A 115,343-nucleotide genomic window follows, 5' to 3' on the forward strand; every position below is an offset into this window, starting at 1 on the left:
TCCATTACTAAAATCCGTGAGCTTTTCAGCCTACCAAATGTCCATTACGCCTAAAGTTTGAGTTTAGCTTACCGTTTTTCGGTATATCTCCTACTCTACTTAAAGATTAAGTTTACATTACTGCCGACCATAATATATCGGTTGTTTGAGTTCCAAATCTGTTTTTAATTATAGTCTTACACTTCCTAATTATAAAACTATGATTTTTTAATTAAATATTTATTTTCTATAATGATAAATACTTTTCTTTAATGGATGGGCTTACTTTATACAGAAAAAGTTATTTAGCCGTTTCCTTACTACTACGTTTTGTACGCTTGAAAGAGCGGTAATCATCGAGTTCTATTTCAATGTCTGGCTCCACAAGTTCGCCGATCGAGGGAAGTTGGAACTTCATATATTTAATGTTTAATCCCCGTTCGATCCATTGATTTTCGTAATAGGTGTGAATGCCAAGAATTTCTTTTGTGCGGGAATCTAACTCAGTAGATTGCACGCCATTAGTCTCGTTAGCATACAAATCTTCGGTGCGGAAGAGCAGAGGTAAACTGTTTTTCTCTACAAGATAAGTCGTATAGGTAAAGAGGAAGTTCGAATCAGTTTTCAAATGTACCACTCCCCTATCCTCCAAAAAGTTTCGATAACGATTCAAAAAGAAGGTTGATGACAGTCGTTTGCGTGGATTCTTCATCTGCGGATCGGAGAAAGTAAGCCATATTTCCTGTACTTCATCGTTGGCAAAAAAGCGGTCTATAATCTCGATACTGGTACGCAGAAAAGCCACATTGGGCAGATTTTCGTCTAAAGCCTGCTTTGCACCCGTGTATATTCGCGCTCCTTTTATGTCTACCCCGATGAAGTTGATATTCGGATATAAGCGTGCTAACCCAACAGTATATTCACCTTTACCGCATCCCAATTCTAAGATGATAGGGTTATCGTTATGGAAATACTGTTCACGCCAATGCCCTTTCATATCAAAAGGCACCTCGCTAACGACGCCATACGGATATTGGAAGACATTACTGAATGTCTCCATCTCTGCAAATTTCTGTAATTTACCTTTACTCATAATGGTTGCAAAGTTACAGAAAAACGTTAATAAAATAGCATTCTTGCTAAAATTTACGTTTATCAGACGTAAGAAAAGGTTAATATAGAAATTGTTTTATCGTTCTATTATCTTTATATGGCTGCGCTTATCCGCTCTTTAATGAATGAACTCCCGTTAATATATAGAAGAAACAGTATACATCAAAGAGAACGTAAAGTGCGATACCAATACCCATTATAACTTTTCCTAATAGGTTATGCGTTGCCATTTCTTTTATAAAAGCAGGAACAGCGGTGATAAAAAGAAAGAATCCCGCGAAGCCCGACAATACGCATATAATTGGAAGAGCCTTCATAAAGGATGAAGAAGCTGGTACTCCGACTGGTTGTTTGTCCAAAATAAGGGAAGTAATTACATACGTAATCAAACAGAAAATATCAGCAATGTACAAGTACTTTAGTAGATTAGACCTGTGAAAATAGGTCATAATCGACAAAAGCACCACCATGACTAATGATGCATATAAGGCATATACATTTTCAGTACCCGATATCATAGGTTTCATTTTTATTACAACTTGATTTCTTTACACATTATTTATTAGACCTAACAGCGAGAAACCACTATCGAAAAGCTATTCTGACAACAAACGAAACACTTTGCTAAAATGTAACTTTCAATACATTTTTACGGCAATTATTGTTTACCTCGTTAGCTAATATTACTTGCTTGGTCATATATCTAATAACGAAGCAGCAAGTATTTTATTACATTTTTATCCATCTCAATCATTGTTTTTTACATCTCTCCTATTCCTTTCAGTCCCTCATCTTGCTACTTTCTGATTCTTCCTGCGCAATACTCATCGACTTTTATAATAGATACCAATATCCCCGAAACAGCCATTTGCTTCGTGAATATTGGTATTTTATTGCGATAAACGGTTAAGGCATCACCTTAATTGCGGCACAACTGCCCACACGAACAAAGAAAGGCTGATGCGGAAGGTTTAATATAATATTGTTACCAGCCTTGATTTTTGATGTCTTCAAGCATTTTCCATCGAACGAATAGATGGCGAGCGACTCACCGATGTAATCGTCTGCCTGCACGTTTAATATACCGTTATTCAATTGACAACTAACTTTGGGCTGCTCGGCACGTACTTCATAAATACCTGAAGGAGATGGATCATCTGCCAAATAAGAAAGACTAACGTAGCAATAGCCACAACCTTGCACTATCATAAGACCGCAAGTAGCAAGCGTTTTCGACTCTGGGTTATACATTTGCCAGCACCGTGTGTCGGGATTAGTACCTCTATCGATGAAGCCATTGGCTGTAAATAGCTTGTAAACCTCGCTAACTTGTGGTGTCGTTACGCGTTCCCACGATGCAGCAAGTAGGTAGAGAGCGCACAATTCGTTTTCTTCTGGGGTGAAAGCGAGCATCATAAAGGGGAACTCAGCATTATTTGTAGACAGAATTTCCAGTCCTTCGCGTTCCTCTTCGCTCACCTTTGGATTCATGGTCCAATACTCTTCGGTGTACTTTGTATATGCTTCGCTTTTCAAAAAGTCGTCCATTGTCTTTGCTTTCTTTTCTCCCCAAGAGGCTGAAAATTGTGGGAATGTCATGTCTACATGGTCGTCTACCTCTACCATAAACTTCATTTCGTCCAGTATATGGTCTGGATCGAAGGCATCTAAAGTACCAGGATATGCACTCGAAATACGCAATGTCAGTTCTGTTTTTCCTTTTCCCACCGACTTAAAGGCATTCCCTTTCGGTTCGATAACACTTTCGTTAGCCGACGAATAACGCAAAACGATGCGCTCACCCTTTGCTATATGCTCCTGAGTTGCCTTGTTATACTTCTTCACATACATACGATAGTTGCGATATATCGGTATTTTGAGTTCCTTGGCTGCAATTATGCCATGCTCGTCGTTGGTTGCTTGCGTTGTCAGCGTGCCTATTGCGAGGAATAAAAGGGAAAATATAATACGATATTTTAATTGGTTCATACTTTTCATAATTATTGTATTTAATTGCTATATAGGTAGTTTTAGTTATTTAATGCAACCATTACTTTCACTGTTTGAGGTGTTTTAGATTCTGAAGGAATAAAGGTTACAAGATAGATACCTGCTGGTAGCTTTGCCGAAACAGCATAGTTGCGACCTGCAACATCGTGTATGGCAACAATGCGAGCACCCTCTGATGAAACGAGCTGGCCATCTACAACTTTCAAAAGCGATAAAGCCGCAGCGGAATTTTGTGTAATATGAGTAACCACTTGACCTTCTCCGCAAGGCACTGGCATATCGTTATTGACACCAACAAGGCGTCGCCACACATATTCAGCGCGGTCGCCATTCAGCAATTTGGTAAATTCTTCCGAGCGCATGTCCTCTCGTGCGTAAGCCATACCCATTGAATTGCCCTGAAAAAGATTGCTATCGTAGTAGCAATTCTGCACTTTTATCACCACGCCATCGGCCTTTGCAGCAGTTGGATAGATAGGATCGAACACACCATTGGGGTCGGTTGCTTCCACTTTACCGATGTTATACGAACTGCTAATACTTACTGTGGCGTCTTGTAGACTCATTCCGAAGATGCCTCCGGCTATGTTTGCTGCCTTCACATCGCCTCTGTTCAAACAATCGCTAATGCTTAGACTGCCCGATTCGGCATATCCTACAATACCGCCAGCGTAGTTATTGTTTGTATTTACGCTGCCATAGTTGACGCAACGGCTCACAATGGTTCCATGAACGCCATTCATTGCCAAGATACCACCCACTGCCATGTCGGTTGAAACAACGTTTGCGCTTGATGTACAATTCGTTATAGTTGATGGTGAAAGGAACACTGAGGTTGCAATACCACCTGCATAAGGTTTCAATCGCGCCTTAACTGTAACGTTTTCGCCCGCATGACAGTTGTCTAATACCGAACTTACCAATACAGAAGCAACGCTCGCAACGATGGCATCGGCTTCGAAATGGCAGTTCTTCAGTGTTAGATTCATCACCTTAGCGTCCTTCAATATACCGAACAAAGCTACACCAATCTTGCTCTTTCCTGTAAAGGTCATGTTCAGATTAGATATCTTATGCTTGTTGCCATCGAATGTTCCGCTGAATGCTTTCAGCGTTGTTCCGCTCGTTCCGAAGTTGTTTCCGATAGGCTTCATGTTACTTACGCCTGTCATATCAATATCTTTTGTCAGCTTAAAGTACTTCCCTGCGTAGTCAGTCTCGGTATCTACAGCCACCGAAAGGTCTTCTATATCGCCAGCCGTACTTATTAAATAAGGTCTTTCCTTTGTTCCTTCGCCACCGCTATACGTAAATTCGTCTGCCTTACGAATACCAGTACCCGTTAAATGAACTTCGGTTGTGGTTTCTCCCGACTGCAATTTCAGCACAGCTTGCTGTGTTCCTAATGCTTGCGGAACAAATATTACGTCTATATCTGCCGTTCCGTTCGTCTCCAAAACCTTTATATTCTTAGTCGATAAGGTGAATAACGGTGCGCCATCACCCAACAACGACAGTGCAATATCGGCACTTAGGTTCTTGTAAACAATGTTCAGCGTTAGCTTCTTCGCCTCTCCTTTGTTCACTTCGCCAAACGATAAGAGGTCGTTATTGGCTAAAATAGAAGGTCGATTGGGCACTTCTGCTTCGCAATCGGTTATACTTATGTCGTCTAAATTAAAGGCTGCGTCGTACTTTCCAGCCGAAGCGTAATCGAATACGGTGTAATCGGCACGCACAATGCGCATGCGTCCCTCTTTCACATTGACCTTTGCGCGAAATCGTTGCACCTCTGTTGTAGGCTTAAATGCCTGCCCAATGGTTTGCCAATGCTCTCCTTTGTCTTCTGAAACCTGCACACACCACTCCACTTGCGATGTTGTGTGCTCGCCATAGGCACGATAAACAAACTCAATCGTACCTATTCCGCCTTGCTTATCTTCGGTCATGGCCATATAAGGCATTTCCTTCATTGACATTTTATAGCCGTAGATGCGTGCAGCACAATTACCGTTGGCAAAGTCGTTGGCCCCTGCTGTACGTCTGACAGCATACGTCGACCATGCCAAACCATTCAGTTTAAGGTCGTAATGATTCGGTCTGTCGCCGAGTTTATCGGCCTTTGCCGATTCAAAATCGTAACTCCAGTGGTGTTTTGCCTGCTCTCCCAGTGACGTAGGAGAAGCCTTTAACTCAGAAATACAGGTAAAGACGAGTGCAAGCACCCAATAAATTTGATTCTTTTTCATAAATATATGCGTTTAAAAAAATGAGTGAGTAAGTTATAAAAATGATGTTTCTCTTGCTCAAAAGAGATGATTTTCCAGATAGTCAAGTCGGTTATGTGTGCATGGTTCTGTTAGAAGCGTCGGTTCTAAACACTTCATTGCAAATGTAATAAGAATATTTTAAATTTACAACAATTCGGCTGTTATTTCTTAAAAATTGTATTTTTAATGAACTAAAATAGCTGTTTGGAGTGGGCTAACCTTCGAAATAATGGACTATGCTGTCCATAAATGGAGTGAGTTCTCGTGTGTACGACACGTTGTGCCAGTCGCGAGCGGTAAGCGAATAGGCTACTATGAGGCGGCGTTTGGCCCTCGACATGGCAACATAGAACTTGCGTGCGTCTTCTTGATTCTGCTTTTCGGTGGTGTTTCGCTTATTAGGATAGCGCTCAGAAGCGGCATCAAAGACGATGACATTGTCGAATTCAAGTCCCTTTGCCTTGTGTACTGTAGTAACGTAGACACGTTCTTTAAGGCTCTTACTATTACAAAAGTCGCTCTCTTTCATCGTACTGATTTCCAGCATATAGCGGTTTATCTGTTCAATAAGTGCATTAGGCAAGTGTTCATCGGCCAGTAAGTCGAACTCTAAGTAGCGCAAGAAGTATGGTAAACGCTCTATCTCGCCCATCAGTCCTTGTGCTTTCAATTCGTTGTAGGCGTTCTTCACCTCTTCCACCAAAGCCTTTTCGCTGCCCGTTTTCAGTTCGTAGCGTTGCGAAAGTGTAGCATTGTAAAGTGGAGCATAGGCATCGCGAAGTCGTTTTACATAGGGAACCACCTGTTTGTGGGTCATGAAGGCGACTTGTTGTGGTTGCTGTTGTGCTGCCTTTTCGGCACAAAGGCGAACCAGCGAGATGGTTGCTGAAACGTCGTCGATGGCTTGATGCGAGTTGATACCTGCAAGTTGGAAGTGTTCTAAAAGTTTTTCCAACTTGTAAGATGGCAGACCTGGCGCCAATAGACGTATGAGTTTAAGCGAGTCGAAGCAGGGGTTCGTATGGTTTTTCATGCGGTCGGCAGGCGTATATCGGCGCATATTGTAATCTAATATGTTGCTATCGTAGGCAACGTTATGCCCTAACAGTGCTGCATCGCCCACATATTGCCAAAACTGTTGCAGGGCTTCAGCAGGCGAAAGTAGTTGTCGGCTGTGCATCTTTTGGTGGTAAATGGCATACATTGGGTTCTCTTTCTCACCGAGTTTGGGCTGAATTGGTTTGTCGGTACGTATATAAAGGTCGAGCGGTTCGCCCACTATCTCGCCCTTATGCAGGCGTATTGCTGCTATTTCTATGATGTCATCGGCGAAGGTATTAAGCCCGGTGGTCTCTGTATCAAACACTACGAGGTCGCCATTGCTATACTTTTGCAGGAAGTCGGTGGTGTAATTGCTGTCCGAATAGAGCAGAAAATCGGTCGGAGAGAGCGATAATTGGCGCAATTTGTGTAGGAATCGGCGTGCAAGACCCTTACTTTCGAACACCTTTAGGCCTTTCATGAGCAGCGACCACGCCAGTATGTTCTGCTCGTTGTGCTGCAATGAGATGTGGGAGATAAGTGTTTTCATTGCAGGAGTATCGAAAAGGTCGCGCCCCGACACCTTTAAATGGTTCACATTGTAGCGGTCTAAGGCTCTACTTACCTTATCGGCATCGGCGTTTGCGTTTACAATTACTGCCGTTGTCGCCTCTGTGTCTTGCTGAAACAGTCGTTCCGATGTTGCAGCAACAGCGTCGGTTTCGTCTTCTACCGTATTGCTTACCAGCACAACGAGGTCGCCCTGCCCTGCTCTATCGTTATTATCGGTGAGCGGAAGCAGTTCTTTGTCGATGTGCAACTGGTGCTCTGCATAGTCGTTAAACACGTCTAAGAGGTATTTGGGCGAACGATGGTTCTGCAATAGGTGGTGTATATTGCCTTTACAACGGGTTTTCAGCAAACTCAATATTTCTATTTTTGCGCCCATAAACGAGAAGATGGCTTGCTGCTCGTCGCCCAGATACATCACCATTGGGTCGTCGTCAGCCACCAGCAGGTCGATAATGGCAAGCTGCATAGCGTTCAAATCCTGCACTTCGTCTACCTGAATCCACTTGTATTTGGGGCATGTTGCGTCTGCTTTGTATATATTGTAGGTATGGAGCAGCAGGTCTTCGAAGTCTAACATAGCGTGTTCCTCTTTGTAAGTGGCAAAGAGTTGGGCGTAATACATCTTTGTTACGAGTGCTCTAAGGGCTTCTGCCAGCTGTCGGTTTACGTAGGGCGAGTTAGCTTCGTCGGCATATAGCATGGCATTTTCGTATATTTCCAATACCGTTTGCTCGTTGAATGGCTTGCCTTGCGAGTGGCAAATGTGCTTAATCGCCTCTCTATCGTTGTCGGTAAAGCACTCTGGGTGGAGGTAATACTTCCATTCGTGGCCATGCTTCATTTGGAACATGAGGTGCGAAAACAGTATTATCTGCTTGTATTCTTGCTGCTTTTTGTAGTTGTTCATTACGGCGTCTTCGCCTTCTTGCCTGTATTCGGCGATAATACTGATGGCTTCTTCGTCGTCGATGATGGAGGTATCGGCAGGCACTTTCCCCTCTTCGAACAAGAATTTGGAACAGAAATGGTGTACGTTGCCCACTTGCAGACTACTTGTATCGTCTTCTTTCATCACGAAGCGAATACGGTTCTGCATTTCGCGAGCAGCACGATTGGTGAACGTTAGGCACAGCATATCGGCATAGTCTAAGCCCTGTTGGCGCGCGTGGCGTATGCGTTGGGCAAGTATATGCGTCTTTCCGCAGCCTGGCGATGCCAAAACAAGGTGGTGTCCGTGCTGTGCTTCTACTACTTTTTGCTGACTTTCGTCGAGCAAGTGGTATGTTTCCATTTCCTTCATAGCTTGTGGGTGTGTTATGAAGACAAAAGTACGAAAAAGAAAAGAGATAGCCGAACGATGGCCGAAAAAAGTGTTCTGCACGCCACAAGCATCAACAATGCGGAGCTACTATGGTGTAGAGACGTTACCATTGCTACGTTTTGGTGGACTGTTTTGGGTGCCGTAACCAAGCGGTATTCTACCTATGAAATGGTGAGAAAAGGAAAATTATTTTGTAAAGAAAATAGTAGTAAAAAACGATAGAAGCGCTTTTGGTTTGTAAAAGCGGCTGTTTTGCAACGCAAAAGGGCCTGTTTTGTCGTGCAAAAGAGCCTATATTGCAATGCAAAACAGGCTCTATTGCAACGCATTGATAATCATAACGTTACGCAATAGTTATGCTTTGGAAAAATATTTACAGTTGTAAGGTCGCTTTTTCGTGTAAAAAACGTAGGGTCGGCAAAAGGATTTTGCCAACTAATGGGGGTGAATTGAAATGGTTGGAATAGGCCGAAACAAAGGCGAAAGTGCGTCTGATTGCTTGTCTTAACTTGCCGATGATGCTGCTTTGGCTTGCTTTCTGGCTTGTTGGCGAGCGATCATCGTACCGTAAACGTATAGTTCGGCATAAGCGGTCCAAGTTCCGATGAAGCGCACTGCAACGGAGGTGTCGAAGGCTGTAAGTCCTGTCAGCACCCAGTAGGTGGTGGTAAGAGATGATGGATCGCCTGCTTTCATCGTTTCATAGTTTAACCAATACATGTAAAGGAGCAACAAAAGTGGCGCACTTATCACACATATAACGCACAATCTAAGTACTGACGAAAGACAAACAAAGCTGAGGTAATAGCCGAGATTCCTCATAATCTGTTTCTTTCCCAACTTTCCTGTTTCCTTTTCGCCTGATAATCGTCTTACCTTTCTTGATATATCGAACAGCGATACAACTAAAAGTATGATAGGAAGCCATTTAGGAGCACCCATTAAAGCAGAGATAAGGGCTGATGTAAACATAACAGCACTAAAGAGAAGGTACATGAATGTGCCCCGAAAAGTAACGCTTAGGTGTTGCTGCCAGTGCTGATAGCCCAAGGCAATGCAGCTCTTTACGCTGCGTTCTTTTACTAATTCGTCCATATTGTCAGTTGCTTTTAGATTGTTATTGTCGGCCTGCTACACTGCTTTTCTGTGTATTGGGCGGTTTCTATTAGGTTCTTCGCTTAAACTCTGAGCATACTATGGCGGTTGCAATGGCTACATTTAACGATTCGGCACGTGTGGTTCCGACCGAGAAATTGGGTATCAACAACTTTCTGTTCACCCGCTTTCGTATGTCTTCCGATATGCCTTTGCCTTCGTTTCCCATCACAATAAGACCATTAGTAGTGAGGTTTTCAGCGTAAATATCCTCGCCATCGAGCAGCGTTCCATAGATAGGATAATCCTTTGGAAGTGTGTTTATTAGGTCGTTTAGGTTCAAGTATTGCATCTTAACCCTTGCAATACTTCCCATCGTAGCCTGTACCACCTTCGGACTCCAGCAGTCTGCCGTATCCATAGAACAGAAAATGCGTGTTATTCCGAACCAGTCGGCCACACGAATGATGGTTCCGAGATTGCCAGGATCCTGCACTCCATCGAGCGCAAGGGCCAGTTCGTGTTCGCCAAGTGCTACTTGCTGCTCTCCTTCGGCAGCTGTTTCACCTTCGCCGTTGCCCTCTTTGGTGGTCTGAGGGAGCTTGAATATGCCCAGCTTTCCTTGTGGATGTTGTAGGAACGACACCTTTTTGATGTCCTCTTCTTCCTCAAACAATTCCACCAATTCGAACCCAGCAGTAAGCAAATCGCCCACTACTTTAGGTCCTTCAGCTACAAATAGCCCCTGCTTTTCCCTTCCTTTCTTCGTTTCGAGTGCCCGAACGAGTTTTATTTTGTTCTTAGATATCACCCTACAAAAATACAAAAAACTATCTGTTTGCACGCTTTTACTGCTAACTTTTTAGTATCTTTGCGCAAAAATTTAGCGGTATTGATGCTTAGAATAAAAGGTTTCCATATATATTTTTTACTGTTTTTTGTCACCTTAGCAACACTATTTGCGTCGTGTTCGACCGATAAGTTTGTGGCAGACGGTAGCTATTTGCTCGACAAAGTGGAGCTTCGCTCTGATGCGGCCGACTTTAACGCGTCGCAGTTGGCACAGTATGTGCGCCAAAAAGAGAACTCTCGGTGGTTCTCTGTGTTTAAAATACCACTCGGAACTTACTCTTTGGCAGGGCGAGATACTACAAAATGGATCAACAAAACGCTACAACGAATTGGAGAAAAGCCTGTTTACTACGACACTTTGCAGGCTCGTCTGTCGTGTGAAGACCTCCGCGTGGCGATGAACAATATGGGATACATGAACGCTCGTGTAGCTCTTAACACGAAAGTGAGGGGCAAAAAGCTCAAAGCAATATATACTTTGATTCCCGGAGAGCCCTTTCAGATAACTCGTTTTAACTATGATATACAGGATTCGGCTATTGCTGACCTTCTAAAAACGGAACTTTCGCAAGGTGTTAACGCCAATCAGCCACGCCAATTCACTGTTGCAGCACTCGATAACGAACGCAAACGCATTACAAAAGTGCTGAATAACCATGGCTATTACCGCTTTAACAAAGACTATATCTACTATACGGCGGACACAATCAGGGGCTCTCGTGGCGTAGATGTAACGCTCCATCTTACGAAATACAAAGAGTCTGCGGCAGATAGGCAGCCTACTTTACACCCTCGTTACATCATTGGTAAAGTGAACGTTATGCCCGGAGACTCGACCGGACTGCACCTTCGACGCGGCGTTATAGCCGATAATACGCTCATAGAACCGGGCAAATACTTCTCAGCAACCGACCTTCAAAACACTTATAACAACTTTGCGAGGTTGGGAACGATACGCTTTACCGACATAGAATTTAGGGAAATGCCACAGTTTGACTCTGTTACCATCGGCAAGATATTCGATTATACACCGGTGTCGCTGCGCTTTTTGGAAACGAATATAAAACTTTCGCACACCAAACCTAACACGTTTTCGTTCCAACCTGAAGGTACGAACACTGCAGGAGACCTTGGTGCAGCAGCTGTTCTTACTTATCAGAACCGCAATCTATTCCACGGAAGCGAATTGTTTAGCTTGGAATTGCGTGCTGCTTTCGAGGCTATTAAGGGCTTAGAGGGCTACAGCAACCACAATTACGAGGAGTATGGCGTGCAAGCAAGACTGCAATTCCCGCGCTTTATTGCACCTTTCTCTACGCGAGAGTTCCGCCGCCACAGCAACGCTGTATCTGAATTGTCGGTTAGTTGGGACTTCCAAGACCGACCAGAGTTCCACCGTCGTGTCTTTTCAGCGGCCTGGAAGTACAACTGGAGTAACGCTAAGCGCAACCTAAACTACGAACTTGAGGCGCCAGACCTAAGCTATGTCTACATGCCATGGATTAGTGAGCGCTTCAAAACAGACTATCTTGACAACGTTTCGAACCGCAACGCCATACTGCGATACAACTATGAGGACCTCTTTATCATACGTTCGGGGTTCAGCATAAGCTATAATAGGAACGACGATGTGGCCATTAAGGCCAAGATAGAGTCTGCGGGAAACTTCCTTTCGCTCGTTGATAAGGTGTCGAAGTTTAAGAAAAACGAGCAAGGACAGTCTAAAATATTCAACATTGCCTATGCGCAATACCTTAAATTCGACTTCTCTTTCACTCGCATATTGCGATTTGACCCTCTCAACTCGCTTGCTTTGCACGCTGATTTCGGCATTGCGTATCCCTATGGCAATAGTAAAGTGCTGCCATTCGAGAAGCGTTACATTGCAGGAGGGCCTAATTCGGTGCGCGGTTGGAGTGTTAGAGAATTGGGACCGGGTAGTTTTCGTGGCACCGATGGGCGCATTGACTTCATCAATCAGACGGGTGATTTGAAGTTAAACCTTAATGCTGAGTACCGCACACGCCTATTTTGGAAATTCGACGGGGCAGCTTTTATCGATGCAGGCAACATCTGGACCCTCCGAGAATATGCCGAACAACCTGGCGGTCAGTTCCGTTTCAATAGGTTCTTTCAACAGATTGCGGCTGCCTACGGACTGGGATTGCGTCTTAACTTCAACTATTTTATCTTGCGTTTCGACACTGGTATGAAGGCCATAGACCCTGCTTACTCGACCGGAAGGGCTCATTACCCCATCGTTCACCCTAATTTTGGTCGCGATTTCACCTTCCATTTCGCTGTCGGACTGCCGTTCTAAAGAGGTCGGAACCTGCTTTAGGACTTAACGAAAGTGAAAAACGGCAATACAAAAGAAACTCGATGACACAACATCGTGTATTGCTAAATAATTTTATTACTTTTGCAGCAAATTAAAAAACAATGCTAAAATTCATATCTTTGGGAAGCGGAAGCAGTGGCAACGCCTACTTTTTATACACCGAAACCGACGGAATCATCATCGATTGCGGCATCGGCTTTCGGTCGATGAAGAAGTATTTGCAAAGCTACGGGCTGAACTTCTCCATGATTCATAATATTTTTATAACGCACGACCATGCCGATCACGTTAAGTCGGTGGGCAATTTAAGCGAGAACTACGCTATTCCTGTGTATGCAACCAAGGAGGTTCATCAAGGAATAAACAATAACTGGTGCGTTAAAAAGAAGGTTGCACCAGGCCAAGTGCGGTACGTTGAGAAGAGAAAGACCATACAAATAGGCGAATTTACCATTACTCCGTTTGCTGTTCCACACGATAGTACCGACTGTGTGGGCTACTGTGTGGAGCACGAAGGGGTTGTTTTCACTCTCGTTACCGACTGCGGACACGTTACAGACGAGATTCGTAGCTTCGTATCGAAGGCCAATTACTTGGTCATCGAGGCCAACCACGAACCCGAAAAGCTTACGGCTGGGCCCTATCCGCAGTACCTCAAGGCGCGCATCATGAGCCAAACAGGACATCTTAGTAATGCTGATTGCGCACAAACCATAGTGGAAAACGCTACAATAGGACTTAAACACGTGTGGCTTTGCCATCTTAGCGACGAGAACAACCACCCCGAATTGGCGAGAAAAGCGGTTACAAGCGAAATGGCAAGTCATGGTTTAGTGGCGGGTGTAGACTTCGTTGTGGAGGTATTACGCCGTAAAGTGCCAAGCGAAATATACGAACTGAAATAGAATTAATTGATATATCCAACAACAAAATGCCCCTTACAACTGTTTGGTTGAAGGGGTTTTTCGTTTTTAGGTAGGTTGATTTCTACAGCCTTTTATACCGAAACACCTGACTACATTCTAACTATTAACTTGTTGAGGAGGCCTCTCACCTACCTTCGCCAAGTTGCAAAACCATGATACAAAACTGCTCTTACGTTGTAAAGAAAATACATGAAGAAAACGAAAGAATTGGTTTTGCATTCTAAAAGCACCTATATTGCAGCGCAAAAGGGCCTGTTTTGTCGTGCAAAAGAGGCTGTTTTACAACGCAAAACAATGGGTATTGCAACACATTGATAACTAATTGGTTATACGATACTATTCGTTTGGAGAAATCTTTACAATTATATAGACTTAATATCTACATATTACAATACTTCTGAAGGGGCTGGAAGGTTGAAGAAAATAGCGAACAATAACATTTCAGATAGGAAGGCAGATAGTGTTACTTCTATCGTCTTTCCACCATCTGCAACCTATACGCCAACCCCTCTGCTGCATTTTTATCTCTCGTTCTTGCCCGAAAATGGAATGTACTCCTACCCTTTTGCGCCCTTAATAGAAAGAGGTGGAAGTGTTAAATAATCACTCTTAGGTAAAAATTACACCAGTTTTATTTGGCAATATCATTTTTATCACTACCTTTGCGGTGTAATATTTACACAAGAAAGATATGGAAGAGAAAGGTTATACATACAAATATCCACGCCCAGCGGTAACCACCGACTGCGTGATATTTGGTTTTGATGGTACGAAATTGCAGGTTCTTTTGGTGCAAAGGGGCATCGAACCCTTTAAAGGACGATGGGCTTTCCCTGGTGGTTTCATGAATATGGACGAGTCGGCAGAGCAGTGTGCGCAACGCGAACTGATGGAAGAAACGGGCATGAAGGCCGATTTCATGGAGCAGTTTCACACGTTTTCCGACCCCGAACGCGACCCACGAGGACGTGTTATTACCATTGCCTACTATGCATTGTGCAAAATTCAGGAGGTGAAAGGGGGCGACGATGCTGCTAAGGCTCAGTGGTTTGCACTGGAAGATATTCCCCAATTGGCTTTCGACCACGACCTTTTGCTGCGCAATGCCATCAAGGTGCTGCGCGAACGTATTCACTTTCAGCCCATCGGCTTCGACCTTCTGCCTGCCAAATTCACCATGAAGGAGTTGCAATCGCTTTATGAATCTATCTTAGATGTGAAGTTCGACCGTGCTAACTTTGCGAAAAAGATGCTTCATGCCGACCTTCTTATAAAGTTAGACGAAACAGTTTGGCCCACCGCAAAGCGCCAAGCAAACCTCTATAGCTTTAATATTGAGAGTTACAACGAACTAAAACAAAGGGGATTCAGGCTGGAGTTTTAGTCTAATTTGTTGAATAATAAACTATTTGGCTTATGAAAATACTTAATTTTTTCAAGGGTTTTACCAACTCAAAACAGCAAAAGACTAACACGTTTGACGCTGACGATGCTCCAAGAATCTATCGAAACGTAGAGCGTCCTTACTTCACTCCCGATGCAATTTCGGAACTTCGCGACGACGAGATATTTGTTTTCGGAAGTAATATCGAGGGGCTTCATGGTGGCGGAGCAGCGCTTATTGCTGCAAATAAGTTTGGTGCTGTGGCTGGAAAGGGCGTGGGTTTGCAAGGACAAAGTTATGCTATACCTACGATGGAAGGCTCTTTGGAGCAAATAAAGTCGTATGTTGACGAATTCATAGCGTTTGCACGGCAGCACACCAAGTACTTTTTCTATGTTACACGCATCGGTTGTGGCATAGCAGGATATAAGGATAAGGACATCGCACCGCTGTTTTCGGACGCGCTAAACGTTGAAAACATCAGCCTTCCAAGGTCGTTTGTGTTGCACATAAACCCTAAAATACCGCGCGAAATCGTTCAGATAATGTACGGACAGGTGCGTACGATGGTGGACATACTAAAGGTTTTGAACTCGAAAATGGCGATTAAGGATGCCGACGACGCTGCCAACAGACTGCGAAACATAGTGGAAAAGAATGTAAGATATGGCGATGCGTACGCAATGGCAGCCCTTCGGGCGCTCAATATCCTTATAGATAGATACACAGAAGCTGGCAAAGGCGTCGATATTGAGCGGTTAGAACGTGATATGATAGACATTTTCAAGGAAGAAAAAACATGGGAAACGTTGCCTATCGTTGAGGTTTTTTATCACTATTCGGCGGAAAAGTTGGTAAGATACATTAAGTTTTTGAACGATTTTCGCCGTTATACCGACTTTAAACAGATAAAAGATGACCTTTCATCTATACCGTTTAGCCATTGTAGTTCGAACGATGAGGGTTATTATTTCAGTTTCGATAGAAACACGATATACGTACTTTTACAAAGCATAAAAAACTCGTGGAAGTATGTATCGAAGGATGGTGTGCTGAACAACGAGGCGTTAGAACAGTTTATTTTTGGTAATTACGAGGAATTGTTGGCACGATTTGGCTTGCGCAAGACTATTAAAAAAGCCTACATTCAAAGTCCTTGCGTTAGGTCGATGCGGGAGCCTAATCAATATAAAGGTATACCATTAATGGCTCCTAACTTCACTATTAGAGAGAACAACATAGAGAAAGAATGTTCAGGCTTCCAAAGATGGCCAGGCTGGAACATGGATTTTGAAATGAAATTTGCGAAGGAAATATTAAAGAAAGACCCTAACTATAAGTTGGTTGGTGATTATTTCGTACCGCGCGAAGATAAGTCTTTGCCTACATATTCACTTACATTGGGAAAGGTTAAGCTCAAAAGCGAGTTGGAAAAATCTGTATCAAAGAAAGATAAAGAGTAAGCATGCTGATAGATTTCAAAGGAAAAAAGATTGCTGTTAAGGAGTTCGACTGTTGCTTTGGTTCGCTGGCTGCACACCGAATTAACCCACATGTAAACCTGTTTGTAAAGGTTACGAAGGGTTGCAATGCGCATTGTTTGTTCTGTTCGAATGCCAATGCGATGCCGCCTGCATCGGCTTTCAACGTCGATAAGCTGATGGACATTATATCGGATTTGCAGGAAAGGGGTGTTAGAGTGGGACGGGTGAACATTACTGGAGGCGAACCTGCAGTGGCGACGCCATTGGTGGGCAGAATAATAGAGCGCATGGAGGAAAGCAAATACAGCCATTTGCACTTGCACCTGAACACAAACGGCATTCTGCCTGGCTCGCAACAGCTGATGAAAAACGACCGTTGGGATAGCATTTCGATGTCGCTTCATCATTACAATCGGCACAAACTATCGGAGATTTATGGTTGTGAAATTCCTGAAAATGCGTTCAGTTTCGAGGGCATCAACCTGCAAAAGGTGAACGTTAGTTGCAACCTTATAAAGGGATACATCGACAATGCCACGGAAGCAGCGAAGATGTTGGACTTTGCCATCGACCTCGACATTCCACGAATTGGCTTCGTAGCGTTGATGAAAGTAAACGAATACTGTCGTAAAAACTTCGTAGACATCGAGTCGATTGAATGGAACGAGATTCCACACGTGTACTTTACGAAGTCGATGAACCGCGGTGTCGACTGCAAATGCAGCAACTATTTGTATAACAAAGACTTGAAAGTGCTTGAAGTTTATATGCGAAACTACGCCAATCCGCAGTACTGTGAGTCGTCGTTGGTGTACGATGGGGAGTATCTGCGGCAGGGTTTTCACGAGGATAACATTATATTTTAGAGCCTTATGAGCATAGAAGAGGTATTTGAAACAAGGAAAAACGAGCCTCGTTGGAACACGTCCTATCCGCTATCGCCAACCGATTGGACAGCTTATCGTGTACCTTCGGCATTGCAGTTTGCCACCGACAGAGAACTATCGTTCTACATTCACATTCCATTTTGCAGACAACTGTGTTCTTTTTGTGAATATACGAGAATGCTATGTCCCGACGATGGCATGCAAAAACACTATATAGAGGTGATTGCCAGCGACATAAAGCGATTTAAAAGTAAACATTCGACGTTGTTGTTAAAGGGTTTCGACATAGGTGGAGGTACACCTACGGCACTAACGGAGGGCAATTTCGACCTGCTAATGGCGGTGTACGATGAGGCGGTGCAGGGCGTTTCGCTGGCTGCAAACTACGAACCGAGCATTGAAGGTACGTTCAGTACCTTGTCGGAACATAAACTGGAACGAATGGTTGAAAGCGGTTTTCTCCGTCTGTCGTTGGGCATTCAGTCTACCGATTCGAGCGTTTTGTGTGCGCAACACCGTGAACGCATAGCCGAAGACAACTGCCTTCGGTGGATAGAAAAGGCGAATGCTGCTGGCATTAACAAGGTGAATCTCGACTTAATGTATGGGTTGAAGGGACAGAACGAGGCTACCATAGACCACGATTTGCTCACTATCAAGCGGTTATCTCCGCAGCAAGTAACGCTTTACGAACTACGGACGAACATGATTTCAACGAAAGATATTCCGTCAAAAGGCGAATTATTTGCACTATATCAACGTTATTTCGATGGTTTAACAGCCTTGGGCTACCACGCAAAGTTCGGTCAGAACACCTTTTCGCTATGCGCTTCCGACCTCGGAGTGTCGTCTTATCTGCGCACAAGAATGTTGAATGGTACGCCCTATAAGGGATTCGGCATTTCGGCACAAAGCATGAGCAGCGAAGGAATTGCTTATAACTGCGGTAAAAACAGTGCTGAAATAAAACGTTTGTTGGCCCGAACTACTTATGAAGAAGACTGCACCTATTTGCTTCCTAGCCATGAACTCGCCTCAAAATATATTGCCATCTCTGGCTATTATGGCGGTTTCTCGCTAAAAAAACTGCGTTCGCTGGCTGGAGAGACACATGCTGCACGCATCGAAGAGGCATTAAATTTCTGTCTGGATAAGCAGTTTCTAAGTATGGAAGGTCCGCATCGGGTCCGCATCACCCAGTCTGGCTTTCTCTACTATGGTGCCATTCTCTCGTTGTTTCATTCTCTGTAAAGCCTCAACAACCAGACTTTCGTTTTGTAAAGAAAGTTCATGCAAAATCGCATCTAAGTATTATTGCATCTCAAAAGCGGCTGTTTTGCCTCGCAAAAGCGCCTATATTGCTCGATAAAACAGGCACTATTGCAACGCAAAACAGCCGCTTTTGCAATGTGTTGATTATAAGATTGTTACACAGATAAATGCGCTTTAAAAAATATTTACACTTTTATTGCGTTTTCGCATCATATCTCATAAGGTGTAGCAATCTGCTATCTTCCTTGCGAAAACAATTAGAACAATTCTAAAACACACCGCTTTCAACCTGCTTCTATCCCGATACGACCTTATAAAAGCAATGGTCGATTCGACTATTAACAGCACCAACGCACATTCTCAGCCCAACTTTTAGAACCCCATAAAAACAGAACTCCCTCAACGGTGAGGCCGTTGAGGGAGTCTATTAAGCTATGAGAAATTTGTTTTTGTTCTTGATTAGTAAGCGAACAATGGGTATTCTTTCATTGTAGCGTTTACCTTTTCACGAACTTCTGCGATGACTTTTTCATCTTCTGGAGCAGAAAGAACCTTGTCAATCAGTTCTGCAACGAGAACCATAAGGTCTTCCTTAGCACCACGAGTAGTCATAGCAGCAGTACCAAGACGGATACCTGAGGTCTGGAAAGCAGAGCGAGTATCAAATGGTACCATGTTCTTATTCACTGTAATATCAGCTGCAACGAGAGCGTTTTCAGCCACTTTACCAGTGAGATCAGGGAATTTTGTGCGGAGATCAAGCAACATAGAGTGGTTGTCTGTACCGCCTGAAACGATGCCATAGCCACGCTTTACGAGTTCGTCAGCGAGCACAGAGGCATTCTTCTTAACCTGTGTTGCATACTCTTTCCAGCTTGGTTCGAGTATTTCACCGAAGGCAACAGCCTTCGCTGCAATAACGTGCTCTAATGGACCGCCTTGGTTTCCTGGGAAAACAGCAGAGTCTAAGAGCTGTGACATCTTCTTGATAACACCCTTTGGAGTTGTCTTTCCCCATGGATTATCGAAGTCTTCACCCATCATAATCACACCACCACGAGGACCACGGAGAGTCTTGTGTGTTGTAGTTGTTACGATGTGAGCGTACTTAACAGGGTTGTCGAGCAAACCAGCAGCAATCAAACCTGCTGGGTGAGCCATGTCTACCATGAAGATTGCGCCTATTTCGTCAGCTACTTTGCGGAAGCGTGCGTAGTCCCATTCGCGGCTATAAGCTGATGCACCAGCGATAATGAGCTTTGGCTTGTGCTCGCGTGCGAGCTTCTCCATGTTCTCGTAGTCTACACGACCAGTCTCTTTGTCGAGCTGATAACCGATAGGACGATAGAGAATACCAGAGTTATTAACTGGGCTACCATGTGAAAGGTGGCCACCATGATTAAGGTCTAAGCCCATAAAAGTGTCGCCTGGCTCGAGAATTGCAGCAAGAACAGCTTGGTTAGCCTGTGCACCTGAGTGTGGCTGCACGTTTGCCCAGCAAGCACCGAACACCTTTTTCACACGCTCGATGCAGAGGTTCTCTACTACGTCTACTACTTGGCAACCACCATAATAACGCTTACCAGGATATCCTTCAGCGTATTTGTTGGTAAGGTAAGACCCCATTGCCTGCATTACTTCGTCACTAACGAAGTTCTCAGAAGCGATAAGCTCCATGCCTTTCAATTGGCGTTGGTGCTCTTGCTCGATTAGATCAAAAATCTCAAGATCTTTTCTCATGTTGTTTAAGTATTAAAAATGCCTCCACCGACCATCTACATTATTTAGCAAAAAGCCGCCAAAAGCAAGGTTGTTATAATTAGCTGCAAATATAGGAATTTTCTAATAACACGGCAAATATTTTATGCAAATATTTGCAAGGAGACCTTTAAACTGAGCCTTAAGGTTGATTCTGCAAAGTTGGCATAGCAAAGAGAAAGCGGCAACAAGGTATTTTGTGTTCCTTGTTGCCGCTTTATGTTTTCTTTTTTCAGTGTCTTTAAGCGTATGTTTTTATTGACTTGATAATGTTTAACACAACTCGACCTTGTCCATTTGTTGTTCCTTGTCGCAATAATGGCACTTCAATATGCCTCTCGACTTGTTTACAACGTTGAATATTGTAGACATTGGTTCGTTGTTGGTAATGCACTTTGGGTTGTTACATTTTACGATACCACTCAGTTCGTCGGGCGTTATGACTTCCTTTTTCTCTACCACTTCATAGTCGCGAATGATGTTTAAGATGATGTTTGGAGCCACAACAGAGAGGCGAGATATTTCATCATCGGTGAAGAACTTATCGCTTACTTTAATGATTCCCTTGCATCCTACCTTGGAAGAACTAAAGTTATAGCCAATGGTAACGGGGGTTGAAAGACTCTGAAGTCCGAGAAGATTCACGACTTGGAAAGTCTTTTCTGCAGGTATATGGTCGATTACGGTGCCATTTTCGATGGCTGCAACCAATCGTTCTTTCTTATTCATTTCCATAATCTCCTTATTTAATTATCGTCTTATCGGCTTTCACTTCGTCCATTCCTATGCCGAGACAGTAGGCAAAGATAGCTTCGCGAGCAAAAAGACCGTTCTTAGCTTGCTGTATATAGTAAGCGTGCGGATTGCTATCCACGTCGTATGCGATTTCGTTTACACGTGGTAGTGGGTGTAATATGCGCATGTTGGGCTTTGCAAGGTGTAGCATATCGTTGCGCAGAATATAGACATTCTTCACTCGTTCATATTCCATAAGGTCAGAGAAACGTTCCTTCTGCACACGTGTCATATATAATATGTCTGCTCCAGCAATAGATTCTGGGGTAAATTCCTCTTGTTCCGTATATCGAATACCATGCTGTTTGCAGAATATTTTGTACTCTTCAGGCATAGCAAGTTCGGCAGGTGCGATGAAATGGAAGGTTGGATTGAAGTGTCGCATTGCTATTAATAGCGAGTGAACCGTACGTCCGTATTTAAGATCGCCAACCAAATAGATGTTCAAATTCTCTAAAGTACCTTGCGTTTGGTTGATCGTGTAAAGGTCTAAGAGGCACTGTGATGGGTGCTGATGGGCGCCATCGCCAGCATTCACGATAGGTACAGGCGACACTTCCGATGCATATTGCGCTGCTCCCTCAATGTGATGGCGCATTACAATCGTATCGGCGTAGTTCGCAACCATCAGTATTGTATCCTTTAATGTTTCCCCTTTGCTCACGCTCGAGGCCTTAGCATCGGTAAATCCAATGACTTTCGCACCCAAACGATTCGCCGCTGTCTCAAAACTGAGGCGTGTTCGGGTTGAAGGTTCATAAAACAAGGTAGCTATAATGCGGCCTTTCAGTAAGTCGCGGTTAGGATATTTCTCAAATTCCTGAGCCATCTGAATAAGATAAAGAAGCTGTTCCTTATCCAAGTCCTGAATGTTCACAAAGTTCTGTTTCTCCATTGTATCGTGTTGAATTGGTCGTTTTCGAGCGTAAAGGTACAGAAATAATTTTTATTGAAGGACAATTATAAAAGAAAATATCTATATGTTTACCTTCTTTTAAAAATCCCATTGTTTTTATTTTGCCTTCTCATTGATTTACTATACCTTTGCAATCTAAACACAATAGATTGAAATGCGAAGACATCTCATACATACTTTTTGGGCTATTTTGATATTCGTTATCGGCTTCACTACCATCTTTTTCGTTTCGGTATGGAATGGTTGGATAGGCTATATGCCTGATATGGAAGAGCTTTCAAACCCTGTAGACAAGTTCGCATCGCAGGTTTACTCTGCCGACGGAAAGCTTATTGGAACATGGAATCAAGATAATGCCAACCGTGTGGCAGTAGATTACAACAGCCTTTCGCCTCATTTGGTGCACGCTTTGGTATCTACTGAGGACGAAAGATTCTACGAACACTCTGGAATAGACTTTATTGCGCTGGGCCGTGCTATACTTAAGCGCGGTGTTTTGGGGCACGATAAAGCGGGTGGAGGTTCTACTATAACGCAGCAATTGGCCAAGCAGGTGTTCTCAGAGAAAGCACATAGCACTTTAGAACGTGTACTGCAGAAACCTATTGAGTGGATTATCGCCGTGAAATTGGAGCGCTATTTCACGAAAGAAGAGATTATTGCGATGTACTTAAACTACTTCGACTACCTTCATAATGCCGTCGGCATTAAACGAGCAGCCAATATTTATTTCAGCAAAGAACCTCGGCAACTAACTGTTACCGAGGCTGCAACGCTTATAGGGTTATGCCAAAACCCTTCTATGTATAATCCTTTACGCTACGAAGAGCGTTGTCGTACACGCCGAAACGTAGTGTTAAGTCAGATGTGCAAGTGTGGTTACATCACCCGTGAAGAGTATAACGAACTTATACAGCGCCCCTTAGGCATCAAGTATTCAAAGGGAAAGAGTATCCAAGGTGCCGGTGATTACTTCCAAGCGTTCCTCCGTCAATACATGATGGAGAAGAAACCAGAACGAAAAGAGTACCAAGCATGGCGCATGCGCGACTTCGTTATCGACTCAATAGCATGGGAGAAAGACCCTCTCTACGGCTGGTGTAACAAGAATAAGAAGCGCAATGGCGAGAACTACGACGTGAATACAGATGGTCTTCGCATCTTTACCACCATCGACACACGTATGCAACAGTATGCCGAACAGGCTGTTCGCAAGCACGTGGGTGGCTATTTGCAGAAGGAATTCAACATTGCCAACCGTTACAAAAAGAACGCTCCGTTCTCTTCGAACATATCTCGAAGCACCATTAAATCTATCCTTAATCGTTCTTGTCGTCAGAGTTTAAGATACCTACGATTAAAGGAACAGGGTGCAACACCCGATGAAATACGTCGCAGTTTCAGAACGAAACACGAGATGACGCTCTTTACTTACCACGGCAATGTGGACACTTTGATGACGCCTATCGACTCTATTCGTTATTACAAATCGTTTTTACGTGCTGCCTTCTTAAGTATGGAAGCACGCACAGGTGCCGTGAAAGCCTATGTAGGAGGTATCAATTACGACCAATTTAAATACGATATGGTGATGGGAGGACGCCGCCAAGTGGGTTCAGCCATTAAGCCTTTCCTTTATGCACTGGCCATGCAGAACGGCATGACACCATGCACTACTGTTCAAAACGTACAACGTTCGTATGGCAACTGGACTCCGCGCAATGCTTCGAAGGCTCGCTACGGACAGCAAGTACCACTACGATGGGGTTTGCAACAGTCTAATAACTGGATATCGGCTTACCTCATTAGCTTGCTCGGACCATCGCAATTTGTAAACATTCTGCACGATTTTGGACTGAACAACCCTGACATTGAGAAGAACACATCGCCTGTTTTGTGCCTTGGACCATCAGAACTCTCACTCGGAGAGATGTGTAGTGCATACACAACCTTCATCAATCATGGTGTGCGTTGTGCCCCCCTCTTTGTTACACGCATAGAAGATAGCCATGGCAACGTGGTTGCTAAGTTCCAACCTTTGATGAATGAAGTAATCTCAGAAGAAAGCTCTTTCAAGATGCTCGACATGCTTCAAGCCGTTATTCAGGGTGGAACTGGTGGACGTTTGCGCTACAACTACAACCTCACAGGCGAGATAGGAGGTAAAACAGGTACTACAAACAACAACTCAGATGGTTGGTTCATGGGCTTCACACCGCAGCTTGTAAACGGCTGTTGGGTGGGTGGAGAAGACCGAGACATACACTTCGACTCTACAGCAATGGGACAAGGAGCCACAATGGCACTGCCAATATGGGCTTACTTCATGCAAATGGTATATGCCGACAAGTCGTTGCACTATTCGCCAAATGCTAAATTCGACATTCCTTCTAACTTCGATCCATGCCGTTCTACGGACTCTATCTCTGTGAATAGCATACAAGAGGTTTACTTCTAAGAAAGAATAACAACTAATTCTATATATAATATGAAAGCAATCCTACTATCTGTCTTCATGATGGGCATAGCGCTCACAGTGGACGCACAAGCAACTGTAAAGGCAAACTTCGCTAAAAACGACACCACTATATATAAAGAGGTGATGCAAATGGATGTGAGTTTGCCGATGGGACAAGGCAACAAGAAGGTTGAAGTAATCAAGGAAACACGCTACGTGGTGCTCGATAAGACTGCCACTGGCTACAAAATTGAATACACCGTTACCGATTTAACCATTAAAGGCGACGAGGATGTGGCTGAACAAGCACAGATTGCAGGCAACCAATACGTGAAGGGTGCAAAGATGATATTGCAGACTAACGCTGAAGGAAGAGTTGAAAAGATACTTAATCTCAACGAAGTGGCAACTCAAGGAAGCAAGAATGCAATAGCAGAAATCGAAGAAGAATACAAGAAGAACCCAATGATTGAACAGGTTTTGCCTAAGTCTAAAGCGCTAATGGCAATCAGTCAGCAGTTCGAAGAGAAGGCGCTCATCGACAATCTCAACGAAAACACCTTCTTTGGATACTACGGTAAGAACCTAAAAACCATCGGTAAGGAAGATATTATAAGGAAAGGCATGAAGCTAACTGCCACTTACGCTGTGGCAAATAATAGCGACAACACCGTAGTTACGATGAATGTGAAGAGCAACATGACCGAAAACGATGTGAAAAAGATGATGATTGACCAAATGCAGAAAATGGGAATGGGCGAAGAAGTTACCTCTCAGATTGAAGCAAACTGGGGCCAATTTAAGTCAATGGGCATGGCAAACATCTCTGCTACTGGCACCGACTACCTCACATTCCTACCAAATGGCTGGTTGCAAAACACAACCGGAACCGCTAATACAAAGGTAATGGGAATGGATATGAAGTTCGACACCAAGTGCGAAATCTCATACAAGAACTGGAAGTAAGCCTTTTACACACCAGTAAATCAACACTAACGATTATTTATCCGAATACTGGCACGCTGCAAGGCGTGCCTTTTTTTGTGCCATTACATCAGCTTTTGCGGAAGAAATATAAGCAATAAAAGGGGCAAGAAAAAAGCGATGACCCTCTCAGGCAACCGCTTCTTAAACCTTTAATAGGTATTAGTGGATTTAAGGTAAAAAAGATTGTTTTCAGGATAACGGCAGCAAAGGTATGTATTTAATTCTTTTGTGCCAAATGTTTTCACTTTTTTTTTAATCTTTCACCGCTGTGCACGCTAACAGAAACAATGGTTTTTTAACAGTAAGATGCACCTTAAAACAATCCCTTCTCCACCCCTACTTACATCGCCAACAGTACATTGCATACGCATTACCCATACCCTCGTTTTCTGTATAAACTTGCGCTGGTTTCTAATAAAAATGCTATTACAACGCAACACCTATTCTTTCGTTCTGCAATAGTGCCTATATTGCCGTGCAAAACAGGCTCTTTTACCACGCAATATAGGCACTTTTGCAACGCAAAACAAGGGGTATTGTAAAGCGTTAGTAATAAGCATGTTACGCGATTACAGCTATAAAACAACACTTTTGCATGAATATTCCGTTTTAACGAATACACAATAAGCTACCAACCACAAGATTTTCGCCTTCTCAAAACTGCAAAACTGCATCGCTTGAAAACCATTTCGAGCAAGTGTTTCGCATCGCTATGCCAACTCTATTCGTTAGGATTTATTATGATTCTATGCTTTTCTTTTTGTCTTTACAATTATTTATATTATCTTTGCAGTGCCTAAACGCAGACTTATTAAATCGTTTCAGCGTTGTTAAACCTTATATATTATAGAATGAAACTTCTATAAACGGATAGCAACAAGCTAATCCACAAACCGAATAACTTGCCTTTAAGCGACAAGATTCCTTTTGGAAGGCTGATTTATGCAATCTGCCCAGCAGGTAAAAAGTCTAAACATTAATTCTTTAAACAATCAACAAAATGAAGAAATTCTACTTATTGGCGTTTGCCTTAATACAATTCTGTTGTATGGCAAATGCCCAAGTCATCGAAGGAACGGTGCTGAAATCGTGGGACGGAGCGACTGGAGCGATTGAGATTCCAGCCCATGTTACCGAGATTGCGGCTAACTGTTTCTACGAGCCAGCGGACGAAGACCCAGACAATTGGGACTCTACGTCAGAAGAAAAGTGCAACACTAACATTACAAGCATTAAGCTGAACAATGTTAAGAAGGTGGGTAAAAACGCCTTCAAAGGTTGTTCTAACATCGAAACAATCGATGCGCCAAACGTTGAAATCATTGAAGATGGTGCATTCGAAAGATGCGAAAAGCTGACCACATTGGCGCTTCCAAAAATCAAAAATCTTGGTATCGATGCGTTCCAAGGCTGCGACCACTTGGCTAAACTTACTTTAGGCAGCTCTCTAACTTCTATGTTCGGCAGCTCTTTCAAGAATTGTAAGGCATTGGCAGACATCACTATTGAGGCTGGCGGCAGCTATAAGGCTGTAAACAACGCTATTCTCAGCGCCGACAAAACATTGGTTTACCTCGCTGGACAGGCTAAGGAAATAAAGCTAACAGCTGACGAATGTATTGCGATTGGCGACAATGCAATGTATAACAATACCAATGTTGCAAAGGTAGATCTTCCTGGTGTGAAGACCATCGGCAAGGCAGCTTTCACTGGTTGCAGTGCTTTGTCGGAACTCTTAGTACCTAATCTCGTTAGCGTTTCTACAGATAGCTACATCACATGGAGCGGTGTGGCATCGCTAACAGTAGTAGACATTCACCTAAGCAAGGACTTTGTATCGTTCGGAGCAACCGAATTTACCGACAAAACAGCTACTACCATCTACGTAGCAAACGAAGATGTGAAGGCAAAACTCGCTAAGAAGTTCAACAAATGTAAGATTGTTGTGGGCGAACCACAAGGCGTTCAGAAGTTCGTTGTGAACTATTCTATCTCTAACATCACTATAGGCGGAAGAAAAATAGGCGAAATAGAAGCATGGACCGACGGTGCTCGCGACTTTGAAACAGGCACAGAGATAGCTGCTGGCAAGGCTGTTTCGGTGATGGTTACACCTTATGGCGGCTACAAAATAGACAAATGGGAAATCAATGGTAAGGCTGCTGCAACCGAAAACATCAGACCTTCTTCGGCTATCAACGGCGAAATATGGTCTATCAACCACATTACCGAAGCACTAAACATCGTTGTTACCCTCAAAGCAGAGGAAGAAGGAGACATTATTTTCTTCAAGAGTAAAGAGCCAGACTTTGGTAGTGTAACTTGCACTGTGCTTGAAACAGGCAAGCAAATAAAGAATACTGAGAAGGTAAAGAAGGGCACAAAGCTCCACTTCGAGGCATTCCCAAAAGAAGGATACCACGTTACACAATGGTATAAGTTAGGCAAAGAGGTGGTTACCGACGCTGACGGAAACAAAAAAACAATAGACGCTTATCAGCCAATCGCAGGCTACGACAACAAAACCGTGTACGAATGCAACGCTGAAGATGCGCTCGACATACTCGTAGACTTCGACCGCGAGGCTGGCAAACATATCGTTAAGTTCAAGTCTCTCAATACCGATGGCGGCGAAATCACCGCTTCTGTAGACGGAAACAACATCAACACCGGCGCAGTAGTAGCTCATGGAGCTACCGTTGTGTTCACTGCACACCCTAAAGAAGGCTATGTTGTAGACAATTGGATGCTGAACTCAAGCGAATTAAAGGGCGAAAAAGGACTCACCTACACCATTACCGACTTGAAAGAAGACGTAGACGTATGGCTTGTTTGCAGCCCTAAGTCGGAAGAAAAGGAAAGTAATGCTGTGATAAAAGACGGCCACCTCATCTCATGGCAGCCAAAAGGCAAGGCAACAACACCTGCTGGAGTTGAATATATCGACAATAATGCATTGCAAGCATCTATGGAACTTGAGTCGTTCCACATCACAAAGAGTGTTAAGAGCATCGGCGAATTGGTGTTCTTGTTCTGTACTCAGCTTACAGAAATCACTGTAGACCCAGACAACCAGTACTTTACTTCGGTAGACGGAGTATTGTATAGCAAAGACAAAACACGCCTGATGGCTTATCCTCCAGGACGTGCGAGCAACTCATACGAAATCATTCAGAGTGCAACCAGCATTAAACCAGGTGCATTCGCACTTGTTCCAGCTCTTCTCGGCGTAACTGTTGCGAAGGGTAACACCGCTTTGAGAGCTTCAAAGGGCGCACTTTACACAAAGAATATGTTGGAATTGCTCTATCACCCTACTGTTCCTCAAACTACACCGGGCACCGATAAGATTGCATTAAACGAAGGATTGGAGAAGATTGCACGCTATGGCTTCGCATTCAACCATACTGTTACCGAAATAACATTGCCTGCATCGTTGAAGGTTATCGATTCTAACGCACTATCAAACAACCCTAACTTGAACTGCATTAAGTGGGAAGAAGGCGTTGAAGCTGAGCTTGAAGAGATTGGAGACTCTGCTTTCTATCACGACGGACAGCTTACAATACTTCAGTTTATCCCATCTTTGAAGAAGATTGGAGCAGGCGCATTCATCAAGAATGCTAACCTTTTGGAAGTTCATATACCTGATGGTTGCACCATAGGCGATAAGGCTTTCTTCGAATGTTTGGCACTTCAAGATGTTCATTCTTATGGTTTGGTACCGCCAGTAGTTGCCGACGACGCTTTCAACTCTATCTATTATCTCGACGATGCGGTGCTGCACGTAGACAAGAATGCGGTGGAAGCGTACAAGAAAGCTGACGGTTGGCGCCACTTTAAGAAGTATGATACAAACATAGTTACCGCTATTGGCTCAGCAAAAGCTGACGCTGGCAAAGCTATTCGCGTGGTTGCACAAAGCAACGGCTACTCTGTTGAGGGTTTGAACGCAGGCCAACGCTATACGCTCAGCACGGTTGCAGGCACTCAGGTAGCTACTGGCGTTGCTAAGGGTGGTACTTTGTTTATCCCTGTTCAGCGTAACCAGATTTACATTTTGAGCATTGCAGGTGTGAAAGCCTACAAGTTGTTTTAATCAAAACGGCAAATTAAGACCTTAAAAACAATGTCGTGTCGGCAACGACACACCACATATTAAGGTACAAAACGAATAAGGCAGGAACGCAAATTATTACGTTCCTGCCTTTTTTATGGTCTGTGGAAGGGGGCGAAAAGTGGCATTTGAATGTGCCGAGATACTTCAAACAACACTTAGCATATTATATGTAATAGGCGGACTTACAGGCTATTAGTAGTTATTCGCAAAGTTATTGAAGAGTGGCATCATCTTTCTTTGAACCTATATGTGTGGTATGCGGTTAGCTATTCAGCTTTATTCTTCTCCAAATCCAGTTCGGAATAAGTCGCCACATAGCTACTAATATGCGCCAACGCCCATCAATCACGCAGACGTGTTGCTTACTTTCGATGGCTTTCATAATACTTTTCGCAACATTTTCGGTCGTCATTAGCATAGGAAGATTAGAAGAACCATCTAACAACGGAGTATCAACAAAACCAGGACGGATATCTGTAAAGCAAATGTTATTACGCTTGCTGGTTGCCAACTGTTCCAAAGCTTGCAGGTAAGTGTTCTGCATTGCCTTCGTAGCACTATAAGCAGGCGCAGCTCCTAAGCCCTTTGTACCCGCAACAGAAGTAATGCAAACAATGTGTCCACCGCCGTGTTTGGCAAAATAACGATAGGCTTCTCCCACCATACGAACAAAGCCAAGACCATTCGTTTCCATTGTTTTCAGTTCTTTTTCAGCCTCTAAAGCTGAATTTTTCCAGCCTATTCCTGCTGCATGGAAATAGAGATTGAGTCCTCCAATCTGCTCCACGAGTTGGCAGAAGGCCTCACTCGCCTGCGCGTTATTTACATCTATCTGCGCTGTAACAACACGTTCGGGCGCATAGTTCTTTAAGTCTTCCAACTTATCCGTGCGGCGTGCCGCCACTCCAACCGTCCATTCTTGCATGATGAGGAGCCTCGCCACCTCATGACCGATGCCACTGCTGGCACCTACTATAATTGCTCTTTTCATAAATTATAAGTTCATAAGCCATCTGTTTGTTACCTTTCAGCCTGTAATTAGTTGTTTTACAAAGTTATGAAAGAAGTATCAGAAAAACAAAAATTCGCCTATCTTTCCTTCCTTTAAAAGTGCGTTTTGCCGCCAAAGGAAGTCAGAAACAAGCAGGATTACACCCATTTGGGGCAACAAAAAAAAGGGCTGAAACCAGCAAAACGTGGTTTCAACCCCTTTGATATATCTATTGAAAGCTACAACAGACGCCTCTATTACCAAACATTAGAATGGAAGGTCGTCGGCTGCACTGTCTGAAGCAGCAGGTGGGAATGGCGCTTGACTGCCAGCTGCAGGCTGACTTTGTGGCGCAATAGGAGCAGCAGCAGGAGGCATATTGCCCGCTTGTGCAGCAGCAGCATCAACTCTTTGAATGTTCCATGCACGGATATTGTTGAACCATCTTCCGTTGTATTCGTGAGCATCTACATCAAAGCTAACCAAGATTTCCTCTCCAGCCTTAATCGCAAACTGGTCTATACGCTCGGCACCGAAGATGTCAAAGACCATCTTCTTAGGATATTGGTCGTGTGTTTCAATTACATACTGCTGTGATTTCCATGGTCCACGTGCTGAAGTTCCCTCACGTGGCTCCATTACTGCAATAACTCTACCTTGTAGTTCCATATTATCTATTTTGCGGTTTTATAATTAAATGAGTTTCTAAATACACTTTTTACATTAAATAAGCCACACTTTGGTAATTGAATGTAAGCTCTCTTACCACACGCTGGCATTATTTTTGCGAAATTACTAAAATAGTTCTAAAAACAGAAACTTTTGGCTTTAAATTTTGTTTTTCCAACGGCTTTTTCGTATTTTTGTACGACCAAGAAGAAGGAATAGGTTTTTCCAACGGCTTTCTTCAGCTATAGTTAGAATAGAATAAAATGAGTTATAACTAAAAAATATATAGGAACTAATGAGATTTACCATTTCAAGCACTGCCTTAAGCAACAGACTTCTGTCGCTTTCGCGTGTTATCAACAGCAAGAATTCTTTGCCAATATTAAACTGCTTCATGTTTGATGCACAGAACGGACAGCTCACTATCACTGCTTCTGATAGCGAAAATATTGTCCGTATGTCGCTGAATCTTGATTCACTTGAAGGAGAAGGGAAGTTCGCAGTAAACAATCACAATATCCTTGATGCTGTAAAGGAACTGCCAGAGCAACCTTTAACGATAGATGTAAATATGGGAGAACACACCATTTACATCAGCTATCAGAATGGTTCTTACAACTTCCCCATCTTGGAAGCAGACGAATTCCCTATCCCGCAGCCGCTTTCAGCAAACACTACAACCATCACGTTGAGCGCAGACATGCTGGTTGATAACATTACTCGCTCGCTCTTCGCTACAGCACAAGACGAATTGCACCCTGTAATGAATGGTATCTACTTCGACATCACTGCCGATAGCTTGGCTGTTGTAGCTACTGACGGACACAAATTGGTAAGAAACCTCGTGTTCGCTGTAAAGAATGATGTTCCTGCAGCCTTTATCTTGCCAAAGAAACCTGCGGCTTTGCTGAAGGGATTCATTGCTAAAGATAGTGGAGATATCGTTGTTCGATTTGATTCTCGTTCGGCTGAATTCTCATTCGGAGAAGGTAATTTGGTTAGCAGACTGATTGATGGAAAATACCCTAACTACAATAGCGTTATCCCAGAGAACAATCCTTACCAAATCACCATAGACCGTAAATCGCTCATTGGTGCCATTCGTCGTGTACTTCCGTTCGCAAGTGACTCTTCACAACTGATTCGTTTCCACATTGCAAACGGACAATTAGACCTCAGCGCAGAAGATATTGACTTCTCAACAAGCGCAAAAGAAAGCATGACTTGCACATACGAAGGCAATCCTATGAGCATCGGCTTCAAGGGAAGCAGCATTTTAGAGATACTGGGCAACTTGCAAAGCGACGAGGTAAACATTCAGTTGGCAGACCCATCACGCGCTGGATTGGTTGTACCATCAGAGCAACCAGAAGGCGAAAACGTGCTTATGCTCGTTATGCCGGTATTGCTCAACGACTAAAAAGAGATTTACAAAAGACGTGGGCAGATTTTCAAGAGAAGTCTGCCCACATACATTTAAATAATAGCAGAATGTCATTAAACTTAAAAAAGCCTTTGATCGTCTTCGATTTGGAGACCACGGGGCTCGACCTTGTAAAAGACCGCATCATTCAAATATCATATATTAAGGTTTTCCCAGATGGGAAAGAAGAAAGAGAAAACCTTTTTATCAACCCTGAAAAAGAAATTCCTCAAGAAGTAGAAGAACTTACAGGTATCACCAACGACGACGTGGCTGCCGCACCAACATTTAAGGAAAAGGCTACAGACCTGGCTAATAAATTCACTGGGTGCGACTTTGCTGGTTTCAATTCTAATCGATTCGACATTCCTATTCTTGCAGAAGAGTTCCTTCGTGCGGGCGTAGACTTCGACTTTTCGAAGTGCCGTCTTATTGACGCACAGAACATTTATCACAAGATGGAACGCCGTAATCTTGCAGCAGCATACCAGTTCTATTGCGGAAGAAAGATGGAAGATGACTTCACAGCACATAAGGCTGACGAAGATACTGAGGCTACTTGGCGCGTATTACAAGGACAAATAGAAATGTATTCTGCTGAAAAACAAGACGATCCAGAACGTATTCTGAAGAACGACATGGACGAATTGGCAGAGTTCTCACGCATGAACGACAACGTAGACTTTGCTGGACGCATCGTTTGGAAAGATATGACTGACAAAGACGGAAACACTTTGCTCAACGAAAAAGGGCAACCTCGCCGCCACGAAGTATTCAACTTTGGCAAATATAGAGGCTGGGACGTTGCGGAAGTGTTACGCAGAGACCCTGGATTCTATAGCTGGATTCTTTCAAGCGACTTTACTTATAACACCAAACAGGTGCTTACACGCATCCGTCTACGCGAATTTAACAATCGATAAGCCATGCTTAAAGGAAAGAAAATCGTTCTCGGTATCACTGGTTCTATTGCTGCATACAAGAGTTGTCTTATCATTCGTCAACTCATAAAGCAGGGTGCAGAGGTTCAAGTGGTCATAACACCAAGTGGAAAAGAGTTCATTACACCTATCACACTATCTGCATTGACGCAGAAACCTGTCATCAGCGATTTCTTTTCTCAACGCGATGGTACGTGGCACTCGCACGTTGACCTCGGATTATGGGCTGATGCTATGCTCATTGCGCCTTGTACAGCTGCTACATTGGGCAAGATGTGTCACGGAATAGCCGACAATATGCTTGTTACAACTTATCTTTCAATGAAGGCTCCTGTATTTATTGCGCCAGCAATGGACCTCGATATGTACAAACATTCGTCTACATTGGACAACATAGAGATGCTTAAACGCAGAGGAAACCATATTATAGAAGCTGGGAATGGGTTCTTGGCAAGTGGATTAGAAGGCAAAGGACGCATGGAAGAACCTGAAAACATCGTAGCGTTTTTAGACCAATTCTTCGACAACAAAGCTGTAACCACTCAAGATTTAGAAGGAAAGAATGTGTTAATTACGGCAGGTCCGACATACGAAAAGATAGATCCCGTACGTTTTATAGGCAACTACTCGTCGGGAAAGATGGGTTTTGCTCTTGCAGAAGAGTGCTTTAGACGTGGTGCAAACGTTACTCTTGTGGCTGGACCTGTGCATTTGACGTGCTCAGAAGGTATCAATCGCATTGATATAGAAAGCTGTGAGCAGATGTATGAGGCTTCCATGAAAGCCTTTCCAACCGCTGATGCTGCCATATTGTGTGCTGCTGTGGCCGACTTCAAGCCTCGTAACTTCTCAGAAACAAAGATAAAGCGCGAGAAAAAGGACGAGCTTCAGATTGACCTTCAGCCTACACACGACATTGCAGCAGCCTTAGGACAACTAAAGAAAACCCAACAGCGTATCGTTGCTTTTGCCTTAGAAACAAACGACGAGGAAGCTAACGCATCGGCAAAGTTGGTAAAAAAGAATGCTGACTTTATTGTTCTGAACTCTACTCGCAATGCTGGCACAACCTTCCAGTCGGACGATAACCAAATAACGATTATATCAAAAGGAGGAAAAAAAGAATATGAAAAGAAGTGTAAACACTTGGTTGCTTGCGATATTATTAACGAGCTGGCTTCTATTCTTTAACAATCATGCTGCAGCACAGGAGCTGCAAGCAAAGATAAGCATCAACCATAACCAGATACAAGGTACCGATAAGTCGGTATTTGAGAACTTACAGCAAACGCTTGAGCAGTTTGTGAACGAACGACAGTGGACAAATATGAAGTTTCAGAAGAACGAACGCATCGTCTGCAACTTCAATATTACTGTAACAAAGTACGATCAAAGCACCAACACCTTCACTTGTTCAGCGCTCATACAAGCCAATCGACCTGTTTATAACTCAGCATACACCTCTACTTTATTTAATATTAAAGACGCAGACTTTAACTTTGAGTTTGCGCAATTCGACCAAATAGAGTTCAACGAGGAGACTATCAACAACCAACTTACGGCTCTTTTTGGCTATTATGCTTACTTAATCATTGGCTTAAACCTTGATTCGTTTGCGCCAATGGGTGGCGATGACATTCTGCAACGCTGCATGAACCTTACCAATAATGCACAAAACCTTAACTTTACAGGCTGGAAAGCATTCGAAAACTCCAAGAATCGCTTTGCTATCATCAATGATTACCTTGATGGAGGTATGAAACCGTTCCGCCAATTGCAATACGATTACTATCGAACGGGCTTAGATGAAATGGCCAACAGCCCTGAAAGAGGTAGAACAAACATAACAACGGCATTGCAAAACGACCTAAAGAAGGCGCATGAAGATAAGCCTATGAGTATGTTACCGCAGATTTGGACCGACTATAAGAAAGAAGAACTGGCCAATATATATTATAAAAAAGGTACGCAGAAGGAAAAAGAGTCTGTCTACGAAATACTTTTCAGCATCAATGCAAGTCAAAACGCATCGTGGGACAAGATTAAACAATAATACAAACAACCATGCTCAAGCATCTTTATATAAAGAACTTCACACTTATCGACCAATTAGACATCGACTTCCACAATGGTTTCTCTGTCATCAGTGGTGAAACTGGTGCAGGAAAAAGTATTATTCTTGGAGCGATTAGTTTGCTTTTAGGCAACCGAGCCGATAGCAAACATATAAAGCAAGGTGAGAAAAAATGTGTCATTGAAGCAACATTCAGTCTTGAAAAAGGTGCTTTCGATACTTTCTTTGCTGATAATAACATTGATTTCGACGCCGACGAAACCATTCTACGACGTGAGATTGGTAACAACGGAAAGTCTCGTGCATTCATCAACGATACTCCTGTTCCATTGAATTTGATGCGTGAAGTAGGCGACCAATTGGTAGATATACATTCTCAACATCAAAATTTGCTCCTCCAAAAGGAAGATTTTCAGCTTAATGTCATTGATATATTGGCAAGAAACGACAAGGAGATGGCTGCCTATAAAGAGACCTTCAAGGCGTTCAAAGATGCTGAAAAGAGACTGGAAGATATTAAAAAGCAGTTGAAAGACAACGCTGAAAACGAAGAATTCATGCGTTTTCAGTACGAAGAACTATTGAGTGCCAACCTCCAAGAAGGCCAACAGGAAGAGCTTGAAGCCGAAAGCAAGACGCTCTCTCACGCAGAAGACATCAAAGCTTCGTTATATAATGCCGACAATTCTCTGAACGATGACGAAACAGGAGCGGTGAAACAGCTAAAGTCTGCCACCGAAGCCATGTCGAGTATTGCTGCTGTTTACCCAAAGGCAGAAGAACTAAGCAGTCGTCTCGACACCATATATATAGAGGTGAAGGACATAGCTGAAGAGGTTAGCAAGGCAACAGGAGACATCGATTTCGACCCCAACAGATTGGATTACATCAACGAACAACTTGATAAAATCTATCATCTTGAGAAGAAATTCCACGTTGAGTCTATCTCTGAACTGCTCAATATACAGGCTGAACTTAAGCAAAAGTTAGACGAAATAGACAATAGCGATGAACTTTTGATGGAAGCTGAGCAAGAAGTTGCTACCAAACAAGCCGACTGTACCCAGCAAGCTGCTCTCTTAACCAAGGGCAGAGAGAAGGCGGCAAAGGCGATTCAGAAGGAAATGAAGGAGAGACTTGTACCTATGGGAATTCCTAACGTACAGTTTGATATACAGTTTGAGCCTAAGCCATTGGCTGCAGATGGTGCCGATAAGGTGCAATTTTTGTTCTCAGCCAACCGCAATAGTCCGCTACAACCCATTGCGCAAGTGGCTTCGGGTGGCGAAATTGCCCGCGTAATGCTCTCACTTAAGGCGATGATAAGCGGTGCTGTGAAGTTGCCAACCATTATTTTCGATGAGATAGACACAGGCGTAAGCGGCAAGATTGCCCAGCAAATGGCTTTCGTTATGCACCAAATGGGCAGCAACAACAAGCAGGTTATCTCCATAACGCACCTTCCTCAGATTGCAGCATTGGGCACAACGCACTACAAAGTCGAGAAACACGACACTCCAACAGGCACAACCAGTCAGCTAAGACAACTCACTGCCGACGAAAGAGTGGCTGAAATAGCACAGATGCTCTCTGGTTCTGACATTTCAGAAGCAGCCTTGCAGAATGCACGCGAACTATTAAACATCAACAAACCAGTGTAAACGAACATAGAATTATGAAAAAAACAAAGATATTTTTCCTCCTTCTCACCCTCTGTTTTAGCTTTGCCACAATGGCGATAGCACAGTCATCGGCTGTTAAGAAGGCTGCCAACGCTACTTTCACACTTACCACCTTCGACACTAAGGGGTCGATTCTTTCTACCACAAATGGCGTTTTTGTTTCTACCGATGGTATCTGCGTTAGTACGTGGAAGCCTTTTGCAGGAGCTGCAAAAGCTGTTGTTATCGACAACAATGGACAGAAATACGATGTAGAAACCATGCTCGGAGCCAACGAGATATACGATGTGGCAAAGTTCAAGGTAAACGCAAAGACTGCTGCTGCGCCTTTCGCATCTTCGGCTACTGCCAATTCAACTGCGTGGGTGGTTATACCTACAAAGGCGGGCGAACCGATAAAAGCCAGCATTAACAAGGTTGAAAAGTTCATGGATAAGTACAACTACTGTGTGCTTACCACCTCAGCGCCCGAGAAAAATAATGGGGCTCCTTTGTTAAACGAGCAGGGACAGATAGTAGGAATATACAATAGCAATGGCAATTTGCAGAGTGCAACAGACGCTCGATATGCCAACGACTTCGTATTGGTGGGACTTTCACAAAACGACCCTACCCTTCTGCAAAGCGGAATCAGAATCGGACTGCCGCAACAATCCGACGAAGCCATTATTGCGCTGATGTTGTCGTCTAACAAAATAGAATCTTTAAGAACGGCTACCATCAACGATTTCCTCCAAAAATTTCCTGCATTAAACAATGGATACACAGCTTTAGCATCTCTTTTGTTTAGCAAAGGTAACATTGCCGAGGCGGATAAGGTGTTGCAACAGGCTATTTCGAAAGTAAAAGAAAAGAACGAAGCACACTATAACTACGGACGAATGATTTACCAAGGAGCAACTATGGCTTCTCTTGCCGACAAGGCTAAGGCGCAAGGATGGACATTAGACAAGGCAATGAGCGAGGCTATCGAAGCCTATAAAATAAAGCCTGAGCCTGTCTACAAGCACCTTCAAGCACAAATTACTTATGCAAAAGGCGATTATCAGAAGGCATATCAAGAGTTCGAAGCATTGACAAAGACACCAATGAAGAACCCAGAACTTTATTTGGAAATGGCGCTTTGCCAAGAAAATCTCAAGGGTAGCGACGACGCAATACTTGCTCTCTTGAACCAAAGTATAGAGCTTTGCGATACTCCTTACATGGATACTTCATCGCCATACTTCCTCGCACGCGCCAATCAATTGGAAAAAATGGGTAAGTATCGCGACGCTATGAAAGACCTTTACCTCTACGAATACCTTAACCAAGGTACATTAGAGGCCGACTTCTACTACATGCGCGAACAGATAGAAATAAAGGGTAAGCTGTGGCAACAGGCACTTCAAGACATCTTGATTGCTACAAAACTGAACCCAGCAGAACCGATGTATTGTGCAGAAGCCAGCAACTTGCTGCTCCGACTCAATAAATTTGAAGAAGCAATATTGGCTGCCAAGCAGGCCATCGCCCTAAAAGATGATTATGCCGAAGCCTATCTCGTACTGGGAATTGCTCAATGCAAGAACAATCAAAAGGCGGAAGGTATTGCCAACATAGAGAAGGCTAAAAGCTTAGGCAACCCTCAAGCCGACACTTTCTTGAATCAATTCAAGTAGGAAACCAACAAGGTTTGCACACCAACTTGTGCCAATTATGGTAAAAAACTTAACCGATAATTTGGTCATAACGAATAAAAACAGTAATTTTGCAGCCGAATTCAGCGGTTCCGTAGCTCAGTTGGATTAGAGCAACAGCCTTCTAAGCTGTGGGTCTTGGGTTCGAACCCCAACGGAATCACGAATAAAACATTAGTTAGAAAGCACCATTTGATTTTATCATTTGGTGCTTTTTTTGTTTTTGTTTGTATCTTACCATAGTACTATTCCCAATTGATTGCACCTGCCACCTGATGGAAATAGTTGCTGAACAGCATGCTAAATTCTTCTTATTGCCAACTAATAGCCATACGCCTGACCTTACTTCGGGAATGCTAACAGCTCTCTTTCGTTCCTTAACTCCGTTCATAACAAGGGTATAAACTACCTTGCGCTTAAACCATTTACACATTATTATATATAGAGGCACGGACAAATACACTCCGAGAATTAGCAATTTGTAAAACAATATGGACAGAGCTACACAACAACAGGACAGCAAACCGAAACACAAAATAAGTAGATAGCAGGCAAAATATATGGGAAACTCGACATTACACATGTAAAGCGATGCGTAAGTTTTTATGAAAAAATAGACAAGAAAATTTGTAAGTACAGAAAATAAATATTACCTTTGCACAGCATTTCAAAAATGCTTGGCAACTCAGATAATGAGCCCTGACTGGAAGGATGGGTGAGTGGCTGAAACCACCAGTTTGCTAAACTGACGTGCGGGTTACCGTACCGGGGGTTCGAATCCCCCTCCTTCCGCCACCCTTTTGGGAAAAATCGAGAATCAGAAGGTCGGTTCATCTAACGGTTAGGATACAAGATTCTCAATCTTGGCATACGAGTTCGATTCTCGTACCGACTACAATAAAGTCCGTAAGCAATTGCTTACGGACTTTATTGCTCCTTACCCACTCCCTCCTATTTACTATCTTCCATCTCCATACACAAATAATAAGAAGGTACATACTCTATTATCTGATTATAAATAAAGTACTTCAGTTCCATCATTCTTACATTTATATTATCTCGACAAAGATGTTATAACAGTTCTTTCCAACTTAAAGACACTCTACAAACCTTATTCTTAAGCGCTTGAAAAATAACGAACAAGGGCAAATAACTTCTATTTTTAAATGGGTAATCGTTTAAAACATCGCAATCCGTAATAGATATTATCTGCCAAAAAAAGGACCTTTTTAGTTGGTTTATCGTTCAACCTCGCTCTCTCCCCACCTATAATATTTTGTATTCAGATTGCTGTTCTAAAGCGAAATAAGTGTAAAGATTTTACAGACCCACCCATTTCTTCCAACATCTTGTATATCAACACTTTACAATACCCATTGTTTTGCATTGCAAAAGTGCCTGTTTTGCACGCCAAAAGAGCCTATATTGCAACGCAAAACAACCGCTTTTACAACGTAAAATCGTTTCCATCGTTTTTACTTGATGTTTTCTTTACAAAACCATCATGGTTGTTTCTACGTAAAACAATACTTTCTTTATATCTCAACGTAAACAAAAAGTGAACTATGTTTTACATATACATTAGAATTTATAAGCCGTATTTAGAATTTCTCTCGGTCGATTTCAATAAATCAAATAGTCTTTGTTGAACTTGTTTATTCGTTGCCATGCGATGAAAGTAAGCCCATTGATGAGTTAAATAAAACAAATATTTTAGCTTATTCTTATTTGAAATGTTAATAAAAAATATTACCTTTGCGAGTAATAAAAGCAGAACCTAAAGTATATTAGATTTATGAACAATCAGTTAATTGCATATAATGCTTCACTCGCAATACTACAACACTGAGGGTTTCTGCTCTATTAACACTCATGATATTTGCATAATATCATTAACAACAGGTATATTTTAAATGTAGAATAGGAAGAATTTATAATGCTATGGAGAAAATAGAAGTTATTCAAGAAGGTGCTATCACTTCGTGCAACATTGGAGTCAGCAAAGAAGAATGGTTGGAGTTGCTGAAGGATTCTGCAACGTCTAAACATTATAAAGAAGCTTTGATAAAGGTGTTCTATGCCCCTCAGCATAGAGGTTCGTGCATTTCTATTTGTAATAAGATGGGAGGCAATCCCCAATCGCTTAACAGTTATATTACCAAATGTGGAGAATATGTTCAGAAAAAGCTTAATAGATTTCAGATTATCCGCCCAAATGGAGAACCATGCTATTGGTTAGTTCCGATGGCAGAAGGCAAGGACCTACCCAAAAACAGCGAAGGAACGTTTGAATGGCAACTTCGTCCAGAACTAATAGAAGCTATTAAAGAATATCTATACTGGCATTTGGTTGAATGTTACAAAAGTCTAAGAAAGGAAATTCGTATTGATGATGATAAATGGAACGAGCTTTATAAGTGGCAACTCATAACAGAATGCCAAGGCAAGGACTTTATAAGCATTGTCAATAAAGTACGTGTTACGAATTTGATTTATACACGTTTGGTTAGTCCAACGCTCGACTTTGTGATAAATTATCGTCGTAAAGAGTTTGAAAAGGCTGTCCAATCGCTGGCAGATGGGCAAGTATTGCTGGATAAGCGCATTCAGGATTTCTCTACTACCATGCAGGAAATAGCAGATGTTCCAGACAATGACAAGCAGAACTTGTATGCAAACGATGAACGCACAGTATCGGCAATACTGACTTGTATCGACCCCAATACCTATACAACTTATAAATATGGGCTATATAAGTCGGTTTGCCAATATTTAAATATACAGCCTAAGAAAGCAGGTAAATGCTATTCTCATTTCATGGAACTTATAAAACCGCTTCTGTATATAGTTGAAAACGACAAAGAACTACACGATTTGGTGTCTCCATCTATTAGCAATTACATTCAATCTGACTTACTTTTATCACAAGATATACTTTGGGCACTCTTTGTTTCGTTCCCAGAACGACTTGATTTTCTTTACTCTTTATTGTTTAGGACACGTTATTGGTGTGTCGGACAGACCTATAACGATGAGGATTCGCAACTATCTCGCTTTGCAGAAGAGGGCATTTGGGAAGCATGGTTCAATGATACAAATGATGGAAAACGCCAATTAAAGTTCGCAAAAGAAATAAAAAAAGGTGATATTGTTATTATAAAATCATCGTTTACCAAAGGTACAAACCACGACATACCGTCTATGCGAATATTTGCACTTGGGGAAATTGTAAGCGAAAAGAGTTCTATAAAAGAAGAAGATACGAGGACTATTGTCTCTTATAAAGTGAACTACTTTTGGCAAGGAGAGAAAGATTTTGATGGCTCTAAATATGGCTGTTTTCGACACACTATAGACGAATGTAATGATATGGAAGTAATAAAATTCATAAATAGTAAGAGGAACGAGGAACCTACGAGGAAGTATACCAAATACATAGAGCTACTTGAACAGAACAAAAATATAGTTCTCACAGGTGCACCAGGTACTGGTAAGACGTTTATGGCGAAGGAAATTGCCAAAGAAATGGGCTGTTCTGACGACGAAATGGCTTTTGTGCAGTTCCACCCATCGTACGATTACACCGACTTTGTAGAAGGATTACGCCCTGTAAAGGATGGTGATAACTATGGATTTGAGCTGCGCAATGGTGTATTTAAGGACTTCTGCGCTAAAGCTTTGCAGAATTTTATAGATTCAGAGAAACCTATTGAAAGACTACAAAAGGAGAGTTCGGTTCGAGAAATATTAGAAGACTTCATAGAAGATGCCATTGATAATGAAATAACATTCGAGACATCGGGTACTAAAAATAGTTTTTCGATAGTTGAAAATAATGAGCGAACCATTATTGTGGAAGTTCCTGCGAATGAGAAAACAAGGTTGGTGAAATTATCGAAAGCCGAGCTTATAAACTTAATGGATAATAATATATCTGTTAAAAGCGGTAAGGATATTCAAGCACACTTCCACAGAAAGCACCGCACACAGCAAGACTCGTACATCTTTGTGCTTTATAACAACATTAAGAACCAAGCAGCAAAAGAGCCGTCGGTAGAAGTTTCGAAAGTTGAAACAAAGAATTATGTGTTCATAATTGATGAAATTAACCGTGGCGATATATCGAAAATCTTCGGCGAATTGTTCTTTGCTATCGACCCAGGATATAGGGGTGAGAGGGGAAAAGTGAATACCCAATACCAAAACATAATAGAAGATGGCGACCCTTTCAAGGACGGTTTCTTTGTTCCAGAGAATGTTTACATCATTGGAACAATGAACGACATAGACCGTAGCGTAGAGAATATGGACTTTGCAATGCGCCGTCGCTTCTCGTGGATAGAGGTTTCACCTAACGATACGGAATCTATGCTCGACGAATTGTCGTGTGTAAAAGAGGCCAAAGAAACGATGGCTCGTTTGAATAAAGCCATTGAAGAAACAGAAGGATTAGGGTCTGCTTATATGATAGGACCGGCTTACTTCCGTAAACTTGGCGAAAACGGAGGCGATTTCGTGAAATTATGGAAAATGAATATAGGGCCTTTGCTCAAAGAATACCTACGAGGATGTCGCAAGACAGATGATATAATGAAGCAATTAAGCGAAGCTTACTTTGGGGAAAAGGGTGAATAGCATTCAAGATAATTGAATTTTGACAGATGAGAATCAATCTGACAGACAACAATATAGGGCAAAGAGATAAGCAAACTTTCATAAGAAAGGATATTGCTGCTTTGTTTCCAATTGCTGATAAAACAATTGCTGACCTATGCAATGATAATGAAAACTTGCTTATCTTCCCACGTTATGACGAAAAAACTAAGGATAGGATTGAAGAGTCGCCTATTTTAAAGATTATAAATACTAACGATTCGGATAAAGTACGCATTGCTACTGGCAATATAATGGGCTTTATTGGTGTTGATAAACTGCGGATTAAGATTAAGTCAAGATTTGATAATGGGTGCAACGATTACTTCTTGCACTACATGCTTCAGAAAGTTTTATCGTTCAATCTCTTCGACCTTAACCATAATAATGAGCAAGAAGATGTGTTCGATTTCATTATATTTATGTTCCCATACTTCCTTAAAGCAGCTCTACAACAGGGCGTATATAGAGAATATCAGCACTTTAAATATAATGATTCGAACCTTAAAGGAAGGATAGACATAAGTCGCCACATTGCCAAAAATATGCCTTTCGTTGGCAACATTGCTTATGCGACACGTGAATATAGTCGCGACAATGATATGACGGAACTGATTCGGCATACCATTGAGTTTATAAAAACCAAGAAATATGGGGAGGCTATCTTGAACATTGACCAAGAAACGAAAGAAAATGTAAAAGCAATTGTTGACAATACACCTTTATATAATAAGCTCGAACGTAACAATATCGTTGGGAAAAACCTACGAATAAAAAATCATTCTTACTATACGGAATATCGCCCACTGCAGATTCTTTGCTTGCAAATTCTACGAATGGAAGAGATGAAGTATGGTGAGAACGACGAAGAGGTATGCGGTATCTTATTCGATGGCGCGTGGTTGTGGGAAGAATATGTGAATACGATTTTGCAAGAGAGGGGATTTAAACACCCCAGAAATAAAGAAAAAGAAGATCCTATTTACCTTTTTGAAGACAATAAGGGAAAACGTTATCCTGATTTCTATAAGGACGACATGGTACTCGACGCTAAATACAAACATCTGGGCAGCTATTCGAGAGTATCAGAGGTAGACCGCAACGATGTTCACCAGTTGATTTCATATATAACTGCCTTACATGTAGAGAATGGAGGCTTTGTTGCTCCGCTGGAACAACCACAATCTGAAATTCCAACTTCGTATTTAAAGGGATCTACTGCAAGTCTTTCGATTTACGGAATTGAAATTGTGAAAGATGCAATATCGTATGCTGACTTCTGTGATAAGATGAAAATGACGGAAACAACATTTATAAAATCTATAATGCAACAACGATTTCAACAATAAAGAAAGGATAATCGTACTTGCTGAGCGTAAATAAAAGAAGAGGTAAGAACAACCAATTTATAGAATAGTCATATGGTTAAGCACAGGTCAAAATGTAACCACAGGAATACATAAACCACAAAAAACTGAGTCGTTGTGGTAATGATAGCAAATAATAAAGTTGCTTGCTCTATCCACAGATAAAGTTCTTAAAAGGCGAAAGCATGGGTTTAATGCCCTACTCTATTCTACCTTATACATTTGAATAAGGACGTACAGAATTGAAATGAAATGTAAAGATTTCGCCAACTTTTATATATCGCATAACTATCTATATATCAACACTTTGCAATACCCATTGTTTTGCATTGCAAAAGTGCCTGTTTTGCACACCAAAAGCGCCTATATTGCAACGCAAAACAGCCGCTTTTGCAACGTTAAATCGTTTCCATCGTTTTTAATTGATGTTTTCTTTACAACATAAGAAATGCTTTTCGTGTTGGTCAGTGTAAATATATGGAAAGGTGATTGGTTGAGTTTGAGAAGGTGAAAGCAGATAGTATTGAGCTGTAAATACGGAGAGAAGGAAAACAAAAAAAGGTGCCTACATATCTCATGCAAACACCTTAGTAATATGAATTGAATTTTCAGTCTTTCTTAATCCATTTGTTTTTAACCGAAATCGTCGAAGCGAATGGCGTCCTTTTCTACGCCGAGGCTGTCCAAATAGTCGGTAACAGTCTTGATAAGCATAGGAGGTCCGCAGAGATAATACTCGCAATCTTCTGGCGCTTCGTGGTTTTGTAAGTAGGTGTCGCGTATGCAGTTCACCGCAAAACCTTGGTAATACTTCACTCCAGCAGCATCAGCTACAGGGTCAGGTTGGTCGAGTGAGAGGTGCATATGGAAGTTTGGATATTCCTTTTCAAGCTCCCAGAAGTCTTCAAGGAAGAAGGCTTCACCCAATGCACGGGCTCCGTAGAAGAAGTGCATCTCGCGATCGCGAGTGTGTAACGTCTTTAACATGTGCATAATCTGACTGCGCAATGGTGCCATACCTGCACCTCCACCAATCCAAATCATCTCTTTACCAGATGTATAGTTAGGTGCAAACTCTCCATAAGGACCACTCATCATAACCTTATCACCTGGTTTCAGCGTAAAGATGTACGATGAACCGATACCCGCTGGTACGTTTTGGAAACCTACTTGTGGGCGTGGCAAGAACGGAGGAGTGGCAATACGCACTGTAAGCGTAATAATATCACCTTCTGCTGGATAGTTTGCCATTGAGTAAGCACGTACAGTGTCTTCTGGATTGCTGGCTTTTAAAGAAAGGATATTGAACTTCTCCCATGTTGGTAGATAGTCTTTGCCAATGAGTTCCTTATCAAAATCCTTATCATAGTCAATGCAATCGTACTTAGGAATGCGTATCTGAGCGTACGAACCAGGCACAAAGTCCATGTGTTCGCCTGGAGGTAGTGCTACCTTAAACTCCTTAATGAACGATGAAACGTTCTTGTTAGAGATAACAGTGCACTCCCATTCCTTAACACCCATAATAGATTCAGATATCTTTAAAGAGATATCGCCCTTCACTTTTGCCTGACAACCGAGACGCCAGTGGTCTTTAACCTCCTTACGAGAGAAGTGTGGACGCTCTGAATCGAGTATTTCGCCACCGCCTTCGAGTACTTGACATCTGCACTGACCGCAGCTTCCCTTACCTCCACAAGCCGAAGCCAAATGGACACCGTTCTCGTTAAGGGTTGACAAAATGGTACCGCCCTGTTCTACTTCTATTTTTTTATCGTCATTAATAGTTACTGTTACCTTACCACTTGGACTGAGGAACTTCTTTGTAACAAGGAGAAGGACAACCAAAAGAAGGATTGTAACCAAGAAAACAGCAATGCTGTATAATATAAACTCTGCCATTTTATTATATTATATTTTAAGTCCTGAGAAGCACATCATAGCCAATGCCATGAGTCCTACGGTGATAAAAGTAATTCCAAGTCCTTGTAATGGCTTGGGAACATCAGAATATTCCATCTTCTCACGTATTGCACCCATCAGTACAATAGCAAAAAGCCAACCGATACCTGAGCCAAATCCGTAGACAAGAGCGTCCCAAACAGAACCGATGTACTGCGAACTTGAAGGGTCAAGACCAATGCGTTGCTGCATAAAGAGGCTCGCTCCCATGATCGCACAGTTTACGGCGATGAGCGGAAGGAAGATTCCTAACGCACCATAGAGCGATGGTGAGTATCTTTCAACAGCCATTTCAACAATCTGAACAATGCCCGCAATAACGGCAATGAAGAGAATAAAGCTTAGATAAGAGAGGTCTACACCTTCTAATATACAATCGGGGCCGAGTACTTTGGTTTGCAAAAGGTAGTTCACAGGCACGGTAACAACCAATACAAAGGTAACAGCTGCACCGAGACCGAACGATGTTTTGACGTTTTTAGATACGGCTAAGAACGAACACATTCCCAAGAAGAATGCGAATATCATGTTGTCCACAAAGATGGACCTGAAGAATAAACTTATTAAATGTTCCATAATTATTTTCCTTCTTCTTTATAGAAATATGCACGATGAACCCATATTACGCAACCAACGAGTATTAACGCCATAGCAGGCATGGCCATCATACCGTTGTCTACATAGCCCATATCGTAAAGACTCTGTGGTATTACCTTAAAGCCAAGCAGGCTTCCACGTCCGAAAAGTTCACGGAAACTACCTACTAATACAAGGATAAGCGCATAACCTAAGCCGTTTCCGATACCATCGAGGAAACTTGGCCAAGGCTTATTGGTCATGGCGAAGGCCTCCAAACGTCCCATAAGGATACAGTTGGTAATGATAAGACCTACATAAACCGAAAGTTGGACACTTACATCGTAAGCAAAAGCCTTCAGCACTTGACTAACGATGGTTACCAAGGCAGCCACAACTACGAGCTGAACGATAATACGAATGCGGTTTGGAATGGTTTTACGAATAATCGAAATAATCACGTTCGAGAAGGCTGTAATAATGGTTACCGCCAGTCCCATGACGATAGAAGGTTTCAATTGTGAGGTTACAGCCAAAGCCGAACAGATACCTAACACCTGAATAAGCACAGGATTGTCAAGGTTCAGTGGGTTTATAAAAACCTCTCTATTTTGTTTTGAGAACAAACTCATAATCTTTCTGTTTTATAATTATTTATTTCTCAATATTACTTTGCGGTTAGGAACTTAACGTAAGGTGCAAGTCCGCCTTTCTCGTTGTGGAACATTTCGGTTACACCATTACTTGTTAAGGTAGCTCCGGTTACAGCATCTACCTGGCATTCGGGCTTCTCTACCTTCTTTGTTACACTGAAAACGATGTTCTGTTTCTGTGCATCGAAGATATTCTTTCCCTTGAATTTGTCTTGCCAATCCTTACTATCTTTGATTTCTGCACCCAATCCAGCAGTCTCACTCTCATGGTTAAAGTACACACCAAAGATGGTTGCCTTGTCTTCGTTCAATGCTATGAAACCATTGATAGGGCCCCAAAGTCCATTACCATAAACAGGAATAACGTACTTATCCTTACCATCTACCTTGCAGCGGAATAATGCCAGCTTGCCTTCTTTAGCGTCTTTGCTGTCCAATTTAAAGCCAGTATCAACACCGCCTTGCTTACCTTGCTCTACCACTTGGCCGTCAGCATTGATAATATCATCGGCAAGAATAATCTCGTGCCATAGCTTTTGCGCAGTTTCGTTCGACATATCACGGTCTTGATTGAGCGCAAAGAGAATCTGTTTCTGGTGATCTATCTGTACATTAACGTCTTGTGTAGGTTTCAAAGCTTGGAAAACGAAAGCCAACAAGAAAGCTACTACCACCACAAGGACCACAGAATAGATAATTGTATATGAATTGCTATTTGTCTTCATCTGTTCTTTTCCTCCCTTAGAGTTTAGCACGCTTAGCACGTTTGTTGATATTTGACTGAACCACACAGTAGTCGATTAATGGTGCACACATATTTCCGAAGAGGATAGCGAGCATCATTCCTTCTGGATAACCAGGGTTCAATACACGTATAATGACTGCCATTGCTCCAATCATCAAGCCATAAATCCACTTTCCGCATTCTGTTCTTGCTGATGTTACAGGGTCGGTTGCCATGAATACAGCACCAAAACAGAAACCGCCCAGCACGATATGCTCGTACCATTGTAGTGGACTTGCACCTGTAGAATGGAATAATAACGCCATAGCAGCACCTCCTACGAAGACGCTAAGCATAGTTTTCCAGCTTGCAATGTTCGTCCATATCAGAATAATAGCACCAATTGCAATAGCGATAACCGATGTTTCGCCCACCGAACCAGGTATTAAACCAATAATCATATCGTTGAACGATGCGTTCACAGCAGTACCTTGAGCTATCTCACCCAACGGAGTAGCCATCGTAAAGCCATCAGGTAGTGCATAGCCGAAGCCGAAAATCTGATCCGTTGCAGTCCAAATCTTATCTCCAGTCATGCTTCCTGGGTAAGAGAAGAAGAGGAAAGCGCGTGCAGCAAGAGCCACATTAAAGGTGTTCATACCAGTTCCGCCGAAGATTTCCTTTGTGAAAATCACAGCAAAAGCCACTGCTAAAGCCAGCATCCACAATGGTAACGTAATCGGAATGATAAGCGGAATGAGTATACCACTCACCAAAAAGCCTTCTTGAATCTCCTCACCTTTCCATTGAGCCCAGGCAAATTCAATACCCAAACCCACGATGTAAGACACTAAAATCTTAGGCAACAGCATTAAAGCACCATACACGAACATGCCCATACAGGTTGCTTCGCCTAATTTTCCGGCAGCGAATGCATTCTGATAACCAATGTTGTACATACCGAACAACAATGCTGGTATCAGCGAAATCACCACCATGCTCATTATTCTTTTTGAATCGATGGTATCATGAATAGACGTTCCGCTCTTCGAAGTCTCATTAGGGACATACAAGAATGTGTCCATACCATCATAGATACTCTTGAAAGCGTGCAGCTTTCCGCCTTTTTCAAATTGTGGGCGCAGCTTATCAAGATAATTTCTTAAGCTCATATTGTATCACTTAAAAGTTTTAATTCTCTATTATAATATAAGGTGTACTTACGCATTCTCCTTGCGTAGTGTATTCAAACCATCGCGTACAATCTTCTGCAGTGGTTGTTTTGAACTATCTACGAACTCTGCCAATGCAAAGTCTTCGGGGCTTACTTCGTAAATACCAAGCTGTTCTTGTTTGTCGATATTACCTGTTATAATAGCTTTAATAAGGTATTCGCCATATATATCCATTGGTAACACCGAGTCATATTCGCCGCTCATGATGATATTACGCTTTCCTCCCTTGATACGCGCGTCGAGGTCGTACTCCTTATTCTTTCCGAAGAGCCAGCTAAAGTAGCTTCGTGATGTTGAATATTGGTTGAGACGAGGCATTATCCAGCCTGCTAATTCGTTCACATCGTCGCCTTCTGGTATTGCAACAACCTCAGAAACGTGAGCACCGAGGAAGCTATTATCGTCTGCTATCGTACCTGTCAGCGGATTACCGTTCAACAATCGCACATGTTCAGAGGCTGTTAGTCTTCCTGAAACGATATCATTAATAGGTGTACCCACCAATGCTTTCACGTAAGCAGGTTCCTTTACCTTACTACCAGCTACAGCAACCACACGTGTTAGGTCTACCTTTCCAGTTTGGAGGAGTCTTCCAAAGAAGATAACCGCAGTAGGATCAACTGTCCAAACCACCTCTCCCTTGTTCACAGGGCATAGATGATTCACCTGTACACCCACGTTTCCAGCTGGACATGGACCATCGAAAACAGTCAGTTCCACATCTTTAGCCTCTGTCAGAGCCTTACAATTTTGTTGTGCTCCGATAGATAAATAAACCTTAGAAATCTTAGATAGTGCGGTTAATCCAGTTTGAAAAGCTTCTTCCTGACCTTGAAGTTCATATTCAAAGTCGCCTTGTAGCGGCTTATCTCTAAGTGCTGAGATGAATATTGCCTTTGGTTTTGTGTCGGGAGTAGTAGACACTGCATAAGGCAATTGGTTGATATACCCGAAGAGTCCTGCTTCTAACAGAGCCTTCTTTACACCTTCTCCATCCAGTGTCTGCACGTTTTTGACACCGAAATCGGCAAACGTTTGTTCGTTATCTGCCTCTATGCTAACGTACAAAATCTTTCTACGGTCTCCTCTTACAATCGATTTTACGACACCGCTTACAGGAGAAGCAAATCTCACTTCTTCTGAATTCTTGTTCACGAAAAGCGTTTCGCCAGTCTTGACATGGTCGCCTGCCTTCACTACCATTTTAGGAATAACTCCTACGAAGTCCTCTGGTACTATTGCATACAGCTTCGACGATTCCAATGGCATGGTTTCTTTCTTAGCACGTCCTTTGAGTTTTATGTCTAAACCCTTACGCAACCTTATTTGTTCTGTCATAATTTAAAATAATGAAAACATCACTTTTTTCAGCTTGCAAATATAGTAATTTTTAGGCACTTTAGAAACTTTTTACCGCTTTAATTTTAGTATGAAAGGGAAAAATTGTAGTTTTGCAATTGCTTTGAAACGGTTGAAGACTTTTATTCGTTGGAGCGTATGGTCCTTAATAGGATCATACTTGCTTATTATTACGCTGTTACATCTACCAGCCATACAGCATTTTGTTGGCTCGCAGGTGGCTGATGCTATTGCGGATAAGCTGGGAACAAAAGTCAAAATAGAGCGTGTTGACCTCGGTTTTCTTAATCATTTCATCGTTGACGGACTGATTATAAACGACCAAAAAGGCAAGCAGATGGCAGAAGCATCGCGCATTGCTGCGAAAGTAGACCTATGGTCGCTCATCAGCGATGGTAAGGTGCGCATTTCTTCTGCACAGGTTTTCGGTCTGAATGCCCTACTCTACCGCAACTCTCCCACCGAAAAAACCAACTTTCAGTTCGTCCTCGACTCGTTAGCATCGCGTGATACAACGCGCCATACCCCTTTAGATCTTCGCATTCAAAGCCTTATTATACGTCATGGAAACGTGCGATACGACCTTCTTTCGACCCCTATTACACGCAATAGACTTAACCTTAACCACCTCAATGTTAAGGAAATATCGGGCCACATTAACTTAAAGGTTCTCACAGATAGCAACGTTAATGCCGAGATACGCAACTTCTCGTTTGCCGAAACTTCGGGTTTAGATGTGCGTAACCTGCGCTTGCATCTGAAAGCCAACAAGCAACAAGCCGAATTAAGCAACCTTTTTATTCAGCTTCCCCAGTCAGAAATCAATATACCTTTATATATAGCACGCTTCGACAGTAAGGCTGCGAAGCCCAATTTTGCTACTGCTTACCATCAGATAAGCATTGATAAGTCGTATGTTACCCCTGCCGACATGGCTTGTTTCATGCCTGCGCTGAAAACATTTGGCAGCAAACTGCACTTCAACACTAATATTTCGGGTACAGCCGACCAGTTGAATTTGAAAACGTTTGTACTCAACTATGGCAAGAAAGACATTGTTGCGAACCTCAATGGCTCGCTCGCTCATCTTACCACACAACCTGCCTGGAACATCAACGCAACTGCTTTGCAACTGAAAGGCGACCTTATTCAAAAGGTGGACAAGGCGTTCCGCCTGAATCTTCCTGCCGAAGTGTTGCGCTTAGGCGACCTCAGTTTTAAAGGAAAGGTGCGAGGAACACGGGGCTACCACCACGCAAAGGGTACACTTGCCCTTACGCATGGCAATGCCGATGTAGACTTTTCGCTTCGTGGAAAGAACTTAAAAGCTGAACTAAACACGCAGCGTTTCACTATTGGCAATATTCTTACATCGGCTCAACTGGGTACGATGGCTGCAAACATTAAGGTAGAAGGCACCACCGACCTACGTTATTTATATGCCAAAGGAACCATTCCTCAGTTCGATTACAACGGCTATAGTTACCGCAACATAGCGATTGATGGCACTTATACCAACGATACTTTCAACGGAAAGGCGTCTATCAACGACCCAAATGGTAAGTTAGGAATTGACGGAATGGTGGGTAACATTCGCAAATTCATTGAGAAGAAGGGACAAATAGCCGTAAATGCACGCATCGAAGCCGACAATGTTAATCTGCACAACATGCGCATTACGGAGGCTTTAGGCAACCGAACGCTCTCTTTTAATTCCACTTTGGCGGGCAGCAGTTCGTCTATCGACGACCTTATCGGTAAACTTACGCTCGACAATTTCGCCATGCAAGAGGGCAATAACCGCAACGTTGCGCTGAAACATTTGGAGATAACGGCTGCCAATAAGCTCATGGGCAAGTCGATAGACTTACAGTCTGACTTTGGTACAGCGTCTATTTCGGGCCGCTTCAACTACTCTTCGCTGGTGCAAAGTGTGCGGAACATTGTGGGTTCATACCTTCCTGCGCTGGTGGGAACACCTCGCCGATGGAACAAAACCACCGATAAGAATGTGTTTCACATTGAGGCTAACATTACGAATACACAGATTTTACACGACTTAGCGAACCTTAAAATAGCGCTTTCGCCCTCGCTCCGCCTCACAGGAGATGTTGACGAAGCCCACAATATGCTTACGTTGAACATTGCGGCACCGCAGGCTGACTATGGTAGATACCATTTCGAAAACTTCTCTTTGGCGCTTTCTACACTCAATAACAGTTTGGATATCGGTCTGAAAGGCGAATGGATAGATGGTGCTGGCCGTCGTCTTGCACTGCAAACCATAGGTTCTGCCAGAAACAACGAGCTGAATACGCTGTCTTCTTTCAACGCTTTTGCACAGAAAACCTTTATGGGACAGGTGGATTGCACGGCTCAATTCGAGCGCATTCAGGGCAATAAGCTGGCTACGCATTTGCATTTTGCTCCGTCAAAGATACGCATCGATACCATCGCATTGCAGGTTCAGCCTTCTGAACTCACCTATACGCACAACAATTTAGATATAAAACACTTCGAATTATCGAACAAAGAGCAGCACATTATCGTGAACGGACAGACTTCGGGCAACGCTTCCGACTCGCTCACGGTACAGCTTAAGGACATCGATGTACCTTATATATTAGACATTGTAAACTTCCACAGCGTGTCGTTTGGTGGCTTTGCATCGGGCAAAGTGGTGCTTAAGTCGGTATTTAATAACCCTCGTGCATACGCCGACCTTATTGTTAGAGAGTTTAAGTTCGAGAAAGCCGATATGGGAACGCTGTATGCACAAGCTAATTACACCAATAGCGAAGGACGAATAAATATCGAAGCGAAGGCGTTAGACGACGAAACATCGACTGACGTAAATGGTTATGTAGACTTAAAACATAGCTATATCAACCTTCCTATCTTTGCTCACGACACGTCGTTGGCCTTCATTAAGCGGTTCTGTGGGGCGTTTATGGACAACATTAAGTTGCGTGGCAACGGCTGGGTGAAGGTAGTTGGTCCGCTATCTAAGGTTAATCTCGAAGGCGATGTACTCGTTTCGGGCTCGGTACGCATAAAGCCGCTCGGCACAACCTATACGGTTCAAGATGGTCGTGTATCGCTTATTCCGAACGAAATCAACTTCAACAGCATCAACGTAACTGACGGAGAAGGACACAATGGTATAATTACGGGAGGACTAAGCCATCAAGCCTTGCGCCAATTAACGCTTGATATAGACATTCAAGCCAACAATATGCTGACCTATAACCTACCCCGTGAGGCTACATCGGCTAACTTCTGGGGACGCGTTTATGGCTCGGGCAAGTGCCAAATCGTGGGCAATGAGAACGAAATAACGTTGAACATCAACATGACACCGAACCGAAACTCGCACATTACATACAATGCAGCGAAGAATGCCATAGACGAAAACTCGTTCATACGATGGAGAGATATGACTCCAGACAGCCTTATGCCAGTGCTAAGACAAGACACTACATGGCTGAAACACGATGTGGAAGACAATTACAACAGGAAGATGGCGGCCGATTTGCGTATCAACTTACTCGTCAATACCACACCAGACTTCACGCTGAGTGTGCTGATGGACGAATCGTCGGGCGACAACATCACGCTGAATGGCACGGGTGTGGTTCGTGCCACCTATTATAATAAGGGGGCTTTACAACTCTTCGGTAACTACAACGTGAGTCGAGGAGCCTATAACATTACCATTCAGAACATTATAAAACGACAGTTTGCCTTCGACGATGGCTCGCTCATCGCCTTCGGCGGCGACCCCTTTGCTGCCTCGTTGAAGCTGAAAGGACGTTACACACTGAACTCTGTGCCGCTCTCCGACCTAAGAATGGGAAGCTCGTTCCGCACCAGTAACACGAAAGTAGACTGCTTATTGAACATCAATGGCACGCCAGAGACGCCTTCGGTAACCTTCGGACTCAATCTGCCCGAACTGTCTTCCGATGCAAAACAAATGGTGTTGTCGGTTCTCAACTCCGAACAAGACCTTAACCAACAGGTGTTATACCTGCTCGCTGTGGGCCGTTTCTATCCGCAATCAAACAATAATGCAGCCCCACACGAGCCCAATCAGTCTGGACAAGCGTCGCTTGTGATGCAAAGTATCCTATCAGGAACACTCTCACAGCAGATTAACACCGTACTATCGAACGTGATTAACGACACACATTGGAACTTTGGAGCGAACATTGCTACGGGTAACGATGGATTTAACAATGCCGAATACGAAGGCATATTGTCGGGAAGTCTGCTGAATAATCGCCTACTCATCAACGGCGAGTTTGGCTATCGCGACAACGTAGCCACCAATACGTCGGCTTTCATCGGCGATTTCGATATTAAATATCTGCTCTTGCCCAGTGGAAACATAGCCCTGAACTTCTACAATAGGGCCAACGACCGCTACTTTACTCGCAACTCTTTGAACACACAAGGCATTGGTGTGATAATGAAAAAAGACTTCGTTAATTTCAAAGACTTATTCAAGCGGAAGAAGAAAAAGAAGAAATAAACTTCTTCTTCCCACTTTTTACGCACCGCACAGAAGCCGTTCGGTAGGCAGGAATGGCATCGGCTACTCGCCTACTCGCTATCTGCTTGATGGCAAAGCAATGCAAGTTTATCCGCTTTATCCATCTTTTTTATATTTTTTTCAAAAGAAAAAGCATTACATTACTACATCTAATACATCATGTTTTGGTAACCCTTACTTAACATACAGTTTATGTTTATTATGGAAGAATATGCATATTAGAAAGTAATACCAATGCTTTCGTTTTGCAATAGAGCCTGTTTTGCGTTGCAATATAGGCTCTTTTGCCGTGCAAAACAGGCCCTTTTACAACGCAAAACAATAGGTATTGCAACGCATTGGTGGTCAGATGGTTACACCATACAATTTAAACGAAACAGCATATACACTTTTATTGCATAACGTGCATAAAACTTGCATAACGCAATTCAACAACTAAGGCAGTTTATTTGTATAAACGTTTATAATTATTATAATTATCAAACTTACATAATTGTTTAATCTTTTTCACTACATAAAATTGCATTTTTCACGAGAAACGTATAATTTTGCGAACGTATTGCGATAAACTGGACATACTAAAAACCATCATCTAAATGTATAGTCTACGCAAATGTCATAAGAAAAAAGTGAGTATTAAACGAGAGTAACATTAATTTAATGACGGCAAATGAACAGGAAAATTTACACGAAATCCTTATAAAGGGAACTAAAGGCACTTGGAATAATAGGGTATCCAATGCCGAAAGAAAAGTCATAAAATTTATTTTTAGGTCTTTCAACAGACACTTAATGTGTAGAAAGATACAAAACCAGTCTTAATACAGAGCATAAGCCACTTGTTAAAAATAGCTTGCGGGTACGCTATGCATAGGGTCTTGTGTACCCGCAGCTAATGTAACATAGGTGGAATATGCCTCTAAAAAACAAATTTTAAACTTAGCTATTTATGAAAAAGCATTTTTCGTTTCTTACGCTCCTAGTTGGAATGAGCGTAACAACAGTAGCTGCGCCTATCCAACCACAGAAGGCTAAGCAGTTAGCAGAGAACTTCTTCAAAGGCTCTAAGAACGGTGGAGCAAAGCTGAAGATGAGTTATCAAGCACCAGACGAGACCAAAAGTGGTAACAGTCTTTACTATGTTATCAACCGAGGCGACAACCAAGGCTTCGTAGTTGTATCTGGTGATACACGTACGCGTGCTATTTTGGCTTACTCTGACAAAGGTTATCTCAATGAAGAAGCAATTCACGAGAACCCTTCTATCCACGGTATGTTCATCGAATTCGCTGAACAAATCGAGTGGGCACAGCAGAATATAGCAGACAAACCATCTGAATCTTATAAGCTATTAGCTGCTCGTGGCGACTTCAAAGAGCCACGCCACCTTATCGAACCATTATTGGTTGTAGAGAAAAGCAACCGCAATGTAAACCGTCCAACCCCTATTAGCTGGGGACAAGACTGGCCATTTAACCTATACAGTCCAACTATTTCTGATAACACAGGACGTAGATATAAGACTGTATCAGGCTGTGTTGCAACGGGTATTGCAACCGTTGTTCGTTGGCACGCATGGCCTGCTCGCCCTAAAGGATCTACATCTTATACATGGAGAAGAACTAACTCTCGCATGGCAATCAACTATGATCAGCAACCTGCTTACGACTGGACTAACATGCCAGAAGGTGTAGACGGACGTGGAAACGACCGCAGAACTGGTCAGAGAGTAACTGAAGTTCAGGCTGATAACATCGGTCGTTTGTTGCGCGATATAGGCTATGCTGTTCGCATGAACTTTGGTCCTGCACAGACAGGAGGTAGCGGAACGCTACTTTCTTATGCTCCTGCTACATTGGTAAACAACTTCAGTTACGATGGAAGATTGCAATGTATCATGCGCTCTAACTTCTCTGACGCAGCTTGGTGGGCTGGTATTCAAGACGAATTGACCAACTATGGCCCTATTGTTTACGCTGGTTACTCAAACGGCGGAGGCCATTGCTTCGTGGTAGACGGTCTCGCTGAGAACAGATACGTACACGTTGACTGGGGTTGGAACTACTCTTCTAACTGCTGGACATCTATCGATGTACTCGAACCAGGTGGCGAACACGGCATCGGAGGAGGCATTGGAGCGTTCAATCGCGGCCATCAAATGTTGCGTTACTTTAGACCTGACGGCGATGTAAACCCTAATCCAAATCCTAACCCAGAGCCAAAACCAGAACCAAAACCACAGCCAACACCTGATACAAAGGGTGTATTCTCTGTAGTTAAGACTGTTTCTCCAGCTCAGTTCTACCAAGAAGTTAACCAACGTATGACTATTTCTGTTAAGAATATCAGCAACGTTGCATACAACAGCTACTTCAAGCTCTCTGCTGTTAAGCAAGGTTCATCTTACGCAACCAACCTTACAACATCTCCTAATAAGATATATGTTGGTAGCGGATCAACTAAAGAACTCAGCTTCTACGCTGACCTTAGAAACTTAGAGAAGGGCAATTACGACCTACGTATTAGCTATGTAAGCAACGGTAAGTGGACTGAAATGGAGGAAAGTGCTGGCCGTATGACTATCAGCAGCCGTTCAATGGGTGCTAAGGTGGTAGCTACTTCAGCTCTTCCAACCGTTACTACATTCGTTGGAGAGGCTGTTAGAATCGAAGTTCCTGTAATGAACACAGGCGACGCAGACTTCAGTGGCAACGTTGAAATGCGTGCTAATGGTACTGTTATCGCTGGTGGTGAAGTTGCATTGTCAGCTTCTGAGCGTGCAACACTTGCATTCAGCACTAACACAAGAAACTTCCAAAGCTTGAAACCAGGTACTTATACCTTGACAATTTCTTATGGAAATGGTCAAAGTGTAACCTATGGTAACTCAGCAAACTTGGGTTCTCTCATCATCAAGTCTAAGGAAAATCCAGTTATTTCTACAGGTGATGTAAGACTAAACTCTGCTTTCTTCTATCAGAATGGCAGATATGTAGGTTCTAAGTACAGCACTATTTCAAAGAATGCGGACCTCACTGTAAGAGCATACCTATACTCTTCAAACGGCTTTGACGGCTCTGTTAAGTTGTTTATCACCGACTCTTACGGCAAGACAGCAGGCAACAGCGCTGCTCTTGAAAGCGTTAATAACATCAAGTTAGACAAGTATGGCAGCGGTTATGTTGAGTTTACAGTTAAGCAAAGCGAACTTACAGGCAGCCGTTACTATGTTAATATCATCTATAACGATGGTAAGAAGGACATCTGCAAGTCTTGGGACGGTGTTGCTTTCTATGTAAGTGCATACAATTCTTACTACGGAACCAGTGCAAACAACTATCCAAGCGATAAGGGAATCGAAGTAAAAGTAAAGGATATTACTTACGGTGACGCTTATATTGCAGTAGGTGCAAACGACGAAAACCTCGTTGTTGGCGAAACAAACGGCATCGAAACTGTTGCTGTTCAAAGCGCAAGCCTCTACCCAACAGTAGCAAGCGAGACAATAACCATAGCAACTGCTGAAGCAGGTATGGCTAATATCTTCAGCGCTGCTGGTGCTAAGGTAGCTGAAATCTCTCTCAAAGAGGGTAACAACACTATTGCAGTGTCTCAGTTTACACCTGGCGTTTACTTCGTAAAGGTTGCTAACAAGACCTTGAAGTTCGTTAAGAAATAATCCAGTATAAACTACATTAAGATTGGTTCTGAATTTTTATATAGGTCCCGAAGGTTGGTATTGTCCGACTTCCGGGACTTTCTTTTAAAAGAAAAGATAGACTCCGATGACCTCAAACCTTATCATCAATATTCAAAAAAACCATGTGTTAGCCGTGTGCATATACATAAATATGTAGTCGTTTGACAATTCTAAAACTGCTGTAAAAATTATAATTCAAAATAGCAGTATCGGTTTCACTTTCCAAAAGAGCCTGTTTTGCGTTGCAATATAGGCTCTTTTGCCGTGCAAAACAGGCACTTTTGCAACGCAAAACAATGGGTATTGCAACGCATTGATAACAAGATAGTTACACCATAGGTATTCTATGGGTAGCAATTGGAACTTTTACAGCATTTTCTTAGCTTTATTGAGGCAATTTAATCGTAGTAAAAAGGCAATATAAAATTAATATGCTTTAATTACTATTATATTTGCAAAACTTATGTAAACTTTCAATCTTTTTCACTTTACAAAGTTGCATTGTTAATAATAAATGTATAAATTTGCGTCCGTATTGCGAGATTTTAGACATCATTACAACCATCATCTAAATATATAATCTTCGCAAATGTCATAAAAATAAGTGAGTATTAAACGAGAGTAACATTAATTTAATTTATCATCATGAATAAAAAAGCTTACACAAATTCCGTATGTTGGAAACATCCGGCACTTGGGAAAGTTGGGTAACCATGGCCCATTAAACAATCATAGAATATATTTACCTGTCTTTCAATAGACACTTTTAGTGTAGAAAGATACAAAACCAGTCTTAATACAGAGCATATTCCACATGTAAAGATAGCATGCGGACACGCTATGCATAGGGTCTTGTGTGCCCAAAGCTATGGAAACATACGGGAAATATGGCTCTAAAAAACAATTTTTAAACTTAGCTATTTATGAAAAAGCATTTTTCGTTTCTTACGCTCCTACTTGGAATGAGCGTAACAACAGTAGCTGCGCCTATCCAACCACAGAAGGCTAAGCAGTTAGCAGAGAACTTCTTCAAAGGCTCTAAGAACGGTGGAGCAAAGTTGAAGATGAGTTATCAAGCACCAGACGAGACCAAAAGTGGTAACAGCCTTTACTACATTATCAACAGAGGCGATAACCAAGGTTTCGTAGTTGTATCTGGTGATACACGTACACGTGCTATTTTGGCTTACTCTGACAAAGGTTATCTCAATGAAGAAGCAATTCACGAGAACCCTTCTATCCACGGTATGTTCATCGAATTCGCTGAACAAATCGAGTGGGCACAGCAGAATATAGAAGACAAACCATCTGAATCTTATAAGTTATTGGCTGCTCGTAACGACTTCAAAGAGCCACGCCACCTTATCGAACCATTATTGGTGGTAGAGAAAAGCAATCGTAATGTAAACCGTGCGACACCTATTAGCTGGGGACAAGACTGGCCTTTCAACCTCTATAGTCCTAATATTGTTGACAACGGACGTAGATATAAGACTGTATCTGGCTGTGTTGCAACGGGTATTGCAACCGTTATGCGTTGGCACGCATGGCCTGCTCGCCCACAGGGATATACCTCTTATACATGGGAATCTACAGGCAAAAGAATGGCCATTAACTATGATGAGCAGCCTGCTTACGACTGGAATAACATGCCAGAAGGTGTAGATGCTTACGGAAGAGACAACAGAACAGGTAGAGAAATAACCGAAGCTCAAGCTGATAACATCGGTCGTTTGTTGCGCGATGTAGGCTATGGTGTTAAGATGGACTTCGGTCCTGCACAAACAGGAGGTAGTGGTACATTCCTTACCTATGCTCCTGCTACATTGGTAAACAACTTTAACTACGACGGCAGATTACGTTGTATTTCACGTCAGAACTTCTCTGACGCAGCATGGTGGGCTGGTATTCAAGACGAGTTAACCAACTACGGACCTATCGTTTATGCTGGTTATTCAAGAGGCGGAGGCCACTGTTTCGTTGTTGACGGACTTGCAGAGAACAGATATGTACACGTTGATTGGGGCTGGAACTACTCTTCTAACTGCTGGACTTCAATCGATGTTCTTGAGCCAGGTGGCGACCATGGCATCGGCGGAGGCATTGGTGCGTTCAACCGCGGACACCAAATGTTGCGCTATTTGAAGCCAGATGGTGAGGTTAATCCTAACCCACAACCAGAGCCAAAGCCACAGCCAACACCTGATACAAAGGGTGTATTCTCTATCGTTAAGACTGTTTCTCCAGCTCAGTTCTACCAAGAAGCTGACCAACGTATGACTGTTTCTGTTAAGAATATCAGCAACGTTACATACAACAGCTACTTCAAGCTCTCTGCTGTTAAGCAAGGTTCTTCTTACGCAACCAACCTTACAACAACTCCACAAAAGGTATATGTTGGTAGCGGTTCAACTAAAGAACTCAGCTTCTACGCTGATCTTAGAAACTTAGAGAAGGGCAATTACGACCTACGTATTAGCTATGTAAGCAACGGTAAGTGGACTGAAATGGAGCAAAGCGCAGGCCGCATGACTATCAGCAGCCGTTCAACAGGTGCTAAGGTGGTAGCTACTTCAGCTCTTCCAACCGTTACTACATTCGTTGGCGAGGCTGTTAGAATCGAAGTTCCTGTAATGAACGCAGGCGATGCAGACTTCAATGGCACCATCGAAATGCGTGCTAATGGTACTGTTATCTCTGGTGGCGAAGTTACATTGAACGCTGAAGAGCGTGCAACACTTGCATTCAGCACTAACACAAGAAACTTCCAAAGCTTGAAGGCAGGTACATATAACTTGACAATTACTTATGGAAATGGTCAAAGTGTAACCTATGGTAACTCTGCAAACTTAGGTACTCTCATCATCAAGTCTAAGCAACAACCTGCTACTGCAACTGGTGATGTAAGACTAAACTCTGCATTCTTCTATCAGAATGGCCAGTATGTAGGTTCTAAGTACAGCACTGTTTCTAAGAATGCTGACCTCACTATCAGAGCATACCTCTATTCTTCAAACGGCTTCAAAGGTGCTGTTAAGTTGTTTATTACCGACTCTTACGGCAAGACATCGGGCAGCAGCGCAGCTCACGAAAGCGTTAAGAACATTCAAATGGATAAGTATGGCAGCGGTTATGTTGAGTTTACAGTTAAGCAAAGCGAACTTACAAGCAGCCGTTACTATGTAAACCTCGTTTATAACGATGGTAAGAAGGACATCTGCAGAACTTGGGACGGCGTTGCTTTCTATGTAAGCGCATACGATTCTTACTACGGTACAACTACAAACACCTATCCTGGCGACAAGGGTACAGTAGTAAATGTAAACGGAGCTAAGTTCGGCGACAAGTACATTGCAGTAGGTGCAAACAACGATAACCTCGTTGCTGGCGAAACAAACGGCATCGGAACTATTGCTGTTCAAAGCGCAAGCCTCTACCCAACAGTAGCAAGCGAGACAATAACCATAGCAACTGCTGAAGCAGGTATGGCTAATATCTTCAGCGCTGCTGGTGCTAAGGTAGCTGAAATCTCTCTCAAAGAGGGTAACAACACTATTGCAGTGTCTCAGTTTACACCTGGCGTTTACTTCGTAAAGGTTGCTAACAAGACCTTGAAGTTCGTTAAGAAATAATCCAGTATAAACTATATTAAGATTGGTTCTGAATTTTTATATAGGTCCCGAAGGTTGGAATTGTCCGACTTTCGGGACTTTCTTTTGCACCTAAATCATCTCCCCCACTATCTGGAAACACATTATTGATGCACCGAAAAAGTCGATGCAGCATGCTCGTCTTCACATGAATTTAAATTCATATTCTAACGCTTAAACTGCTGTAAAGATTACAACACAAAACAGTAGTATCGCTTTCGTTTTCTAAAAGAGCCTGTTTTGCGTTGCAATATAGGCTCTTTTGCCGTGCAAAACAGGCACTTTTGCAACGCAAAACAATGGGTTTTGCAACGCATTGACAGCCTGATAGTTACACCATGGGTACTGAATGGGTAGTTATTGGAACTATTACAGCCTTTTTTTAACCTTATAAATGAAGTTTTGTTATTATAATAAGGTGGTACAAAACAAATATGCTTTAATAACTATTATTTTTACAAAACTAATGTAAACAAAATCTATTTTTTTACTTTCAAAGTTGCATTGTTCGCAATAAATATTTATATTCGCAAACGTAATGCGAGATTTTATACATCATCACAAACATCAGCACATTATACAATCCTCGCAAATGTCATAAGTTACAAGAGAGAATTAAACGAGAGTTACATTAATTTATTTTATCATCATGAACAGAAAAGGTTATATTAAAACCGTTTGCGGGTGCATTCGGCACATGGAAGAGTTGGGTATCCACGACAAATTAAAAGTCATAAAATATAATTACCTATCTTTCGAAAGATTCTTTCTACTTTAGAAAGATACAAAACCAGTCTTAATACAGGGCATATTCCACGTGTAAAGATAGCATGCGAGTACGCTATGCATAGGGTCTTGCGTACTCACAGCTACCATAACATTCGTGAGATGTGCATTAAACAAAAAATCATTAAACTTAGCTATTTATGAAAAAGCATTTTTCGTTTCTTACGCTCCTACTTGGAATGAGCGTAACAACAGTAGCTGCGCCTATCCAACCACAGAAGGCTAAGCAGTTAGCAGAGAACTTCTTCAAAGGCTCTAAGAACGGTGGAGCAAAGCTGAAGATGAGTTATCAAGCACAAGACGACACTAAAAGTGGTAACAGTCTTTACTATGTTATCAACAGAGGCGATAACCAAGGTTTCGTAGTTGTATCTGGAGATACACGTACGCGTGCTATTTTGGCTTACTCTGACAAGGGCTATCTCGATGAAGAAGCTATCCATAGCCACCCTTCTATCAACGGTATGTTCATCGAATTTGCCGAGCAAATCGAGTGGGCACAGCAGAATATAGAAGACAAACCATCTGAATCTTATAAGTTATTGGCTGCTCGTAACGACTTCAAAGAGCCACGCCACCTTATCGAACCATTATTGGTGGTAGAGAAAAGCAATCGTAATGTAAACCGTGCGACACCTATTAGCTGGGGACAAGACTGGCCTTTCAACCTCTATAGTCCTAATATTGTTGACAACGGACGTAGATATAAGACTGTATCTGGCTGTGTTGCAACGGGTATTGCAACCGTTATGCGTTGGCACGCATGGCCTGCTCGCCCACAGGGATATACCTCTTATACATGGGAATCTACAGGCAAAAGAATGGCCATTAACTATGATGAGCAGCCTGCTTACGACTGGAATAACATGCCAGAAGGTGTAGATGCTTACGGAAGAGACAACAGAACAGGTAGAGAAATAACCGAAGCTCAAGCTGATAACATCGGTCGTTTGTTGCGCGATGTAGGCTATGGTGTTAAGATGGACTTCGGTCCTGCAGAGACAGGAGGTAGTGGTACATTCCTTTATTTGGCTCCTACTACATTAGTAAACAACTTCGGTTACGATGCAAGATTGCAGTTCTTAACTCGTTCACGTTTCTCTGACGCTGCATGGTGGGCTGGTATTCAAGACGAATTAACCAACTACGGACCTGTTGTTTACGTTGGTTATTCAAGAGGCGGAGGCCATTGTTTCGTTGTAGACGGACTTGCAGAGCAGAATTATGTGCACGTTGATTGGGGTTGGAACTATAACTCTAACTGCTGGACTTCAATCGATGTTCTCGAGCCAGGTGGCGACCATGGCATCGGCGGAGGCATTGGTGCATTCAACCGCAACCATCAAATGTTACGCTATTTGAGACCTAATGGCGATGTAAATCCTAACCCAAATCCAGAGCCTAACCCACAGCCTAACCCTGAAGAAGAGAATCTATTCTCTATCGTTAGAACTGTTTCGCCAGCTCAATTCTATCAAGAAGCTGACCAACGTATGACTGTTTCTGTTAAGAATATCAGCAATGCTTCATACAATAACTACTTCAAACTCGTTGCTGTTAAGCAAGGTTCAAGAAATGCAACCAACCTTACAACAACTGCTAACACGATGTATGTTCGAAGCGGAGCAACTAAAGATATCAACTTCTACGCTGATCTTAGAAACTTAGAAAAGGGCAATTACGACTTATACATTAACTATTTAAGCGACAATCAATGGAAAGAAGTGAGCGAAACTGCAGGCCGTATCACCATCAGCAGCAGATCAATAGGTTCTAAACTAATCGTTACTTCACCACTTAATACCATCTCTACCTATGAAGGAGAGGCTGTTAGAATAGAAGTTCCAGTGATGAATGATGGCGACGAAGACTACAATGGCAGAATAGATTTGCGTGCAAATGGCACCTCTATATCTGGTGGTAACCTCAAAATGATAGCTGGTGACAGACTAACTCTTGCATTCAGCACGAACACAACAAACTTCCGTAAGTTGCGTCCAGGTACTTATACATTGACAATTACTTATGGAAATGGACAGAATATGACTTATGGTAACTCAGCAAACTTAGGTAAACTCGTTATCAAGTCTAATGAAAGCCCTTACTATGCAAGCGGTGATGTAAGACTAAACTCTGCATTATTCTATCAGAATGGCAAGTATGTAGGTTCTAAGTACAGCACTATTTCAAAGAATGCGGACCTCACTATTAAAGCATATCTATATTCTTCAAACGGCTTCGAAGGCCCTGTTAAGTTGTTTATCACCGACTCTTACGGCAAGACATCGGGCAACAACGCTGCGCTGGAAAGCGTTAAGAACATCAAGATAGACAAGAATGGCAACGGATACGTTGAGTTTAACGTTAAGCAAGCTGACCTTACAAGCAGCCGTTACTATGTAAACCTCGTTTATAACGATGGTAAGCAGAACGTTTGCAAGAGCTGGGACGGCATCGCTTTCTATGTAAATACAAAGACATCGTACAACAATTCAACTGCAAACTACTATCCAAGCGATAAGGGTATTACAGTAAATGTAAACGGAATCAAGTGCGGTGAAACTTACATGCCTGTTGGTGCAAACGAAGAAAACCTCGAAGTGGGCACAACAGATGGTATCGAAAACATCGCTGTTGAGAGCATTAGCGTCAACCCAACTGTAGCAAGCGAAACTATAACCATAGCAACTACAACAGCTGGAATGGCTAATATCTTCAGCGCAACAGGTGCTAAGGTAGCAGAGTTCTCTCTCAAAGAGGGTAACAACACTATTGCAGTATCTCAGTTTACACCTGGCGTTTACTTCGTGAAGGTGGCAAACAAGACCATGAAGTTCATCAAAAAGTAATTCAGTATAAAATATATTAAGATTGGTTCTGAATTTTTATATAGGTCCCGAAGGTTGGAATGGTCCAACTTTCGGGACTTTCTTTTACACCTAAAAAACCACCCCAACAACTTCAAACCGCACTGCGAACCTTCTGAAAAAACCGACACAGCATGCCAACATAAACATGAATTTTAATTCATATTCTAACGTTGAAACTGCTGTAAAGATTACAACGTAAAACAATAGCATCGCTTTCGTTTTCCAAAAGAGCCTGTTTTGCGTTGCAATATAGGCTCTTTTGCCGTGCAAAACAGGCACTTTTGCAACGCAAAACAATGGGTATTGCAACGCATTGACAGCCTGATAGTTACACCATAGGTATTCTATGGGTAGCATTTGGAACTATTACAGTATTTTTATAACCTCGTTCGTAATATTTAACCATAGTATGTATGCAGAATTAAACAGCCAAAATTATGGAATTATAACATCAGTAAAAGTTCTATAAATATTATATCTTTTTCCTTTGAAAAAGTTGCATTATTAATAATAAATGTATATATTTGCGAATGTTTTGCGAGATATTAGTCATCATCATGACCATCATCTAAATTTATAATCTTCGCAATTGTCATAAGATACGAGAGAGTTTAAAACGAGAGTTACATCAATTTAATTTATCATCATGAAGAGAAAAGCTTACATTAAAACCGTATGCTGGTAGCATTCGGCACTTGGGAGAGTTGGGTATCCATGACCGATAGAAAGTCATAAAATATATTTATCTATCTTTCGGAACAATCTTTTTGCTTAGAAAGATACAAAACCAATCTTAAAACAAAGCATATTCACATGCCATTAAGCATGCGAACACGTTATGCATAGGGTCTGATTTGTCCGTTGCTATGGGAATATTGTGATGCGCTTTAAACAAACAATCATTAAACTTAGCTATTTATGAAAAAGCATTTTCCGTTACTTACGCTTCTATTTGGATTGAGCGTAACAACAGTAGCTGCGCCTATTCAACCACAAAAGGCAAAGCAGTTAGCAGCAAATTTCTTCGGAAATAGTTCTAAAAACAATAGAGCTCCGTTGAAGATTAGTTATCAATCACAAGGCAATGCAACTACTGGCAACAGCCTTTACTACGTCATCAACAAAGGCAACGACCAAGGTTTCGTCGTTATTTCAGGCGATACGCGTACACGCGCAGTCTTGGCTTACTCTGAAAAAGGACATCTAAATGAAGAAGATATCCTTAATCATCAATCGATTCAAGGCATGTTTATCGAGTACGAAGAACAGATAGAATGGGCCATACAAAACGTTAAGGACGTTCCATCTGAATCGTATAAGATGCTCGCTGCACGTCAAGACTTCAAAGAACCACGTCATATTATCGAACCATTATTGGAAGTAAGAAAGAGCAACCGTGCTCAAAAGCGCGCTACTCCAATCAGTATGGGACAGCGTTGGCCTTTCAATCTTTACAGTCCAACGATGGTTAACCACTATAATGAATCTGAAAAAACAGTAGCAGGCTGTGTAGCTACTGGTATCTCTACCGTACTTCGTTGGCACGAATGGCCCGCTCGTCCAAAGGGATCTACCGAATATACATGGAGAAGTACAGGCAAAAAGATGAGCATTAACTACGATGAGCAGCCTGCTTACGACTGGAACATCATGCCAGAAGGTATTGATGCAAAAGGCAACGACCGCGTAACTGGTCAGAGAGTTACCGAAAACCAAGCCGACAACATCGGTCGTTTGTTGCGCGATGTAGGCTATGCCGTACAAATGAACTTTGGTATTTCATCAACAGGAGGTAGTGGAGCAATTCTTTTCAATTCTGTTCCTACATTGATAGAGAACTTCGATTACGATGGCAGACTGGAATGTTTAACACGTACTAACTACTCTAACGACGCTTGGTGGGCTGGTATTCAAGACGAATTGAATAACTATGGCCCTGTCGTATATGGTGGACAATCAAGCCGCGGAGGCCATTGCTTCGTGATAGACGGCCTCGCTGAGAACAGATACGTACACGTTGACTGGGGTTGGAACTACGCTTCCAACTGCTGGAGCTCTATTGATGTGCTCGAACCAGAAAGGCAATACGATGGCGGAGGCGTTGGAGCGTTCAACCGTCACCATCAGATGTTGCGCTATTTGAAGCCATCTGACGGTACAAAATTCGAACAAATCACTTTAGTTGGTGGCTTATCTCAGACCAGATATCAGAAGGAAAGAAACCAAAGCATCTCTATTAGAATTAAGAATCATCGCACTCAAGCATTCTATGGAGCATTCCGTTTGTTAATCAGCAAGGCTGGAAGAAACGACTATAGAACTTTAGAGCAGTCATATAACATGTTTATTGATGGAAACGGAGAACGCGATTATCAATTCTTAGTAGACCTTTCTGGTTATCAAGAAGGTACTTATGACATTCGCGTAAGCTACTCTAAAGATGAAAGAAAATGGGTTGAAATCAGCCAAAATGCTGGTCAAATCACTATCGGAAACGCTAAACCAGAGCCTAAACCAGAGCCAACTCCTGAAATAAAAGACCAGTTCTCTATCGCAAAACAGTGCGAACAAACTGCCTTTAGCCAAGAAGCTGGACAGAAAATAGCTATCGGTGTGAACTACACAGGTACACAAGGCTACTACGATTACCTTAAACTTGTAGCTAAAAAAGAGGGCGGAAACGGCGAATACGACCTTGGTAAGTCGGCTTCAAAGGTTTATATAGACAAGAACGGAAGCAAAACTGTTGTGTTCTATGCAGACTTTAGCAAGGTGCAAAGAGGCAAATACGACTTGCGTATTAGCTATGTTAGCAACGGAAACTGGAAGGAAATCGATGCAAGTGCGGGCCAAATCACTGTTAATAATAAGGCTATTGGCGCTCGTATCGTAGCTACTGCAGTGCTTCCTACACTCTCTACCTTCGAACAAGAGGCGGTTAGAGTTGAAATTCCTGTAGCTAACCAAGGCGATGAAGACTTCAATGGCAAAATCCAATTGCTTGCTAACGGCTCTCCTATCGCTGAAGGTACTCAATCAATCAAGAGCGATGCCGATGCTATGCTCGTATTTACAACTAACACTACAGCCTTCAACAGACTGAAAGCAGGTGAATATACATTGACAGTAGCTTATGGAAATGGTCAAAGAGTAATGTATGCTAACACAGCAAACTTAGGCAAACTCATCATCAAATCTAAGCAACAGCCTACTCCTTCAGTCGGTGATGTAAGAATAAACTCTGCTTTCTTCTATCAGAATGGTAGATATAAGGGTTCTAAGTACTGCACTGTTTCAAGAAATTCTGACCTCACTGTAAAGGCTTATCTATACTCTTCAAACGGCTTTGACGGTCCTGTTAAGGTGTTTATGAGCGACAGCTACGGCAGCAAAGCGGCTACAAACAACGCTCTCGAGGTAGTTAAGAACGTCAAGATTGACAAGCATGGCAGCGGATATGTTGAAGTTTCATTCGACAAGGCACACCTTACTGGCAGCCGTTACTATATCAATGTAAGCTACAACGATGGTACTAAGGATATCTGCAAGACTTATGATGCGATTGCATTCTACGTAAGTTCTTACTACAATTCATACAATAACGATGGCGCAAACAATCAAAGCGACAAGGGATTCACTGTATATGTAGACGACTTTACAGATGGTTTTACATACATTCCTGTAGGTGCTGAAGAGAAGAACCTCGTTGTTGGCGAAGCTACAGCTATCGAAACTATCGACGTTCAGGGCGTTAGCCTATTCCCAACTGTAGCAACCGAGAATATAACTATCGCTACTGCTGAAGCTGGTATGGCTTACATTTACAGCACAACTGGTGCTAAGGTGGCTGAAATAGTACTCAAAGAAGGTAACAATACCGTTGCTGTTTCTCAGTTTACACCTGGCGTTTACTTCGTGAAAGTGGCTAACAAGACTTTGAAGTTCATCAAGAAGTAATCCTTTAAAATACTAATTTAAGATTGGTTCTGAATTTTTATATAGGTCCCGAAGGTTGGTTTTGTCCGACTTTCGGGACCTTCTTTTATCTCCGAAACAATACATCAGTAAACTAAAATCACAGCATCAATATTCCGAAAAACGATGTTTTGCGCGCACACACAGATATGAATTTAAATACATCGTAGTACTTCATATCAACTGTAAACATTACAACACTTAATGGTAGTGGCGCTTTCGTTTTCTAAAAGAGCCTGTTTTGCGTTGCAATATAGGCTCTTTTGCCGTGCAAAACAGGCACTTTTGCAACGCAAAACAATGGGTATTGCAACGCATTGATAACGTGATAGTTACACCATAGGTATTGTATGGGTAGCATTTGTAACTTTTCCAGTGTTTTTATAAGCCCTCTGATGCACTTTCATCGTCGTAAAAAGGCAGTAAAAAACAGATAAGATTTAATTACTATTATATTTACAAAACTTATAGAAACATTTATTATTTTTCACTTTGCAAAGTTGCATTATTCATAAGAAATGCATAAATTTGCGTTAGAAAAATAAGGTTTACACTAACGTAACAACCATCGTCTAAATGTATAACCTTTTCAGATGTCATAAAATATAAGAGGTTTTTAAAGAAAGTTACATTATTTTTATTTCAAAACGTAGATTAAAAAGCAGAAAGAAAATCCGCTTGAGAAAACCAATCGGTACTTAGGAAAGCTCAGTATTCATGCCCCATAAAAGGGGCATTGAATACTTTATCCAATTTGATGAGACACATTTTTCAGTGTAGAAAGAGGTAGAATCAGTCTATATACAGGGCATTTCGCACATGTAAAAAAGCACGCTGGGAACGGAACACATAGGTGGTTTTGTCCTCTCAACTATGGTAACATTCGTGGAATGCACTTTCAACAAACAATCATTTAACTTAACTATTTATGAAAAAGCATTTATCGTTTCTTACGCTATTACTCGGATTAAGTGTAGCAACAGTAGCTGAGCCTATTCAACCGCAGAAGGCTAAGCAGTTAGCAGAGAACTTCTTCAATGTCTCTAAGAGTAAAAAAGCACGGTTGAAGATGAGTTATCAATCGCAAAACAACGCTTCAACAAGCACCCGTCCGTACTATATCATCAACCGAGGCAACAACCAAGGCTTCGTTGTAATATCGGGCGACACGCGTACGCGCGCCGTTTTGGCATACGCTGATAAAGGTTATCTCGACGAAGAACTTATCGAAAGCAATCCCGCAATGAGTGGATTGTTCAACGATTTCGTCGATCAAATAGAGTGGGCACAGCAGAATTTGGAAGACATACCCTCTGAATCGTATCAGAAACTCGCAAGGGCTACGAGATATCACGATGTAATACCTATTATAGAACCATTACTTGAAGTTGAGAAAAGTAATCGTAAAATCAGACGAAAATCGCCCATCAGCTGGGGAGAACTATATCCTTTCAACCTCTATTGCCCTTATTATACAAAAGAAGGTAAACGTACCAAATCTATAACAGGCCCCGTTGCAACTGCTCTTGCAACTGTGATGCGCTGGCACGAATGGCCTGCCCGTCCCAAAGGATCTATACAATATCTATGGGAAAACACGGGTGATACGATGCGTTTAAACTACGACGAGCAACTAGAATACGACTGGAAGAACATGCCTGAAGGTATAGACTACAAAGGAATAAACCGCGAAACAGGTCAGAAAGTAACCAATATTCAAGCTGAGAATATTGGTCGTCTACTGCGAGATGTGGCATATGGTGTGAAAACAAACTTTGACGTTCCTTCTTATGGTGGTAGCAGTGCAAACCTATTTGATGCTCCTAAGACATTGGTTGAGAACTTTAACTACGATAAAGGAGTCCAATTGTTGAGACGTAGCAACTTCTCTTACTCTGTATGGATGGCTGGAATTAAAGACGAATTAACCAATTATGGACCTATAGTATATAGTGGATCCTCAAGATATGATACTGTTTGCTTCGTTATTGACGGCCTTGCTGAAGATGGTTATGTACACATTGATTGGGGAGAAAATAGCTATTCTAACTGCTGGACAGATATTAATATAATAGAATATACTGCTAAAGGACTTGGCATAGATCCTCTTCGATTCGATAGAAACCACTATATGCTACGATATTTAAAGCCAAATGATGGTATTAAACCACAACCGGTAGTAGAAGAAAAGGTCAAATTATCAATCGCAAGGGGTTGTACACCAGCTCAATTTTACAGAGATAATCAACAATATTTTACCATTTCTCTGAAGAATACCAGCAAAACGAAATATCATTACTACCTCAAACTCTCTTTTGTTAAGGAGGGATCAAACGCTGAAACAAAAAGTATAACTACCAGACATGCATCTCTTATTGAAGGCGGAGAAACTAAAGAAGTCGACTTCTACACTGATTTTAGCAACTTTGAGACTGGCAATTACAAGTTACGCATTAGCTATAGAGTCGATGGAAAATGGGTAGCAATAGACGAAAGTGCTGGCATTATCAACATTAAAGAATATCCAGTAGGTCCTCATATTGTAACTACAACTACTCCATCTAACGTTTATACCTATGTGGGAGAAGCTGTTAAGATGGAACTTCCTGTTAAAAATATTGGAAAAGAAGACTATAATGGTAAGATTGAACTACTTGCAAATGGTATTACTATCGCCACTGACAGCATTGCAATTAAGGCTGGCCAATGGGCAGAACTTGCGTTCAACACCAACAACAAAAACTTCCTCAGCTTACAGCCAGGTGATTATAAACTATCAATAGCTTACGGCAACGGAAAGAAGATTATATATCATAACTCGGAGAACTTATGTTCTTTGATTATCGATCCACGGCAAAAGCCAGCTCCTGCTATGGGTAATGTAAGACTTTACTCGGCTATTTTCTATCAAAAAGATAAGTATGTAGGCAGCAGACATTGCACTGTTGCAAAGGGAGTTGACCTTAACGTGAAGGCGTATCTATACTCAACAAGAGGCTTTAAAGGCTTTGTTAAAATCTTTATCACCGACTCTTACGGAAGCAAAGAAGCTAAGATATCAGCTCTTGAAAGTGTTAAGCATGTCCAAATAGATAAGTATGGAAGCGGATTTATAGAATTTAAGGTGAACCACACAAAGCTTACAGACAAACGTTACTATGTAAATATTCTCTACATAGAAGGCGATAAGGAAGTTTGCAGGACTTGGGACTGCGTGCCATTCTACGTGGGTTCTAAAGTGAAATATACTGGTGCAACCAATAATAACGATTCAGACGACGAAGGAATTGTAGTAAATGTAGACGAATTACCACAGCAACCTGCCTACATTCCTGTAGGTTTTGATGAGCGTAATCTTGAAGTAGGCACTACAAATGGCATTGAAACTGTGGGCGTCCAGAGCATTAGTATTCAGCCAACTGTTGCAAACGAGCATGTAACTGTCGCAACAACAGAAGCTGGCACAGCTACCATCTACAGCGCAACAGGTGCAAAGGTGGCTGAAATAGCACTCAAAAAAGGTAGCAATACCATTGCTGTTTCTCAGTTTACACCAGGTATTTACTTCGTGAAGGTGGCTAATCAGACTTTAAAGTTCATCAAGAAGTAATGCACTAAAACACGATATTAAGACTGGTTCTATACTTTTTCATGCGTCCCGAAGGTTGGATTCGTCCGATCTTTGGGACATTCTTTTATGCCCAAATCAACGCTCGAACCAGCACAAATCACAGCTTCGAAATTCCGAAAATACCGATGCCACTTGCCCATATATACATGTATATAAATCCATCTACACACAGCCAAAACTCAATAAATATAACAACGCAAAACAATACTGCCGCTTTCGTTTTCCAAAAGAGCCTGTTTTGCGTTGCAATATAGGCACTTTTGCCGTGCAAAACAGGCTCTTTTGCGATGCAAAACAATGGGTATTGCAACGCACTGATAACAAGATGGTTACGCTATACATATTCAACAAATAAGCGAGAGAGCCTCAACAGCCCTTTTCTTGCATATATATACAATAAAAGCCACGCCCCAAACGGAGCGTGGCTTTATCGTTAATGTGGGTTATTCTTAGTAAGAACGTGCGATAATAACACGATGTTTAGCAGGCTTTCCGCTCACCATGTCAACGCCTTCGGTTTGTTCAAACATGAACGGAACGCAACGAATGGTTGCCTGCGTCTCTTCTTTAATCTTCTCTTCAGTCTCTACTGTACCGTCCCAGTGGCACAAATAGAAGCCACCGTCCTTTACTTTCTCTTTAAATTCGGCATAATTGTCGCACTCATGTATATTTGCGTTGCGGAAATCCAATGCCTTTTTGAAGATGTTAGCCTGAATATCGTCGAGCAAACTCTTTATGCGCTCAACGATACCGTCGAACGATACGCTTTCTTTTTCTAATGTATCGCGACGCATAATCTCCACAGTGTTGTTCTCTAAGTCGCGTCCGCCCATTGCTAAACGCACAGGAACGCCCTTGAGTTCGTAGTCGGCGAACTTGAAACCAGGTCGTTTGTTGTCGCAATCGTCGTACTTTACGCTGATGCCGAGCTTACGAAGCTCGTCGATAACAGGCTGAAGCTTCGCCGAAATAGCCGCTAACTGCTCGTCACCCTTAAAGATTGGCACGATAACAACCTGTATTGGAGCAATCTTTGGAGGGAGTACAAGACCGTTGTCGTCCGAGTGTGTCATGATGAGCGCACCTACAAGGCGAGTACTTACACCCCATGATGTAGCCCAAACGTATTCTGGTTTGTTCTCCTTATTAAGGAAAGTAACGTCGAACGACTTAGCAAAGTTCTGACCAAGGAAGTGCGATGTGCCGCTCTGTAGCGCCTTTCCGTCTTGCATCATCGCCTCGATGGTGTATGTATCCAACGCTCCTGCGAAGCGTTCGGTCTCGCTTTTCACGCCCTGCACCACAGGAATGGCGAGCCATTGTTCGGCAAAGTCGGCATAAACCTTAAGCATTTTCTTTGCTTCATCTACTGCTTCTTCGCGTGTTGCATGCGCTGTGTGGCCCTCTTGCCATAGGAATTCCGATGTACGGAGGAAAGGACGGGTACGCATTTCCCATCTCATTACGTTGCACCACTGGTTGCACATCAATGGTAAATCGCGATATGAGTGTATCCAATTCTTATAAGTGTTCCATATAATGGTCTCGCTTGTTGGGCGAATGATAAGTTCTTCTTCAAGCTTAGCAGCTGGGTCCACCTCTACTCCACCCTCTTTCTCGTTAGAACGGAGGCGATAGTGTGTAACCACGGCACACTCTTTGGCAAATCCTTCTACGTGTTCAGCTTCGCGAGAAAGGAAGCTCTTCGGTATAAGAAGGGGGAAATAAGCATTCTGTGCACCTGTTTCTTTAAACATTTTGTCTAACTGTGCTTGCATCTTTTCCCATATAGCGTAACCGTAAGGCTTAATTACCATACAGCCACGGACGGGCGATTGCTCGGCTAATTCAGCCTTAACAACCAAGTCGTTGTACCACTGTGAGTAGTTCTCAGCACGCTTGGTAAGATGTTTTAGTTCTTTTGCCATAATCTATATTAACTTTTTCTTATTATTCATTACTATAGGTTAATTCCCCAACGGAATAGGAATTTTCCTCCATTTTGTTTACGCAATAGGCGTAACTTTGTGCAAAATTACAAAAAAATGTTGGCAAACGACATATTAAAATCAAAATAGTTGTATCTTTGTTTTGCAAGTAACGACTAATCGTCAAGCAAGTTCAACAGGATAACAGCGGTAAGTCGTTTAGCTTACAGAGAGCATATATTAAAGTAAAATAATTAAAGTTATACGCATTATGAAGAATTTAAAGACAATAGCAGCTGGACTTTGTGTCGCTACTCTCGTATCAAGTTGTGCAACAAACCAACAAACTTATGGTGCAGCAGGCGGAGGAGCAGGTGCCGTTCTTGGCGGTATCGTGGGCAATGTAATTGGTAAAAACACGAAAGGCACTATGATCGGTGCTGCAATTGGAGCCGCAGTAGGTGCTGGAACAGGTGCTATCATCGGTCGTCACATGGACAAAGTGAAGCAACAAACCCAATCACAGGTGGACAATGCAAAGATTGAAACAGTTAAAGATGCTAACGGTTTCGATTGTGTCAAGGTTACTTTCGACTCTGGAATCCTCTTCGCACTCAACAGTTCTACCCTCAATGCTTCTGCAAAAAATGACTTAACAAAGTTCGCTGGCGTTATGAAGCAGAACAACGACTGCGACGTTGCCATTCAAGGATACACCGATGCATCGGGTAACGACGATATAAATATTCCACTATCAGAGCGTCGTGCTAAGGCGGTATCGTCTTTCTTGCGTAGCAATGGCGTATCTTCAAGACAGATTCGCACCGTTGAAGGACTCGGTAGTTCAAACCCTATTGAGAACAAACGCATCAGCCAAGCCAACCGAAGAGTAGAGGTTTACTTGTACGCTTCTAAGGAAATGATTGACAAGGCCAATAAAGGTCGCTTGTAATTACATAAGGTAAATTTGACTAATATATCTACAAAAAGGGCGCGTTCCTCTTTCGGAGCGCGCCTTATTTTGTGTGTTTGGAAGAACACAACATGGGGTGTAGCAAGTTGATGAATATTCTTTTCATGCTTATTACACCTTACAATTATTTTTAATATGGGCAGAAAATAAGTATGTAATACATGTAGCTACAAAGGAATAAACCCACTCCTTCTTTGTAAAGAAAATATCAATGAAAAACGATAGCATCGGTTTCGCATTGCAAAAGAGCCTATATTGCAAGGCAAAAGGGCCTGTTTTGCCGTGCAAAAGAGGCTGTTTTGCAATGTAAAACAAGGGGTATTGCAATATGCTGATAACGAGTATGTTACACAAAAGATACGCTTCTGTAAAATGTTTACAATTTTACAGAAGCGTTATTGCCTTTATCGTTAAAAATGAAAACGAATATTTTAAGGAACGAAAGCCTAATTTGACCACTCGAATACAAGGACTTCCGATTCTGAAAAGCACAACTCTTCCCCACCCTAAAGCAGACTTCTGCTGTGCTTTCGCTATCTTTACATGAGCATTGGAACTACGAAACGGGCCAGACAATAGCCGCCTCCAATGAGCCAACAATAGATAATGGCTGCCAACAAGAAGGGTTTAAAACCTGCTTTCTTAAACTTATCTATGCTTGTTTCTGCTCCCAATGCCGTCATAGCCATTGTCAAAAGGAAGGTGTCTAAGGTTACAATGCCTTTCACAACTGGCTCGGGCAACAGGTTAAAACTATTGAAACAGATTACAAGTAGGAACATTATGGCAAACCAAGGCACCTGTATTTTGCTCTTCTTACCCTCTGTCTGTTCGCGATTGGCAACGTCTTTTGCCACAAAAAAGGCGATAACGAGTAGCACAGGAACCAACATCATAACACGAATCATTTTTACTATGATGGCATTATCGCTGATTGCGGCTCCCATTGCATTGCCTGCTCCTACCACGTGGGCTACTTCGTGTATGGTAGAACCAGCGAAAATGCCCATCTGTTGAGCGGGCAAATCGAACACGCCAGCACGATAAAGAACGGGATAAAGGAACATGGAGAGGGTGCCAAAGATAACTACTGTGGCTACGGCAACAGCAGTTTTGTAGGGCTTCGGACGTATTGCGCCGTCCACACCCATAACGGCTGCCGCTCCACAAATGGCACTTCCGCAGGCTGTAAGCAACGCTATGCTGCGGTCCATCTTTAGCAATTTGCCCACGAAAAGGCCGAGCAGAATGGTTACGGTTACTACAATGGCATCGATAATGATGGCTGGTAAGCCAACAGCGGTGATGTCTTGGAAGGTTAATTTAAAGCCGTACAGAATGATACCGAAGCGTAAAATACGTTTCGAACAGAATACAATACCAGGTGTCCACGTCTCTGGCAGGTTGTTTCTTAGGCTGTTAGCGTAAAGCATACCAAGGATAATACCGATTATCATTGGCGAAAACGACAGGGTTTTGGCAAACTCCATGTCGCCGAGATAAAAGGCAGCACATGCAAAAAGTGCCATTAAAAGGACTCCATGAAGCATGCTACTGCGTTGTTCTGTAAGTTTCATATATGTTGTTTTATTACTTGTTATTCGCTCTTTGCAGGCTTATTTCTGAGTCGAAAAAGTATCATAACACGGTTTTATTGCTGCAAAGGTACAGAAAAATCAATAACTCGGTTATACAGAACGACAATTATTTAACATCTTCTACCTACCCTTTGCACCTCCATTGTAAAAGAAATAGAAGCCTATCCCCATTATTAGGTATTTTATTAAAGTTTTAAGTAGATTGTGTTTTCCCTACAACGATTTCTTTGTATCTTTGTAGTAGTTAAGTGGCTTTGGGGGTATCAGTCTGCAAGTTGCTAATACCTGCCATCGCATTACTTTTGTTTTAAAGGACAAGATTATGAAGTTATCAGAACTGAAGACAGGCGAAACTGGCATCATTGTTAAGGTTTCGGGACATGGAGGCTTCAGAAAACGAATTATAGAGATGGGGTTTATCAACGGAAAAGAGGTGAAAGTACTCCTCAATGCTCCGCTGCAAGACCCTGTGAAATACCGCATTATGGGCTACGAGGTAAGCCTCCGACACAGCGAAGCGGACCTGATTGAGGTGATGGCTGTGGACGCAACGCCTCGTAACACAATGGATAACACTCAATACAACCCCGCTATTGAGGCCGACCCTACCGACCCTTTTGACCCCGCACTCACGCCCGACGAGGCTGTGAAAGTGGCCAACCGAAAGCACCACACCATCAATGTGGCGCTCGTGGGCAACCCTAACTGCGGCAAAACATCGCTCTTTAACTTTGCTTCGGGGGCGCACGAACGTGTCGGAAACTACTCGGGCGTTACGGTAGATGCCAAGTATGGCTACACCGATATGCTGGGCTACCACTTCGAATTGGTCGATTTGCCAGGCACATATAGTCTTTCTGCTTACAGTCCAGAGGAACTTTACGTGCGCAAACAAATCGTTGAGAAAACACCAGACATCGTTATCAACGTTATCGATGCATCGAACCTCGAGCGTAACCTCTACCTTACTACGCAACTAATTGATATGCATGTACCTATGGTATGTGCGCTAAACATGTACGACGAGGTAGAAAACAGGGGCGACAACATCGACTATAAGAAGCTCGGAACGCTGCTCGGAGTGCCTATGGTGCCCACTGTATTCAAGTCGGGAAGGGGCGTTGAGGACCTGTTCAGAACGGTAATACAGAACTATGAGGGCAAAGATGGCGACTCTCTGCTATACCGCCACATTCACATCAACCATGGACACGAACTCGAAAATGGTATTGCCGAAATAAAGGAACACTTGAAACGTGAACCTGATATTAAGCAAAAGTACTCTACGCGCTACCTTGCGATTAAGCTATTGGAGAACGATAAGGAAACTGAAAAGCTTGTTTCTACTTTCTCGGAGGCCAAAGAGATAATGCAACACCGCGACGAAACGGCACAAAGAGTAAAGGAAGAAACGGGTAAAGATAGCGAAACGGCTATCATGGACGCTAAGTATGGTTTCATTCACGGAGCGTTGCAAGAGGCTAAATATACCACAGGCGAAGGTAAAGATACTTATACTACCACTCGCAAAGTAGACAAAATACTAACGAATAAGTATCTGGGCTTCCCGCTTTTCTTCCTCATTCTCTTTGTCATGTTTACTGCAACGTTCACTCTTGGGCAGTATCCTATGGACTGGATTGATGCTGGTGTGGCTTGGATTTCGGAACTTTTAAACAACGTTTTGCCCGATGGTCCAGTGAAAGCCATGCTCGTTGATGGTGCCATTGCGGGTGTTGGAGCCGTTATTGTGTTCCTTCCGCAAATCCTAATCCTATACTTTTTCATCTCGTACATGGAGGATTGCGGCTACATGTCGCGCGCTGCTTTCATCATGGACAGGCTCATGCACAAAATGGGACTGCATGGAAAGTCGTTCATTCCGCTTATTATGGGCTTCGGTTGCAACGTTCCTGCCGTCATGGCAACGCGTACAATAGAGAGCAAACGCAGTCGTTTGGTTACGATGTTGGTATTGCCTATGATGAGCTGTTCGGCTCGCTTACCTATTTATATAATGATAACGGGATCGTTTTTTGCTGCTCAATATCGCTCAACTGTTATGATGGCGCTTTACATTATCGGTATTCTGATAGCGGTATTGCTGGCTCGTCTTTTCTCTAAAACTCTTGTAAAGGGCGAAGATACACCTTTTGTGATGGAACTTCCACCCTACCGTTTCCCTACATGGAAGGCGATAGGACGCCACACTTGGGAGAAAGGTAAGCAGTATTTGAAGAAGATGGGAGGCATCATTCTGGTGGCTTCGGTCATCGTTTGGGCCTTAGGCTACTTCCCATTGCCCGACAATCCCGACATGGGAAAGCAGGAACAGCAGGAGCAAAGCTACATTGGCAGAATAGGAAAGACCATCGAACCTGTGTTCCGCCCGATGGGTTTCGATTGGCGTTTAGACGTTGGTTTGCTTGCTGGTGTGGGCGCAAAGGAGATTGTTGCTTCTACGATGGGCGTGCTATATACCAACAACGACTCGTTCAAAGACGACAATGAGTACAACAATGAAAGCGGTAAATACGAACTATTGCGCCACCAAATGACTGCCGACATTGCGAAACGAAACAACATTTCATACGATGCGGCAAAGCCTTTGGCCACGCTAACGGCTTTCTGTTTCTTGCTTTTTGTGTTGCTCTACTTCCCTTGTGTGGCTACCATTGCAGCCATAAAAGGCGAAACGGGCAGTTGGAAATGGGGCTTGTTTGCTGCCTTCTACACCACAGCATTAGCATGGGTGGTCAGCGCTATCGTCTTCCAAGTGGGCAGACTCTTCCTCTAACAGCACGTACCGAAGGCCCCGCTCCGTGCTAATATGGGTGCGGAGGTGGGTGTATTGTTCTTGTAAAATTAGGTAAAAAACGTCAATTCACCCACTGGAATGGTGCGGATAGTGTAATTATTGTATATCTTTGTAATCTGAAATCTGAAAACTTTGTAATATGAAAAGATATATCTTAGGTGCCATTTGTACCTTTATGGCAGCCACAGCCATCGCTCAAGAGTACCACGGAGAGATGGAACGACTGTATCCCGATAAGGTTAAGACACCTCAAACAAACAAGAAAACAACTCAACCAACTAACAAAACCACTACGACAACGACTGCGGAAGAGGCCACAACACTACTTCCTGAGTTGCAACAGCTAGCCAACGAACTGCTTAAAGGGCATAAAGGCAGCATTATTGCCATCAGACCAAGCACAGGAGAGGTGATATGTTTGGCGACAAACTCGCCCGAAGGACCGAACAACGACCTCGCTATTGCCACCGCTTATGCCCCTGGTTCTACCTTTAAAACGGCTCAAGCGCTGACGTTTCTGTCGGAAGGAATCATCAAGGCCGATACAAAACAAACGTGCTTTGGGGCTTTTCGTGAAGAGAACATCAAGGTGAAGTGCCACAAACACGCCTCTCCGCTGATGCTACGCAGTGCCATTGCCAACTCGTGCAACACTTTTTTCCTAAAGTCTTTCAAGGATATGATTGGCAATAAAGCCAAATATGGCTCTTTCGATGTAGCCATCGAAAAGTGGCATAGCTATATGAAGAGCATGGGATTGGGCGGTCCGCTCGGCATTGATATGCCCGGAGAGAAGGGCGGTTTGCTGCCTACTTCAAACTATTTAGCACGCCGTTACAGGAATGGATGGAGACCATTGACCATTATTTGGACGGGTATGGGACAGGGAGACATCACTGTTACACCGCTTCAGCTTTGCAATCTTGCAGCCTCGATAGCCAACCGTGGCTACTTCTACACACCGCATATTCGTCCTAATACGCCCGAAAATCCGTTGCCAAAACGTTTTCTCGAACGCCACCAAACGCTTGTTTCGGCTGACGCTTATACTCCTGTGATTGAAGGAATGCGCAATGTTGTAACATGGGGAACGGCCCGTGCCATCAATACAAAGGAATTTTCGATTTGCGGAAAGACGGGTACAGTGGAAAACGAGGGCAAAGACCACTCTGCATTTATCGCCTTTGCACCTATGAACAACCCTCAAATTGCCATTTCAGTGTTCATCGAAAACGCTGGATTTGGGGCTGATGTGGCTGCTCCGATGGCCGCAAAGATAATTCATAAAGCACTGAAAAAGTAGGCCCGACTGGCTACTTTGGGTTCCGATAAGACCCATGCACAAACAGCGTATAGCCTCAGCAGCAATGCTATACAGCCTATGCAGCAAAGATGCTGCATGGTTTGCAGTCCGAACGCGAAGCCGTAGCACATAATGTGCAGAGGCTCTGCATTCGGACTTTATCGTTTATATAGTCAGAGAAAGTAGATTTTTTAACGTTCCGATGGTGCTGTTCTTGCTACTTTTTTTTGCTTTTCTCGCAAAACATTCTTACTTTTGTAGGGATAACAAACAACAACAAATGAAAACTGGATTGGTATTAGAAGGTGGCGCAATGCGTGGCTTATTCACTGTGGGTGTCATCGATGTTATGATGGAAAACGGCATCGAATTCGATGGCGCAGTGGGCGTTTCGGCTGGCGCAGCCTTTGGTTGCAACTACAAAACAAAGCAGATTGGGCGTGCAATTCGTTACAATAAGCGCTTCGCAAAAGACCGACGGTATGCCTCTTGGTGGTCGCTCTTCACCACAGGCAACTACTTTAACGCTGAATTTGCCTACCATACGCTGCCCAACGAACTGGATATTGCCGACTTCGAAACCTTCCGTAATAATCCAATGGAGTTCTGGGCGGTGGCCACCAATGTGGGTTCGGGTAAGGCTGTGTACCGAAATCTGAAGACGTTAGACTATGACGAACTGGAGTTTATAAGGGCTTCGGCATCTATGCCGCTTATGTCTAAGGTGGTAAATCTGAACGGACAACGCCTTTTAGATGGTGGTGTGGCCGACTCAATACCGCTCGACTTCTTCCAACGGCAGGGATATGAGCGCAACGTTGTGGTACTAACGCAGCCCAAAGGCTATCGAAAGCGACCCATAAACATTATGCCGCTGATGCGATTACAGCTAAATCACCACCCAAAAATGATAAAAGCACTCGCAGAACGACACATTATGTATAATAAACAGCTCGATTTTGTTCTGCAAGAGGAGCAGGCTGGCCACATATTTGTTATTCGACCACAAGCCGCTCTAAACGTCGGACGCATGACACACAACCCCGAAAAGATGCAAGAAATATACGAAGAAGGACGAAAAGTAGCCACTGCCGAACTGCAAAAGCTACAACAATTCTTGGCAAAATAGCAACATCGAGATTACAAAAAACAACATCAAAACCGAACAATAAATACACAAACACACAGCAATAAAATAATTCTTTTTGGAAAACTTAGACGTCATTGTTTTCCAAAAAATTTTCCAAAAAGAAAAATTTTCGACTCTTTCATTTCGCAAAAGGTTTACTCTTTTTTCTAAATAAGCAAAGAACGTTCGCTTTAAAGCGTATTTTTTATATGCTTATTATCAGTTAGTTACAAAATGCAATGGTCGGTTCAGCTTAAAAAGACAGGAATTTTTTCGCTGGAAAAATTTGTTTTATTCGTTTTCTTTTTCCTACCTTTGCAACAGATAAAGTTTACCAAAACGATATTCAACAATTAAAAACAGAGTGCATCAATAAGGCAACATTAACACCAAATAAATAACAAGGATATACTAAAAAGTTAAGATGAAGAATTTCACCATTACCAAACGTGACGGCTCTAAGGACCGTTTCTCACTCGACAAGATTATGAATGCCATCATAAAGGCATTCGAAAGCGTAGGCGAACCTACCGACCTCGGCACAGTTTCTAAAGTTCTTGCGAACATAGACATTCATGATGACATTAAAGTAGAGGACATTCAAAACCAAGTAGAAGAGGCTTTAATGAAGGAAGGACACTACCATGTGGCCAAAAGCTTCATTGTTTACCGCCACCAACACACCGAAGACAGAGAGGTATTAGAGAAGATGCGCTTCCTAACAGACTACTGTCATGCTGAGAATGCAGCCACTGGATCGAAGTTTGATGCCAATGCTAACGTGGAAAACAAGAACATTGCAACGCTCATAGGCGAACTTCCAAAGCAGGGTTTCATACGTTTAAACCGCCGATTGCTTACCGATCGCATTAAGAAAATGTATGGTAAAGAGGTTTCGGACGAGTATTTGCACTTGTTGAACAACCACTTTATATATAAGAACGACGAGACAAACCTCGCCAATTACTGCGCTTCTATCACCATGTACCCATGGCTTATCGGTGGAACAACGTCGATTGGAGGTAACTCTACAGCCCCAACCAACCTTAAAAGCTTCTGCGGTGGCTTCATAAACATGGTGTTTATGGTGTCAAGTATGCTTGCAGGAGCATGCGCAACACCCGAGTTCTTAATGTATATGAACTACTTTATACAGAAAGAATACGGCAAAGACTACTGGAAAAACCCTGAAAAGGTGGTGGACTTGAGCTTGAAACAACGCACAATAGATAAGATTATAACCGACTTCTTCGAGCAAATCGTGTACTCGTTGAACCAACCAACAGGTGCAAGAAACTACCAAGCGGTGTTCTGGAACATATCGTATTACGACAAGTTCTACTTCGAATCGCTCTTCGATAGCTTCTATTTCCCTGACGGATCGCAGCCCGATTGGGACGGTGTATCATGGCTACAAAAGCGCTTCATGACTTGGTTTAACCAGGAACGCACTAAGGCTGTGCTTACATTCCCAGTTGAAACAATGGCGCTTCTCTCTGAAAATGGTGAATGCCGCGATACCGAATGGGCTGACTTTGCAGCTCAAATGTATGCTGACGGACACAGTTTCTTTACTTATATGAGCGACAATGCCGACTCGTTAAGCTCATGCTGCCGTCTCCGTAATGAGATTCAAGACAACGGTTTCTCGTACACACTCGGTGCAGGAGGCGTATCAACAGGTTCTAAGAGTGTGCTTACCATCAACTTAAACCGCTGCATCCAGTACGCAGTCAATAAGAATCTCGACTACAAAGAGTATCTTTCACACATCATAGACCTTTGTCATAAGGTGCAATTGGCATACAATGAGAACCTGAAAGACTTGCTAAAACACCACATGTTGCCGCTCTTCGACGCTGGATACATCAATATCGACCGCCAATACCTTACCATTGGTATCAACGGACTGGTTGAAGCAGCCGAGTTTATGGGCTTGAATATTACACCTAACAACGAATACAAGGAGTTTGTACAAACCGTCTTAGGGCTTATCGAGACTTATAATAAGCAGTATCGCACGAAGGAAGCCATGTTCAACTGCGAGATGATACCTGCCGAAAACGTTGGTGTGAAGCACGCAAAGTGGGACAAAGCCGATGGATACTTCGTACCACGCGACTGCTATAACAGCTATTTCTATCGCGTAGAAGACAATTCTTTAACGATATTGGATAAGTTCCGCTTGCACGGAGCGCCTTACATAGAACACCTTACAGGTGGTTCGGCACTGCACATGAACCTCGATGAGCATCTCTCACAGGCTCAATACCGCCAGCTAATGCGCGTTGCTGCAGAGGAAGGATGCAACTATTTCACGTTCAACATACCGAATACGGTGTGCAACGAGTGCGGACACATCGACAAACGTAACCTTAAAGAGTGCCCACACTGCCACTCTGAGAACGTAGATTACCTTACCCGAGTTATCGGATATATGAAGCGTGTAAGCAATTTCTCGGCTGCTCGTCAGACAGAAGCAGGCAAACGCTACTACGCAACAAAGGAAAAGTATACAGTATAGGTCCTCAAGCGTGAGGTGCATGAGGGTGCATTTCATTACACCTTCAATGATTTATATTTTCGTTTATAGTGTGTGCATACTGCGTTGAGCAGTGTGCACACCGTTTTAATAAAGGCTTTTTAAATGCTAAAATACGTAGATACCGACATAGTATTCCAAGAATTCCCCGACGAAGTAACGCTGGCCATCAACTTATCGAACTGTCCTTGCCGCTGTCCGGGCTGCCATAGCACCTTCTTATGGAAGGATGTAGGCGACGCTTTAACCCCCGAAGCAATAGAAAAGTTGCTGAACGAGCATGGCGAACGCATTACCTGCATCGGCTTTATGGGTGGCGACAGCGAACCAGAGGCCATCGACCGTTTGGCTGCTTATATGCGAATGCAACACAAGGAGATAAAGGTGGGCTGGTACACTGGCCGCACTACCATAGCAGCGGAGATTCAACTGCCCCACTTCGATTATATTAAGGTTGGACCATACATTCGCCATTTGGGTGGATTAGACAGCCGACGAACCAACCAACACATGTATAGGATAACGGAAGACAGGAAGTTGGAGGATATTACCAACCTGTTTTGGAAGAAATAAAGCTTTTAGAAAAAAGCGTGAAAGAGGGGCAAGGCGATTCTATTTTTCATAGAACTTATAGGAGAACTATAGAATCTAAGAAAGATAGAAAGCCCTTAAAATCATCTAAAAGCGAACCAACCACATTTTAAAAGAAATACCATTGAAAAGCAAAGAAGTTTTTAACATATATCTTTTTTTATTCAAATATTTTGTGTAAGTTTGCATTTAGGAAGCAGAGAAGTGCGATTTATCTAAATAATTGCATCGTATTAGCATTCTCTTGTTTACCTTTTTGTGATGTATATTCTACCGATTTAGCTGTGAATATACGAGCAGTTGAACAATATTACGATATAGTTTAAAACGCTTTAACAGATATACATAACAACAAAAGTGAGAGATTAGTATGGTTTTAGACATGCCTATACCAGTAATTTGCCTTATTCTGACAGGGTTCGTATATGCCCTTGTCGGTGGATTGGTGCTACGGCCGAAGTTCTACCATCAAGAACCTGAAACACGAAACCGCAATGCCAAGAGGATATTCCTATTCAATACGGTGTTCTTTGGCACGATAATGATGATTCTCATCAGCCCTATTCTCCCCATCAATATGCATATCTTCCCCGCTCTTCTTGCTGTTTTCATCTTTGCAGAAAGCATTATTTTCTTTATATTTTTATTACGAACGAAGCAGTGGAAAGCCCTAAACGCCAACCACGCAACGCTCCGTTTCAAGCAGGCAAAACACTATTTGTTTGCCCACAGAACCATTATTGTATCGATAGACGGCATGCCTGAAGGTAGAGGACTCGTATTTTGGGCTTTCAACAGATGTTTGATTCCGCCTGGCAAACACCGCTTTCACTTCAGAGTGGTGAAGTCGTTAGAAAACCGAACGAATGCTGAAGAAACCTTGTTCAGTCAGGAAGTGGAAGTGGAACTGACCGAACAGGGTACCTACTACATAGAAGAAGATGAACAACGACAGGCGTTATACTTCCGTTTACAAGCTTAAAAAATTGATGATAGTATGGGTTTTGATTACGTAATATTTATATATGTTACCGTTTTTTTCGGGTTATTGTTTGCCATTTTTACAGGTATCTATTTCGAACCGAGGTTTTTTCACACCAGCAATTACTCGAAACAAAACATCATTATAGGTGTTTTGTTCGTCTTATTCACAGTTACTGGTTTGGCATCTTTTATGGTTTCGATGTCTGATAACATGCTGATTCGGTATGGAATTCCTATTCTTTTTGCAGTTGAACAATTCATTGGAATCATATTGTTTGTACGGTATCTCCGACTGACGTACCGCTGGTTGGGCGAACATCGAAGTGCTGTAACACTGCATTTCAATAGAAAAAAGTTTGCCGTAATACCGAAAAGAATCGTCATAGAAGCCATAGATGGAATGCCAAACGGCAAGGATGTAACCTATTGGATATACAATAAGTGCCTCATAGCTCCAGGATTTCACCACTTTAAATTCCGTGTTGTAGTAGACAAGAGAGGCCGAGGTAAGTATGGAGAAGAAGAACTTTTCTCGTACGAAACAAAAGTCATGCTTCGCCCAGACGGTAAATACTTCATAGAAGAGGACTTAGATAAGCAGTGCATTATCATTACTCCGATGTTCCATGAAATTATAGAATATACGGAAGAAGAGCCGATGAATGAGGAACAAAAGGGGACTGACGACTCGAAAAAGTAATACGCAATCCACGCCGAACAAACACTTCAAGAAAAGTATTCGGACGGAATAAGAACAAACGCGAATCGCTTTCTCTTTCCATTTCAAAAGCTGAAAACACTGAAAATAAGTGTAAAGATTTCGGAACACCCCACGTTTTGTGTAACAACCACACTTTCAGCACGTTGCAATACCCCTTGTTTTGCATTGCAAAAGTGCCTATATTACACAGCAAAAGCGCCTGTTTTGCAATGCAAAACAGGCGCTTTTGTAAGATAAAACAACTTCAATCACTTTTCACATGTATTTCTTTTACAAAACAGGGGCAGCTAAACCAGCCCACCCTACTCAATTTTTAAGATGTAAATATCGGGCCAAATGGTAATATCTACCTTCACTGTTGTATCCGATTTGCGGAACTGCAACACGTTGGTAGCAATGCTGCTGTTGCTCAAAACAAAGCCCATATTGCGCAATTGTTGGGCAAAGCGGCGATAATAAGCCTTGTCCCAGAATACCACCTCGATGCTTCCGCCTTGCGTATCAATGATGGCAATCGACGAAAGGTCGTCTCTTTGAAAGAGTTTATATAGCGGTTCGGTAGCAACATACTGCTCGTTGGGGTGCAAACGCAAGCCCCAGATGTGGCGAGGGTCGCTATCTTCAAGATATTTAGAGGCACGAATACGTCGCAATCCGTAGCGTGCGAAGGGCGCAACTGCCGACTGCTTGCGTGTCTTTTGCAGCTGATATTGCAACAAATCGACCGCTGTTAATTGTACATAATTGCCATATTGGGCTTTCCCCAATATGGCAACATATAGTAAAATTAGTGTAATTAGTATTCGTTTCATCTATTTTAGAGTTGCTCTATCTCTGCCAACCAGTTGGTACTGCTGGCATCTGACGGCATACGCCAGTCGCCACGAGGCGACAAACTAACGGTTCCTACCTTCGGACCGTCAGGCAAACATGAGCGTTTGAACTGGTGTTTGAAGAAGCGACTAACGAAATTGTAGAGCCATTTCTTTATTTCAGCACCCTCATACTTATTTCCAAAGGCTTGCGTAGCGAGGAAATAAATCTTTGAAGGCTGGAATCCGTGGCGCAAGAAGTAGTATAGGAAGAAGTCGTTCAGCTCGTATGGGCCCACAAAATCTTCTGTTTTCTGCTGTATCTTGCCCTCTTCGTCGGCTGGAGTAAGCTCTGGCGAGATAGGTGTATCAACGATATCGCGCAACGCTTCAGCCACTTTTTCGTTATCAGAAATATCCGCAACGTATGTAACAAGGTGGCGAACGAGAGTCTTCGGTACGCTTCCGTTCACGGCATACATACTCATGTGGTCGCCATTGTAGGTACACCAGCCGAGCGCAAGCTCGCTAAGGTCGCCCGTTCCAATCACCATTCCACCGTATTTGTTGGCTAAATCCATCAAGATTTGGGTACGTTCGCGTGCCTGTGCATTCTCGTATGTAGAGTCGTGCACGTCAATATCGTGGTCAATATCCTTCAAATGCTGGATTACCGAAGGCGCAATGTCAATCTCTTTTATATCCACTCCCAGCTCTTCCATCAGCTCAATAGCGTTCTTACGGGTGCGGTCGGTGGTGCCGAAGCCAGGCATTGTAACACCGAGAATGCCCTTACGGTCTAACTTTAACTTATCAAATGCACGCACGCAGACAAGCAATGCGAGGGTAGAATCGAGTCCGCCACTTACACCAAGCACCACTTTCTGGCAGTTGGTATGTAGCAAACGTTTTGCCAAACCCATCACTTGAATGTTGAAAACCTCCTCGCAAGCGTCTTCCATGTTGCTGCTTTGAATGAAAGGTTGGGGGTTTATCTTGCGTGTTAAGGTGAATTCGCGTTCTAAATTCTCCTTTGGCAGACAGTTAATGTATGTCTTTTCGGGCAGCACACCGCCTATTGGATCAACGTACATATCCTTTTGTGCATTCACAAAAGTAGTGTTTGAGCGTCTTTCAGAACGCAGTTTCTCTATGTCTACCTCGCCTATTACGAGCTGAGGGTCGAGCGAAAAGCGTTCTGCCTTGGCGATTTGAGTTCCGTTTTCGTATATAAACGCGTTGCCACCGAACACTACGTCCTGTGTACTTTCACCGAAACCGCAACTGCTATATACGTATGCCGATATGGTACGAGCACTCTGTTGCGCCAATAAAGACTCGAGATAGTGGTGCTTACCAATCTGTTCGGTACTTGCCGATAGGTTGAACATGATTTCAACGCCCGCTAATGTGAGTGCGTTACTTGGAGGAATAGGCGCCCATATATCCTCGCATATCTCGATACCGAACTTCACTCCGTCGTCGGTACGGAATATTTGGCGAGCTGGGGTAACCAATATGGTTTGACCAGCGTAGTGTATTTGCGTTGGACAAAGGTCGCGAGCCGAAGTAAACCAGCGCTTTTCGTAGAACTCAGCATAGTTCGGCAGGTATGTCTTTGGCACGATACCGATTATCTTTCCGTGCTGAACCACAGCAGCACAGTTGAGCAACAGCGGACCGACACATACAGGAATGCCCACTATTGTAATGATGTCGAGCTGACGTGTGAAGTCGAGTAGCATCATCATAGCGTGCTCCGAGTCGTCGAGTAGTAGCTGTTGGCGGAACAAATCCTGGCATGTATATCCTGTAATACAGAACTCTGGGAAGACGATTATCTCAACCCCCTGCCCTTCAGCCATTACTATTTGCTTCTCAATAGCCTCAAGATTAAACTTAGTGTCGGCTATCTTAACTTCTGGTATAGCCGTAGCCACTTTGATAAATCCGTATTTCATTCTTATAAAAATATATTAGGTTATTATTGTTACTTGGGTTGCGCCGTAGCCATATTCACGGAATGACGCGTCTTGGAACTGGTATTTCTTGTACCGATAGTTTAGTTCGCGGAGGATAGAACGGCGCAATACGCCTTCGCCTTTACCGTGAATAAAGACTATTTTCTGCTGGTTCTTGTTCTTATACTGTTCCAATGTGGCATGGAAAATGCCCATCTGATATTCCAAGATGTCGCCTGCGGTCATGCCCGCAGTTGTTTCCAAAACCTCTTCAGCATGCAAATCTACAACAATTTTATCGTTTTTAAGAATTTGTTTGGCATGTTTTGCTTTGCTTTGGTTGTTTTCGTACCTTCTTTCTAAGGGTTTTCTGGCTGGCTGTTGCTGTGGTATGGTGGGCTGGGTGTGGCTTCCTTGCAGTTTTTTAGGTAGTTCCAGCTTTGGTTCGATGCGTGTTTCGTCTACTTTTGCCTTCTCGGTGATGGCGTAAAGCAATGCTGGTGAGTCGAAGAAATCGTTCTCACGGAAGGTGTTTAGCTTGTAAAACTTGGTGGCATCGATATGTATTCGTGTGTCGAGTGCTGGCTTTCTTTCGAATGGTTTGTCCACTTTGTAGGCGAAAAGCTGTATGCATGTTTCGGTAATGTCGTTTAAATCGTTGTACGAAAACTGCTCTACGAACACCTTAGTGTTGGGTTCTATCTCGCCCACCGACTTGCATTGCCATTCTTTTCCGCTCCTTACCATATATAAATAATGTATATAATAGTTGCTGTCGTTGACCATATACGACTCGAAATCGGTGTTATTAAGTTCTCGAACCTTTGTTGGGACAAAGGCTAAGTAGGCTGTTAGCGTGTTGCCACCCTCTCTTTCGCGTGGCTGCGGCACGAAGTTGTCGGCTGGATCATAGTCTGGCTCTTCCACTTCGTCCCACTTTTCGTCGGTCGCTGTGTCGTTGCTGTCGCTCAGTCGTGCCTTTATCGATTTCGATTTGCCGTCTTCTTGTTCTTCGTTTGTTTGTTCCAGACTCTTTATTTTGGCCTTTGCGACGTCGTCGTTGCCCACTAATACGATGTCGTTGATTGGCGTTGGTATTTCAAAACCGTCTTCGTCTTGTACCAAAACAATCTTGTTACCTTGGAAACCAGAGATGATGCCGCCTCCAACTTCGCTTAAAAATCGAACCTTATCGCCTATTTTCATTTCTTATATTTGTTACTTCTATTACTATAATAATTATTGACAAAAAACCATTCGTATGCTATCGTTTTGCAAAAGTGCCTATATTGCACGGCAAAAGAGCCTGTTTTGCTTTGTAAAAGAGGCTTTTTTGCTTTATCGTTGTAAGCTCTTGATAGTCAAAGAATTATCTTCTTGCTGTTTTGTTGAATATTTTTACCGTTTTAGTAGTTGTTTTCTGTCGTTATTCTCTTGTATCTTTTCGGCTGCTGAAGTTAGGGTATGAGCAGACTGCTGTCGCCATAACTCAAGAAACGGAAGTCGTTTTCGAGTGCATATTCGTACACTTTGTGCCAGTCGCCTTTAAGGAATGCACTCACCAAAAGCAGGAGTGTAGACTGCGGTTGGTGGAAGTTGGTAACCAGCATCTTCACTATTTTGTAGCTAAAACCAGGCGCAATGATGATTTGAGTGCTTGAATGAAGGGCTGAAAGTGCGTTGCTGTCTAAGTAGGTCAGCAGGTTTTGCAGTGCGCGCTCTACGCTAACAGCGTTTCCATTTACGATAACGAGGCCGTCGGCATTGTGTTCTTGCTCGTAGGGTTCCCATTGGCAGACGTGCAATTCTTCTTCTGCTGCCTGTGGATTGCGTTCGAGTTTCACGCCCATATAGTAAAGACTTTCGAGTGTGCGCACGCTGGTTGTACCCACAGCGATGGCCGAACAGTTGTGCGAAAGAAGGTTTTCAAGGGTGTGTCGGTGCACTACTACGTATTCGGTGTGCATGTTGTGGCCTTCTATTTCGTTGCTCTTTACGGGTTTGAATGTACCTGCGCCCACGTGTAAAGTTAGTTCGTCGCGCACAATTCCTGCTGCATCGATGGCTGCCAGCACCTTATCGGTGAAGTGCAAGCCTGCTGTTGGAGCGGCAACCGAACCTTTTATCTTCGAATAAACGGTTTGATAGGTTTGCTTATCGCTCTCTTCGGTGTTGCGATTCAAGTAAGGTGGTATGGGCAATTCGCCTACTGCTTCGAGTATTTCGGCAAACGACACCTTGTCGTTGTCCCACGTAAAGTCTACCCAATGGTTGGTTCCGCCTGCTGCTGCCGTGTCTGCTTTGGTGCGATCTACGGTGGCTGTGAGTTCTAAATCGTGTCCGTTGATTTGGAACGAGCGTTTCAGTGTGCCCTCTTTCCACTTCTTCAGATTGCCAATCATGCAGAGCCAAGAACACTGTGCATTGGTTTGGAACATCAGTTCGTAGTCGGTTGGCTGTGCGGGTTCCATGAGGAAGATTTCGATGAGTGCGCCTGTTTCCTTGCGAAAGTGCATGCGTGCCTGTATCACCCTTGTGTTATTGAACACCATAAGGGCGCCTTTGGGCAGGTGGTTGGGCAGATTGCAGAACACATCTTCGCCTACTTCGCCGTGCTTATAAAGCAAAAGTTTACTGTGGTCGCGCTGTGCAAGTGGGAATTTAGCAATACGTTCGTCGGGTAACGGATAGTCGTAATCCGATATTTTTATATGTTTTGTTTCGTCTAACATCTTATTTGGTATTAAAGTCCTGCTTCGATGACACCACGGATAACGCAGTAAATGCAGGTGAACACGATGGTGCAGATCACCACATCTATATCTTTTAGGCTGTAACCTGTTGAGGTGTACTGGTCGGTAACATAGGGAGAGATGGGCGCAACACGGCTCGACACGCGGCTATATCCAAAGTAGCACAGCGTAGCATTGAGCGTTCCGACAATAGTACCGACCAAAACGTCGGACGGAAAGTGCACTCCCAAATACATTCGTGTCCATATTGTGATGCAAGCCCAGCACAATAGGAAGATGGAAAGCATGCGACTGCGCACCAAGAACACGAAGAACACAGCTACAGAAAAGGCGTTGCAGGCGTGAGCGGAGAAGAAACTGAACCCTTCGGCGGTGTAACCGTTCACCAATTCAATGCTGTTTGCAAGCGAAGGGTCGAACGATGGGCGCAGTCTACCGACGTATGGCTTGATGAAACCGCCGTTTAGACCGTTCGAAATAAGCATAGATACAGCGATAGTGCCCATGATTAAGAAGATACGACTCCACTTTTCGTTGTTCTTAATCACTAAAAATAATAAGGAAATATACATGGGAATCCACGTAAAACCCGAAGTAAAGACGAGTGCTACGTGGCTTAGAAAAAGATTGTCGTCGCTATTTAACGCCAACAGCAATGCTTTGTCGTATTCTAAAAAAGTCTGTAAGTCCATCTTGGTTATAGCTTTTTTATATCTCTTCTAACTGGTTGGCTGGTATCCAACCTGTTGTCTTGTCCGACAAACGTATGCCTTTCCAGTCGTCCATGCTGTTGTCTACGATTTCAACTTTCGTTCCTTCGTGCAACGTCATCGCATTTTCGCCCTTCGCATCGGGGGTCGATTTCACGGTCGCAATGGAAGCAACGATGATGGCTTCAGTGGTATTTCGTGTATCGTTCAGCTGCTTTTTCGCACAGACAAAGCTGATAACGAACAGCAAGAAGAAACTTACGGCTGTGAAAAAACCTAACTTGCGCTTCTTGATACTGGTGGCAAGAAGGTATAACATAACAAAAACAAGACTGCAAAGGAGAAATACCAAACTGGCAACAGCCCAAGCATCAATGCTCAGAGAGTAGACTGCTGTGTGCAACCAGCGCATGAAGAAGACGTCAGAGTCAGACGATAAGCGGTCGATTGTCTTTGCTTGAGCCAGCTGTAGGTTGTATCTTGTGTCCTCGTCGCTGGGCGATAGCTTCAACGCACGCTCATAAGCGATGATAGCTTGCGTAATATCGTTCTTGCGATAGTAGGCATTTCCAAGGTTGTAATAAAGGGCAGCACTGGGCTGTTGCTTTATCATTTCCTTGTAATTCTTGATGGCTTCAGCGTAATTTCCCTTGCGATAAGCCTTCTCTGCGTCCTTCATTGTAGCGGCAGACACGTGCTGCGAGAGGGCGAAAAGGGCAAAAGCGATGGCCAACAACAGCAAGAATGTCTTGCCACTGCTCTTTTCTGTCGTCTTAGTGCGTAGGTTTCTCTTTGCTTCTTCTATATCGGTGATGGCCTTTATAGCCGCATCGTAAGTCATAGACATATTGCCTCGCTCGTCGCCAGGGGCGTAACGCTGGAACTCGCATTCGTCTAATGCAGCGATAAACTCATCGATTACAACGCCATTGATACCGAGTTGAGCGAACTTTTCCTTCACATTGTCGCGCGAAAGTTGCTCTACTGGCACGTTCAACTTGTCGCTTACGTATCCCCAAAGGGCACGAAGGTTCTCGTCGTAGAAGTCTTCTGCCTTGCGCATCTCAAGGAAAACCTTTGCTTTATGCAGTCTGTTGAGAGCCACACGTTCGGCATTCTTACCCTTAAAGCGGGCAATATCGCCTCGGATATTGGCACGTTTGCGTAGCAAAATAAGGGTGCAGGTGAAGCAAACTACTATCAATGCCATGAGAACCCAATAGGTCCAAGAGGCAAAGAAGATTGTTTCGACAAGCGTTTGTTCGCTTCCTGTCTTCAATCCGCGTATGTCTTGATTGCTATTATCCGTGAAAGCCTCAACGCTTTGCGATGTTCCGTCGCCCTTAGCAACCTTGATATGGAAGGCCTCCGTGCTGAGGGTCTTGTACGTTTGGGTCGCTGTGTCGAAGTAAACAAAGGTTACTGGTGGTATGGTATACTCGCCTTGCTTGCGTGGAACCGCCAAGAAGTCGTACACCATGCTACCTTCTACGCCGTTCGAAGCGAGGTGAGTCTTGTCCATTAGCTTAGGATCGTAAACGTCAAAGCCTTCTGGGAACTTCACAACGGGCTTGCGCATCAGTTTCAAATTGCCCACTCCGCCAATGACAACGCGTAGGTTTATCGGGTCGCCTTCCTTTACATCGTTCTTGTTTAACTGTGCTGTGATGGTGAGATTGCCTACTCCTCCAGAGAAGTTTGTAGGCTTTTGAGGCAATGGCAATACATCAATGGTAAGACCAGCGGCGTTAAGTTGCTTTTGTATATCGGCCCCATCGCTCATGAAACCAAATGGATCGAAGTCGTCCATCTCGGGCCGAATGATGCCCGTAAAGCTTACAGAAGGTATGCGTAGCTTACCTGTTACTTGCGGATATACTACATATTGGCTCCAAGTAGTGGTGAGATATTTGCGTCCGTTAATTCGTTCGGTGCGGAAAACCTTCTGCTGTGGCAAAGCGATTTCCTGCACATGAGCACCTTTTATATCTGGCATCTTACCTGCCATACGTACCAAATTGACGGTTGTATATACCTTATAAGTAATTAAGACAGGCTCTTGCTCGTGCACAGAGTGCTTGTTTGCCGTTACCTTAACGAACAAATCTCTGCTTCCAATGCCTCTATTCTCGCTTCGTGATGGTGTAACGTCTTGCCTTCCGCTACTGTTTAACTGTGCCGTTCTGCCTAAATTGGCATTTCCTATAGCCGTAATCTTCACTGGTGTAGACGCTAACGTCTGCCCATTGACATTGATTCGGGCAGGCGGAAGGGTGTAATTACCACGCTTCGTAGCCATAAATACATAACTGTACGCCTCTGACGAAGAACTATTCATGTGGCCATTCACCATCTGTAAGTTCCTTTGCGAAGTATAGTAAGGCCCTGCCAGCAATTCGATACCGTTTGGCATCTTGCCCAACTTCAGCCCTTCTACGTTGTCAGTGTAGATTATATACTCTACTTGAAATTGCTCTCCGACTTCTACTTGTCGCGGTGCTGTAACACGAACGTGCTGTGCCAACGCTGCAAGCGGTAGCAAAATAGAAAGCATTATGTTAATATATCGTCTCATCATCACGTTTACCAGTTCTTATCTAAGTGCCTGCTTTGAGGCTGTTGCATATACTTTTTGAGCTTATCTTGCGTTGCTTTCTCCTCTTGCATGGCTGCATTGAGCATCTGTTCAGCATTGTCTTTGCTCATTCCGTCGTCCTCTTTGTTCTTGTTTTGAGGCTTCTGCTGCTTATTATTATCTTTGTTCTTATTTTTGTTTTTGTTGTTTTTGTCGTTCTTCTGTTGCTGGTTGTTTTGCTTGTTGTTCTGCTGTTGTTGCTTCAGAAGACGCATACACTGGGTCAGATTGTAGCGTGCGTTGGAATGTTTCGGATTGTTTCGCAGTGCATTTTTGTAGGCATCGATGGCTTTTTCATACTCTTTCTTGCCCTGATACACTGTGCCGAGATTGTGGAAAGCACTTGCTTTGCGTGATGAGTTCACCTCGTTCTTCGTTGCCAAAGTATAGTTTTGTATTGCCAAAGAATCTTTGTGCTGCGCTTGTAAGGCGCAACCAAGGTCGTAAGCAGCTATCGCATTCTCGCCATTAGCGGCAAGAGCTTTGCGGTAATTGGTCTCTGCTTCGCCGTATTTCTTAGCTGCAAAGGCTGCATTACCCCTACGAATGTACTGCCTATCGGTCTGTGCTGTTGCCGAAACAACGACAAAAGCAAGGCAAAACAATATGTATAACTTCCTTATCATTTATTTCTTTGTAAACAGATTGATGCGGTTGAGCAACGGATTCTTACGCTCTATGAGCAGCGCCTCTACGATAAGAAGTAGTAAGGCAATAGCTGCAAGGGCGGGAAACTGTTCGGCGTACTCGCTGTACGAAACGCTTTCAATTTCTCCGTGCTGCATTTTTGCAATCTCGTTGTCGAGCAATTGCTCTGCTGCCGCAGTGTTATCGACGTGTATATATATGCCTTTTCCTGCCTCAGCCACCTTCCGACACATGTCTTCGTTGAGCTTTGTCATGACTGTTTGCCCGTTTTTGTCTTGCAAATACGAGCCTTCGCCCATCGGAATGGGTGCTCCTGTGGTTGAGCCAATGCCGAGAATGAAGACCCGAATGCCTGCTTTCTCCGCCTTACGTGCCATCTCTTCTGCTCCACCCTCGTGGTTTTCGCCATCGGTAATGATGATGATGGCCTTGCCAAACTTACTGTTCTGCGAGAAACTTTGCTGCGATAGGTCGATAGCTTTGGCTATATCGGTGCCTTGAGTGCCTATGAGCGAAGGACTAATGTTATCTAAAAACATCTTAGCAGATATGTAATCGGCAGTAATTGGAAGCTGAACGAAGGCGTCACCAGCGAAGACTACGAGTCCGATTTTATCGTTTGTGAAATGGTTTAGCAAGTCTTCCACGAGTCGTTTGCTACGTTCTAACCTTGAAGGAACGACATCTTCGGCCAGCATAGAGTTACTAATGTCGAGCGCTATCACGGCTTCTATGCCCTCACGCTTATCTTTTGATATCTTCGTACCCATCTGTGGGCGTGCCACTATCAGCACGATGAGCGTCAGAATCGCCTCCATTATATAGAATTTCAGCAACGGGCGGTACTTCGAATAGCCTGGTACAAGTTGCTTCAATAGTTCTTTGTCGCCGAAACGAGCCATGCGTTTGCTTCTTTTAAAAGCCCAAACATGGTAAACCACTGCCAATAATGGAATCAGCAGGAGCAACCATAAGTATGTGGGATTAGCAAATCTGAACATTCTTTCTATTATTCTTATCCTCTCCGAACGCCTGTGCGGCCATTAAGGAATACGTTTAAACACTGTTATTCGCAACATTATTTCGATGAAGAACACCAACAATGCCAACATGGCAAAGGGCATATAGGCTTCGTATCGCTTGGCATACGAGGTGGCATCGAGCTTGGTTTTCTCCAGTTTATCGATGTCCTTGTAAATCTGCGATAGTTCGCTACGGCTCTGTGCGCGGTAGAATTCGCCATCGGTTTGCATTGCAATGTTCTGCAATGTCTTATAATCTATCTCGCCAACTACCCTTCCAAAGGCGTCAGTACCGTCTGTTCCGAGTCCGATTGTATAGACACGGACGCCGAATTTCTTCGCTATTGCAGCGGCAGTGAGGGGCGATATGTTGCCCGCATTGTTACTTCCGTCTGTCAAAAGTATCACAACCTTGCTCTTTCCCTTTACATCTTTGAGGCGACCGACGGCATTTGCCAGTCCCATACCGATTGCGGTACCGTCTTGTATCAGTCCGCTTGTCGAGATATCTCCCCTTATTCCCGCCAGAAGATTGAGCAATGACACGTGGTCGGTGGTCATTGGACACTGCGTAAAGGCTTCTCCTGCGAAGATAGTCAGTCCGATATTGTCGTTCGGACGTGAGCTAATGAACTCTCGTGCCACCGCTTTTGCTGCTTCGATGCGGTTAGGTTCCACATCATCTGAGAGCATACTGGCCGACACATCGAGTGCTAACATGATGTTAATGCCCTCCACTTGTTCGTTGTCAGTGGGGTTATTGGTTTGCGGACGAGCTAGAACGATAACCACCAAAGCATATACTACACAGCGTAACAGCATGGGTAGATGCACAAGACGCACCTTCCAGCTCTTCGGAGCATACTGAAACGTGAACGTATTGCCCATTCTCATGGTGGGTTCGCTTTTGTGTCGATAAAGGAAATACCATATTATATAAGGTATAACGAGCAAAAGCAGCAATAAATATTCTTTGTTTGCAAATTCCATTTCGCTTCGTCCTCCTTTTAATTCAACAATTCGCTAATGCCCCAAGCGGCTATTGCGGCGAACGCAATGGCTGTTACTATGGCTGCATACTTGCACCAACGCAAGATGAGACGCATGCGCTGGTTGCGTTTGTCTTCCAGTTCTGCTTCCGAGATGGCAGGTTCTTGTGGTGGCTGATAGCCACTTTTTGTTTCTTCTATATAGTCTACGACATTTCCGAGATAGTAGTTTTTCTCGTTGTCTTGCGTAGAATACTTTGCAAATTTCACCAAGTCGGCCGTGGCAAACACGCGTTCGAGTTCGGCATTTGTTTCGCTATTGCCTTCGCGTCGTAGTGTTTCCACGATTTCAGCCGATGTCATTTCCATTGCCTTAATACCGAAACGGTCTTCCAGATACTGTCGTAACACATCGGTGAGTGCCGTGTAGTAAACCTTCTGATCAGCGTTATCGCTACCGCTGTATTGTGTTTTCACCTGTTCGATGGCACGCATTGCCTTTTCGTGTGGCAGCAATTTGCGTTCGGGTTGTCTGCGTTTTACGAGCGGTTTTTGGTTTTTCAACCGCAGGTTAATGATGTATGCAGCCACTAAAAGTAGCACGGCGAGCAGACAAAGTACGTAGTATGGCAGCCATTCGCTTAGCAAGAAGGGCGACTTTTGTATGCCGTCGCTGGGTCGGGCAGGCGCTGTTGCCGCCGTATCCACCTTCGTTTCTATTACATTAAAGGCCAGTTTGTTGGTGGTATAGTCCTTTCCGTTCACCTGGACAGTTACGGCAGGCAGTTCATAGTTGCGTGCGTCCCATGCAGTCAGTGTTCTATGGAAGGTCCATGTATATGCGTTGCCATTGGCAATGGTATCTAAGTGTTGCTCCAAAACCTCTATTCCGTGTGGCACATTGGTAGTATCGGCAAAGTGAGCATAGGCCACTTGTGCACCTTTGGGCGCATCTACGGTGATGGTCCAATGTGTTCGCTCGCCTATGAGTATCCTTGTTGAATCCAAAGATGCCTTCACTCGCACCTGAGCAGAGGCGAGTAGAGCCACGAGGGCAAGGGTTATGGTTGCAAAAAACTTCTTCATTAGCTTCGTTGGGCAAACAGTGCCATTAGTTTTTTAACGTAATCATCGTTCGTTGCAATGGATATACAATCGACATTACTCTTGGAGAATATCGTCTGTAACTGGTTCTGTCGTTTCATCCAATTGGCCTTATAGGCATTCCGTAGCTTTGCGCTGCCCGTATCAACCAGCATTTCGTGTCCTGTTTCGGCATCGCAAACCTTCATCAGTCCTACGTCAGGCAGTTCCTTTGCACGTGGGTCGTACACCTGAAGGGCGATGATATCGTGTTTTCGATTGGCTATCTGCAACACGTGTTGGAAGTCGGAACGCACATAGAAATCGCTCAACACGAAAGCCGTACACGTATGTTTTACCACACGAGTAAGGAACTCTAATGCTGCGCTAATGTCGGTTTTCTTGCTTTCGGGCTTGAAATTGAGCATTTCTCGTATGATGTAGAGAATATGCTTTCGTCCCTTTTTGGGTGCGATATACTTCTCTATGCGGTCTGAAAAGAAGATTACGCCAATCTTATCGTTGTTCTGTATGGCCGAGAAAGCAAGCGTTGCAGCTATCTCTGTGGCCATATCTCGTTTTGTTTGATGGGTTGTTCCGAAGTCTAACGAGCCGCTGACGTCGATGAGCAGCATCACGGTGAGTTCTCGTTCTTCTTCGAATACTTTCACAAAGGGGTGATGGAAGCGTGCCGTAACGTTCCATTCAATGTCGCGAACGTCGTCGCCGTACTGGTATTCGCGCACCTCAGAGAAGGCCATACCACGTCCCTTAAAGGCTGAATGGTATTGCCCAGCAAAGATATTCTGACTAAGACGTCGTGTCTTAATCTCTATCTTTCGTACCCTACTAAGTATTTCGGTGGCGTTCATTCGTTATCCCTTTGCTGCCTTTATGGCACTTGCACTTTGTTAATGATATCGCTTATGATGCCTTCTGTGTTGATGTTGGTGGCTTCTGCCTCGTATGATAGACCGATACGGTGGCGCAATACGTCGTGTGCCACAGCACGAACGTCTTCTGGAACCACATATCCGCGACGCTTAATGAAGGCGTATGCTCGTGCAGCCTTTGCTAAATTGATACTTGCACGAGGGCTTCCGCCGAAGGTAATCATCTGCTTTAAGTTCGTCAAACCATAGCGTTCGGGGTAGCGGGTGGCGAAAACGATGTCTGCAATATATTGTTCTATCTTCTCGTCGATGTACACTTCGCGCACCACTTTGCGTGCTTCTAATATTTCTTCGGCCGTTACGATAGGGGTAACGATAGGCAAATGCTCGCGAAGATTTTCACGAATGACACGTTTTTCCTCCTCTAAGGTTGGATAATCGATTACTACTTTGAGCATAAAACGGTCTACCTGAGCTTCTGGAAGCATGTATGTACCTTCTTGTTCTATTGGGTTTTGCGTTGCCATCACCATGAAAGGGGCTGGCAAAGTAAAGGTTTCCTCGCCAATAGTAACCTGATGTTCTTGCATTGCTTCGAGTAATGCACTCTGAACCTTGGCTGGTGCGCGGTTAATTTCGTCTGCTAAGACGAAGTTTGCAAACACGGGGCCTTTCTTAACCTGAAACTTTTCTTCTTTCTGCGAGTAGATTTGAGTTCCTACAACATCGGCAGGAAGAAGGTCGGGAGTAAACTGTATGCGACTGTAACGGGCATTGATGAGCTGCGAAAGTGTCTTTATTGCGAGGGTCTTTGCCAAGCCTGGCACTCCTTCAAGCAGGATATGTCCATCGCTAAGCAGACCTATGAGCAACGAGTCGATGAGATGTTGCTGACCCACAATGACCTGATTCATTCCTGTAACAAGGTTTGTTACGAACGCACTCTTTTGTTCTATTCTTATGTTTAGTTCACGAATATCTATAGCTTCTGCCATAATTGTTAAGTTTTTTCCACTTTCTTATAATATCTACGCAAAAGTAATACATTATAAGCGTAATCGTATCAGCTTTACAACTAAATTATATTAAAAAAGGCTGATAGGTATTAGAAATTAGGAAACTTTGAGGAAAAAAGCAGAAAAGACAACAAATTAACACATGAAAAAACCTCCGATGCATCACGCACCAGAGGCTCTAAGTAGTATATTTAATAACTTTACTTTTTAAGGTCGATTTATGTAAGGCGGACAGACGATGTTTTTCCCTTTTCCGAATTAAGCGAATTGTCGCCGTTCGGTGTGCTGGCCAACTACTGCTTTGGGCAGTGTTACAGCGCAGTAGGATTGGTCTGACTTGCCAATCTCAACGATTACTAAAACTATTCATGACATTTGTCTGATTTGTAGATGGTTCTTTCTTTGAGCAAAACTTGTTTTCTGCTGCTTCCATTGGGTCGTTTTTCTGTTCTAAAAGGGGTATTAAAACCTTCTTTCTGAGTCGCTGTAACGGCAAAAAAATGTGCCTTTAGCGTTGCAAAAATATCGCCCTTTTTCATCATTGAGCGATGCAAAGTTAATGATTTCCATCTAAATTTGTAAACATTAAAGAATCTTTTTTGTTTTTTTACTTTCTTTTTCTTTGCGCCATACGGCTATTTTTGTGGGGTGGAACTGGCAGCAATGCTGTGCTGCCCTACTCTTCTGACCTTTTATAGGCGACTTATTTCAAGTGTGATAACTGCCAAGATACAAGGCTTTGGCTGTGTTCTTAAGGGGCTGGAAAGGGACGAAAATATGGCAATTGAAATATAAAGATTTCGTCAAAGCTACCAAATCGTGTAACACTCTTACTATCAACGCTTTGCAATACCCATTGTTTTGCGTTGTAAAAGTGCCTGTTTTGCACGACAAAAGCGCCTATATTGCAACGCAAAACAGGCGCTTTTGCAACGCAAAAGAACTGAGAAGACTTTTTACATGTGTTTTCTTTACAAAATAAAAGCGTGGGGGTATGGGGTTCTCGGAGCGGATATGGAGAAACGGAAGACTAAGTTCAAAGCTAAAAAACAGCCATTGAGAACGACGAACGGCAATATTTTGAATCTACTACGGCAGATATATACCTTAACAAAACAAGGTGATAAAAGAAGCTGAATACCAGTTAGTTGATAAACATCACTTACGATTTTAAATTCGTTTCTGGGGCTAAATTGGTATGACTGAGGTATAGCTTCTTTTCGTTTTGTTTTTCTTTGAACACATACATCGTGCCTGCTGCGGTGTCGAGGTCTATGTAATCGGTGTACAAATAGCTTGAACTCTTGCCATCTCTACTCAGTATATCAAAACTAAAATTGTGTTTTCCAGACACAATAAATATTTCGTCATCTAACGAAAAGCTCATTCCTCTGCCCTCCTTCACACCGTTCATCTTTCCAATATGCAGCTTATGGTGGCCTTTTATCCACGAATGTGGAGTGTCTAAAACGAAGAATGCGTAGTCGGGATGCTGGTTTATCCATAGCCTCAACCGCAAGTATGTAACAAGAGAGGTAGTATAAATGTACATGATTAGTAACAGAACTAAACCTATATAGCTATAAACTATAAATGTTTTCGACTGAAGATATAAGTAAAAGATGTACGCAATGCTTATAAGAGCCGCCCCAGTAAACACCATTAGTTCGGCTTTTGCCACCTTTAAGGGATTGTACCACCTGTCGAGAGGCAATCGTTTACGACTTCTCAACATATTAATAACAACAAATGGGAGTATCCACAATGCTGTAAGAATCCAAAAAGAGTCGATGTTCATACTGGGTTTTATTTTCTTCCTTATAAGGTTGTATTATCAGTTTTGGGGGCTTTGCACTTAAAGTGGTAGTTCAATTTTCCGTCCATACCTTCTCTTTTGATAATATACATCGAGCTTGGCGCTAAGTCGAGGTCCATGTGCTGGGTGAACAAAACATTATCGTTTCCTTTAAAACGACTTTCTTTCACCTCAAAATGAAATGTGTGTTGGCCTGGCACAACCAAGTATTCGTTAAAGGTGCGTATGGCAAGTCCTCTGCTAATAGGTAGGAAACCATCGTTCAATATTCTCGCTTTTTGCTTCACATACCCCTTATCCTGAAGGTCGAAAACCAGTATGGCGTAGTCTGGGTGTTCGCTTATCCATCGCTCTAAACGCTGGTTTTGAATAAGAAAATAGGCAAATGCCAGAGATAGAACAACTAATATGTAGATGAAATCGCCCTTTTCAGAGAAGATAACTCTGGGCTTTGAATCATCGGAAGAAGGACTGTTAGAGTTCCGAATTTCGGTATTGTTAGAAGACACTTCCCACTCAATAGTTTTGTAACAGAACACACAGATACTGATAAAAAGAAGGGTACCGCTAAGTGTTACAAATTTAACGCTCCGTCCTAATAGGTTGTTCCATCGATCGAGAATGGGGGCGGTCCATTTATCATATAGCAAAATAGCCACCAAAAAGGATAGTAACCACAAACTTAAAATCCAAAAAAAATCAATGTTCATAACCTATTTTTTTTACTTGTTTATTTACTTTCGTTATATCTATCGGTAACTGACGCAGTTTCATAAAAGTTGAACTTATCTTCCATAGCATCTTCTTCTACAATGTATTGATGCCCTGCCAACAAATCAAGGTCCATTTCTTGGCCGAACAAACGCCTATAGCTGCCCTTTCCATGAAGTTCTCCCAACCAGAATTGGTACTTATGTTTGCCTGGCAACACCAAATATTTATAATAAGACAAGATGTATCTTCCGCCACAAGAATACTTATTATCTATGCTGAATATAAATATTTTGCGAGGCGGCATCTCGGGTAACACCTTGAAAGTGAGTATCGAATAGTTCGGATTCTTCCCTATCCACCTTATTAAACGCAAGTGGTTGTAAAGCGGAACAGCAAAAAATACAAATAAAACGAATGACATCAACGCGTAATCTAAGCCAAAGATAGGCTTTGCTAGAGGGTCGTGAAGACATGCATTGAAGTCGGATAATGATCTAAACTCAATGTTGTTGTGCCTTTGATAGCTCGTTATCGTTAGGTATGAATGCACAACTATGCTGACAAGGGATAGCAAAAAAGCCGAATTAACAACGAAACGACTTTGCTTTATAGGGTTATTCCAACGCACATGAGACGGGTTTACCAGGTAAGAAACAGCTAAATAGCTAATTACCCACCACAGAAATAAAAGAAAATAGATAGTAGCCGCATTCATAATGATGATATTATTTTACTTTATTCGTTAAGATATTGTTTTGCTAAAATCTGGAACCGAGCTGCTCGTAGAGGAACTTGCAGAGGCTCTGTCGATGGTTTTTATTCTGTTGTCTGATGGATATTAGGGGCAAAACAGCTTAAAGAAACACTTACGGAGAGCGACGCATCGTGTTCTTCTACAACGTATAATCCGCCTGGTTTTAGGTCTATTTCTATGTCATCGTCGAATAATTCGATTGGGATAGAATAGCGACCGCTGGGTTGTTTCTCGGATACTACAAAACTAAACTTATGCTTTCCTGATACCACCAAGTATTTACCCATCGATGAAAACATTATTTTGCTTTGGCCATACACGCCATCTATCGTTTTTATCTTAGTGGTATGAGAAAACATATGCCCTGTTTCGTTCTTGAAAACGAGCACGGCATAGTTGGGATTGGTGGCTATCCAAATCCGCATACGTATATATAAATAAGCAAAATAGAGGGGGACTGAAACGATAAGAACGATTAAAAGAATTGAGACTACACCCAAAGAAAGGTAGTCGAAACTTGCCCAAAAGATGGCGGCAATGGTTATAACAGATAGCGAACAAGTAATAACGAACGCCCAAAAACGTTCTTTTAATACATCTTTCCACTTGGTAAACGATGGTCGGGTAGCCATAGCTCCGAAGAAAAGTGCCACTATCCAAGCGATTACAACACCGAAAAGAACGGCTGCTTCGAGTAGTATTGGACCAATCCCGTGTATAACTTCTTCTGCAATATCTGTTTCCATAATTGATGATTATAATGCTGATGACTTATAAAAGTTAGGATAATAAAAGTCAAAAACAGCTTGTTTACGTTTTTGTTTACTCTATCTTAAGTCCTAACTGGTCTATAAGTTTCTTGATAGAAGGGTTTTGTTGCTGTATCTTCTCCAGCTCTTGACGAGGTGTGAGAATGGGTTTAATCTCTTCAGCCTTTGCCAATCGCAACACCACATCGATTTGTCCGTTGTGCAAACGCTGCGCCATCGTAGCACGGATACGCCCATGAATGGCTTTCATTTCGTCGAGAAGGATTTTGTTTCCAACCACAACTTCAATCTTTCCGTCAGCCAATTTCTGTGGCTTTATTATCTTCATGCGCTGCGCTAAGCCTGCGTTCATCTTCGCAATGCGGTTGCACATGCCCTTCCATTCGACGATTAGCTCTTGCGAAGTAAAGCTTTGATTCTCGTCTTTGTTGGTTATTTCTATCTCTTCTTCCTCCTTTTCCTCTTTCTTTTCAGCCTTCATCAAGTTCTGAAACGACATTCCAAGACTGCCTAATCGTACCTTTGGCATGGCGGGAATAGTGGGAGTAGTGTTTACGGGAGGGGTTTTGGTGCTGGCGGTAACGTGCATTTCCACACCTTCACGCTCGTTTTCGTGAGCGTTATGCCTACGGCTCGCCCCAGCTACCTGCGACGCTGATTGCGGTTGAGCCTTTATAATAAGATTTCTGAACAGGGTTTTTAGCTGCTTAGGGCTACGCCCCGAGCTGGGCACATCGTCGTCTTTCTGCGTTATTTGTGCCACTTGTATGAGCGTAAGTTCCACTAACAGACGCTTGTTGGAACTCTGTCGGTATTCCACATCGCAACGATTCATCACCTCCAAAGCCTTATAAAGGAACTGAGTGGGGCACTTTGCCGCCTGCTCTTGATAGCGTTGGCGTTGCTGTTCGCTGGTTTCGAGCAGCGGAAGTGTCTGCGAATCCTTCGCCATTAGCACGTTTCTAACATGCGATGCCAAGCCGTTCACAAGGTTTCCAGCATCAAATCCTTTGTTAATGACGTTGTTTAAGAGTACCATAATCTCTGGAACTTTGTTCTCAACAGACAAGTCCACGATGTTAAAATAGTTCTCTGAGTCCAACACATTAAGGTCTTCAAGCACCTTTTGATAGGTTATGTTGCCCTGAGAGAAGCTCGCTGCTTGGTCGAAAATAGAAAGAGCATCGCGCATTCCACCGTCTGCTTTCTCGGCAATCACGTTCAATGCCTGCTCTTCATAGGCGATACCTTCTTTCTCGGCAACCTCTTTTAGGTGGTTGATGATGCCCGATACCGACATACGTTCGAAGTCATAGATCTGGCAACGCGATAGTATGGTAGGCAAAATCTTATGCTTTTCCGTCGTCGCAAGAATGAAAATGACATGTGCGGGCGGCTCTTCCAGCGTCTTTAGAAACGCGTTGAAAGCCGCAGTGGATAGCATATGCACCTCGTCAATGATGAAAACCTTGTACCGTCCAAGCTGTGGTGGAATGCGAGTCTGCTCCATTAACGTCTTAATATTCTCTACAGAGTTGTTGCTTGCAGCATCAAGTTCGAAGATGTTGTAGCTCCTTCCCTCGTTGAAAGACTGACAACTCTCACACTTATTGCACGCTTCGCCCTGCTCAGTAGGATTATTGCAGTTGATGGTCTTAGCAAAAATGCGCGCGCAAGTAGTCTTTCCTACACCACGAGGGCCGCAGAAAAGGTAAGCGTGGGCAAGCTTTCCGTTCTTCACTGCGTTCATCAACGTTGTGGTAAGAGCCTGCTGTCCCACTACAGAAGAGAACGACATGGGTCGGTATTTTCGTGCCGAAACGATGTATTCGTCCATAGTTCTTTTTATCATTTAGTGATGCAAAGATAATAAAAAGTAAGAGAATGGGGAGTCTGCATAACGTATTTAATTGTTAATAAGCATAAAATATGGCAATAGCTCCCCTGTTTTCAAAAAGTTTTCATTACTTTTGCAGAACATAGCTACAATGCCATCGACACAGCTTTGCAGCACAGTGACATTTGCAAATGGCTATCATAATAACTATAAGGAACTAGTGAATAAGGTTACAGGACATATTTTCTCATTCATAAGTCGCTTCAGGTATCATATCGTTATAATACTTGGAGTTCTCATTGTGGGCGTTTTCGACGAGAATAGCTTCCGCAGACGCATGGAATGTTACTACCAAATAGAAGACCTAAACACTGAAATTGCAAAATACGAAAAGCAGTATCAGCACGACATGGAAAGGCTAAAGGAGCTGAAAACAAACCCTGATGCCATGGCAAAGATAGCCCGTGAGCGTTATTTCATGAAGGCTGATGACGAAGATATATTTGTTTTGAGCGACGACGAACAGCCCTCTAAGGGTAAAAACTTATATGAGACAACTGAATAAAATAGAAATATTCATCTACGCCTTAGGCGGTTTGATGATGGCAATAGGCACCTGCCTCTTCACATTCTTCATCAAACAAGACATTGCTTGCATAGTTATGCTCATCGGAGCCATAGGCTTTAGTACCATGCAAATGCGACAACAATACCTTGGAACAGACCTAACAATACGACGTTTGCGCAAAATTATGTTGATAGCAGACTTCGGTTTCATTCTCGCAGGACTTTTTATGGTAGAGGATATCTACGGAATTATAAGGCCGTTTTTCGTTAATTCGATAAGCGGATACACTACTTATGTAAACATTTTCTATCATAATTGGGTGGTAGTGTTGCTCATTGCGACTGCAATAGAGCTTTACACGATTCATCGAATCGACCATTTAATCAAGAAAGAAAGCCAAACATAAACTTGAAAAAAAGCCTAAAAACCCGACAATTGTTTTAAATTCAATGAAAAACTTTCATCACTTCACATATACGTTGTACTTTTGTAAGACAGAATAAGATAACTTTCTATGAAGAAAATACTATACGCTCTTATTACCTTATTAGCATTCACATCGTGCGCTAAGTCGTATGACATACAGGGAACGTCTAACATTTCCAACCTTGATGGACGTAAATTGTATCTCAAGGGAGGTTCTGCCGATACGCTAATTACCCTCGATTCGTGCGAAGTTGTGCATGGAGAGTTCTCTTTTACAGGCACTCTCGACTCTGTACAGGTCGCTCAAGTGTACATGGACGATATGAATTTGCAGTTCCCCATCGTACTTGAGGAGGGCAAAATACATCTTAATCTCGACAATACGCAGCTCCGTGTGAGTGGAACACCGCTGAATGACAAGCTTAATACATTCTGGACAAAGTTCACACAGCTACGCAATCAATATGTAGAAATAGACCATGAGGAGAGCGTTGCCATCATGAATGGACACGACGAAGCGGCCACTGACGCTCGACTTATCAAGAAAGCGTTGTTAGTTTATGGTAATATCGACAAGCTGTTTACGTCGTTTATCACCGAGAACTTCGATAATACGCTGGGCGTTTGGGGCTTTCTTACCCGTGTATCGTACGATATGACACCTAACGCATACCCCGTTTGGATGAACGACTACCTTTATATGAACGCTAACAACCAGTTGTCTTCATGGGTAGAATACATCATGCTAAAGGCTTCAGACATATTTAAGAACAACCCAGCCATAAAGGATTTCTACAATAAATTCCAACGAGCGCAGAAGGAAATGAATGGTATGGAAATGCCAACACCTGACGTTAGCACGCAAAATCCAAGCATTGCGCCACCTACTCCAGCTGAAATGGCAGGCGACACAGCAGTGGTTAGATAACAGAAAGTACACATTATATAATACATTAACAATACAATGAGGAAACTCATTCATGGCGGAACGATTGTCAACGAAGGACAAAGTTTCAGTGGCGCAATCGTCATTGAAGGCAATCAGATAGCCGATATCATTACAGAACAGGAAGCACCCCGTGGCAATTTCGATGAAATCATCGATGCCACGGGGTGCTTTGTTTTACCAGGAGTCATTGATACGCACGTTCATTTCCGTGAACCGGGAATGGAGGATAAGGCTAATATCGAGTCGGAGAGCCGTGCTGCCGCTTTCGGAGGGGTTACTTCGTTCTTCGAAATGCCTAATACCAGTCCGCAAACTACGACTATCGAGGCTCTGAACGATAAGTTCGAGCGTGCCCAACGCAGCTCTCACATCAACTATTCGTTCTTTTTTGGTGCCACAAATGCCAATAGCGAAACCATTAAACAGCTTGATAAGCACTGCGTTCCAGGCGTAAAACTTTTCATGGGAGCCTCAACGGGCAACATGTTGGTGGACCGTCGCAACGCATTAGAGAGCATTTTTGCCACCGCTGCAGCCGAAGGTCTGCCTGTAATGACGCATTGCGAGGACTCAGGCATTATCAGCGACAACATGAAAAAGGCGAAATCGCTGTACGGCGACGACCCTGATATTATTCATCACCACGAGATACGCAGCGAAGAAGCGTGCATACAAAGTTCTAAATTGGCTGTGGAACTGGCGTTAAAGCATAAGACGCACCTCCACATTGCCCACCTTTCGACTGCCAAAGAGCTGGATTTGTTGCAGCAACCGCATGTCCGCGACTTCGTAACTATGGAGGCTGTGATTGCGCATCTGTACTTTACGAATGACGATTATGCCACAAAACGGGCCTTAATCAAGTGCAATCCATCGGTAAAAACGGCTCACGACCGTACCGAACTGCGCCGAGCACTGGCCGACGGACGCATTACGACAGTGGCAACCGACCATGCGCCTCACCTATTATCGCAGAAACAAGGCGGTTGTGCAAGTGCTACTTCGGGCATGCCGATGGTGCAATTCTCTCTACCCACTATGCTCGAGCTGGTCGATAACGGCATTATCGGCATCGAACGCTTGGTAGATCTTATGGCGCACGCCCCTGCCCGACTCTTCCAAATCAGCCAACGTGGTTTCTTGCGCAAGGGCTATCGTGCCGACATTGCCATCGTTAAGCCGAACACGGCTTGGACGGTTAGCGAAGAAAACATACAGAGCAAATGCAAATGGAGCCCTATGCAGGGACACCAATATAATTGGAAGGTGATGCACACCCTATGCAATGGCGCCCACATACTCGATGTTGATAGGTTTGATACCGACTATCGAGGCGAACAACTGCATTTCCGCGACGAAAATATATAAAGCTTATGATTGCCAGAATTGTTATACCTCTGCTGCTTGTCATCGTACTTTCTGACGTTTATATAGACGCCTACTTCTTCCGTAAGCGCATACATGTTAAGTGGTTTCAACGACTGGCATGGTGGATTCCTACGATTTTCCTTGTTGTTTACACCAGCGTTCTGGCTTCTATACGCAACTTTGCACCTGCCAATCTTACTTGGCTTTACACTTATTTATTCCTCTTAGGCGCTATTGCAGGACCGAAAGCTGTCTTTTCTTTCTGCTCTCTTGTTGGCTCATTGGTACAGAAAACCATCGCTAAAAAGCGTCGCAACTATGGTCATGGCGTGGGTTTTGCCATCGGAATAGTCGCTTTTGCAGCCTTTTTGTACGGCTTTACCTTCGGATTTACGAAGATAAAGGTGCGCCACGAAACGCTTTACTTACACAATTTGCCCAAAAACTTCGACGGATACCGCATCGTTCACGTGTCGGACCTCCACGTTGGCACCTTCACAAGCTGGCGAACGAGTATTCTGGAAGACGAAATGGACAGCATAAAGCGTATCAATCCCGACCTAATATTGTTTACGGGCGACTTGCAAAACATGCGTCCGAGCGAGCTATTGCCTGTTGCCGACTTGCTGAAACAGGGCATGAAGAACGCCATTGCGGTAAGGGGCAACCACGATTACACTGAATACGTGAAACTTACACAGCAACAACGAAAGCAACAAAACAGGGAATTTGAAGACATTGTACGCAATAAACTGGGCTGGAACCTACTGCAAAACAGCCATATTGCCATACACAAAGGCAACGACAGCATTATTATTGCAGGCACAGAGAACGATGGTAAGCCACCATTCCCACAGAAAGCCGACTACAAAAAGGCGCTCGAAGGGGTGCAACAGGGCAACTTCGTCATCATGTTGCAGCACGACCCATCGGCTTGGAAGCGCCATATACTGCCGCAAAACCTTGCACAGCTAACGCTGAGCGGCCACACACACGGCGGACAAATGCAGTTTTTTGGATTCCGTCCTACGCATATCAGAGAGAAATACGACTACGGTATTTACCGCAGTGGCAACAACATACTTAACGTAACAGATGGTTTGGGCGGCTTAGTACCCTTCCGTCTGAATATGCCAAACGAGATTGTGGTAATTACGCTAAAGGCTAAAACAACTTAATAAAAGGCTTTAAGAAAAACTTCAATGCAACAGAACGACAACCTTAATGCTGTTTCTACACAGCGCAGCACGCCCCTCGCCATAGTGCTTACCTTGCTCTATCGGCTTTATGGTATCTTTATTTTCGTACCGCTGTTTCTCTTTTCTTCTATCCTTACGGCGGTTGTAACGGTGGTTGGCTGCCGTTTCGGCAATGGCCACTTCTGGGGTTACCAGCCAGGACGACTATGGGGAATGTTCACTCTCCGCCTTTTGCTGTTGCCTGTAAAGGTGGAAGGGCACGAAAACCTACAACAAAACCAAAGTTATGTGTTCGTTGCCAACCATCAAGGGGCTTTCGATATCTTCCTCATCTACGGCTTTTTAGGGCGCAACTTTAAATGGATGATGAAGAAAGGCATACGCAAAATACCTTTCGTTGGCCTTGCCTGCGAATACGCTCACCATATTTTTGTTGATAAATCGGGGGCAAGTAAGATAAAGAAAACCTACGACGAAGCACGCAAAACACTGCGCAAAGGCATGTCGGTAGTGGTATTCCCCGAAGGCGCACGCACCTTTACGGGCCACTTAGGTTTGTTCCGTCGTGGTGCGTTTATGCTTGCCGACGAACTCGAACTGCCCGTTTGTCCGATTACCATCAATGGGTCTTTCAACGTAATGCCACGCACAAAAGACTGGCATTTGCCTAATTGGCACCCCCTAAAACTTACCATTCACAAACCCATAGAGCCGAAAGGGAAGGGTGCCGAATATGTGAAAGCGATGATGGAAGAGGCATACGAAAAAATAGAAAGTGGACTGGTGGAAGAATATAAGGGGTATGTGGAAAACCCAGACCAATAGAAACGGCGATGTCTTTGCAGGCGGAAACGTTGCTGAAACGGACATACACCACACCCATAAAACTGTAAAGAATTCGCCAAACCGCCACAACCGCATAACCGCCTGACCAACAACGCTTTGCAATACCCCTTGTTTTGCATTGCAAAAGCGGCTGTTTTACACGGCAAAAGTGCCTATATTGCAACGCAAAACAGGCGCTTTTGCGAAGCCAAACAACTGCAACGACTTTTCTTATGTATTTTCTTTACAAAACAAGCCTGATATTATC

At 43.1% G+C, this 115,343-nt stretch carries 77 protein-coding genes and 3 tRNA genes; 43 read left to right on the forward strand and 37 right to left on the reverse strand.

The annotated features are described in order from the left end of the window. Positions 1–280: 280 nt before the first annotated feature. The 5 genes from trmB to HXN26_RS00025 form a co-directional block, all read right to left on the reverse strand. Complete coding sequence (trmB, locus tag HXN26_RS00005; protein WP_273157978.1) at positions 281–1,072, reverse strand: tRNA (guanosine(46)-N7)-methyltransferase TrmB; 792 nt, start codon at positions 1,070–1,072, stop codon at positions 281–283. Between the two features lie 127 nt (positions 1,073–1,199). Continuing rightward, on the reverse strand, positions 1,200–1,619 hold the full coding sequence (locus tag HXN26_RS00010) for a hypothetical protein (protein ID WP_025000769.1): 420 nt from the start codon (positions 1,617–1,619) through the stop codon (positions 1,200–1,202). Between the two features lie 379 nt (positions 1,620–1,998). Continuing rightward, entirely contained in the window at positions 1,999–3,090 is a 1,092-nt protein-coding gene (locus tag HXN26_RS00015; RefSeq protein ID WP_273157981.1) for a hypothetical protein, read from the reverse strand. Positions 3,091–3,122: 32 nt separating this feature from the next. Next, positions 3,123–5,351 carry a halomucin gene (locus HXN26_RS00020; RefSeq protein ID WP_273157982.1) on the reverse strand — a complete coding sequence of 743 codons (2,229 nt, stop codon included), beginning with the start codon at positions 5,349–5,351 and terminating at the stop codon, positions 3,123–3,125. A gap of 235 nt (positions 5,352–5,586) precedes the next feature. After that, entirely contained in the window at positions 5,587–8,286 is a 2,700-nt protein-coding gene (locus HXN26_RS00025) for a 3'-5' exonuclease (RefSeq protein ID WP_273157983.1), read from the reverse strand. 16 nt (positions 8,287–8,302) lie between these two features. Between HXN26_RS00025 and HXN26_RS00030 the strand changes: the two genes are divergently transcribed. Further along, positions 8,303–8,452 carry a hypothetical protein gene (locus HXN26_RS00030; protein ID WP_273157984.1) on the forward strand — a complete coding sequence of 50 codons (150 nt, stop codon included), beginning with the start codon at positions 8,303–8,305 and terminating at the stop codon, positions 8,450–8,452. A 359-nt stretch (positions 8,453–8,811) separates the two neighbouring features. Here HXN26_RS00030 and HXN26_RS00035 read toward each other — a convergent pair whose 3' ends face one another. Beyond that, positions 8,812–9,402 (reverse strand): hypothetical protein, encoded by a 591-nt coding sequence (locus HXN26_RS00035; RefSeq protein ID WP_273157986.1) that lies wholly within the window; start codon positions 9,400–9,402, stop codon positions 8,812–8,814. Positions 9,403–9,472: 70 nt separating this feature from the next. Then, positions 9,473–10,213: an RNA methyltransferase gene (locus HXN26_RS00040; RefSeq protein WP_273157988.1), complete on the reverse strand. Its 741-nt coding sequence runs from the start codon at positions 10,211–10,213 to the stop codon at positions 9,473–9,475. 84 nt (positions 10,214–10,297) lie between these two features. Here HXN26_RS00040 and tamL point away from each other — a divergent pair, with 84 nt between their 5' ends. From tamL to HXN26_RS00070, 6 genes are all read left to right on the forward strand, one after another. After that, positions 10,298–12,574: a translocation and assembly module lipoprotein TamL gene (gene tamL, locus HXN26_RS00045; protein ID WP_273157990.1), complete on the forward strand. Its 2,277-nt coding sequence runs from the start codon at positions 10,298–10,300 to the stop codon at positions 12,572–12,574. 122 nt (positions 12,575–12,696) lie between these two features. Further along, complete coding sequence (locus tag HXN26_RS00050; RefSeq protein ID WP_273157991.1) at positions 12,697–13,500, forward strand: MBL fold metallo-hydrolase; 804 nt, start codon at positions 12,697–12,699, stop codon at positions 13,498–13,500. 712 nt (positions 13,501–14,212) lie between these two features. Beyond that, on the forward strand, positions 14,213–14,905 hold the full coding sequence (locus tag HXN26_RS00055; protein ID WP_273157993.1) for an NUDIX hydrolase: 693 nt from the start codon (positions 14,213–14,215) through the stop codon (positions 14,903–14,905). Positions 14,906–14,937: 32 nt separating this feature from the next. Continuing rightward, positions 14,938–16,368 (forward strand): A1S_2505 family phage non-structural protein, encoded by a 1,431-nt coding sequence (locus HXN26_RS10855; RefSeq protein ID WP_337954470.1) that lies wholly within the window; start codon positions 14,938–14,940, stop codon positions 16,366–16,368. Positions 16,369–16,370: 2 nt separating this feature from the next. Beyond that, entirely contained in the window at positions 16,371–17,255 is an 885-nt protein-coding gene (locus HXN26_RS00065) for a radical SAM family protein (RefSeq protein WP_273157995.1), read from the forward strand. Between the two features lie 6 nt (positions 17,256–17,261). Beyond that, complete coding sequence (locus tag HXN26_RS00070) at positions 17,262–18,527, forward strand: radical SAM protein (protein ID WP_273157997.1); 1,266 nt, start codon at positions 17,262–17,264, stop codon at positions 18,525–18,527. A gap of 480 nt (positions 18,528–19,007) precedes the next feature. Here the strand turns inward: HXN26_RS00070 and glyA are convergent, their stop codons facing one another. The 3 genes from glyA to pyrB form a co-directional block, all read right to left on the reverse strand. Next, positions 19,008–20,288, reverse strand: a complete 1,281-nt coding sequence (gene glyA / locus HXN26_RS00075) for a serine hydroxymethyltransferase (protein ID WP_273158000.1) — start codon at positions 20,286–20,288, stop codon at positions 19,008–19,010. A gap of 291 nt (positions 20,289–20,579) precedes the next feature. Beyond that, on the reverse strand, positions 20,580–21,035 hold the full coding sequence (gene pyrI, locus HXN26_RS00080) for an aspartate carbamoyltransferase regulatory subunit (RefSeq protein ID WP_024999679.1): 456 nt from the start codon (positions 21,033–21,035) through the stop codon (positions 20,580–20,582). A 13-nt stretch (positions 21,036–21,048) separates the two neighbouring features. After that, a complete protein-coding gene (gene pyrB, locus HXN26_RS00085; RefSeq protein ID WP_024999680.1) occupies positions 21,049–21,996 on the reverse strand; it encodes an aspartate carbamoyltransferase in 948 nt (315 codons plus the stop codon). A 175-nt stretch (positions 21,997–22,171) separates the two neighbouring features. Here pyrB and HXN26_RS00090 point away from each other — a divergent pair, with 175 nt between their 5' ends. The 3 genes from HXN26_RS00090 (at position 22,172) to HXN26_RS00100 (ending at position 29,561) form a co-directional block, all read left to right on the forward strand. Next, positions 22,172–24,475 carry a transglycosylase domain-containing protein gene (locus tag HXN26_RS00090; RefSeq protein ID WP_273158003.1) on the forward strand — a complete coding sequence of 768 codons (2,304 nt, stop codon included), beginning with the start codon at positions 22,172–22,174 and terminating at the stop codon, positions 24,473–24,475. A 30-nt stretch (positions 24,476–24,505) separates the two neighbouring features. Beyond that, a complete protein-coding gene (locus HXN26_RS00095; RefSeq protein WP_273158005.1) occupies positions 24,506–25,441 on the forward strand; it encodes a hypothetical protein in 936 nt (311 codons plus the stop codon). 1,021 nt (positions 25,442–26,462) lie between these two features. Beyond that, a complete protein-coding gene (locus HXN26_RS00100) occupies positions 26,463–29,561 on the forward strand; it encodes a leucine-rich repeat domain-containing protein (RefSeq protein ID WP_273158007.1) in 3,099 nt (1,032 codons plus the stop codon). A 283-nt stretch (positions 29,562–29,844) separates the two neighbouring features. On the opposite strand, the gene HXN26_RS00105 is transcribed toward HXN26_RS00100, so the two are convergent. Both HXN26_RS00105 and HXN26_RS00110 read right to left on the reverse strand, forming a co-directional pair. Further along, positions 29,845–30,573 (reverse strand): SDR family NAD(P)-dependent oxidoreductase, encoded by a 729-nt coding sequence (locus HXN26_RS00105; RefSeq protein WP_273158009.1) that lies wholly within the window; start codon positions 30,571–30,573, stop codon positions 29,845–29,847. A 267-nt stretch (positions 30,574–30,840) separates the two neighbouring features. After that, positions 30,841–31,242 carry a DUF3127 domain-containing protein gene (locus HXN26_RS00110; RefSeq protein ID WP_024999685.1) on the reverse strand — a complete coding sequence of 134 codons (402 nt, stop codon included), beginning with the start codon at positions 31,240–31,242 and terminating at the stop codon, positions 30,841–30,843. Positions 31,243–31,537: 295 nt separating this feature from the next. Here HXN26_RS00110 and dnaN point away from each other — a divergent pair, with 295 nt between their 5' ends. The 12 genes from dnaN to HXN26_RS00175 all read left to right on the forward strand — a co-directional run bounded on the left by dnaN (position 31,538) and on the right by HXN26_RS00175 (position 45,043). After that, positions 31,538–32,662, forward strand: a complete 1,125-nt coding sequence (dnaN, locus tag HXN26_RS00115) for a DNA polymerase III subunit beta (protein WP_273158011.1) — start codon at positions 31,538–31,540, stop codon at positions 32,660–32,662. A gap of 71 nt (positions 32,663–32,733) precedes the next feature. Then, the gene (locus HXN26_RS00120; RefSeq protein ID WP_273158012.1) at positions 32,734–33,588 is read left to right on the forward strand and encodes a 3'-5' exonuclease; all 855 of its coding nucleotides are present in this window, start codon (positions 32,734–32,736) and stop codon (positions 33,586–33,588) included. Positions 33,589–33,591: 3 nt separating this feature from the next. Then, entirely contained in the window at positions 33,592–34,797 is a 1,206-nt protein-coding gene (coaBC, locus tag HXN26_RS00125; protein WP_273158014.1) for a bifunctional phosphopantothenoylcysteine decarboxylase/phosphopantothenate--cysteine ligase CoaBC, read from the forward strand. Then, positions 34,733–35,659, forward strand: a complete 927-nt coding sequence (porD, locus tag HXN26_RS00130; RefSeq protein WP_273158016.1) for a type IX secretion system protein PorD — start codon at positions 34,733–34,735, stop codon at positions 35,657–35,659. Before coaBC ends, porD begins: the two co-directional genes overlap by 65 nt. An 11-nt stretch (positions 35,660–35,670) precedes the next feature. Beyond that, the gene (recN, locus tag HXN26_RS00135) at positions 35,671–37,341 is read left to right on the forward strand and encodes a DNA repair protein RecN (RefSeq protein ID WP_273158017.1); all 1,671 of its coding nucleotides are present in this window, start codon (positions 35,671–35,673) and stop codon (positions 37,339–37,341) included. Between the two features lie 14 nt (positions 37,342–37,355). Beyond that, positions 37,356–39,023 carry a tetratricopeptide repeat protein gene (locus tag HXN26_RS00140; RefSeq protein ID WP_273158018.1) on the forward strand — a complete coding sequence of 556 codons (1,668 nt, stop codon included), beginning with the start codon at positions 37,356–37,358 and terminating at the stop codon, positions 39,021–39,023. Between the two features lie 106 nt (positions 39,024–39,129). After that, positions 39,130–39,204: transfer RNA gene (locus HXN26_RS00145), tRNA-Arg, on the forward strand. A gap of 112 nt (positions 39,205–39,316) precedes the next feature. Further along, on the forward strand, positions 39,317–39,445 hold the full coding sequence (locus HXN26_RS00150; RefSeq protein ID WP_262499286.1) for a hypothetical protein: 129 nt from the start codon (positions 39,317–39,319) through the stop codon (positions 39,443–39,445). Positions 39,446–39,746: 301 nt separating this feature from the next. Beyond that, positions 39,747–39,836, forward strand: a tRNA-Ser gene (locus tag HXN26_RS00155). A 28-nt stretch (positions 39,837–39,864) separates the two neighbouring features. Then, a tRNA-Glu gene (locus HXN26_RS00160) sits at positions 39,865–39,936 on the forward strand. A gap of 1,046 nt (positions 39,937–40,982) precedes the next feature. Beyond that, positions 40,983–43,676 carry an McrB family protein gene (locus HXN26_RS00170; protein ID WP_273158019.1) on the forward strand — a complete coding sequence of 898 codons (2,694 nt, stop codon included), beginning with the start codon at positions 40,983–40,985 and terminating at the stop codon, positions 43,674–43,676. 26 nt (positions 43,677–43,702) lie between these two features. Then, on the forward strand, positions 43,703–45,043 hold the full coding sequence (locus HXN26_RS00175; protein WP_273158021.1) for an McrC family protein: 1,341 nt from the start codon (positions 43,703–43,705) through the stop codon (positions 45,041–45,043). A 651-nt stretch (positions 45,044–45,694) separates the two neighbouring features. On the opposite strand, the gene nqrF is transcribed toward HXN26_RS00175, so the two are convergent. The 6 genes from nqrF to HXN26_RS00210 are packed head-to-tail and all read right to left on the reverse strand — an operon-like array spanning position 45,695 to position 51,549. After that, complete coding sequence (nqrF, locus tag HXN26_RS00185) at positions 45,695–46,963, reverse strand: NADH:ubiquinone reductase (Na(+)-transporting) subunit F (RefSeq protein ID WP_273158023.1); 1,269 nt, start codon at positions 46,961–46,963, stop codon at positions 45,695–45,697. Between the two features lie 9 nt (positions 46,964–46,972). Further along, a complete protein-coding gene (gene nqrE / locus HXN26_RS00190) occupies positions 46,973–47,599 on the reverse strand; it encodes an NADH:ubiquinone reductase (Na(+)-transporting) subunit E (protein WP_024999695.1) in 627 nt (208 codons plus the stop codon). Positions 47,600–47,601: 2 nt separating this feature from the next. Continuing rightward, on the reverse strand, positions 47,602–48,231 hold the full coding sequence (locus tag HXN26_RS00195; RefSeq protein ID WP_273158025.1) for an NADH:ubiquinone reductase (Na(+)-transporting) subunit D: 630 nt from the start codon (positions 48,229–48,231) through the stop codon (positions 47,602–47,604). A 35-nt stretch (positions 48,232–48,266) separates the two neighbouring features. After that, on the reverse strand, positions 48,267–48,977 hold the full coding sequence (nqrC, locus tag HXN26_RS00200) for an NADH:ubiquinone reductase (Na(+)-transporting) subunit C (RefSeq protein WP_273158027.1): 711 nt from the start codon (positions 48,975–48,977) through the stop codon (positions 48,267–48,269). 16 nt (positions 48,978–48,993) lie between these two features. Further along, positions 48,994–50,148 carry an NADH:ubiquinone reductase (Na(+)-transporting) subunit B gene (locus HXN26_RS00205; protein WP_273158029.1) on the reverse strand — a complete coding sequence of 385 codons (1,155 nt, stop codon included), beginning with the start codon at positions 50,146–50,148 and terminating at the stop codon, positions 48,994–48,996. Positions 50,149–50,196: 48 nt separating this feature from the next. Further along, positions 50,197–51,549 carry a Na(+)-translocating NADH-quinone reductase subunit A gene (locus HXN26_RS00210; protein ID WP_273158030.1) on the reverse strand — a complete coding sequence of 451 codons (1,353 nt, stop codon included), beginning with the start codon at positions 51,547–51,549 and terminating at the stop codon, positions 50,197–50,199. Between the two features lie 91 nt (positions 51,550–51,640). Here HXN26_RS00210 and HXN26_RS00215 point away from each other — a divergent pair, with 91 nt between their 5' ends. The 6 genes from HXN26_RS00215 (at position 51,641) to HXN26_RS00240 (ending at position 74,716) form a co-directional block, all read left to right on the forward strand. Continuing rightward, a complete protein-coding gene (locus HXN26_RS00215) occupies positions 51,641–56,104 on the forward strand; it encodes a translocation/assembly module TamB domain-containing protein (RefSeq protein WP_273158032.1) in 4,464 nt (1,487 codons plus the stop codon). Between the two features lie 970 nt (positions 56,105–57,074). Continuing rightward, positions 57,075–59,804 carry a C10 family peptidase gene (locus tag HXN26_RS00220; RefSeq protein ID WP_273158033.1) on the forward strand — a complete coding sequence of 910 codons (2,730 nt, stop codon included), beginning with the start codon at positions 57,075–57,077 and terminating at the stop codon, positions 59,802–59,804. Between the two features lie 944 nt (positions 59,805–60,748). Then, on the forward strand, positions 60,749–63,457 hold the full coding sequence (locus tag HXN26_RS00225; RefSeq protein WP_273158035.1) for a C10 family peptidase: 2,709 nt from the start codon (positions 60,749–60,751) through the stop codon (positions 63,455–63,457). Positions 63,458–64,401: 944 nt separating this feature from the next. Beyond that, positions 64,402–67,110, forward strand: coding sequence for a C10 family peptidase (locus HXN26_RS00230; RefSeq protein ID WP_273158037.1), 2,709 nt, complete (start codon positions 64,402–64,404; stop codon positions 67,108–67,110). Positions 67,111–68,049: 939 nt separating this feature from the next. Continuing rightward, positions 68,050–71,088 carry a C10 family peptidase gene (locus HXN26_RS00235; RefSeq protein WP_273158039.1) on the forward strand — a complete coding sequence of 1,013 codons (3,039 nt, stop codon included), beginning with the start codon at positions 68,050–68,052 and terminating at the stop codon, positions 71,086–71,088. Positions 71,089–72,034: 946 nt separating this feature from the next. Continuing rightward, positions 72,035–74,716 (forward strand): C10 family peptidase, encoded by a 2,682-nt coding sequence (locus HXN26_RS00240; protein WP_273158041.1) that lies wholly within the window; start codon positions 72,035–72,037, stop codon positions 74,714–74,716. Between the two features lie 470 nt (positions 74,717–75,186). Here HXN26_RS00240 and proS read toward each other — a convergent pair whose 3' ends face one another. Then, positions 75,187–76,668 (reverse strand): proline--tRNA ligase, encoded by a 1,482-nt coding sequence (gene proS, locus HXN26_RS00245; protein ID WP_273158043.1) that lies wholly within the window; start codon positions 76,666–76,668, stop codon positions 75,187–75,189. A gap of 271 nt (positions 76,669–76,939) precedes the next feature. On the opposite strand from proS, the gene HXN26_RS00250 reads away from it, so the two are divergent. Beyond that, positions 76,940–77,620, forward strand: a complete 681-nt coding sequence (locus HXN26_RS00250) for a YiaD family glycine zipper/OmpA-like lipoprotein (RefSeq protein ID WP_024999711.1) — start codon at positions 76,940–76,942, stop codon at positions 77,618–77,620. Between the two features lie 560 nt (positions 77,621–78,180). On the opposite strand, the gene HXN26_RS00255 is transcribed toward HXN26_RS00250, so the two are convergent. Then, entirely contained in the window at positions 78,181–79,218 is a 1,038-nt protein-coding gene (locus tag HXN26_RS00255; protein WP_273158047.1) for a YeiH family protein, read from the reverse strand. A gap of 343 nt (positions 79,219–79,561) precedes the next feature. On the opposite strand from HXN26_RS00255, the gene feoB reads away from it, so the two are divergent. The 7 genes from feoB to HXN26_RS00290 all read left to right on the forward strand — a co-directional run bounded on the left by feoB (position 79,562) and on the right by HXN26_RS00290 (position 89,306). Continuing rightward, entirely contained in the window at positions 79,562–82,036 is a 2,475-nt protein-coding gene (gene feoB, locus HXN26_RS00260; RefSeq protein ID WP_273158049.1) for a ferrous iron transport protein B, read from the forward strand. Positions 82,037–82,196: 160 nt separating this feature from the next. Next, positions 82,197–83,360, forward strand: a complete 1,164-nt coding sequence (locus tag HXN26_RS00265) for a penicillin-binding transpeptidase domain-containing protein (protein ID WP_273158051.1) — start codon at positions 82,197–82,199, stop codon at positions 83,358–83,360. A gap of 280 nt (positions 83,361–83,640) precedes the next feature. Continuing rightward, a complete protein-coding gene (locus HXN26_RS00270; RefSeq protein WP_273158053.1) occupies positions 83,641–84,489 on the forward strand; it encodes a patatin-like phospholipase family protein in 849 nt (282 codons plus the stop codon). 424 nt (positions 84,490–84,913) lie between these two features. Next, a complete protein-coding gene (gene nrdD, locus HXN26_RS00275) occupies positions 84,914–87,013 on the forward strand; it encodes an anaerobic ribonucleoside-triphosphate reductase (RefSeq protein WP_273158054.1) in 2,100 nt (699 codons plus the stop codon). Positions 87,014–87,136: 123 nt separating this feature from the next. Then, complete coding sequence (gene nrdG / locus HXN26_RS00280) at positions 87,137–87,604, forward strand: anaerobic ribonucleoside-triphosphate reductase activating protein (protein ID WP_273158056.1); 468 nt, start codon at positions 87,137–87,139, stop codon at positions 87,602–87,604. Between the two features lie 388 nt (positions 87,605–87,992). After that, positions 87,993–88,604, forward strand: a complete 612-nt coding sequence (locus HXN26_RS00285; RefSeq protein WP_273158058.1) for a hypothetical protein — start codon at positions 87,993–87,995, stop codon at positions 88,602–88,604. A gap of 153 nt (positions 88,605–88,757) precedes the next feature. Then, a complete protein-coding gene (locus HXN26_RS00290; RefSeq protein ID WP_273158060.1) occupies positions 88,758–89,306 on the forward strand; it encodes a hypothetical protein in 549 nt (182 codons plus the stop codon). A gap of 323 nt (positions 89,307–89,629) precedes the next feature. Here the strand turns inward: HXN26_RS00290 and HXN26_RS00295 are convergent, their stop codons facing one another. The 17 genes from HXN26_RS00295 to HXN26_RS00380 form a co-directional block, all read right to left on the reverse strand. Further along, positions 89,630–90,139 (reverse strand): hypothetical protein, encoded by a 510-nt coding sequence (locus HXN26_RS00295; protein WP_024999719.1) that lies wholly within the window; start codon positions 90,137–90,139, stop codon positions 89,630–89,632. A gap of 5 nt (positions 90,140–90,144) precedes the next feature. Next, positions 90,145–92,100: an NAD(+) synthase gene (locus HXN26_RS00300; protein ID WP_273158062.1), complete on the reverse strand. Its 1,956-nt coding sequence runs from the start codon at positions 92,098–92,100 to the stop codon at positions 90,145–90,147. Positions 92,101–92,115: 15 nt separating this feature from the next. Beyond that, positions 92,116–93,306 carry a DUF2027 domain-containing protein gene (locus HXN26_RS00305; RefSeq protein WP_273158063.1) on the reverse strand — a complete coding sequence of 397 codons (1,191 nt, stop codon included), beginning with the start codon at positions 93,304–93,306 and terminating at the stop codon, positions 92,116–92,118. Positions 93,307–93,557: 251 nt separating this feature from the next. Then, positions 93,558–94,832, reverse strand: coding sequence for an S-adenosylmethionine:tRNA ribosyltransferase-isomerase (locus HXN26_RS00310; protein WP_273158064.1), 1,275 nt, complete (start codon positions 94,830–94,832; stop codon positions 93,558–93,560). Positions 94,833–94,843: 11 nt separating this feature from the next. Continuing rightward, the gene (locus HXN26_RS00315; protein WP_273158066.1) at positions 94,844–95,545 is read right to left on the reverse strand and encodes a phosphatase PAP2 family protein; all 702 of its coding nucleotides are present in this window, start codon (positions 95,543–95,545) and stop codon (positions 94,844–94,846) included. Between the two features lie 16 nt (positions 95,546–95,561). Continuing rightward, positions 95,562–98,141, reverse strand: a complete 2,580-nt coding sequence (locus HXN26_RS00320; RefSeq protein ID WP_273158068.1) for a BatD family protein — start codon at positions 98,139–98,141, stop codon at positions 95,562–95,564. 5 nt (positions 98,142–98,146) lie between these two features. Then, on the reverse strand, positions 98,147–98,824 hold the full coding sequence (locus tag HXN26_RS00325) for a tetratricopeptide repeat protein (protein ID WP_273158070.1): 678 nt from the start codon (positions 98,822–98,824) through the stop codon (positions 98,147–98,149). Beyond that, the gene (locus HXN26_RS00330) at positions 98,825–99,847 is read right to left on the reverse strand and encodes a VWA domain-containing protein (RefSeq protein WP_273158072.1); all 1,023 of its coding nucleotides are present in this window, start codon (positions 99,845–99,847) and stop codon (positions 98,825–98,827) included. Positions 99,848–99,889: 42 nt separating this feature from the next. Continuing rightward, positions 99,890–100,858 (reverse strand): vWA domain-containing protein, encoded by a 969-nt coding sequence (locus tag HXN26_RS00335; RefSeq protein WP_273158073.1) that lies wholly within the window; start codon positions 100,856–100,858, stop codon positions 99,890–99,892. A 17-nt stretch (positions 100,859–100,875) separates the two neighbouring features. After that, positions 100,876–101,943 carry a BatD family protein gene (locus HXN26_RS00340; protein WP_273158074.1) on the reverse strand — a complete coding sequence of 356 codons (1,068 nt, stop codon included), beginning with the start codon at positions 101,941–101,943 and terminating at the stop codon, positions 100,876–100,878. Continuing rightward, a complete protein-coding gene (locus HXN26_RS00345; protein ID WP_024999728.1) occupies positions 101,943–102,812 on the reverse strand; it encodes a DUF58 domain-containing protein in 870 nt (289 codons plus the stop codon). The genes HXN26_RS00340 and HXN26_RS00345 overlap by 1 nt, the downstream gene beginning before the upstream one ends. Positions 102,813–102,832: 20 nt before the next feature. Then, the gene (locus tag HXN26_RS00350) at positions 102,833–103,828 is read right to left on the reverse strand and encodes an AAA family ATPase (protein WP_273158075.1); all 996 of its coding nucleotides are present in this window, start codon (positions 103,826–103,828) and stop codon (positions 102,833–102,835) included. A 1,183-nt stretch (positions 103,829–105,011) separates the two neighbouring features. Then, on the reverse strand, positions 105,012–105,647 hold the full coding sequence (locus tag HXN26_RS00360; protein ID WP_273158078.1) for a hypothetical protein: 636 nt from the start codon (positions 105,645–105,647) through the stop codon (positions 105,012–105,014). A gap of 20 nt (positions 105,648–105,667) precedes the next feature. Next, complete coding sequence (locus tag HXN26_RS00365) at positions 105,668–106,375, reverse strand: hypothetical protein (RefSeq protein WP_273158080.1); 708 nt, start codon at positions 106,373–106,375, stop codon at positions 105,668–105,670. A gap of 20 nt (positions 106,376–106,395) precedes the next feature. After that, entirely contained in the window at positions 106,396–107,094 is a 699-nt protein-coding gene (locus HXN26_RS00370; protein ID WP_273158082.1) for a hypothetical protein, read from the reverse strand. A gap of 101 nt (positions 107,095–107,195) precedes the next feature. Then, positions 107,196–107,879: a hypothetical protein gene (locus HXN26_RS00375; RefSeq protein ID WP_273158083.1), complete on the reverse strand. Its 684-nt coding sequence runs from the start codon at positions 107,877–107,879 to the stop codon at positions 107,196–107,198. Between the two features lie 76 nt (positions 107,880–107,955). Next, positions 107,956–109,740, reverse strand: a complete 1,785-nt coding sequence (locus tag HXN26_RS00380; RefSeq protein WP_273158085.1) for a DNA polymerase III subunit gamma/tau — start codon at positions 109,738–109,740, stop codon at positions 107,956–107,958. A gap of 220 nt (positions 109,741–109,960) precedes the next feature. Here HXN26_RS00380 and HXN26_RS00385 point away from each other — a divergent pair, with 220 nt between their 5' ends. From HXN26_RS00385 to HXN26_RS00415, 7 genes are all read left to right on the forward strand, one after another. Continuing rightward, positions 109,961–110,305 (forward strand): FtsB family cell division protein, encoded by a 345-nt coding sequence (locus tag HXN26_RS00385; protein WP_024999734.1) that lies wholly within the window; start codon positions 109,961–109,963, stop codon positions 110,303–110,305. Beyond that, positions 110,289–110,714, forward strand: a complete 426-nt coding sequence (locus HXN26_RS00390; protein WP_036888730.1) for a hypothetical protein — start codon at positions 110,289–110,291, stop codon at positions 110,712–110,714. The genes HXN26_RS00385 and HXN26_RS00390 overlap by 17 nt, the downstream gene beginning before the upstream one ends. Positions 110,715–110,822: 108 nt before the next feature. Continuing rightward, positions 110,823–111,662 (forward strand): DUF4369 domain-containing protein, encoded by an 840-nt coding sequence (locus HXN26_RS00395; RefSeq protein ID WP_024999735.1) that lies wholly within the window; start codon positions 110,823–110,825, stop codon positions 111,660–111,662. A gap of 36 nt (positions 111,663–111,698) precedes the next feature. Continuing rightward, the gene (locus tag HXN26_RS00400; protein WP_273158088.1) at positions 111,699–113,051 is read left to right on the forward strand and encodes a dihydroorotase; all 1,353 of its coding nucleotides are present in this window, start codon (positions 111,699–111,701) and stop codon (positions 113,049–113,051) included. Between the two features lie 5 nt (positions 113,052–113,056). After that, positions 113,057–114,229, forward strand: coding sequence for a metallophosphoesterase (locus HXN26_RS00405; protein ID WP_024999736.1), 1,173 nt, complete (start codon positions 113,057–113,059; stop codon positions 114,227–114,229). A 24-nt stretch (positions 114,230–114,253) separates the two neighbouring features. Further along, positions 114,254–115,075 carry a lysophospholipid acyltransferase family protein gene (locus HXN26_RS00410; RefSeq protein WP_024999737.1) on the forward strand — a complete coding sequence of 274 codons (822 nt, stop codon included), beginning with the start codon at positions 114,254–114,256 and terminating at the stop codon, positions 115,073–115,075. Then, positions 115,053–115,181, forward strand: coding sequence for a hypothetical protein (locus HXN26_RS00415; protein ID WP_262499288.1), 129 nt, complete (start codon positions 115,053–115,055; stop codon positions 115,179–115,181). Before HXN26_RS00410 ends, HXN26_RS00415 begins: the two co-directional genes overlap by 23 nt. Positions 115,182–115,343: the final 162 nt, after the last annotated feature.

Origin of the sequence: Prevotella aurantiaca (genome assembly GCF_015262605.1) — a bacterium.
GTDB lineage: Bacteria > Bacteroidota > Bacteroidia > Bacteroidales > Bacteroidaceae > Prevotella > Prevotella aurantiaca.

Coding starts and splice junctions, on each gene's coding strand:
- trmB (WP_273157978.1), bottom strand. CDS start 1,072: ATGAGTAAAGGTAAATTACAGAAATTTGCAGAGATGGAGACATTCAGT.
- HXN26_RS00010 (WP_025000769.1), bottom strand. CDS start 1,619: ATGAAACCTATGATATCGGGTACTGAAAATGTATATGCCTTATATGCA.
- HXN26_RS00015 (WP_273157981.1), bottom strand. CDS start 3,090: ATGAAAAGTATGAACCAATTAAAATATCGTATTATATTTTCCCTTTTA.
- HXN26_RS00020 (WP_273157982.1), bottom strand. CDS start 5,351: ATGAAAAAGAATCAAATTTATTGGGTGCTTGCACTCGTCTTTACCTGT.
- HXN26_RS00025 (WP_273157983.1), bottom strand. CDS start 8,286: ATGAAGGAAATGGAAACATACCACTTGCTCGACGAAAGTCAGCAAAAA.
- HXN26_RS00030 (WP_273157984.1), top strand. CDS start 8,303: ATGAAGACAAAAGTACGAAAAAGAAAAGAGATAGCCGAACGATGGCCG.
- HXN26_RS00035 (WP_273157986.1), bottom strand. CDS start 9,402: ATGGACGAATTAGTAAAAGAACGCAGCGTAAAGAGCTGCATTGCCTTG.
- tamL (WP_273157990.1), top strand. CDS start 10,298: ATGCTTAGAATAAAAGGTTTCCATATATATTTTTTACTGTTTTTTGTC.
- HXN26_RS00050 (WP_273157991.1), top strand. CDS start 12,697: ATGCTAAAATTCATATCTTTGGGAAGCGGAAGCAGTGGCAACGCCTAC.
- HXN26_RS00055 (WP_273157993.1), top strand. CDS start 14,213: ATGGAAGAGAAAGGTTATACATACAAATATCCACGCCCAGCGGTAACC.
- HXN26_RS10855 (WP_337954470.1), top strand. CDS start 14,938: ATGAAAATACTTAATTTTTTCAAGGGTTTTACCAACTCAAAACAGCAA.
- HXN26_RS00065 (WP_273157995.1), top strand. CDS start 16,371: ATGCTGATAGATTTCAAAGGAAAAAAGATTGCTGTTAAGGAGTTCGAC.
- HXN26_RS00070 (WP_273157997.1), top strand. CDS start 17,262: ATGAGCATAGAAGAGGTATTTGAAACAAGGAAAAACGAGCCTCGTTGG.
- glyA (WP_273158000.1), bottom strand. CDS start 20,288: ATGAGAAAAGATCTTGAGATTTTTGATCTAATCGAGCAAGAGCACCAA.
- pyrI (WP_024999679.1), bottom strand. CDS start 21,035: ATGAATAAGAAAGAACGATTGGTTGCAGCCATCGAAAATGGCACCGTA.
- pyrB (WP_024999680.1), bottom strand. CDS start 21,996: ATGGAGAAACAGAACTTTGTGAACATTCAGGACTTGGATAAGGAACAG.
- HXN26_RS00090 (WP_273158003.1), top strand. CDS start 22,172: ATGCGAAGACATCTCATACATACTTTTTGGGCTATTTTGATATTCGTT.
- HXN26_RS00095 (WP_273158005.1), top strand. CDS start 24,506: ATGAAAGCAATCCTACTATCTGTCTTCATGATGGGCATAGCGCTCACA.
- HXN26_RS00100 (WP_273158007.1), top strand. CDS start 26,463: ATGAAGAAATTCTACTTATTGGCGTTTGCCTTAATACAATTCTGTTGT.
- HXN26_RS00105 (WP_273158009.1), bottom strand. CDS start 30,573: ATGAAAAGAGCAATTATAGTAGGTGCCAGCAGTGGCATCGGTCATGAG.
- HXN26_RS00110 (WP_024999685.1), bottom strand. CDS start 31,242: ATGGAACTACAAGGTAGAGTTATTGCAGTAATGGAGCCACGTGAGGGA.
- dnaN (WP_273158011.1), top strand. CDS start 31,538: ATGAGATTTACCATTTCAAGCACTGCCTTAAGCAACAGACTTCTGTCG.
- HXN26_RS00120 (WP_273158012.1), top strand. CDS start 32,734: ATGTCATTAAACTTAAAAAAGCCTTTGATCGTCTTCGATTTGGAGACC.
- coaBC (WP_273158014.1), top strand. CDS start 33,592: ATGCTTAAAGGAAAGAAAATCGTTCTCGGTATCACTGGTTCTATTGCT.
- porD (WP_273158016.1), top strand. CDS start 34,733: ATGAAAAGAAGTGTAAACACTTGGTTGCTTGCGATATTATTAACGAGC.
- recN (WP_273158017.1), top strand. CDS start 35,671: ATGCTCAAGCATCTTTATATAAAGAACTTCACACTTATCGACCAATTA.
- HXN26_RS00140 (WP_273158018.1), top strand. CDS start 37,356: ATGAAAAAAACAAAGATATTTTTCCTCCTTCTCACCCTCTGTTTTAGC.
- HXN26_RS00150 (WP_262499286.1), top strand. CDS start 39,317: ATGGAAATAGTTGCTGAACAGCATGCTAAATTCTTCTTATTGCCAACT.
- HXN26_RS00170 (WP_273158019.1), top strand. CDS start 40,983: ATGGAGAAAATAGAAGTTATTCAAGAAGGTGCTATCACTTCGTGCAAC.
- HXN26_RS00175 (WP_273158021.1), top strand. CDS start 43,703: ATGAGAATCAATCTGACAGACAACAATATAGGGCAAAGAGATAAGCAA.
- nqrF (WP_273158023.1), bottom strand. CDS start 46,963: ATGGCAGAGTTTATATTATACAGCATTGCTGTTTTCTTGGTTACAATC.
- nqrE (WP_024999695.1), bottom strand. CDS start 47,599: ATGGAACATTTAATAAGTTTATTCTTCAGGTCCATCTTTGTGGACAAC.
- HXN26_RS00195 (WP_273158025.1), bottom strand. CDS start 48,231: ATGAGTTTGTTCTCAAAACAAAATAGAGAGGTTTTTATAAACCCACTG.
- nqrC (WP_273158027.1), bottom strand. CDS start 48,977: ATGAAGACAAATAGCAATTCATATACAATTATCTATTCTGTGGTCCTT.
- HXN26_RS00205 (WP_273158029.1), bottom strand. CDS start 50,148: ATGAGCTTAAGAAATTATCTTGATAAGCTGCGCCCACAATTTGAAAAA.
- HXN26_RS00210 (WP_273158030.1), bottom strand. CDS start 51,549: ATGACAGAACAAATAAGGTTGCGTAAGGGTTTAGACATAAAACTCAAA.
- HXN26_RS00215 (WP_273158032.1), top strand. CDS start 51,641: ATGAAAGGGAAAAATTGTAGTTTTGCAATTGCTTTGAAACGGTTGAAG.
- HXN26_RS00220 (WP_273158033.1), top strand. CDS start 57,075: ATGAAAAAGCATTTTTCGTTTCTTACGCTCCTAGTTGGAATGAGCGTA.
- HXN26_RS00225 (WP_273158035.1), top strand. CDS start 60,749: ATGAAAAAGCATTTTTCGTTTCTTACGCTCCTACTTGGAATGAGCGTA.
- HXN26_RS00230 (WP_273158037.1), top strand. CDS start 64,402: ATGAAAAAGCATTTTTCGTTTCTTACGCTCCTACTTGGAATGAGCGTA.
- HXN26_RS00235 (WP_273158039.1), top strand. CDS start 68,050: ATGAAAAAGCATTTTCCGTTACTTACGCTTCTATTTGGATTGAGCGTA.
- HXN26_RS00240 (WP_273158041.1), top strand. CDS start 72,035: ATGAAAAAGCATTTATCGTTTCTTACGCTATTACTCGGATTAAGTGTA.
- proS (WP_273158043.1), bottom strand. CDS start 76,668: ATGGCAAAAGAACTAAAACATCTTACCAAGCGTGCTGAGAACTACTCA.
- HXN26_RS00250 (WP_024999711.1), top strand. CDS start 76,940: ATGAAGAATTTAAAGACAATAGCAGCTGGACTTTGTGTCGCTACTCTC.
- HXN26_RS00255 (WP_273158047.1), bottom strand. CDS start 79,218: ATGAAACTTACAGAACAACGCAGTAGCATGCTTCATGGAGTCCTTTTA.
- feoB (WP_273158049.1), top strand. CDS start 79,562: ATGAAGTTATCAGAACTGAAGACAGGCGAAACTGGCATCATTGTTAAG.
- HXN26_RS00265 (WP_273158051.1), top strand. CDS start 82,197: ATGAAAAGATATATCTTAGGTGCCATTTGTACCTTTATGGCAGCCACA.
- HXN26_RS00270 (WP_273158053.1), top strand. CDS start 83,641: ATGAAAACTGGATTGGTATTAGAAGGTGGCGCAATGCGTGGCTTATTC.
- nrdD (WP_273158054.1), top strand. CDS start 84,914: ATGAAGAATTTCACCATTACCAAACGTGACGGCTCTAAGGACCGTTTC.
- nrdG (WP_273158056.1), top strand. CDS start 87,137: ATGCTAAAATACGTAGATACCGACATAGTATTCCAAGAATTCCCCGAC.
- HXN26_RS00285 (WP_273158058.1), top strand. CDS start 87,993: ATGGTTTTAGACATGCCTATACCAGTAATTTGCCTTATTCTGACAGGG.
- HXN26_RS00295 (WP_024999719.1), bottom strand. CDS start 90,139: ATGAAACGAATACTAATTACACTAATTTTACTATATGTTGCCATATTG.
- HXN26_RS00300 (WP_273158062.1), bottom strand. CDS start 92,100: ATGAAATACGGATTTATCAAAGTGGCTACGGCTATACCAGAAGTTAAG.
- HXN26_RS00305 (WP_273158063.1), bottom strand. CDS start 93,306: ATGAAAATAGGCGATAAGGTTCGATTTTTAAGCGAAGTTGGAGGCGGC.
- HXN26_RS00310 (WP_273158064.1), bottom strand. CDS start 94,832: ATGTTAGACGAAACAAAACATATAAAAATATCGGATTACGACTATCCG.
- HXN26_RS00315 (WP_273158066.1), bottom strand. CDS start 95,545: ATGGACTTACAGACTTTTTTAGAATACGACAAAGCATTGCTGTTGGCG.
- HXN26_RS00320 (WP_273158068.1), bottom strand. CDS start 98,141: ATGATGAGACGATATATTAACATAATGCTTTCTATTTTGCTACCGCTT.
- HXN26_RS00325 (WP_273158070.1), bottom strand. CDS start 98,824: ATGATAAGGAAGTTATACATATTGTTTTGCCTTGCTTTTGTCGTTGTT.
- HXN26_RS00330 (WP_273158072.1), bottom strand. CDS start 99,847: ATGTTCAGATTTGCTAATCCCACATACTTATGGTTGCTCCTGCTGATT.
- HXN26_RS00335 (WP_273158073.1), bottom strand. CDS start 100,858: ATGGAATTTGCAAACAAAGAATATTTATTGCTGCTTTTGCTCGTTATA.
- HXN26_RS00340 (WP_273158074.1), bottom strand. CDS start 101,943: ATGAAGAAGTTTTTTGCAACCATAACCCTTGCCCTCGTGGCTCTACTC.
- HXN26_RS00345 (WP_024999728.1), bottom strand. CDS start 102,812: ATGAACGCCACCGAAATACTTAGTAGGGTACGAAAGATAGAGATTAAG.
- HXN26_RS00350 (WP_273158075.1), bottom strand. CDS start 103,828: ATGGCAGAAGCTATAGATATTCGTGAACTAAACATAAGAATAGAACAA.
- HXN26_RS00360 (WP_273158078.1), bottom strand. CDS start 105,647: ATGAACATCGACTCTTTTTGGATTCTTACAGCATTGTGGATACTCCCA.
- HXN26_RS00365 (WP_273158080.1), bottom strand. CDS start 106,375: ATGAACATTGATTTTTTTTGGATTTTAAGTTTGTGGTTACTATCCTTT.
- HXN26_RS00370 (WP_273158082.1), bottom strand. CDS start 107,094: ATGAATGCGGCTACTATCTATTTTCTTTTATTTCTGTGGTGGGTAATT.
- HXN26_RS00375 (WP_273158083.1), bottom strand. CDS start 107,879: ATGGAAACAGATATTGCAGAAGAAGTTATACACGGGATTGGTCCAATA.
- HXN26_RS00380 (WP_273158085.1), bottom strand. CDS start 109,740: ATGGACGAATACATCGTTTCGGCACGAAAATACCGACCCATGTCGTTC.
- HXN26_RS00390 (WP_036888730.1), top strand. CDS start 110,289: ATGAGACAACTGAATAAAATAGAAATATTCATCTACGCCTTAGGCGGT.
- HXN26_RS00395 (WP_024999735.1), top strand. CDS start 110,823: ATGAAGAAAATACTATACGCTCTTATTACCTTATTAGCATTCACATCG.
- HXN26_RS00400 (WP_273158088.1), top strand. CDS start 111,699: ATGAGGAAACTCATTCATGGCGGAACGATTGTCAACGAAGGACAAAGT.
- HXN26_RS00405 (WP_024999736.1), top strand. CDS start 113,057: ATGATTGCCAGAATTGTTATACCTCTGCTGCTTGTCATCGTACTTTCT.
- HXN26_RS00410 (WP_024999737.1), top strand. CDS start 114,254: ATGCAACAGAACGACAACCTTAATGCTGTTTCTACACAGCGCAGCACG.
- HXN26_RS00415 (WP_262499288.1), top strand. CDS start 115,053: ATGTGGAAAACCCAGACCAATAGAAACGGCGATGTCTTTGCAGGCGGA.